93 protein-coding genes (2 of these 93 only partly in view) are annotated in these 115,343 nt (G+C 61.7%); 56 read left to right on the top strand and 37 right to left on the bottom strand.

Annotated elements, in window-relative coordinates; all coding sequences use genetic code 11:
* Positions 1–370, bottom strand: the 5' portion of a protein-coding gene (locus AC0IYN_RS05060) for an MFS transporter (RefSeq protein ID WP_471840714.1). It extends 1,145 nt beyond the left edge of the window; 370 of the gene's 1,515 nt are visible here — the first part of the coding sequence; it begins with the start codon at positions 368–370; its stop codon lies beyond the left edge, outside the window.
* A 107-nt stretch (positions 371–477) separates the two neighbouring features.
* On the opposite strand from AC0IYN_RS05060, the gene AC0IYN_RS05055 reads away from it, so the two are divergent.
* Positions 478–1,389 carry a LysR family transcriptional regulator gene (locus tag AC0IYN_RS05055; RefSeq protein ID WP_471840713.1) on the top strand — a complete coding sequence of 304 codons (912 nt, stop codon included), beginning with the start codon at positions 478–480 and terminating at the stop codon, positions 1,387–1,389.
* A gap of 62 nt (positions 1,390–1,451) precedes the next feature.
* On the opposite strand, the gene fecA is transcribed toward AC0IYN_RS05055, so the two are convergent.
* The 3 genes from fecA to AC0IYN_RS05040 all read right to left on the bottom strand — a co-directional run bounded on the left by fecA (position 1,452) and on the right by AC0IYN_RS05040 (position 5,306).
* Positions 1,452–3,788 carry a TonB-dependent Fe(3+) dicitrate receptor FecA gene (gene fecA, locus AC0IYN_RS05050; protein WP_457267136.1) on the bottom strand — a complete coding sequence of 779 codons (2,337 nt, stop codon included), beginning with the start codon at positions 3,786–3,788 and terminating at the stop codon, positions 1,452–1,454.
* Between the two features lie 91 nt (positions 3,789–3,879).
* Positions 3,880–4,821, bottom strand: a complete 942-nt coding sequence (locus AC0IYN_RS05045; RefSeq protein WP_406597847.1) for a FecR domain-containing protein — start codon at positions 4,819–4,821, stop codon at positions 3,880–3,882.
* Complete coding sequence (locus AC0IYN_RS05040) at positions 4,818–5,306, bottom strand: sigma-70 family RNA polymerase sigma factor (RefSeq protein WP_028618974.1); 489 nt, start codon at positions 5,304–5,306, stop codon at positions 4,818–4,820. Before AC0IYN_RS05040 ends, AC0IYN_RS05045 begins: the two co-directional genes overlap by 4 nt.
* Positions 5,307–5,476: 170 nt before the next feature.
* Between AC0IYN_RS05040 and AC0IYN_RS05035 the strand changes: the two genes are divergently transcribed.
* Genes AC0IYN_RS05035 through AC0IYN_RS05015 form a run of 5 tightly spaced genes read left to right on the top strand, consistent with a single transcriptional unit; the run spans position 5,477 to position 9,238 of the window.
* The gene (locus tag AC0IYN_RS05035) at positions 5,477–5,779 is read left to right on the top strand and encodes a DUF3649 domain-containing protein (protein ID WP_033902462.1); all 303 of its coding nucleotides are present in this window, start codon (positions 5,477–5,479) and stop codon (positions 5,777–5,779) included.
* Positions 5,776–7,350 carry a PepSY-associated TM helix domain-containing protein gene (locus AC0IYN_RS05030; protein ID WP_458376417.1) on the top strand — a complete coding sequence of 525 codons (1,575 nt, stop codon included), beginning with the start codon at positions 5,776–5,778 and terminating at the stop codon, positions 7,348–7,350. The genes AC0IYN_RS05035 and AC0IYN_RS05030 overlap by 4 nt, the downstream gene beginning before the upstream one ends.
* Entirely contained in the window at positions 7,351–7,677 is a 327-nt protein-coding gene (locus AC0IYN_RS05025; RefSeq protein ID WP_457239173.1) for a DUF3325 domain-containing protein, read from the top strand.
* Between the two features lie 8 nt (positions 7,678–7,685).
* Positions 7,686–8,264, top strand: coding sequence for an RNA polymerase sigma factor (locus tag AC0IYN_RS05020; RefSeq protein ID WP_043204830.1), 579 nt, complete (start codon positions 7,686–7,688; stop codon positions 8,262–8,264).
* Complete coding sequence (locus tag AC0IYN_RS05015) at positions 8,261–9,238, top strand: FecR family protein (RefSeq protein WP_457248372.1); 978 nt, start codon at positions 8,261–8,263, stop codon at positions 9,236–9,238. Before AC0IYN_RS05020 ends, AC0IYN_RS05015 begins: the two co-directional genes overlap by 4 nt.
* On the opposite strand, the gene AC0IYN_RS05010 is transcribed toward AC0IYN_RS05015, so the two are convergent.
* Positions 9,239–9,589, bottom strand: coding sequence for a glutaredoxin family protein (locus tag AC0IYN_RS05010; RefSeq protein WP_471840710.1), 351 nt, complete (start codon positions 9,587–9,589; stop codon positions 9,239–9,241).
* Positions 9,589–10,593 carry a nucleoid-associated protein YejK gene (yejK, locus tag AC0IYN_RS05005; RefSeq protein ID WP_010212893.1) on the bottom strand — a complete coding sequence of 335 codons (1,005 nt, stop codon included), beginning with the start codon at positions 10,591–10,593 and terminating at the stop codon, positions 9,589–9,591. Before yejK ends, AC0IYN_RS05010 begins: the two co-directional genes overlap by 1 nt.
* Positions 10,594–10,990: 397 nt before the next feature.
* On the opposite strand from yejK, the gene AC0IYN_RS05000 reads away from it, so the two are divergent.
* Positions 10,991–11,272, top strand: a complete 282-nt coding sequence (locus tag AC0IYN_RS05000; protein WP_003188840.1) for an HU family DNA-binding protein — start codon at positions 10,991–10,993, stop codon at positions 11,270–11,272.
* 64 nt (positions 11,273–11,336) lie between these two features.
* Here the strand turns inward: AC0IYN_RS05000 and rlmF are convergent, their stop codons facing one another.
* The 6 genes from rlmF to AC0IYN_RS04970 all read right to left on the bottom strand — a co-directional run bounded on the left by rlmF (position 11,337) and on the right by AC0IYN_RS04970 (position 19,515).
* Entirely contained in the window at positions 11,337–12,356 is a 1,020-nt protein-coding gene (gene rlmF / locus AC0IYN_RS04995; RefSeq protein WP_471840708.1) for a 23S rRNA (adenine(1618)-N(6))-methyltransferase RlmF, read from the bottom strand.
* A gap of 213 nt (positions 12,357–12,569) precedes the next feature.
* A complete protein-coding gene (locus AC0IYN_RS04990; protein ID WP_457240583.1) occupies positions 12,570–13,901 on the bottom strand; it encodes an IS4 family transposase in 1,332 nt (443 codons plus the stop codon).
* Positions 13,902–14,020: 119 nt separating this feature from the next.
* Positions 14,021–16,867 (bottom strand): valine--tRNA ligase, encoded by a 2,847-nt coding sequence (locus tag AC0IYN_RS04985; RefSeq protein WP_471840706.1) that lies wholly within the window; start codon positions 16,865–16,867, stop codon positions 14,021–14,023.
* Positions 16,868–17,080: 213 nt separating this feature from the next.
* Entirely contained in the window at positions 17,081–17,464 is a 384-nt protein-coding gene (locus tag AC0IYN_RS04980; protein ID WP_457240125.1) for a DNA polymerase III subunit chi, read from the bottom strand.
* Between the two features lie 7 nt (positions 17,465–17,471).
* Complete coding sequence (locus AC0IYN_RS04975) at positions 17,472–17,900, bottom strand: DNA polymerase III subunit chi (protein ID WP_012722396.1); 429 nt, start codon at positions 17,898–17,900, stop codon at positions 17,472–17,474.
* Between the two features lie 124 nt (positions 17,901–18,024).
* A complete protein-coding gene (locus AC0IYN_RS04970) occupies positions 18,025–19,515 on the bottom strand; it encodes a leucyl aminopeptidase (protein ID WP_406597854.1) in 1,491 nt (496 codons plus the stop codon).
* A gap of 284 nt (positions 19,516–19,799) precedes the next feature.
* Between AC0IYN_RS04970 and lptF the strand changes: the two genes are divergently transcribed.
* From lptF to tadA, 10 genes are all read left to right on the top strand, one after another.
* On the top strand, positions 19,800–20,918 hold the full coding sequence (lptF, locus tag AC0IYN_RS04965) for an LPS export ABC transporter permease LptF (RefSeq protein WP_406597855.1): 1,119 nt from the start codon (positions 19,800–19,802) through the stop codon (positions 20,916–20,918).
* On the top strand, positions 20,911–21,990 hold the full coding sequence (gene lptG / locus AC0IYN_RS04960) for an LPS export ABC transporter permease LptG (RefSeq protein WP_100491429.1): 1,080 nt from the start codon (positions 20,911–20,913) through the stop codon (positions 21,988–21,990). Before lptF ends, lptG begins: the two co-directional genes overlap by 8 nt.
* Positions 21,991–22,141: 151 nt before the next feature.
* Positions 22,142–23,941 carry a translation elongation factor 4 gene (gene lepA, locus AC0IYN_RS04955; RefSeq protein WP_406597856.1) on the top strand — a complete coding sequence of 600 codons (1,800 nt, stop codon included), beginning with the start codon at positions 22,142–22,144 and terminating at the stop codon, positions 23,939–23,941.
* 5 nt (positions 23,942–23,946) lie between these two features.
* Positions 23,947–24,801 (top strand): signal peptidase I, encoded by an 855-nt coding sequence (gene lepB / locus AC0IYN_RS04950; RefSeq protein ID WP_078047052.1) that lies wholly within the window; start codon positions 23,947–23,949, stop codon positions 24,799–24,801.
* A 150-nt stretch (positions 24,802–24,951) separates the two neighbouring features.
* Positions 24,952–25,641 carry a ribonuclease III gene (gene rnc, locus AC0IYN_RS04945; protein ID WP_016978270.1) on the top strand — a complete coding sequence of 230 codons (690 nt, stop codon included), beginning with the start codon at positions 24,952–24,954 and terminating at the stop codon, positions 25,639–25,641.
* The gene (gene era, locus AC0IYN_RS04940) at positions 25,634–26,536 is read left to right on the top strand and encodes a GTPase Era (RefSeq protein ID WP_034102340.1); all 903 of its coding nucleotides are present in this window, start codon (positions 25,634–25,636) and stop codon (positions 26,534–26,536) included. Before rnc ends, era begins: the two co-directional genes overlap by 8 nt.
* 183 nt (positions 26,537–26,719) lie before the next feature.
* Positions 26,720–27,409 carry a DNA repair protein RecO gene (gene recO / locus AC0IYN_RS04935; RefSeq protein ID WP_099494129.1) on the top strand — a complete coding sequence of 230 codons (690 nt, stop codon included), beginning with the start codon at positions 26,720–26,722 and terminating at the stop codon, positions 27,407–27,409.
* Between the two features lie 51 nt (positions 27,410–27,460).
* Positions 27,461–28,207: a pyridoxine 5'-phosphate synthase gene (gene pdxJ / locus AC0IYN_RS04930; RefSeq protein WP_457240123.1), complete on the top strand. Its 747-nt coding sequence runs from the start codon at positions 27,461–27,463 to the stop codon at positions 28,205–28,207.
* A gap of 268 nt (positions 28,208–28,475) precedes the next feature.
* On the top strand, positions 28,476–29,858 hold the full coding sequence (locus AC0IYN_RS04925; protein WP_099494203.1) for a multicopper oxidase family protein: 1,383 nt from the start codon (positions 28,476–28,478) through the stop codon (positions 29,856–29,858).
* Entirely contained in the window at positions 29,858–30,355 is a 498-nt protein-coding gene (tadA, locus tag AC0IYN_RS04920) for a tRNA adenosine(34) deaminase TadA (protein ID WP_406597858.1), read from the top strand. Before AC0IYN_RS04925 ends, tadA begins: the two co-directional genes overlap by 1 nt.
* 52 nt (positions 30,356–30,407) lie before the next feature.
* Here the strand turns inward: tadA and cmoB are convergent, their stop codons facing one another.
* From cmoB to AC0IYN_RS04890, 6 genes are all read right to left on the bottom strand, one after another.
* Positions 30,408–31,364 (bottom strand): tRNA 5-methoxyuridine(34)/uridine 5-oxyacetic acid(34) synthase CmoB, encoded by a 957-nt coding sequence (gene cmoB / locus AC0IYN_RS04915; RefSeq protein ID WP_471840700.1) that lies wholly within the window; start codon positions 31,362–31,364, stop codon positions 30,408–30,410.
* A complete protein-coding gene (gene cmoA, locus AC0IYN_RS04910; RefSeq protein ID WP_406597860.1) occupies positions 31,361–32,104 on the bottom strand; it encodes a carboxy-S-adenosyl-L-methionine synthase CmoA in 744 nt (247 codons plus the stop codon). The genes cmoB and cmoA overlap by 4 nt, the downstream gene beginning before the upstream one ends.
* A gap of 36 nt (positions 32,105–32,140) precedes the next feature.
* The gene (locus tag AC0IYN_RS04905) at positions 32,141–32,797 is read right to left on the bottom strand and encodes a lysoplasmalogenase (RefSeq protein ID WP_471840698.1); all 657 of its coding nucleotides are present in this window, start codon (positions 32,795–32,797) and stop codon (positions 32,141–32,143) included.
* Position 32,798: 1 nt separating this feature from the next.
* Positions 32,799–33,188: a protease inhibitor I42 family protein gene (locus AC0IYN_RS04900; protein WP_078047060.1), complete on the bottom strand. Its 390-nt coding sequence runs from the start codon at positions 33,186–33,188 to the stop codon at positions 32,799–32,801.
* Between the two features lie 200 nt (positions 33,189–33,388).
* Positions 33,389–35,809 (bottom strand): endopeptidase La, encoded by a 2,421-nt coding sequence (gene lon / locus AC0IYN_RS04895; protein WP_457240120.1) that lies wholly within the window; start codon positions 35,807–35,809, stop codon positions 33,389–33,391.
* Between the two features lie 123 nt (positions 35,810–35,932).
* Complete coding sequence (locus AC0IYN_RS04890) at positions 35,933–36,922, bottom strand: GntR family transcriptional regulator (protein ID WP_471840696.1); 990 nt, start codon at positions 36,920–36,922, stop codon at positions 35,933–35,935.
* A 337-nt stretch (positions 36,923–37,259) separates the two neighbouring features.
* Here AC0IYN_RS04890 and AC0IYN_RS04885 point away from each other — a divergent pair, with 337 nt between their 5' ends.
* The 9 genes from AC0IYN_RS04885 to AC0IYN_RS04845 all read left to right on the top strand — a co-directional run bounded on the left by AC0IYN_RS04885 (position 37,260) and on the right by AC0IYN_RS04845 (position 47,806).
* Complete coding sequence (locus AC0IYN_RS04885) at positions 37,260–38,582, top strand: amidase (protein WP_471840694.1); 1,323 nt, start codon at positions 37,260–37,262, stop codon at positions 38,580–38,582.
* 11 nt (positions 38,583–38,593) lie between these two features.
* A complete protein-coding gene (locus AC0IYN_RS04880) occupies positions 38,594–39,472 on the top strand; it encodes a polysaccharide deacetylase family protein (RefSeq protein ID WP_003234086.1) in 879 nt (292 codons plus the stop codon).
* A gap of 33 nt (positions 39,473–39,505) precedes the next feature.
* On the top strand, positions 39,506–40,846 hold the full coding sequence (locus tag AC0IYN_RS04875; protein WP_099494135.1) for an MFS transporter: 1,341 nt from the start codon (positions 39,506–39,508) through the stop codon (positions 40,844–40,846).
* Positions 40,847–40,856: 10 nt separating this feature from the next.
* A complete protein-coding gene (locus tag AC0IYN_RS04870; RefSeq protein ID WP_471840692.1) occupies positions 40,857–41,618 on the top strand; it encodes an SDR family NAD(P)-dependent oxidoreductase in 762 nt (253 codons plus the stop codon).
* 137 nt (positions 41,619–41,755) lie between these two features.
* Entirely contained in the window at positions 41,756–42,505 is a 750-nt protein-coding gene (locus AC0IYN_RS04865) for an SDR family NAD(P)-dependent oxidoreductase (RefSeq protein ID WP_457240398.1), read from the top strand.
* A 13-nt stretch (positions 42,506–42,518) separates the two neighbouring features.
* Positions 42,519–42,812, top strand: coding sequence for a hypothetical protein (locus tag AC0IYN_RS04860; protein WP_457240397.1), 294 nt, complete (start codon positions 42,519–42,521; stop codon positions 42,810–42,812).
* Between the two features lie 87 nt (positions 42,813–42,899).
* Positions 42,900–43,874 carry a CobW family GTP-binding protein gene (locus AC0IYN_RS04855; protein ID WP_471840689.1) on the top strand — a complete coding sequence of 325 codons (975 nt, stop codon included), beginning with the start codon at positions 42,900–42,902 and terminating at the stop codon, positions 43,872–43,874.
* A complete protein-coding gene (locus AC0IYN_RS04850) occupies positions 43,871–45,046 on the top strand; it encodes an ABC transporter substrate-binding protein (RefSeq protein WP_214496575.1) in 1,176 nt (391 codons plus the stop codon). Before AC0IYN_RS04855 ends, AC0IYN_RS04850 begins: the two co-directional genes overlap by 4 nt.
* A gap of 423 nt (positions 45,047–45,469) precedes the next feature.
* Positions 45,470–47,806 (top strand): putative bifunctional diguanylate cyclase/phosphodiesterase, encoded by a 2,337-nt coding sequence (locus tag AC0IYN_RS04845; protein ID WP_471840687.1) that lies wholly within the window; start codon positions 45,470–45,472, stop codon positions 47,804–47,806.
* A 153-nt stretch (positions 47,807–47,959) separates the two neighbouring features.
* Here AC0IYN_RS04845 and AC0IYN_RS04840 read toward each other — a convergent pair whose 3' ends face one another.
* Entirely contained in the window at positions 47,960–50,371 is a 2,412-nt protein-coding gene (locus tag AC0IYN_RS04840) for a glucose/quinate/shikimate family membrane-bound PQQ-dependent dehydrogenase (protein ID WP_406598599.1), read from the bottom strand.
* Positions 50,372–50,796: 425 nt separating this feature from the next.
* Entirely contained in the window at positions 50,797–52,815 is a 2,019-nt protein-coding gene (locus AC0IYN_RS04835) for a TonB-dependent receptor (RefSeq protein ID WP_471840685.1), read from the bottom strand.
* 149 nt (positions 52,816–52,964) lie between these two features.
* Between AC0IYN_RS04835 and AC0IYN_RS04830 the strand changes: the two genes are divergently transcribed.
* Complete coding sequence (locus AC0IYN_RS04830) at positions 52,965–53,198, top strand: VF530 family protein (RefSeq protein WP_078047073.1); 234 nt, start codon at positions 52,965–52,967, stop codon at positions 53,196–53,198.
* A 4-nt stretch (positions 53,199–53,202) separates the two neighbouring features.
* Positions 53,203–53,826 (top strand): Pr6Pr family membrane protein, encoded by a 624-nt coding sequence (locus tag AC0IYN_RS04825; protein ID WP_457240559.1) that lies wholly within the window; start codon positions 53,203–53,205, stop codon positions 53,824–53,826.
* A gap of 101 nt (positions 53,827–53,927) precedes the next feature.
* Here the strand turns inward: AC0IYN_RS04825 and AC0IYN_RS04820 are convergent, their stop codons facing one another.
* Positions 53,928–54,677, bottom strand: coding sequence for a siderophore-interacting protein (locus AC0IYN_RS04820; RefSeq protein ID WP_457239585.1), 750 nt, complete (start codon positions 54,675–54,677; stop codon positions 53,928–53,930).
* Positions 54,674–55,216 (bottom strand): PadR family transcriptional regulator, encoded by a 543-nt coding sequence (locus tag AC0IYN_RS04815; protein WP_406598602.1) that lies wholly within the window; start codon positions 55,214–55,216, stop codon positions 54,674–54,676. Before AC0IYN_RS04815 ends, AC0IYN_RS04820 begins: the two co-directional genes overlap by 4 nt.
* Positions 55,217–55,730: 514 nt before the next feature.
* Between AC0IYN_RS04815 and AC0IYN_RS04810 the strand changes: the two genes are divergently transcribed.
* Positions 55,731–56,231, top strand: a complete 501-nt coding sequence (locus tag AC0IYN_RS04810) for a CS1 type fimbrial major subunit (protein ID WP_406598603.1) — start codon at positions 55,731–55,733, stop codon at positions 56,229–56,231.
* On the opposite strand, the gene AC0IYN_RS04805 is transcribed toward AC0IYN_RS04810, so the two are convergent.
* On the bottom strand, positions 56,228–56,401 hold the full coding sequence (locus tag AC0IYN_RS04805; RefSeq protein WP_178076858.1) for a hypothetical protein: 174 nt from the start codon (positions 56,399–56,401) through the stop codon (positions 56,228–56,230). The genes AC0IYN_RS04810 and AC0IYN_RS04805 overlap by 4 nt on opposite strands.
* On the opposite strand from AC0IYN_RS04805, the gene AC0IYN_RS04800 reads away from it, so the two are divergent.
* The 5 genes from AC0IYN_RS04800 to AC0IYN_RS04780 all read left to right on the top strand — a co-directional run bounded on the left by AC0IYN_RS04800 (position 56,361) and on the right by AC0IYN_RS04780 (position 63,053).
* On the top strand, positions 56,361–58,880 hold the full coding sequence (locus AC0IYN_RS04800; protein WP_471840683.1) for a TcfC E-set like domain-containing protein: 2,520 nt from the start codon (positions 56,361–56,363) through the stop codon (positions 58,878–58,880). The two genes, AC0IYN_RS04805 and AC0IYN_RS04800, sit on opposite strands and share 41 nt — an antisense overlap.
* A gap of 388 nt (positions 58,881–59,268) precedes the next feature.
* A complete protein-coding gene (locus tag AC0IYN_RS04795; RefSeq protein ID WP_471840681.1) occupies positions 59,269–60,498 on the top strand; it encodes a hypothetical protein in 1,230 nt (409 codons plus the stop codon).
* A 48-nt stretch (positions 60,499–60,546) separates the two neighbouring features.
* Complete coding sequence (locus AC0IYN_RS04790) at positions 60,547–61,284, top strand: molecular chaperone (protein WP_406598606.1); 738 nt, start codon at positions 60,547–60,549, stop codon at positions 61,282–61,284.
* 29 nt (positions 61,285–61,313) lie between these two features.
* Positions 61,314–61,799 carry a CS1 type fimbrial major subunit gene (locus tag AC0IYN_RS04785; protein ID WP_406598607.1) on the top strand — a complete coding sequence of 162 codons (486 nt, stop codon included), beginning with the start codon at positions 61,314–61,316 and terminating at the stop codon, positions 61,797–61,799.
* 12 nt (positions 61,800–61,811) lie between these two features.
* The gene (locus AC0IYN_RS04780) at positions 61,812–63,053 is read left to right on the top strand and encodes a hypothetical protein (RefSeq protein WP_457239596.1); all 1,242 of its coding nucleotides are present in this window, start codon (positions 61,812–61,814) and stop codon (positions 63,051–63,053) included.
* On the opposite strand, the gene AC0IYN_RS04775 is transcribed toward AC0IYN_RS04780, so the two are convergent.
* The gene (locus tag AC0IYN_RS04775; RefSeq protein WP_471840678.1) at positions 63,050–68,101 is read right to left on the bottom strand and encodes a dermonecrotic toxin domain-containing protein; all 5,052 of its coding nucleotides are present in this window, start codon (positions 68,099–68,101) and stop codon (positions 63,050–63,052) included. The genes AC0IYN_RS04780 and AC0IYN_RS04775 overlap by 4 nt on opposite strands.
* Before the next feature lie 163 nt (positions 68,102–68,264).
* On the opposite strand from AC0IYN_RS04775, the gene AC0IYN_RS04770 reads away from it, so the two are divergent.
* The gene (locus AC0IYN_RS04770) at positions 68,265–72,830 is read left to right on the top strand and encodes a hypothetical protein (RefSeq protein ID WP_471840677.1); all 4,566 of its coding nucleotides are present in this window, start codon (positions 68,265–68,267) and stop codon (positions 72,828–72,830) included.
* On the opposite strand, the gene AC0IYN_RS04765 is transcribed toward AC0IYN_RS04770, so the two are convergent.
* A complete protein-coding gene (locus AC0IYN_RS04765; RefSeq protein WP_471840676.1) occupies positions 72,827–75,925 on the bottom strand; it encodes a transglycosylase domain-containing protein in 3,099 nt (1,032 codons plus the stop codon). The genes AC0IYN_RS04770 and AC0IYN_RS04765 overlap by 4 nt on opposite strands.
* A 380-nt stretch (positions 75,926–76,305) precedes the next feature.
* Between AC0IYN_RS04765 and AC0IYN_RS04760 the strand changes: the two genes are divergently transcribed.
* Entirely contained in the window at positions 76,306–77,724 is a 1,419-nt protein-coding gene (locus AC0IYN_RS04760) for an amino acid permease (RefSeq protein ID WP_099494152.1), read from the top strand.
* Positions 77,725–77,727: 3 nt separating this feature from the next.
* Here AC0IYN_RS04760 and AC0IYN_RS04755 read toward each other — a convergent pair whose 3' ends face one another.
* Positions 77,728–84,243, bottom strand: coding sequence for an NEL-type E3 ubiquitin ligase domain-containing protein (locus tag AC0IYN_RS04755; RefSeq protein WP_471840675.1), 6,516 nt, complete (start codon positions 84,241–84,243; stop codon positions 77,728–77,730).
* Between the two features lie 65 nt (positions 84,244–84,308).
* A complete protein-coding gene (locus tag AC0IYN_RS04750; RefSeq protein ID WP_471840673.1) occupies positions 84,309–85,436 on the bottom strand; it encodes an OpgC family protein in 1,128 nt (375 codons plus the stop codon).
* A gap of 223 nt (positions 85,437–85,659) precedes the next feature.
* Here AC0IYN_RS04750 and AC0IYN_RS04745 point away from each other — a divergent pair, with 223 nt between their 5' ends.
* The 3 genes from AC0IYN_RS04745 to AC0IYN_RS04735 are packed head-to-tail and all read left to right on the top strand — an operon-like array spanning position 85,660 to position 88,491.
* Positions 85,660–86,034: a GtrA family protein gene (locus tag AC0IYN_RS04745; RefSeq protein ID WP_457239591.1), complete on the top strand. Its 375-nt coding sequence runs from the start codon at positions 85,660–85,662 to the stop codon at positions 86,032–86,034.
* Positions 86,031–86,996, top strand: a complete 966-nt coding sequence (locus tag AC0IYN_RS04740) for a glycosyltransferase family 2 protein (protein WP_406598634.1) — start codon at positions 86,031–86,033, stop codon at positions 86,994–86,996. The genes AC0IYN_RS04745 and AC0IYN_RS04740 overlap by 4 nt, the downstream gene beginning before the upstream one ends.
* The gene (locus AC0IYN_RS04735) at positions 86,983–88,491 is read left to right on the top strand and encodes a glucosyltransferase domain-containing protein (protein ID WP_457239592.1); all 1,509 of its coding nucleotides are present in this window, start codon (positions 86,983–86,985) and stop codon (positions 88,489–88,491) included. The genes AC0IYN_RS04740 and AC0IYN_RS04735 overlap by 14 nt, the downstream gene beginning before the upstream one ends.
* Before the next feature lie 106 nt (positions 88,492–88,597).
* On the opposite strand, the gene AC0IYN_RS04730 is transcribed toward AC0IYN_RS04735, so the two are convergent.
* The 3 genes from AC0IYN_RS04730 to AC0IYN_RS04720 are packed head-to-tail and all read right to left on the bottom strand — an operon-like array spanning position 88,598 to position 91,306.
* On the bottom strand, positions 88,598–88,882 hold the full coding sequence (locus AC0IYN_RS04730; RefSeq protein WP_406598617.1) for a putative quinol monooxygenase: 285 nt from the start codon (positions 88,880–88,882) through the stop codon (positions 88,598–88,600).
* 11 nt (positions 88,883–88,893) lie between these two features.
* Positions 88,894–90,513, bottom strand: a complete 1,620-nt coding sequence (locus AC0IYN_RS04725; RefSeq protein ID WP_471840671.1) for an FMN-binding glutamate synthase family protein — start codon at positions 90,511–90,513, stop codon at positions 88,894–88,896.
* Positions 90,514–90,541: 28 nt separating this feature from the next.
* Positions 90,542–91,306, bottom strand: a complete 765-nt coding sequence (locus tag AC0IYN_RS04720) for a helix-turn-helix transcriptional regulator (protein ID WP_406598619.1) — start codon at positions 91,304–91,306, stop codon at positions 90,542–90,544.
* Positions 91,307–91,399: 93 nt separating this feature from the next.
* Here AC0IYN_RS04720 and AC0IYN_RS04715 point away from each other — a divergent pair, with 93 nt between their 5' ends.
* The 6 genes from AC0IYN_RS04715 (at position 91,400) to AC0IYN_RS04690 (ending at position 96,557) form a co-directional block, all read left to right on the top strand.
* Positions 91,400–92,221, top strand: a complete 822-nt coding sequence (locus AC0IYN_RS04715; RefSeq protein WP_471840669.1) for a carbon-nitrogen hydrolase family protein — start codon at positions 91,400–91,402, stop codon at positions 92,219–92,221.
* Positions 92,222–92,386: 165 nt separating this feature from the next.
* Positions 92,387–93,712, top strand: a complete 1,326-nt coding sequence (locus tag AC0IYN_RS04710) for an APC family permease (protein ID WP_457248325.1) — start codon at positions 92,387–92,389, stop codon at positions 93,710–93,712.
* 100 nt (positions 93,713–93,812) lie between these two features.
* Complete coding sequence (locus AC0IYN_RS04705) at positions 93,813–94,085, top strand: type B 50S ribosomal protein L31 (protein ID WP_078047093.1); 273 nt, start codon at positions 93,813–93,815, stop codon at positions 94,083–94,085.
* A 167-nt stretch (positions 94,086–94,252) separates the two neighbouring features.
* The gene (nosR, locus tag AC0IYN_RS04700) at positions 94,253–95,599 is read left to right on the top strand and encodes a response regulator c-di-GMP phosphodiesterase, NosR family (protein ID WP_406598622.1); all 1,347 of its coding nucleotides are present in this window, start codon (positions 94,253–94,255) and stop codon (positions 95,597–95,599) included.
* Between the two features lie 47 nt (positions 95,600–95,646).
* Positions 95,647–96,054: an NUDIX hydrolase gene (locus AC0IYN_RS04695; protein ID WP_471840668.1), complete on the top strand. Its 408-nt coding sequence runs from the start codon at positions 95,647–95,649 to the stop codon at positions 96,052–96,054.
* Positions 96,051–96,557 carry a GNAT family N-acetyltransferase gene (locus AC0IYN_RS04690; protein WP_471840666.1) on the top strand — a complete coding sequence of 169 codons (507 nt, stop codon included), beginning with the start codon at positions 96,051–96,053 and terminating at the stop codon, positions 96,555–96,557. The genes AC0IYN_RS04695 and AC0IYN_RS04690 overlap by 4 nt, the downstream gene beginning before the upstream one ends.
* 614 nt (positions 96,558–97,171) lie before the next feature.
* On the opposite strand, the gene metR is transcribed toward AC0IYN_RS04690, so the two are convergent.
* A complete protein-coding gene (metR, locus tag AC0IYN_RS04685; protein ID WP_078047097.1) occupies positions 97,172–98,089 on the bottom strand; it encodes a transcriptional regulator MetR in 918 nt (305 codons plus the stop codon).
* 193 nt (positions 98,090–98,282) lie between these two features.
* Between metR and AC0IYN_RS04680 the strand changes: the two genes are divergently transcribed.
* From AC0IYN_RS04680 to AC0IYN_RS04660, 5 genes are all read left to right on the top strand, one after another.
* Positions 98,283–99,302, top strand: a complete 1,020-nt coding sequence (locus AC0IYN_RS04680; protein WP_078047098.1) for an alpha/beta fold hydrolase — start codon at positions 98,283–98,285, stop codon at positions 99,300–99,302.
* Positions 99,303–99,357: 55 nt separating this feature from the next.
* Positions 99,358–100,011: a DsbA family oxidoreductase gene (locus AC0IYN_RS04675; RefSeq protein WP_406598626.1), complete on the top strand. Its 654-nt coding sequence runs from the start codon at positions 99,358–99,360 to the stop codon at positions 100,009–100,011.
* Positions 100,012–100,131: 120 nt separating this feature from the next.
* Positions 100,132–101,052 (top strand): arginase family protein, encoded by a 921-nt coding sequence (locus tag AC0IYN_RS04670; RefSeq protein WP_078047100.1) that lies wholly within the window; start codon positions 100,132–100,134, stop codon positions 101,050–101,052.
* Positions 101,049–101,429 (top strand): DMT family transporter, encoded by a 381-nt coding sequence (locus tag AC0IYN_RS04665; protein WP_010212789.1) that lies wholly within the window; start codon positions 101,049–101,051, stop codon positions 101,427–101,429. Before AC0IYN_RS04670 ends, AC0IYN_RS04665 begins: the two co-directional genes overlap by 4 nt.
* Positions 101,426–101,830, top strand: a complete 405-nt coding sequence (locus tag AC0IYN_RS04660) for an EamA family transporter (RefSeq protein ID WP_078047101.1) — start codon at positions 101,426–101,428, stop codon at positions 101,828–101,830. The genes AC0IYN_RS04665 and AC0IYN_RS04660 overlap by 4 nt, the downstream gene beginning before the upstream one ends.
* Before the next feature lie 84 nt (positions 101,831–101,914).
* Here the strand turns inward: AC0IYN_RS04660 and AC0IYN_RS04655 are convergent, their stop codons facing one another.
* On the bottom strand, positions 101,915–102,781 hold the full coding sequence (locus AC0IYN_RS04655) for a fatty acid desaturase family protein (RefSeq protein ID WP_457248327.1): 867 nt from the start codon (positions 102,779–102,781) through the stop codon (positions 101,915–101,917).
* Positions 102,782–102,837: 56 nt separating this feature from the next.
* Positions 102,838–103,608: a MipA/OmpV family protein gene (locus tag AC0IYN_RS04650; protein ID WP_471840663.1), complete on the bottom strand. Its 771-nt coding sequence runs from the start codon at positions 103,606–103,608 to the stop codon at positions 102,838–102,840.
* 228 nt (positions 103,609–103,836) lie between these two features.
* Between AC0IYN_RS04650 and AC0IYN_RS04645 the strand changes: the two genes are divergently transcribed.
* The 6 genes from AC0IYN_RS04645 (at position 103,837) to AC0IYN_RS04620 (ending at position 111,211) form a co-directional block, all read left to right on the top strand.
* The gene (locus AC0IYN_RS04645; protein WP_178954707.1) at positions 103,837–104,538 is read left to right on the top strand and encodes an MtnX-like HAD-IB family phosphatase; all 702 of its coding nucleotides are present in this window, start codon (positions 103,837–103,839) and stop codon (positions 104,536–104,538) included.
* Positions 104,531–105,925 carry an aspartate aminotransferase family protein gene (locus AC0IYN_RS04640; RefSeq protein WP_046034430.1) on the top strand — a complete coding sequence of 465 codons (1,395 nt, stop codon included), beginning with the start codon at positions 104,531–104,533 and terminating at the stop codon, positions 105,923–105,925. The genes AC0IYN_RS04645 and AC0IYN_RS04640 overlap by 8 nt, the downstream gene beginning before the upstream one ends.
* Positions 105,922–106,830 (top strand): alpha/beta hydrolase, encoded by a 909-nt coding sequence (locus tag AC0IYN_RS04635; RefSeq protein WP_406598629.1) that lies wholly within the window; start codon positions 105,922–105,924, stop codon positions 106,828–106,830. Before AC0IYN_RS04640 ends, AC0IYN_RS04635 begins: the two co-directional genes overlap by 4 nt.
* Positions 106,831–106,930: 100 nt before the next feature.
* Entirely contained in the window at positions 106,931–108,055 is a 1,125-nt protein-coding gene (locus AC0IYN_RS04630; protein ID WP_457240316.1) for a GNAT family N-acetyltransferase, read from the top strand.
* The gene (locus AC0IYN_RS04625) at positions 108,055–109,824 is read left to right on the top strand and encodes a sensor histidine kinase (protein WP_471840662.1); all 1,770 of its coding nucleotides are present in this window, start codon (positions 108,055–108,057) and stop codon (positions 109,822–109,824) included. The genes AC0IYN_RS04630 and AC0IYN_RS04625 overlap by 1 nt, the downstream gene beginning before the upstream one ends.
* Positions 109,814–111,211 carry a sigma-54-dependent transcriptional regulator gene (locus tag AC0IYN_RS04620; RefSeq protein ID WP_406598632.1) on the top strand — a complete coding sequence of 466 codons (1,398 nt, stop codon included), beginning with the start codon at positions 109,814–109,816 and terminating at the stop codon, positions 111,209–111,211. Before AC0IYN_RS04625 ends, AC0IYN_RS04620 begins: the two co-directional genes overlap by 11 nt.
* A 122-nt stretch (positions 111,212–111,333) precedes the next feature.
* Here the strand turns inward: AC0IYN_RS04620 and AC0IYN_RS04615 are convergent, their stop codons facing one another.
* From AC0IYN_RS04615 to AC0IYN_RS04600, 4 genes are all read right to left on the bottom strand, one after another.
* Positions 111,334–111,672, bottom strand: coding sequence for a GlpM family protein (locus AC0IYN_RS04615; RefSeq protein ID WP_028619050.1), 339 nt, complete (start codon positions 111,670–111,672; stop codon positions 111,334–111,336).
* The gene (gene aauR, locus AC0IYN_RS04610; RefSeq protein ID WP_078047110.1) at positions 111,672–113,021 is read right to left on the bottom strand and encodes a two-component response regulator AauR; all 1,350 of its coding nucleotides are present in this window, start codon (positions 113,019–113,021) and stop codon (positions 111,672–111,674) included. Before aauR ends, AC0IYN_RS04615 begins: the two co-directional genes overlap by 1 nt.
* A complete protein-coding gene (gene aauS, locus AC0IYN_RS04605; RefSeq protein ID WP_471840660.1) occupies positions 113,018–114,919 on the bottom strand; it encodes a two-component sensor histidine kinase AauS in 1,902 nt (633 codons plus the stop codon). The genes aauR and aauS overlap by 4 nt, the downstream gene beginning before the upstream one ends.
* Before the next feature lie 174 nt (positions 114,920–115,093).
* On the bottom strand, positions 115,094–115,343 hold the end of the coding sequence (locus AC0IYN_RS04600; RefSeq protein ID WP_034102398.1) for an amino acid ABC transporter ATP-binding protein. The gene runs 485 nt beyond the window's last position; only the last 250 of its 735 coding nucleotides appear in the window; its start codon lies off the right edge, out of view; its stop codon occupies positions 115,094–115,096.

Below are 115,343 nucleotides of genomic sequence, written 5' to 3'. Positions count from 1 at the left end.
CCCCGGCGCCGATGCCCTGGACGAAACGCGCGGCGATCAGCGTCGACGCACTGTCCGCCAACCCACAGGCCAGGGACGCCAGCCCGAACAGCCACAGGCACAGCACCAGCATGCGTCGGCGGCCAAAGCGATCGGCCAAGGTGCCGGCCGCCATCAACACGCTGGTGCAGGCCAGGGTGTAGGCATTCATGATCCATTGGGCGTCCTGGAAACCTGTGCCGAGCTGCCTTTCGAGGGTGGGCAGGATGACCGGCACGCTGGAGATTTCCAGGCCGAACGTCAGCGCGACCAGGCACACGGCGGTGAGCGCGAGGCCGTTCCTGGCGGTGCGCGGTGGGTTGGCGACCGATAACGTGGCGGCGGGTGGCATGGGGACTCTCCTGTCGATGGGGTATGGGATTATTTTCAGGGGAATCCAATTCTTTATTCGTGATAAGTTTTCCATTCATAAGGGAATCAAGAGCGACAATTGGTGCCATGACCACTCCACGTTTTGACGGTGTCGAACTCTTCCTGCAGATCGTCGAGAGCGGCAACCTGACCGAAGCCGCCGAGCGACTGAGCCTGACGCGCTCCGCTGTGGGCAAGGGCCTGGCGCGACTCGAGGCGCGCCTGGGCACGTGCCTGTTGCAGCGCTCTACCCGCCGCCAGCGGTTGACCGAGGACGGCCAGGCCTACTACGAACATTGCTTGCGGGCGCTGGCGGAGCTGGAAGCCGCCGAGTCCGTGCTGGAAAGCGGGCGGCAGCAACCGCGCGGGCGGTTAAGGGCCAGCCTGCCATTGGCCTTCGGGCATCACTACGCCGCGCCGGCATTGTGGGGGTTGATGGATCGATTTGCCGAACTGGAGATCGAGATTTCTTTTTCTGACCGGCTGATCGACGTCGCCCAGGAAGGCTTCGATTTGGCGGTGCGCATTGGCGCGTTGCCCGACACCGACCGCTTGAGCGCTCGTCGCCTGGGCGAGCAGGCGATTGGCCTGGCGGCATCACCGGCGTACTTGCAGCGTGTGGGTCAAATTGAGTGTATCGAGGACCTGGCCGGGCATCGGGGCATTGCCTATCGCTGCAGTGCCCCGCGCCTGGAATGGGAACTCAAGGACGACCAGGGTCGCCCGCACCGTGCGCGGGTGGCCTCGCCGCTGATGATGGACGACCTCCAGGCCGTGGCCGATGCCGCCATCGCTGGCGTGGGCCTGGCCTGGTTGCCCAGTTGGCTGATCGCCCACTATGCCCTGCGCGGACAGCTGCACGCGGTACTTCCCGATTACCGCGAGCAGCCCTCGCCGATCCACGTGATCTGGCCCACGGCGGCGCACATGCCGGCCAAGACGCGCTGTGCCATCGACGCGTTGGTGGCCGGTACGCCGTCGTGCCTGGCAGGCAGTTAGATGAACGCCGGTATTGTGGTGAGCGGGCCCTGCTTACCACAGGTTTTCTGTTGCTTGAGCCGTTAGAACGCGATGGAGGTCTGCACATACACCGTGCGTGGCTCACCGACGTATTTGCCTTTGTTGTTATCGTCGAACGAGCGCGTGTAGTACTGCTTGTTGAAGATGTTTTTCACCCCCACCGCCACGTTCAAATCCGACAGCTGCGGGCCGAAATCGTAGGCGGCGCGGCTGCTGAACAGCATGTAGCCGGGGATGCGCCCGTTCGCACCGTCGGCGCTTTCGGCCTGGGTGTTGGCGTTGTCGGCGAATTGGCTGCTCTGGTAGCTGCTGTCCAGGTTGAGTTTCCAGCGACCTTCGGTGTAACCCACGCCGAGGGTGCCCTTGTGCTTGGACGAGAAGGGTACGCGGTTGCCTTTGTTCGGGCCGTCTTCGCGGATGGTGGCGTCGACGTAGGCGTAGGTGGCGTACACATCGAACCCCGCCAGCGCCGGGCTCAAGCCGTCGAGGGCGTAGTTGATGCTGGACTCGATGCCCTGGTGACGGGTTTCACCACGGGCGATCACCGAATCATTGGTCTGGTTGCTTTCGTACTGATTGTCAAAGTTGATCAGGAACGCGCCGATTTCCGCGCGCAGGGTGCCGTTGTCGTAGCGAGTGCCGAGTTCCCAGGTGCGCGCTTTTTCCGGTTTGACTTCGCCGCTGGTCACACGGTTGGGCATCTGGCTGTACTGCACGCTGCCGAACGAACCTTCGGTGTTGGCGTAGAGGTTCCAGTCGTCGGTGAGGTGATAGAGCACGTTCAGGGCCGGCAGGGCGGTGTTGTAGTCACCCTTGTATTTGACGTTGCTCAGATTGTTGGTTTGCTGGGACTCGATCATCTCGTAGCGAATGCCCGGTGTGATGGTCCACTTGCCGATATCAATCCGGTCATCGATGAAGAAGGCATTGGCCTCGGTGCCGCCCCGGGTGTCGCGGTCATTGCGGCTGTCGGTGGTGGGGATCTGCTGGTTGGCGGCAATCGGCGTGCGGTAACGCAGTTCGTGGCCGGCTTCGTTGATGTAGCGATAGCCGACGCCCACTTCGTGGCTGGTCGGGCCCAGGTCGAAGCCTTGGGCGAAGCGGGTTTCCAGGCCGCGCACCCAGTACTCGCGCGGGGACAGCGACAGGAATGTGCCTTGGTCGAGGTAACCGCTGCGCAGGGTCTTGGTGAAGAAGCTGTTCACGGTGAATTCGCGACGGTCCTGCTCATAGCGATAGCCGACGTTGAACATCGTGCGGCGGCCCCAGAATTTGTCGTAGGGACGGGTGGATTGGTAGGGATCGGCCTTGTAGTTCGCAACGTTCAAGCCGCCGGGCATGTCGGCCTGGCCTTCGTAGTACTGCGCCATGGCGTTGAAGCTGTTGGCGTCATCGAGTTGGTATTTACCCTTGAGGATCAGGTCGTCGATGCGCGTGTTGCTGTTCTCGCGCCAGTCGCCGCCACGGGTGCCGGAGTACAGCAGCGCGCCGCCCAAACCGTTGTCGGCGGTGCCACCGGCGAGCAGGTTGCCGGTGGTCTTGAAGCCGTCATGGCTGGAGGAGGGGCTGGTTTCGGTCTGCAGGCCGCCTTTGACCGTAGGCGCATCCGGGATTGCGCGGGTGACGAAGTTGACCACGCCACCGACGTTCTGCGGGCCGTAGCGCACGGCACCGCCACCACGTACGACGTCGACGGCATCCATGTTGCCCATGCTGATCGGTGCGAATGAAAGCTGCGGCTGGCCGTATGGCGCGAAGGGCACCGGAATGCCGTCCATCAACACCGTGGAGCGCGAGGCCAAGCGCGGGTTGAGGCCGCGAATGCCGAAGTTCAGCGCCATGTCGTGGCTGCCGGTGCCATTGTTGTCCGGGGCGTTGACGCCGGGAATGCGGTTGAGCACGTCCTTGGCCTGGGTGGCGCCCTGGCGTTCGAATGCTTCGCGGCGGATCACGTCACGGGCGCCGGGGTGTTCGAATACATTGGTTTGCGCCGCGTCGCCCAGCCAGTCGCCGACGACGCTGGACGTGCCCAATTCGATACTGGCCGGTGCCGTGGCCGGTTGCAGGCTGTAGGCATTGTCGCCTTCGGCGCGGGCTTGCAGGCCGGTGCCTTCCAGCAGTTTTTGCAGGCCGTCCGCGGCGCCGTAATTGCCGGACAAACCGCCGCTCTGCATGCCCGCCGTCACTTCGGAACCGAAGGAGATCAACACGCCGGCTTCGCGGCCAAACTGGTTCAGTGCAGCTTCCAGCGACGTCGGTGCGATGTGATAGGGCTTGGCGTCGGCCGCCATCACCGAGGGCAGCACGGTCAGACTGAGGCTGGCGCCGAGTAGGAGTTGGCGCACGGTGCGGGCAAGAAACGTCGGTTGCTGGGGCATGAAGAGCGGTCCTGAGAAGGAAGGATCAAGGTGGCTTTCCTTCTCTGTCACGCGAGGGGTGGAAAACGGCTCAGTGTTTTTGAAATAAATGTCAGGCGCGTGCCTGCACCGTCACCCAATACCGCGTAAAGCGCCGCACCTTCACCGGCAGGCTCACTTCCAGCAGGTCGAGAATGCGTTCGCTGTCGTCCAGCGGGTAGCTGCCGGAGATCAGCAAGTTGGCGACCTGAGGGTCGCAGTTGACCTGGCCACGACGATAACGGCCCAGTTCGCCGAGGAAATCTTCCAGGCGCATGTGGGCTGCGACCAGCATGCCGTCGGCCCAGGCGCCGCTGTTGGCGTCGGTGGGGCGCGGGGTGTCCCAGCCTTTGCGCGTAAAATTGACCTGGCGCGCCGCCTCGACCGTCAACGGCAGGCCGCTGTAGGTGTTGGGCATCACCTCGACGCGGCCGTCGAAGACCGCCAGTTGCGTGTGGTCGTTGAACTGGCGCACGTTCATGCGTGCAGCCTGGCTGGTCAGTAGGCCCTGGCCGGTCAAGACGTTCAGCGGTGTGTTGCCGGCGCTAGCGGTCAGCAGGATCTCGCCTTCAAGCAGGCGGATCAGCCGTTGCTTGCCATCGAAGTGCACGTCCACCGCGCTGCCGGTATTGAGCTGCAGCTGACTGCCGTCCGCCAGTTGCACCTTGCGACGCTGGCCAACGGGGCTGCGGTAGTCGGCGGTCAGCGGCGGCAAGATATGTTGCTGGCGCAGGCTCCAGGCGGCGGCCGAGCCGGCACCGAGGATCAGCAGCAACTTGAGGGCCTGACGGCGGCTGGTGGAGGTAGGCGCGTTCAAGGCGGCATGGGCCAGGGGCGAGGGCATGCCGCGCAGGCGCTGGTTGACGCGCTGCATATGGTCCCAGGCGCGCTGGTGTTCGCTGTGGGCGTTCAGCCATTGTTGCCAGGCCGCCTGCTGGCGTGGGTTGAGCGCGCCTTGCTGCATTTCCATCAGCCAATGCACGGCCTGCTCGGCGACTTGGGTGGAGAAGTTCATAGGGCGAAATAGCAGCGCATGGCCGCTTTGCTCAGGTGGCGTTTGACGGTGGCGATGGAAATGCCCAGTTCAGCGCCGATTTGTGCGTAGGTCAGGCCATCCAATTGAGCCAGCAGGAAAGCGCGCTTGACCTGGACGGGCAGGCCGTCGAGCAGTTGATCGAGCTCTACCAGGGTTTGCAGGATGATCGCGCGTTCTTCTTCCGACGGCGCCACGTGCTCGGGCATTTGTGCCAAGGCGTCGAGGTAGGCGCGCTCCAGGTCCTGGCGGCGGTAGAAGTTGAACAGCACGCGCTTGGCGACGGTGGTGAGGAACGCGCGGGGCTCGATCAGCGTGGGCGTTTCCCGCGCGGTGAGCACGCGGATGAAGGTGTCCTGGGCCAGGTCGGCGGCGCTTTCCGGGCAGCCGAGCTTGCGACGCAACCAGCCGGTGAGCCAGTGGTGATGGTCGTTGTACAACACTTCGACGGTATTGGACGGGCTCAACGCGAACACTCCACATGCATCGGGATGCTTTAGAGAACAAGAATTGTTCGCATTGTAGGGCTCGCGACGGGCTTCGGCAATCCGTCAGCGCAGGTGTTTCATCCGTTCTGTTTTGCTTATGAGAATATTTATCATTAATATTGCGGCCTGATGAACCTGGCGCCTCCCGCATGAAAAGCAAAACCTCGCTGCCTGTCTCCTATCGTCTTGCCGTGACTTCGCGCGTGCTGGCTGCCGTGGTGGGGGGCTACCTGATGGCGTCCCTGGCCAGCATCTGCCTGGCGCTGTGGATACCCACTTCCCGCGCGGATGCAGTGATCACGGGGATGATGAGTTCATTTGTGTTCTACCTGCTGGCCGTGCTCTGGTGTTTCGCCTGCCGCAGTGCCGCGCGCGCCTGGTTCGGCGTGATGTTGCCGAGCGCGGTATTTGCCACCCTGGCGGGTGTGGGCTTCTGGATGGCACGTACATGAAAGAGGGCTTTCGCCAGGCCATGGCCTGGTTGCACACCTGGGCCGGGCTGATCTTTGGCTGGCTGCTGTTTGCGATTTTCCTGACGGGCACCTTGTCGTATTTCAAGGACGAAATCAGCCACTGGATGCAGCCTGAAGTGCAGGCCCATCCCCTGGACGATGCACGCAGCCTGACCGTTGCCCAAAGCTATTTGCAGCAGGTGGCGCCGACGGCTGCGCGCTGGTTCATCACCCTGCCAGACAGCCGCGACCCCGGGCTGTCGGTGATGTGGCAAGACAAGGTCGACCCCGGCAAGCGCGGCAATTTCATCCAGAAAACCCTCGACCCGGTCAGTGGCCAGGCCGTGCAGGCCCGTGAAAGCATGGGCGGCGAGTTCTTCTATCGTTTCCATTTCCAGCTGCAAATGCCTCACCCGTGGGGCCGCTGGCTGTCGACCATTGCCGCGATGGTGATGTTCATCGCGCTGATCACCGGCATCATCACCCACAAGAAAATCTTCAAGGACTTCTTCACCTTTCGCCCCCGCAAAGGCCAGCGTTCCTGGCTCGACGGGCACAACGCAGTGGGCGTGCTGGTGCTGCCCTTCCATCTGATGATCACCTACAGCAGCCTGGTGATCTTCATGAGCATGGTGATGCCGGCGCCGATCCTGGCTTCTTATGGCAACGACACCCGTGCCTTTTTCAGCGAGGTGTTCCCGAACACCAATAATGCTCCGGCATCGGGCCAGCCAGGCACATTGCTGCCGCTGGTGCCGATGTACGAGCAGGCCCGGGCGCAGTGGGACGGTGGGCATGTGGGACGCGTGGCGGTGAATAACCCCAGCGACGTGAACGCCTCAGTCAATGTGTTCCGCGCGGGTGCCGACAGCGTGGTGCATGATTTCGGCAGCACCGTTTCCTTCAATGGCAGCACGGGCGAGCTGTTGCGGGTCAGTGGCGAGCAGTCGCTGCCGGCGGCCATCGGCGGCAGTTTCTACGGCCTGCACATGGGCCATTTCGCCGGTCCGGTCCTGCGCTGGTTGTACTTCATCTGTGGCTTGGCGGGCACGGCGATGATCGGCACCGGGCTGGTGATCTGGCTCGGCAAACGCCAGCTCAAGCACGCGAAAGCCGCGGTCATGCCGTTTGAGCTGCGCTTGGTGGAAGTGCTCAACATCGCCAGCATGTCCGGGCTGATGATCGCCATCGCAGCGTTTTTCTGGGCTAACCGTCTGCTGCCGGTGAGCTTCGCCGAGCGTTCCGACTGGGAAGTGCAAACCTTCTTTATCGCCTGGGGCCTGAGCCTGTTGCACGCGATCCTGCGTCGTGGCCGGCAGGGTTGGGTCGAGCAACTGAGCTTCGGCGCGCTGCTGTTTATCGCCATCCCACTGCTCAACGCGTTGACCACATCGCACCACCTCGGCGTCTCGCTGGCCACCGGCGATTGGGCCATGGCCGGCTTTGACCTGACCTGCCTGGCCAGCGGCGTGTTTCTCGCGTGGGCTGCCTGGAAGATGCAGCATCGCACCGTGCCTGCACCCAAAGCGGAACGCGCACGCCCCTTGGCGCTCAAGCAGGAGGCGAACTGAATGCTGCTCCCTCTGCTGATGTGCTACGCGGGGTTCACCGCGCTGTGCTTGTCCACCGACCGCCATCACGGCGAACTGTTGCACAGTAAACCCTCGCCTCGCCGGCGCCTGGGTTTGCGTGTGGCCGGTTGGTTGCTGCTGACCGTGTCGATCTGGCCAGCGGTGAGTGTCGCCGGTTGGGGGCAGGGCCTGGTGCAGTGGTGCGCCGTGTTGATGCTCAGCGCACTGCTGTTGGTGCTGTTATTGCCGTATCGGCCAAGGCTGGCCCTGATCCTGGCGGGCGTCGGCTTGCTCGCCAGCCCTGTTGCAGCCTTCGCAACCCTCTGAGCCTTCACATGATGATCAGCACGCCACCCGAATCCCAGGACAGCCAGCACGCTGACGCGGCAGGTGGACGTGCGCATTTCCTGCAGGTGTTTTTGTCCCAGCGTTCACAGATGGAGGCCTTGGTGAGTCGCCGCGTGGGGTGCCGCGCCACGGCGGCCGACCTGGTGCAGGATCTGTTCCTGCGTTTCTGGCGCCGGCCGCTGGTGCAAGTCGAAGAGCTCAGCACCTACCTGTTGCGCTGCGCCGGCAACATCGCCATCGATCACCTGCGCAGCGAAGGCGCCCGGGTGCGCAGCAGTGAAGGCTGGCTGCCCGAACAGCAAGATAACCAGGGTTCCGAACCCCAGGCAGCACTGGAAGCCGGCAACGATCTACGCCACGTCGAAGCCGCCCTGCGCAGCTTGCCCGAGCGCACGCGGCAGATTTTCCTGCTCAACCGTATCCACGGCCGCAAGTACGCGGAAATCGCCAAGGCCATGGGCCTGTCCCAAAGTGCCGTGGAAAAACATATGATGCGTGCCCTCGAAGCCTGCAAAGCCAGCCTTCGCGAACCCTCATCTCCACGCACGCCAGGGAAAGCACCGTGAACGTCACCCCCACGCCCGCCCAGGAACAAGCGGCCCTGGCCTGGTTGAGCCTGCTGCACGACCAGCCCAGCAGTGGCGACCAGGCCACATTCAGCCAGTGGCTGCGGGCCGACCCTGCGCACGTCGAGGCCTATTCCCAGGCCCAGGTGCTGTGGGAGTTGAGCGAAGTACCGGCGCGCAAGCTGGCGGACGAAGAAGCGCTGGCGTTGCAGGGTTACCTCAATGCCATGCACACCTCGAAGCGTTCGCGGCGGGTGCGTTGGTCCGGGGCGCTGGCCATGGCTGCATGCCTGGTGGTGATGGTGTCCATGGGCGCCGGCTGGCAGCCGTCGCGCTGGGTCGATGACTTGGGCGCCGACTACGTGACGGCGCCCGGCGAAATCAAAACCGTCACCCTGGCCGACAAATCCCAAGTCACCCTCGATGCCGACAGCGCCATTGCCGTGGATTTCAAGCAGGGCGAGCGGCATATCCAACTGCGCCGAGGGGCCGGCTTTTTCAGCGTGACCCACACCGGTGAGTCTTTCGTCGTGGAGGCCGGCAGTGGCGAGGCACGGGTGCTGGGCACACAGTTCGAGGTGCGCCTGCAACCGGCAGGCGCCCAGGTAACGGTATTGTCCGGGCGGGTTGGCGTGACGCCTTCAAAGCAGGGCCAGCAGCAAATTCTTACGGCGGGGCAGCAGTTGGCCTACGCCGATGGCATGGCCGATCCGATGCACGGGGTCGACAGCGAATCACGCCTGGCCTGGCGCGACGGTTGGCTCAACTACTACAAGGCGCCGCTGGCCGACGTGGTCAAGGACCTGGAACGTTACTACCCCGGTCGCATCCTGTTGCTCAACGATGAGATGGGGGCCAAGCGCGTCAGCGGCAGCTTCCCAAGCAAGGACCCGCAGGCGGTGTTGAAGGCGTTGCAGGCCGTGCTCGGCTTTGAACAGCACACAGTACTGGGGCGGATGATCGTGGTGCGCTGATTACTTCAGCGCCGCCATGATTTTCTCTGGGCTGTATTCACGAATCAGCGTGCCATTCACGTCCACAAATGGAATCCCACCACCCCCCAACGCCTCATACGCCTTGCGTGCCTGGGCGTCCTTCTCGATATCGAAGGCCTGGTAGGGAATGCCTTTCTGGTCCAGGAACCGGCGGATCTGCTTGCAGTACCCACACCACTCGGTGGCGTAGAGCACCACGTGCGCCGAGGCGCGCACGTGCTCAGGGGCAACTTGCGTTGGGTTGAACACCCGCTCGATCTTGCCCCAGTTCTGGATCACCACCACCACCAGCAACACCAGCAGGACTTTCTTGAAAACCCCGCCGAGCATCAGTTGCGGCGCTTGAGCTGGTCAGTCAGTTGGGTCGGCAGGCCCTTGATGATCAAGGTGCCGGCGGCTTCGTCGTACTCGATCTTGTCGCCCAGCAGGTGGGCTTCAAAACTGATGGACAAGCCTTCGGCACGTCCGGTGAAGCGGCGGAACTGGTTGAGGGTGCGCTTATCCGCCGGGATTTCCGGCGACAAGCCGTAATCCTTGTTGCGGATGTGGTCGTAGAAGGCTTTTGGTCGATCTTCATCGATCAAACCCGAGAGTTCTTCCAGGCCCATTGGCTCGCCGAGCTTGGCCTGGCTGCTGGCGTAGTCCACCAAGGTCTTGGTTTTCTCGCGGGCGGATTCATCCGGCAAGTCTTCGCTTTCGACAAAGTCGCTGAACGCCTTGAGCAGGGTGCGTGTTTCGCCCGGGCCGTCGACGCCTTCCTGGCAGCCGATAAAGTCGCGGAAGTATTCCGAAACCTTCTTGCCGTTCTTGCCTTTGATAAACGAGATGTACTGCTTGGACTGCTTGTTGTTCTGCCACTCGGAGACGTTGATGCGCGCAGCCAGGTGCAGTTGGCCGAGGTCCAGATGGCGCGAGGGGGTCACGTCCAGTTCGTCGGTCACCGCCACGCCTTCGCTGTGGTGCAGCAGGGCGATAGCCAGGTAGTCGGTCATGCCTTGTTGATAGTGGGCAAACAGCACGTGGCCGCCGGTGGAGAGGTTGGACTCTTCCATCAGCTTCTGCAGGTGCTCGACAGCGGTGCGGCTGAAGGTGGTGAAATCCTGCCCGCCGTCGAAATACTCCTTCAACCAGCCGCTGAACGGGTGCGCGCCGGACTCGGCATGGAAGAAACCCCAGGCCTTGCCTTGTTTGGCGTTGTAGCTCTCGTTGAGGTCGGCGAGCATGTTCTCGATGGCGGCCGACTCGGCAAGCTCGGAGTCGCGGGCGTGGAGAACTGCGGGTGTGCCGTCGGGTTTTTTGTCGATCAGGTGGACGATGCAATGACGGATCGGCATAGGCTTCTCGGCTGGTTGAGAGGGGAGCGGTCGGCCTCCCCGAAAAGTCGCCAAGTGTACCGCACCATTGGCCGAGACGGGCTTCGAAGGGGTGCTTTGGGCATCCTCCGACGGGCTATATGCCTTTTTTTCACGGTTTAGAGCGATAAAGCTGACCAAATGGGTAGGTAGAAGCGGATATTTCCCCGTCTCTGTGCTAGTTTTGCCCCGTCTTACGCCAAGTCTCGGCGATAAGCGTGCATTCAGCATCTGTCAGGTCGAACCAATCCCCGTTTCAAGCATCTATAACCCCGATCTCCGTGGTTATAGCCGGGGGTGCCAGGCCATGACGGTCGGGCTCGACGGCTGACACTGCACTCTGCAATCCATATGAATTTGATAGGGAAGGAACACCACAATGGCTATTACTAAAGACCAACTGATCGCTGACCTGGCTGAAGCAGTAGACGCACCGAAAACTACCGTGCGCGCCCTGCTGGACCAACTGAGCCAAGTTGTTGCTGACCAGCTGGAAAACGGCGGCGAAATCACTCTGCCAGGCGTTGGCAAACTGAAAGTGACCGAGCGTCCTGCCCGTACTGGCCGTAACCCTTCGACTGGCGCTGCCATCGAAATCGCTGCCAAGAAAGTTATCAAGCTGGTTGTGGCCAAAGGCCTGACCGACGCTGTTAACAAGTAAGACGCAGCAAAAAAAACCGTGCTCCGGAGCGATCCGGGCACGGTTTTTTGTTGCCTGCGATTTGTCAGTCGCGAACCCAGCGCTGGCGCCAGATCTGCTGCTCGTTCTTGGTCTGGAAGGTCCAGGCCACGAAGCGGCTTTGCTTCTGGCCCTGGGACATTTCCACCACCTGGCTCTCCAGCACGCCGGCTTTTTTCAGGGCTGTCTCGATCGCGGGCAAGTTCGACGCTTTTGACACCAGGGTGCTGAACCACAACACCTTGTGGGCAAAGTGCGCGCTCTCGGCGATCAACTGGGTCACAAAGCGCGCTTCACCGCCTTCACACCACAGCTCAGCCGACTGGCCACCGAAGTTCAGTACCGGCAACTTGCGCTTGGGATCGGCCTTGCCCAAGGCGCGCCACTTGCGCTCGCTGCCCTTGGTGGCTTCGTCCATGGACGCATGGAACGGTGGGTTGCACATGGTCAGGTCGAAGCGTTCACCCGGCTCCAGCAAGCCCAGCAGGATCTGCTTGGGATTGTTCTGCTGGCGCAGCTGGATGACCTTGCTCAGGTCGTTGGACTGCACGATGGCCTTGGCCGCCGCCACGGCGATAGGGTCTACCTCCGAGCCGAGGAAGTTCCAGCGGTACTCCATGTAGCCAATCAGCGGGTAGACGCAGTTGGCGCCCATGCCGATGTCCAGCACCTTGACGATCGAACCGCGCGGGATCTTGCCGTCATTGACGCTGGCCAGCAGGTCGGCGAGGAAATGCACGTAGTCGGCACGCCCTGGCACCGGTGGGCACAGGTAATCGGCCGGAATGTCCCAGTGCTGGATGCCATAGAAGGCTTTGAGCAGCGCACGGTTGAACACGCGCACCGCATCCGGGCTGGCGAAGTCGATACTTTCCTTGCCGTACGGATTGATGATCACGAATTGCGCCAGTTCCGGCGTGGTCTTGATCAGCGCCGGGAAGTCGTAGCGGCCTGTGTGGCGGTTGCGCGGATGCAGGGTGGCCTCTTTGCGCGGCACAACGGGCTTGGCCGTGGCTGCGGTTTTAGGCTTCTTGCGCGGAGGTTTTGGCGAGCTGGGGGCGGTCATGGGCTACGTCGATTCTGGGGTTGCTTCAAAAGTGGTGGGTATTGTCACACATTCCGAAGTTGCCCTCGGTTAAATGTGGGAGCGGGCTTGCTCGCGAATACGGTGGGTCAGTCATTGGGTGTGTGTCTGATAGACCGCATTCGCGAGCAAGCCCGCTCCCACATTGATTGGGTTTTCACACCCAAAAAAAAGAGGCCCGAAGGCTAATGCCAGTCAGTTAAGCTGACTGGCATTTTTATTTCTGATTGGATACTTCGGTGATTTGAGCCGGATGGCTCGGGGATAAATACGCTCCTCTCGCCGATGAGGCAGGACATAGTGCGGCGCTGAAGCATGAAGCTCGGCCAGGTATTTGGGGATGTTCCCGGAGCGGTCGGCCGAGACGCTGTTGATAAACCCTAAAATTGCCCAGGTACAGGCGGTAAAGCTCATTTCACATGGGTAAATACCCGGGCAGTGACGGCTCATTTCTACCATCTGATAGCGCAACAGGTTGTAGCCCAGCAACACGCCCCATAGTTCCTGCTCGATCATCTCGGGCGTCCTGCTACGCAAGGTATAGCTGCTGTTGAGCAGCGTCTGTTTCATCTCCCGAAAGCCCAATTCGATCTCCCATCGCTGGCTGTACAGGTCGACGATTTCATCAGACGGGAAGCGCAGCGGGTCGATCATTGACGTCAGGATCTGACACACCTTGCCCTTGACGGTTTTGCTCAGCAGTCGCGCAATCAGGCGCTCGGGCAGTCCCGGCCATTGCTTGCGGGCCTGCGGCGAAGTGCTTAACGAGACCACTGCATCCTGACGGCCCAAACGCTGAACAACTTCGTACTGCGCACCTTTGCGCAGTGGCATCAGCCAATGGCGCTCGGTGCCTGCTTGCTGCCATTGGTGCAGCAATCCCAAGGAGTAGAAGCCGCGATCGAAGAGAGTCAACGAGTGATCGGGCGTGGTGTCGATCAGTTGTTCGGCCAGTTTCATTTCGTTGCTGCGATAGCCATCAAATGCACTGCCGATCAACATGTGACTCGTCAATTCCATCTGACAGACCATGCGTACCTGGGGGAAACCGGTGTCGCCGTGCTGGTTGCTGGCCGAATCGTAGCGCGCTCGATTTTCGGGGGTGTCAGGCGTTCGCCAGACGACACCGTCGACGCCCAACAAGCGCAAACCGGCCCAAGTCGGATGGTTAGCTGCTTCATGCCAACTTTTCTGAGTCAGGTCGAAGACCTGTCGTACGGCTTCGCTACCGAGTCTCTGACGTGCCTGGACTACAGCGCTGGGGGCCACTAACGGGCGTTGACCCGGCAGCATGATGTTCATGCGACTGACCACATCCCACGCTGACATGCGCCGGAAGAACGCCATGGAAATCACGCACCAGAGCATCATTTCCAGCGGCAAGCGTCGCTTGCGCAGCGTCGCCACACCGGCCTGTTCAAGCGCCTGCTCGACCAGAGAAGGATCGAGCAAGGAATCCAATCCCTCGATTGAGTTTGGAGTGGAAGCGAAGTTGTGGGTCAGTTCCAGTGCCCGAGCGAGACGCATAAAAAAATCCGATGCCAGTACAGGCATCGGATTTTGATTTCTTGCGGCCAAAGGTCAAGCGAGATGGCTTAACTGATCGGCATTAGGCCCGAAGGCCTCTTTCTGACACGCGGTCCACCTTATAGGCTGGAGATCCGCGCATGTTGCTCCGCCAGCTTGCCCAGGGCCTGTTCAGCCTCGGCCAGCTTGGCGCGTTCTTTCTCGATCACTTCAGCCGGTGCCTTGTCGACGAAGGCCGCGTTGGACAGCTTGCCGCCCACGCGTTGCACTTCGCCTTGCAGGCGGCCGATTTCCTTGTCGAGACGAGCCAGTTCGGCTGCCTTGTCGATCAGGCCTGCCATCGGCACCAGCACCTCCATGTCGCCGACCAGTGCGGTCGCGGACAGTGGTGCTTCTTCGCCGGCCGCCAATACGGTGATCGACTCCAGCTTCGCCAGCTTCTTGAGCAGCGCATCGTTCTCGGTGAGGCGACGCAGGTCTTCGGCACTGGCGTTCTTTACAAACACCGCCAATGGCTTGCCCGGACCGATGTTCATCTCGGCACGGATGTTACGCGTGCCCATCATCAGGGTCTTGAGCCATTCGATATCGCTTTCGGCCGCCTCATCGATGCGCGCTTCGTTGGCCACTGGCCAAGGTTGCAGCATGATGGTCTTGCCTTCGATACCGGCCAGCGGCGCCAGGCGCTGCCAGATTTCTTCGGTGATGAACGGCATGAACGGGTGCGCCAGACGCAGCGCCACTTCCAGCACGCGTACCAGGGTGCGACGGGTGCCGCGCTGGCGTTCAACCGGCGCGTTCTCGTCCCACAGTACCGGCTTGGACAGTTCCAGGTACCAGTCGCAATACTGGTTCCAGATGAACTCGTACAAGGCCTGTGCGGCCAGGTCGAAGCGGAACTGGTCGAGTTGGCGGGTCACTTCGGCTTCGGTGCGTTGCAGCTGCGAGATGATCCAGCGGTCGGCCAGGCTCAGCTCAAAGGCTTCGCCGTTCTGGCCGCAGTCTTCGCCTTTATCCAGCACGTAGCGCGCGGCGTTCCAGATCTTGTTGCAGAAGTTGCGATAGCCTTCGACGCGGCCCATGTCGAACTTGATGTCGCGACCGGTGGAGGCCAGCGAGCAGAAGGTGAAGCGCAGGGCGTCGGTGCCATAGCTGGCAATACCATCGGCGAACTCGTCGCGGGTCTGCTTCTCGATCTTCTTCGCCAGTTTCGGCTGCATCAGGCCCGAGGTGCGTTTCTGCACCAGGGTTTCCAGGTCGATGCCGTCGATGATGTCCAGCGGGTCCAGGACGTTGCCTTTGGACTTGGACATCTTCTGGCCTTGGCCATCACGCACCAGGCCGTGCACGTACACGGTCTTGAACGGTACCTGCGGGGTGCCGTCCTCGTTTTTCACCAAATGCATGGTCAGCATGATCATCCGGGCAACCCAGAAGAAAATGATGTCGAAACCGGTGACCAGCACGTCGGTGGAGTGGAATTTCTTCAGGAACTCGGTCTGTTGCGGCCAGCCCAGGGTGGAGAAGGTCCACAGGCCGGAGCTGAACCAGGTGTCCAGCACGTCGTTGTCCTGTTGCAGCGCAATGTCGGCACCGAGGTTGTTCTTCGCACGCACTTCGGCTTCGTCGCGGCCTACGTAGACCTTGCCCGACTCGTCGTACCAGGCTGGAATGCGGTGACCCCACCACAGTTGACGGCTGATGCACCAATCCTGGATGTCGCGCATCCACGAGAAGTACATGTTTTCGTACTGCTTGGGCACGAACTGGATACGGCCGTCTTCCACGGCGGCAATGGCAGGTTCTGCCAATGGCTTGGTGGACACGTACCACTGGTCGGTCAGCCACGGCTCGATCACGGTGCCGGAGCGGTCGCCCTTCGGCACTTTCAGGCCGTGGTCGTCAACGCTCACCAACAGGCCGGCGGCGTCGAAGGCAGCGACGATCTGCTTGCGCGCTTCAAAACGGTCGAGGCCTGCGTATTCAGCCGGGATCTTGCCGTCGATGCTCTCGTTCAGCGTGCCGTCCAGGTTGAACACCTGGCAGGCCGGCAGTACGGCGGCATTTTTGTCGAAGATGTTCAGCAGCGGCAGGTTGTGGCGCTTGCCGACTTCATAGTCGTTGAAATCGTGGGCCGGGGTGATTTTCACGCAGCCGGTGCCGAATTCAGGGTCGCAGTAGTCGTCTGCGATGATCGGGATACGACGGCCCACCAGTGGCAGCTCGACAAACTTGCCGATCAGCGCCTGGTAGCGTTCGTCGTTCGGGTTAACGGCCACGGCGGCATCGCCGAGCATGGTTTCCGGACGGGTGGTGGCGACGATCAGGTAGTCGTTGCCTTCAGCGGTCTTGGCGCCGTCGGCCAGCGGGTACTTGAGGTTCCACAGGAAGCCTTTCTCGTCGTGGTTTTCCACTTCGAGGTCGGAAATCGCCGTGTGCAGCTTGGTGTCCCAGTTGACCAGGCGCTTGCCGCGATAGATCAGGCCGTCTTCATGCAGGCGCACGAATGCCTCTTTCACGGCTTCCGACAGGCCGTCGTCCATGGTGAAGCGCTCGCGGCTCCAGTCTACGGACGAGCCCAGGCGACGGATCTGACGGCTGATATTGCCGCCGGACTGGTCTTTCCATTCCCAGATCTTTTCCAGGAATTTCTTGCGACCCAGGTCATGACGGTTCTGGCCAGTGGCTTCCAGTTGGCGTTCCACCAGCATCTGGGTGGCGATACCGGCGTGGTCGGTGCCCGGTTGCCACAGGGTGTTGCGGCCCTGCATGCGGCGGAAACGGATCAACGCATCCATGATTGCATTGTTGAAGCCATGGCCCATGTGCAGGCTGCCAGTGACGTTCGGTGGCGGGATCATGATGGTGTAGGAATCGCCCGCGCCTTGCGGGGCGAAATAATTCTCGGACTCCCAGGTCTCGTACCAGGAAGTTTCAATAGCGTGCGGCTGGTAGGTCTTATCCATGCGCGGCGGGACCCTAGTTGGCATTTATTCAGGAAAGCCGGCAAGTATAACGGGGGATAGGGCGCAGGGCGAGGCGAAGACGGGCTTGAAATGTATGGGCGGCAAATGTGGGAACGGGCTTGCTCGCGAAAGCGGTGGCTCAGCCAATGCATGTGCTGACGGTCACACCGCTTTCGCGAGCAAGCCCGCTCCCACAGGGGATCTGCGTTGGCTTCAATTCTGGTACTGGCTCAGCAACCGCTCCATCCGCGCATCGAGCCGGCGCTTGATCTCGGTTTCGATGTGCGGGGCAAAGTCGTCGATCACGTCTTGCATGATCAGTTGCGCGGCGGCGCGCAGTTCGTTGTCCAGGTGCAGCAGCAGGGCGTCGGGGCCTTTTTCGACAGCCGCCGGGGCTGCGACAGCGGCCTCGACCACAGGCTCCGGCGCGGCAGGCTTGCCGCCGACCATGTCGAACAACAGCGGAATCTGTACCTCGCCCTCGACCGAATCGGTCAACAGCGGCGGTTGCAAGTCATCATCACCCAGCAACTGGCGGATCGACTCAAGGTCGTCCAGCAGGTGGTCGTCTTTTTTTAGAGGGTTTGGCGTGTCCATCATTTACTCAAAGTCGTTGTAGCCGGTGATCTTGCAGAGGATAGCCCTGTTCGCGGTAGAAACGGAAACTCTCCCGCGCGGCCTGACGAATAGCCGGATCCTCCACCACCACTTCCGCCACACGGGCGAATGCCTTGGCGAACGGCGGCACTTTCAGGTCCAGGTTGACCAGCAGGTCATGGTGGTCGCCGCAACTGTCGCCCAAACCCAGTACCACCAGGCCTTCGGGTTCAGACTCGGCAGGGCCGTGGGGCACGAAGCTTTCGCCCTTGAAGCGCCACAGGCGGGCATCCAGTTCGTCGCGCTGGGCGGCATCGCTGCAATGCAGGTAGATGCGGTGGCCCATGCGCCAGGCTTTTTCGGTGAGTTTGCAGGCAAAGTCCAGGCGCGCGAGCGGGTCGGCGCTGGGCAATATATAGAAGTCGACTTGGGTCATTGCAGTTCCTGGGCATGCGCATACCCCCTGTAGGAGCCGGCTTGCCGGCGATAAATCCCTTGAATCTTGTGGCGATTTCAAGGCAGCCATCGCCGGCAAGCCGGCTCCTACACAGGGGTTACGTTTAGGCCTTGGCGCGATCCAGCAGGTACTGGGTCAGCAGGGGAACCGGACGGCCGGTTGCGCCCTTGTCCTTGCCGCCGCTGGTCCAGGCCGTGCCGGCGATGTCCAGGTGGGCCCAGTTGAAGTTCTTGGCAAAGCGCGACAGGAAGCAGGCAGCGGTGATGGTGCCGGCTTTCGGGCCGCCGATGTTGGCGATGTCGGCGAACGGGCTGTCCAGCTGTTCCTGGTACTCATCGAACAGCGGCAGTTGCCAGGCGCGATCGTCGGCCGCCTTGCCGGCGCTGAGCAATTGCTCGATCAGCTCGTCGCTGTTGCCCAGCAGGCCCGAGGTATGGGAGCCCAGGGCGACGATGCAGGCGCCGGTCAGGGTGGCGATGTCGATCACGGCCTGTGGCTTGAAGCGTTCGGCGTAGGTCAGCGCATCGCACAGCACCAGGCGGCCTTCGGCGTCGGTGTTGAGGATTTCGACAGTCTGGCCGCTCAGGGTGGTAACGATGTCGCCCGGACGGGTCGCGCCGCCACTCGGCATGTTCTCGGCGCAGGCCAGGATGCACACCAGGTTGATCGGCAGCTTGAGTTCCAGCACGGCACGCAGGGTGCCGAACACGCTGGCGGCGCCGCCCATGTCGTACTTCATCTCGTCCATGCCCAGGCCCGGCTTGAGGCTGATGCCGCCGGTGTCGAAGGTGATGCCTTTACCTACCAGGGCGTAAGGCTTCTCGGACTTCTTGCCGCCGTTGTATTGCATCACGATCAGGCGTGGCGGCTGGTCGCTGCCCTGGCCCACGGCATAGAACGAGCCCATGCCCAGTTCCTTGATCTTCTTCTCGTCCAGCACTTCGACCTTCAGGCCCTTGAACTCTTTGCCCAGTGCCTTGGCCTGTTCGCCCAGGAAGGTCGGGTGGCAGATATTCGGTGGCAGGTTGCCCAGGTCGCGGGTGAAGGACATGCCGTTGGCGATCGCTGTCGCGTGGGTCACGGCGCGCTCGACTTCAGCCTGGGCTGCCTTGATGGTCAGCAGGGTGATTTTCTTCAGGGCGCGGGGTTCGGCCTTGGTGCTCTTGAACTGGTCGAAAATGTAACCGCCGTCTACCAGGCTCTCGGCCAGCAGGCGGGTCTTGCCGTAGCTGTCACGGCCTTTTACAACAATTTCGTCGAGTGCCAGCGCTGCGTCGCTGCCGCCCAGGCCCTTGAGGGTGGTGAGGATGCCGCTGATGATTTTGCGGAAAGGACGGTCGCCCAGTTCAGCATCCTTGCCCACGCCCACCAGCAATACGCGGTCGGCTTTCAGGTTGGGCAGGCTCTGCAGCAGCAGGCTCTGGCCGACTTTGCCGGCCAGGTCGCCGCGCTTGAGCACTGCGCTGATGGCGCCGCCGCTGAGTTCGTCGAGTTGCTTGGCGGCAACGCCGAGCTTGCGGCCTTCGCCGATGGCGACCACGAGGGTGGCGGTTTTCAACGTTTCGGGGCTAACGCTTTTTACAACCAATTCCATTTTCGGGTCCCTTATAAAGGTCGGTTAGCCAGGAGTCTGTACTCCGGCTTTAATACCAGGCAGCTGTGTAAACCGCCGGCGACAAAGGCCGCAGTTTGAACCTCGCCGGCGGAGGCTGACAACCCTTGGCGTATGCTTTGTGCGCGTGCATGAGGTTGCGCAGTGACAGGCGCGGCCAATCACAGGATAATGCGCCATCTTTTTAGCCGGCCCTGTGTAAAGGGGCTGACTCGGTATGCTTGCTTGTTTGGCCGCCTTAGCCTGACAACCCTGGAGTGTCTGGTTTGATCGTCTTCCGTTATCTGTCCCGCGAAGTCCTGTTGACCCTGAGTGCCGTGAGTGCGGTATTGCTGGTCATCATCATGAGTGGTCGTTTCGTCAAATACCTGGCCCAGGCTGCCTCCGGCGCCCTCGACCCAGGCTCGTTGTTCCTGATCATGGGGTTCCGACTGCCGGGCTTCCTGCAGCTGATCCTGCCGTTGGGCCTGTTCCTCGGGATCCTGCTGGCGTATGGCCGGCTGTACCTCGAAAGCGAAATGACCGTGCTCTCTGCTACCGGCATGAGCCAGCAACGCCTGCTGGGCATGACCATGATCCCGGCCGCCGGCGTCGCGTTGATCGTCGCCTGGCTGAGCCTGAGCCTGGCGCCCCAGGGCGCCATGCAGTTTCAACTGGTGCTGAACAAGCAGGACGCGATGACCGAGTTCGACACCCTTGAGCCCGGCCGTTTCCAGGCGCTCAATGATGGATCGCGGGTAACCTACACCGAGACCCTGACCGACGACCGCGCCAACCTGGGCGGTGTGTTCATCTCCGAGAAGCGTCTGGGCCAGGACAAGAAAGACCGTGGCATTTCCGTATTGGTGGCGGATTCCGGTCGCCAGGAAGTGCGTCCTGACGGCAGCCGCTACCTGATCCTGGAAAATGGCTACCGGTATGACGGCAGCCCGGGCATGGCCGATTATCGTGCGATCAAGTACGACACCTACGGCGTGATGCTCGCCCGCCCGGATATCAGTGACGAAGTCACCGACCGCGACGCCATCCCGACCACCGAGCTGTTCGGCAGCAAGGAATTGCGCTCCATCGCCGAGCTGCAATGGCGGATTTCGCTGCCGCTGCTGGTGTTCATCGTGACCTTGATGGCAGTGCCGCTGTCGCGCGTCAACCCGCGCCAGGGCCGTTTCCTCAAGCTGTTGCCGGCGATCCTGCTGTACATGGCTTACCTCACCATCCTGATTTCCGCCCGTGGCTCCCTGGAGAAAGGCAAGCTGTCGCCGACCCTGGGCCTGTGGTGGGTGCACGCCATCTTCCTGGTGATCGGCCTGGGGCTGCTGTATTGGGAACCGATACGTTTGAAAATGATGAGCCGTCGTGGCCAGAAGGAGTTGGCTCGTGGCTAAGCTCGATCGCTACATTGGTAGCAGCGTACTGATCGCCATCCTGGCGGTATTGGGCATCATCCTGGGCTTAGCGTCGTTGTTCGCCTTCATCGATGAAGTCGGTAACGTCAGCGACACCTACACCGTGTGGGACGTGCTGAGCTACGTGGCCCTCACCGCGCCGCGTCGTCTCTACGACATGATGCCGATGGCTGCACTGATCGGCTGCCTGATCGGCCTGGGCAGCCTGGCCAGCAACAGCGAACTGACCATCATGCGCGCCGCCGGCGTGTCCATCGGTCGAATCGTCTGGGCCGTGATGAAGCCGATGCTGCTGCTGATGGCGTGCAGTGTGTTGATCGGCGAATACGTGGCGCCACCGGCCGAAACCACTGCCCAGGCCAATCGCGCCCTGGCCCAGGGTTCGGGTGATGCGCAGAGCTCCAAGCATGGCCTGTGGCACCGCCAGGGCGATGAGTTCATCCACATCAACGCCGTGCAGCCAGGCGGCCTGTTGATTGGTGTGACTCGCTACACCTTTGACAAAGAGCGCCACCTGCTGGAGTCCAGTTTCGCCAAACGTGCGCAGTACAGTGGCGAAAAATGGCAACTGAGCGACGTTACCACCACCTACTTCCGCAATATCGGGCAAGGCACCAAGGCCAGCACCGAAGTGATCAATGTGCCGAGCCAGGAGTGGGACATCGCCCTCAAGCCGCAACTGCTTAATACCGTGGTGATGATCCCGGAAAGTCTGCCGATCTCCGGGCTGTGGGGTTACATCCACTACCTCAAGGACCAAGGCCTGAACAATGGCCGTTACTGGCTGGCATTTTGGGTCAAGGTATTGCAGCCGGTGGTGACTGCAGCGTTGGTGTTGATGGCGATTTCGTTCATCTTCGGCCCGCTGCGCTCGGTTACCCTCGGTCAGCGCGTGTTTACCGGCGTACTGGTGGGCTTCACCTTCCGTATCGCCCAGGACCTGCTTGGCCCGTCGAGCCTGGTGTTCGGCTTCTCGCCGCTGTTTGCGGTGCTGGTGCCCACGGCCATCTGTGCCCTGGCAGGCTTCTGGTTACTGCGCCGGGCCGGTTGATACCGCGCTTATGATCAAAAAATGCCCCGGTCGAGAGATCGGGGCATTTTTGTTCTGGTCAGCAAAGATGACGTCTGGCCTGAGCATCAGGTACAATTCCCGGCTATTTTTCAGCGGGCAATCTGCCTGCAGCCTTTTTGAGTGTTGATCCGTGAGTGATTTGAGTCATATCCGCAATTTCTCCATCATCGCCCACATTGACCATGGTAAGTCGACGCTGGCCGATCGATTCATCCAGATGTGCGGCGGCCTTGCCGAGCGTGAAATGGAAGCCCAGGTACTGGATTCCATGGACCTCGAACGCGAGCGCGGGATCACCATCAAGGCCCACAGCGTCACTCTGTACTACACCGCCAAAGACGGTATCAAGTACCAGTTGAACTTCATCGACACCCCGGGCCACGTCGACTTCACCTATGAAGTCAGCCGTTCCCTGGCGGCCTGCGAAGGCGCGTTGCTGGTGGTGGATGCGGGGCAGGGCGTTGAAGCCCAGTCCGTGGCCAACTGCTACACCGCCATCGAGCAGGGCCTGGAAGTCATGCCGGTGCTGAACAAGATCGACCTGCCACAGGCCGATCCGGACCGGGTAAAGGAAGAAATCGAAAAAATCATCGGCATTGACGCCACCGATGCCGTCGAGTGCAGCGCCAAGACCGGCCTGGGCGTCGACGAAGTGCTCGAGCGCCTGGTCAAGACCATCCCTGCGCCGACCGGCAACTACGAAGATCCGCTGCAAGCGTTGATCATCGACTCCTGGTTCGACAACTACCTGGGCGTTGTCTCCCTGGTGCGCGTACGCCATGGCCGTGTGAAGAAGGGTGACAAGATCCTGGTCAAATCCACCGGCAAGATCCACCTGGTGGATAGCGTCGGTGTATTCAACCCCAAGCACACCGCGACCACTGATCTGAAAGCCGGCGAAGTAGGCTTCATCATCGCCGGTATCAAGGACATCCACGGTGCGCCAGTCGGTGACACCCTGACCTTGAGCTCCACCCCTGATGTCGACGTGCTGCCGGGCTTCAAACGTATCCAGCCGCAGGTCTACGCCGGTTTGTTCCCGGTCAGCTCCGACGACTTCGAAGACTTCCGTGAAGCCCTGCAGAAGCTGACCCTCAACGATTCGTCGTTGCAGTACACCCCGGAAAGCTCCGACGCGCTGGGCTTCGGCTTCCGTTGCGGCTTCCTCGGTATGCTGCACATGGAAATCATCCAGGAGCGCCTTGAGCGCGAATACGACCTGGACCTGATCACCACCGCGCCGACCGTTATTTTTGAGCTGGCGCTGAAAACCGGTGAAACGATTTACGTCGATAACCCGTCGAAGCTTCCAGACTTGTCCTCCATCGAAGACATGCGCGAGCCGATCGTGCGGGCCAATATCCTGGTACCGCAGGAACACCTGGGCAACGTCATTACCCTGTGTATCGAAAAGCGTGGCGTACAGCACGACATGCTGTTCCTCGGTAGCCAGGTGCAAGTGACCTACGATTTGCCGATGAACGAAGTGGTCCTGGACTTCTTCGACCGTCTCAAATCCACCAGTCGCGGCTATGCTTCGCTGGATTACCATTTCGACCGTTATCAATCGGCTAATCTGGTGAAACTGGATGTACTGATCAACGGCGACAAGGTGGATGCCCTGGCACTGATCGTGCACAAGGACAACGCGCACTACAAAGGTCGCCAGTTGACCGAGAAGATGAAAGAACTGATTCCGCGCCAGATGTTCGACGTCGCGATCCAGGCCGCCATTGGCGGGCAGATCATTGCGCGGACCTCCGTCAAGGCACTCAGAAAGAACGTATTGGCCAAATGCTACGGCGGTGACGTAAGCCGTAAGCGCAAGCTGCTTGAGAAGCAAAAGGCCGGTAAAAAACGCATGAAGCAAGTGGGCAACGTGGAAATTCCACAAGAAGCCTTCCTTGCGGTGCTCAGGTTGGATAGTTAGGTCCTATGTCGCTAAATTTCCCGCTGTTGCTGGTCATCGCCGTTGCCGTTTGCGGTCTCTTGGCGTTGCTCGATCTGGTGTTCTTCGCCCCGCGTCGGCGGGCGGCTATCGCGTCCTATCAGGGCAGCGTCAGCCAGCCCGATGGCGTGGTGATCGAGAAGCTCAACAAAGAGCCCTTGCTGGTTGAATACGGCAAGTCGTTCTTCCCGGTGTTGTTCATCGTGCTGGTGCTGCGTTCGTTCCTGGTGGAACCGTTTCAGATCCCCTCGGGGTCGATGAAACCTACCCTGGACGTGGGCGACTTCATCCTGGTGAACAAGTTTTCCTACGGGATCCGCCTGCCGGTGATCGACAAGAAGGTCATCGAGATCGGTGACCCGCAGCGCGGCGACGTGATGGTTTTTCGCTACCCGAGCGACCCTAACGTCAACTACATCAAGCGTGTTGTAGGCTTGCCGGGCGACGTGATCCGCTACACCAGCGACAAGCGCCTTTTCATCAATGGCGAGTCGGTGGCCGAGAAACTGATCGGCTCCGAGCCGAACAGCCTGGGCAGCGCCGAGTTGTACCAGGAAAAACTCGGTGCGGTGGAGCACGAAATCCGCAAGGAAATGAGCCGCTACCGTGCCCAGCCTGACGGCCAGTGGACAGTGCCGGCCGGGCACTACTTCATGATGGGCGACAACCGCGACAACTCCAATGACAGCCGGTACTGGGATGACCCCAACATTCCCAAGGACCTGCTGGGCATGGTTCCCGACCAGAATATCGTCGGAAAGGCCTTCGCGGTCTGGATGAGCTGGCCGGAACCCAAACTCAGCCACCTGCCGAACTTCTCGCGGGTCGGGCTGATCAAGTAATACAGGCGGCGCTGTGAACACAGCGCCGAATGCTTTTCTGGGGTGGGGACAAATCGGTTCCGCCTCATGCAGCACCAATCAGGATTTGAATTTGAACACTGCGTCAATCGTCGATGGCCGCCGGTGCCACCAAACAGATATGGGTAAACCGTGAGCGTTTCTTTAAGCCGTCTCGAGCGCCAGCTCGGCTACACCTTCAAGGACCAGGAATTGATGGTCCTTGCCCTCACACACCGCAGCTTTGCAGGGCGTAATAACGAGCGCCTGGAATTCCTCGGTGATGCCATCCTCAATTTCGTCGCCGGTGAAGCCCTGTTCGAGCGCTTTCCCCAAGCCCGTGAAGGCCAGCTGTCGCGCCTGCGCGCGCGCCTGGTGAAGGGCGAGACCCTGGCCGTGCTGGCCCGTGGTTTCGGCCTGGGCGAGTACCTGCGCCTGGGCTCTGGCGAATTGAAGAGCGGCGGTTTCCGGCGTGAATCGATCCTGGCCGACGCCCTTGAGGCGCTGATCGGTGCGATCTACCTCGATGCCGGCATGGAAGCGGCCAAGGAACGTGTTACCGCGTGGCTGACGTCCGAGATCGAAAGCCTCACGCTGGTCGACACTAACAAAGATCCCAAGACCCGCCTGCAGGAATTCCTGCAGTCCCGCGGTTGCGAACTGCCACGCTACGAAGTGGTGGATATCCAGGGTGAGCCTCATTGCCGCGTGTTCTTCGTGGAATGTGAAATCACCTTACTGAATGAAAAAAGCCGAGGTCAGGGTGTGAGCCGTCGTATTGCCGAACAGGTAGCGGCCGCTGCAGCACTGATTGCCCTGGGCGTGGAGAATGGCCATGACTGATTCAACCGCAACACGCTGTGGCTATGTTGCCATCGTCGGCCGCCCGAACGTGGGCAAGTCCACGTTGCTCAACCACATCCTCGGCCAGAAGCTCGCGATCACCTCGCGCAAGCCGCAGACCACCCGCCACAACATGCTGGGCATCAAGACCGAAGGCACCGTGCAAGCGGTGTACGTCGACACCCCGGGCATGCACAAAGGCGGCGAGAAAGCCCTCAACCGCTACATGAACAAGACCGCGTCGGCGGCGTTGAAAGACGTTGACGTGGTGATCTTCGTGGTCGACCGCACCAAGTGGACCGACGAAGACCAGATGGTCCTGGAGCGCGTGCAGTACGTCACCGGCCCGTTGATCGTCGCGCTGAACAAGACCGACCGTATCGAGGACAAAGCCGAGCTGATGCCGCACCTCAGCTGGCTGCAAGAACAACTGCCGAACGCGCAGATCATGCCGATCTCCGCCCAGCACGGCCACAACCTCGATGCCCTTGAGCGCGTGATCGCCGAGCACTTGCCGGAGAACGAGCACTTCTTCCCGGAAGACCAGATCACCGACCGCAGCAGCCGTTTCCTTGCCGCCGAACTGGTGCGCGAGAAAATCATGCGCCAGATGGGCGCCGAGCTGCCCTACCAGATCACCGTCGAGATCGAAGAGTTCAAGCAGCAGGGCAAGACCCTGCACATCCATGCGCTGATCCTCGTCGAACGTGACGGCCAGAAGAAAATCATCATTGGCGACAAGGGCGAGCGCATCAAGCGCATCGGCACCGAGGCGCGCAAGGACATGGAATTGCTGTTCGATTCCAAGATCATGCTCAACCTGTGGGTGAAGGTGAAGGGTGGCTGGTCCGATGATGAGCGTGCACTGCGCTCCCTGGGCTACGGCGACCTGTAAGAGCGCCGCTGGTGATGCGGGCCGGGCGTGTTGTGGTGAGCGGGCTTGCCCCGCGCTGGGCTGCGAAGCAGCCCTGAAACCAGGCCCCGAGATCTGACTGAATGAACCCCGGTTATTTGACTGGGGCTGCTTCGCATCCCAGCGCGGGGCAAGCCCGCTCACCACAGAAGCAATGAGACTTCCATGTCCCAATCCCCACCCCCGAGCCAACTCGCCTACGTCCTGCACAGCCGCGCCTACCGCGAGACCAGCGCCCTGGTGGACTTCCTCACGCCCCAAGGCCGCCTGCGTGCGGTGTTGCGCAGTGCGCGGGGCAAGGCGGGCACGTTGGCGCGGCCTTTCGTGGCCCTGGACGTGGAGTTTCGCGGCAAGGGTGAACTGAAAAACGTCGGTCGCATGGAAAGCGTCGGCACCTCCGCCTGGCTCAATGGCGAAGCGCTGTTCAGCGGCCTGTACCTCAATGAACTGCTGATCCGTCTGCTCCCCGCTGAAGACCCGCACCCTGCGGTCTTCGATCACTACGCTGCCACGCTGTTGGCCCTCGCCGAAGGCCGCCCGCTGGAACCGCTGCTGCGCGCCTTTGAATGGCGCCTGCTCGACGACCTGGGCTACGGCTTCGAACTCGCCAACGACCTGCACGGCGACCCCATCGCCGCCGACGGCCTCTACCGCCTGCAAGTCGACGCCGGCCTTGAGCGCGTGTACCTGCTGCAACCCGGCCTGTTCCAGGGCACGGAACTGCTGGCCATGAGCGAAGCCGACTGGACCGCCCCCGGCGCCTTGTCCGCCGCCAAGCGCCTGATGCGCCAGGCGCTGGCCGTGCACCTGGGCGGACGGCCGCTGGTCAGTCGCGAGTTGTTTCGAAAGCCCTGACATCCCCGTGTATGCTGTGCACCGATTCTTTCCCTTTTCAGGAGCGCTTCCGTGACCACCAGCAATCGCATTCTCCTTGGCGTCAACATCGACCACGTCGCTACCCTGCGCCAGGCCCGGGGCACCCGTTACCCTGACCCGGTCAAGGCCGCGCTGGACGCCGAAGAAGCGGGCGCCGACGGCATCACCGTGCACCTGCGCGAAGACCGCCGCCACATCCAGGAGCGCGACGTGCTGCTGCTCAAAGACGTGCTGCAAACCCGCATGAACTTCGAGATGGGCGTCACTGAAGAAATGATGGCCTTCGCCGAGCGCATCCGCCCGGCACACATCTGCCTGGTCCCGGAAACCCGCCAGGAACTGACCACCGAAGGCGGCCTCGACGTGGCTGGCCAGGAAGCGCGGATCAAGGCTGCCGTGGAGCGCTTGTCGAAAATCGGCAGTGAAGTCTCGCTGTTCATCGACGCCGACGAGCGCCAGATCGAAGCGTCGCGTCGTGTGGGTGCGCCGGCCATCGAACTGCACACCGGCCGTTATGCCGATGCCACCACGCCCACCGAAGTGGCCGACGAGCTGCAACGCATTATTGACGGCGTGAGCTGCGGCCTCAAGGAAGGCCTGATCGTCAACGCCGGGCATGGCCTGCACTACCACAACGTCGAAGCCGTGGCCGCAATCAAGGGCATCAACGAGCTGAACATCGGCCATGCGCTGGTGGCTCATGCGCTGTTCGTCGGCTTCAAAGGCGCCGTCGCCGAGATGAAAGCGCTGATCCTGGCCGCTGCTGCCAAGCACTAAATAACACCGCAATCCCCCTGTGGAAATGGGCTTGTGTGGGAGCGGGCTTGCTCGCGAATACGGTGTGTCAGTCGATTCATGTATGGCTGACCCACTGCATTCGCGAGCAAGCCTGCTCCCACATAGGCGTATTCCATCTTTTGATCTCTGGTGTTTTCCCCCGCGTTTCAGCTATGCGGCAATGCGAAGCCTTACTGTTTAGCCGGTGCAGGTGTATCGTATCTGCCCTTTGCAGGCCCTGGGCCTGCGGCAGATACGTGAGGTTGTTGTGTCCCGATCCTTTTCCCGTCGACAAATCCTGGGTGGTCTTGCAGGCCTGGCCGTAGTGGGTGTGGGGGCCGGTGGCGCCTACCGCTACTGGCTGGGGAAAGTCGCCGAGGCCGAGGCCGGGCACGATTACGAACTGATCGCTGCGCCGCTTGACGTGGAACTGGTACCGGGGCACAAGACCGAAGCCTGGGCATTCGGCCCATCCGCGCCGGGCACCGAATTGCGCGTGCGCCAGGGTGAATGGCTGCGGGTGCGCTTTATCAACCACCTGCCGGTCGCCACCACCATTCACTGGCATGGCATCCGCCTGCCACTGGAAATGGACGGCGTGCCCTACGTCTCGCAATTGCCGGTGCTCCCCGGCGAATATTTCGATTACAAATTCCGCGTGCCCGACGCCGGCAGCTACTGGTATCACCCCCATGTGAACAGCAGCGAAGAACTCGGCCGTGGCTTGGTCGGCCCACTGATCATCGAGGAACGCGAACCCACCGGTTTCAAGCACGAGCGCACCCTCAGCCTGAAAAGCTGGCACGTGGACGAAGAGGGCGCTTTCGTGGCCTTCAGCATTCCCCGTGAAGCGGCGCGTGGCGGCACGGCGGGGCGGCTGTCGACGATCAACGGCGTGTCCCAGGCAGTGATCGATCTGCCGGCCGGGCAGATTACCCGCGTGCGGCTGCTCAACCTCGACAACACCTTGACCTATCGCATCAATATTCCCGACGTTGAAGCGCAGATCTACGCGCTGGACGGCAACCCTATCGAGCCGCGCCCGTTGGGCAAGGAATACTGGCTGGGCCCGGGCATGCGTATCTGCCTGGCGATCAAGGCGCCGCCGGCTGGTGAAGAGCTGTCGATCCGCAACGGCCCGGTGCGCCTCGGCACGTTTCGTTCGGTGGCCAACACCGATGCGCCGACCGAGTGGCCGCCGGCGTTGCCCGCCAACCCGATCAGCGAGCCGGACCTGGCGAATGCCGAGAAACTCAACTTCAATTTCGAGTGGGTGGGCTCCGTTTCGGTCAATGTCGACAACGGCAAGCCGCCGAGCCTGTGGCAAATCAACGGCCAGGCCTGGGACATCACCGACAAGACCTGCGCCGACCGCCCGATTGCCAAGCTGGAGAAGGGCAAGAGCTACATTTTCGAATTGAAGAACATGACCCAGTACCAGCACCCGATCCACCTGCACGGCATGAGTTTCAAGGTGATCGCCTCGAACCGCCACAAGGTGATCCCGTATTTCACCGACACCTATCTGCTGGGCAAGAACGAGCGCGCCCGCGTGGCGCTGGTGGCAGATAACCCTGGGGTGTGGATGTTCCATTGCCATGTGATCGACCATATGGAAACCGGCCTGATGGCCGCCATCGAGGTGGCGTGATGCGTCAGTTTCGCCCCACCGCGATCATCGACCGCAGCCGCGACCAGGACTTCATGCGCGAAGCCCTGGCCCTTGCCGCCCAAGGCGCCGCGTTGGGCGAAGTGCCCGTGGGTGCGGTACTGGTGCAGGACGGTGAAATCATCGGCCGAGGCTTCAACTGCCCGATCAGCGGCAACGACCCCAGCGCCCATGCCGAAATGGTCGCCATCCGCGCGGCTGCGCAAGCCATCAGCAACTACCGCCTGGTGGGCAGCACCCTGTATGTGACGCTGGAGCCATGCAGCATGTGCGCCGGTTTGATCGTGCATTCGCGTGTTGCGCGGGTGGTCTATGGCGCGCTGGAGCCCAAGGCCGGGATCGTACAAAGCCAGGGGCAGTTTTTTACCCAGGGCTTTTTGAATCATCGGGTGTTGTTTGAAGGCGGGGTATTGGCAGACGAGTGCGGGACGGTCTTGAGCGAATTCTTCAAGGCGCGCCGGGCAAAAGCCACCCTTTAAAGAACACTCAAAAACCACATTTTTGATCTCCATATATCCAGGGCGGTGGGGGTTACTTGCGAGCGATGATCACCGCTCGCATCGGTGCCGGCAGCCCTTCGATGGTTTTGCTGTGGTCTTCCGGATCAAGGAAATCACTCAGCGACTGGTACTTCATCCACTCTGTCCCACGCTGTTCCTCGACGGTGGTGACGCTCACATCCACACAGCGCACATCACTGAACCCGGCACGCCGCAGCCACAGCATCAGCGCCGGCACTGACGGCAAAAACCACACGTTGCGCATCTGCGCGTAGCGATCTTCCGGTACCAGCACTTGCTGCTGATCGCCTTCGACCACCAGGGTTTCCAAGACCAGTTCGCCGCCCTTGACCAGGGTGTCTTTCAGCGCAAGCAAATGCTCGATGGGCGAACGGCGGTGATAAAACACTCCCATGGAAAACACCGTGTCGAAGCCTTCCAGATTCGACGGCAGGTCTTCGAACGGGAACGGCAGGTGCCAGGCCTTGGGCTCGGACAGATAACGCTGAACCGCCTGGAACTGACAGAAGAACAACCAGTTCGGATCAACGCCAATCACGCTGTCGGCACCGGCGCCGAGCATGCGCCACATGTAGTAGCCGTTGCCGCAGCCGACATCGAGGATGCGCTTGCCCTTCAGGTCCAAGTGTGGGGCCACGCGCGACCACTTCCAGTCCGAACGCCATTCGGTGTCCACATGCACGCCGAACAGGTGGAACGGGCCTTTGCGCCAGGGGCTCAGGCCCATCAACGCGGTGCGCATTTGCGCGCGGGTATCGTCGTCGCAGTCGGTGTCGAGTGTCAGGCCGTTGAGCAAATCCACTTCGCTGGGCTGGATCGCAGGCAGCGCATCCAGCGCACTCTGCCAGCGCTCCAGGTCGCCATGACCCTTTTCCATCTTGCTATCGAGTTGCGCTTGCAGGCCCTGGGCCCACACGGCCAAAGGAGTGCCGACCAAGTGGCGGGCGAGGGGGGACAGATCAATCATGGCAAGGCAATCAACGAGGCAAAGTTAAGACACTGGAACCACGGCACGACTTTAGAGAACCCGGCCGCCAGCAGGCGTTCGCGGTGTTCTTCGAGGCTGTCGGGCTTCATGACGTTTTCGATGGCGCTGCGCTTCTGGGCGATTTCCAGTTCGCTGTAGCCGTTGGCGCGTTTGAACGCGATGTGCAGGTCGGTGAGCAGCGCGTGTTCTTCAAGGTCATTGAAACGCAGCTTCTCCGAGAGGATCAGCGCACCGCCTGGCAGCAGCGATTGGCGGATGCGCGAGAGCAAAGCCAAGCGCTCATCAGGGGCAATGAACTGCAGGGTGAAATTCAGCGCCACCACCGAGGCCGGCGCAAAGTGCAACGCGAGGATATCGCCCTCGATCACTTCCACCGGCAGCAACTCCTGGAACATCGAGTCCTGGCCATTGAGGTATTCACGGCAACGCTCGACCATCGCCGCCGAGTTATCTACCGCGATCACCCGGCAGCCGTCGGTACGCACATGGCGGCGCAGGGCCTGGGTGACAGCGCCGAGGGAGGAACCCAGGTCATACAGCACGCTATTGGGCTGGGCAAATTGGGCTGCGAGTACGCCGAGGTTTTCGACGATGGTCGGGTAACCCGGCACCGAGCGCTTGATCATGTCCGGGAACACCCGCACCACGTCTTCATTAAAGGCGAAGTCCGGCACCTGCGGCAGGGGCTGGGCGAATAGGCGATCGGGTTCTTTGCTCACGGCTGTTCCGGCGACGATTGGGGAAAGGCCGGCATTTTAGCCAACTTGGCCCTCGGATGCGCGGGTTGTCTGATGGAACGCCGATGCTGTAATGCCCCACTGGCCGAGCCAATACGTGGTGATCAGCAAGTACGGCGCTGCCTCGAACGCCAGCACAAACCGGTTGATACCGATCAGCGTGTCAGAAAACACAAACGATCCCGCGCCCAACGCCGCCAGGAGTGCCGAGCGTTTCGGCACGTCGCTGCCCAGCCGTGCCAGTGCGCGCCAGAGCATGGCGCTGATCACCAGCGCGTACACCACGACGGGGATCAGCAGGTCGCCGAGGCCGTGGGAAATCAGAATACCCAGCAGCACCGCGCCCACGGCCAGCGCGAGCACCAGGGGCAGCAAGGCCAGGCGCCGGCAGTCACTGAAATAAGCCTTGAGATACGCCAGGTGCGCAAACAGGAACGCACCCAGGCCAAAGATAAACAGGTCACTCGGCCAGGCCAGCAGCACATCGCCCACCAGGGAAAAAATCAGCCCCAGGCTGATCCAGCGTCGATAGTCGGTGGGCGGTGCATCATGCAGCCAGCCCAACAGCGCCAGGACCGGCAACGGCTTGACCAGCAGGCACAACAAGGTGGCGTGGGTGGCAAGGCCGTAGATAAAAGTGCCGGCGCCCATCAACGCAAGAATCATCCATGGCATATCAGTTCACCGTAATGGCGCAGTCGAAGGTTTCGGCGGGTTCGGCTTCCGGTTCCCAGGGCTGCTGGGAGGTCAAGCGTAAACGGCCCTGGCCGGCCGCGAAGGCCTGGAAGCGCCAGGTCGACTGGCCACCGCCACCGATCACGCCGGATTCCGTGCTGCTGTACACCTCTGGGCTGAGTGCGCGCAGCACGCCGCCCGCGGAGTCCTGGATGGCCCAGCGGTAACCGGTGGTGGGGTTGCTGGGCAGGGTGAGGATCAGGTTTTGCCCGGTTTTAAGTTGAAGCGGGCAGGCGCTCTGGTTGTCCACGCTGATGTTTTGCTTCGGTGCGCTGGCACACGCGGCCAGCAGGGCAAGGCTCAAGGGGAGAAGCAGGCGGGCAGCGGTCATGGGGGCTCCGTTCATTCACGACGAAGGGCGAGCATAACCGAAGATGAGACAAGGTGTGACAAGAGGGATTTGTGTTGTTGCGACAGACGCCATCGCGGGCAAGCCCGCTCCCACATTTGACCGATTTGTCATCAACAACACCGATCCCTGTGGGAGCCGGGCTTGCCCGCGATCAGGCCAGACCAGGCACTACATAACTATCAGAAGAGCACTTTCGCCACATCCGCAAAGCGCTTGGCAAAGTGCACCGTCATGCCTTCCTTCAGGTACTCCGGCAATTCTTCAAAGCTGCCACGGTTGGGCTCCGGCAGGATCAGTTCATGAATCTTCTGGCGCCGTGCCGCGATCACTTTCTCGCGTACCCCGCCAATCGGCAGTACATGCCCGGTCAAGGTCAGCTCGCCAGTCATGGCCACGCCTTTTTTCGGCGGCTGGTTACGCGCCAGGGACAGCAGCGCACTGGCCATGGTCACGCCGGCGCTCGGGCCATCTTTTGGCGTGGCACCTTCCGGCACGTGCAAGTGCACGAAAGCTTCGTCGAAGAATTTCGGATCACCGCCAAACGACTTCAGATTGGAGCTGATGTAGCTGTAGGCGATTTCGGCGGATTCCTTCATCACTTCGCCCAACTGACCGGTGAGCTTGAAGCCGCGATTGAGCGTATGGATGCGCGTCGCTTCGATCGGCAAGGTCGCGCCGCCCATGCTGGTCCAGGCCAGGCCGGTGATCACACCGGTGCCGGACAGCACTTGTTCATTGCGGAATACCGGCATGCCCAGCGAGCTTTCCAGGTCCTTGTTGCCGATCTTGATCACCGAATCCGGCTCATCCAGCAGCTTGACCACCGCTTTGCGCACCAGCTTGCCCAGTTGTTTCTCCAACTGTCGCACCCCGGCTTCGCGGGCATAACCGTCGATCAAGGCACGCAGGGCGCCGTCACTGATGGTCAGGCTGTTCTTCGACACGCCGGCTTTTTCCAGCTGTTTGGGCCACAGGTGGCGCTTGGCGATGGCGACTTTTTCTTCGGTGATGTAGCCCGACAGGCGAATCACTTCCATACGGTCCAGCAGCGGGCCGGGGATGGAGTCCAGGGTGTTGGCGGTGCACACGAACAGCACCTTGGACAGGTCCAGGCGCAGGTCCAGGTAGTGATCGAGGAATTCGACGTTCTGTTCCGGGTCGAGGGTTTCCAGCAGCGCCGAGGCCGGGTCGCCCTGGAAGCTTTGGCCCATCTTGTCGATCTCGTCGAGCATGATCACCGGGTTCATCACCTCCACATCCTTGAGCGCTTGCACCAGCTTGCCCGGCAGCGCGCCGATGTAGGTGCGGCGATGGCCCTTGATCTCGGCCTCGTCGCGCATGCCGCCCACGCTGAAACGGTAGAACGGCCGGCCCAGCGACTCGGCGATGGACTTGCCCACACTGGTCTTGCCCACGCCCGGCGGGCCTACCAGCAGCACGATGGAGCCGGCGACTTCGCCTTTATAGGCCCCCACCGCGAGGAATTCGAGGATGCGACTCTTGATGTCATCCAGGCCTGCGTGATGCTTGTCCAACACCTTGCGCGCGTGTTTGAGGTCGAGTTTGTCCTCGCCGTACACGCCCCACGGCACAGAGGTGGCCCAGTCCAGGTAGTTGCGTGTCACCGCGTATTCCGGCGAACCGGTCTCGAGGATCGACAGTTTGTTCAGTTCTTCATCAATGCGTTTCTTCGCCTGGGCCGGCAGCACTTTGCCTTCCAGGCGTTGCTCGAACTGCTCGACATCCGCGCTGCGGTCGTCCTTGGTCAGGCCCAGCTCCTGCTGGATGACCTTGAGCTGTTCCTTGAGAAAGAACTCGCGCTGGTGCTCGCCGATCTTGCGGTTCACCTCGGCGGAGAGTTCTTTTTGCAGGCGCGCGACTTCGACTTCTTTGCGCAGCATCGGCAGGACTTTTTCCATGCGCTTGAGCATGGGCACGCAATCGAGCACTTCCTGCAACTCGTTACCGGTGGCCGAGGTCAGCGCGGCGGCGAAGTCGGTGAGTGGCGACGGGTCGTTGGGGCTGAAGCGGTTGAGGTAGTTTTTCAGCTCTTCGCTGTACAGCGGGTTGAGCGGCAGCAGTTCCTTGATCGCATTGATCAGCGCCATGCCGTAGGCCTTCACCTCGTCGGTCGGTTCGCTCGGCTGGTGCGGGTACTCGACTTCCACCAGATACGGTGGGCGGTGGTGCTTGAGCCAGGTCTTGATGCGCACGCGGGTCAGGCCCTGGGCGACGAACTGCAGCTTGCCGTTCTCGCGGCTGGCGTGGTGTACCTTCACCAGGGTGCCGTACAGCGGCAGGCTGGAGGTGTCGAAGTGGCGCGGGTCTTCCGGCGGGGTGTCCATGAAGAACAGGGCCAGGGAGTGGTGGTCGGATTTGCTCACCAACTCAAGGGTCTCGGCCCACGGTTCTTCATTGACGATCACCGGTAGCACTTGCGCCGGGAAGAAGGGCCGGTTGTGGATCGGGATGATATAGACCTTGTCCGGCAGGTTTTGCCCAGGCAGGGCCAGGCCGGTATTGGAAGACGGGGTTGCAGCGTTTTCGGGATCGGCGTAGTCGTTCAGGTCGTAATCAGGGAAATCTTGCTGGTCGCTCATGGGGCACCTGCATAAGGAAGTATGGTGCTTAGATGGGGCGAGGCGGCGGTGGTTTCAATGGTCGCGGCGAGATAGCAACATATTGCATGAAATTCTCGACTACGCCGCAGGACCAATGTGCGGTCAGCTGATTTTGTGCAGGTAGGCGGGCAGGGGCTGTTCGGGCAGCACTGAGAGCACCTTCAAGCGCTGCAACATCCGCTGCCGAGCCCGCTGCAGGTGCTCGCGCAGGTTCAGCGCCGCCGCGTCCACCGCGCCATGCAGCAACAGCTCCAGAATCAAGCGATGTTCAGCCAGCATGGCCGGATCAGCACCGATCCCCAGCAAACGGTAGAAAATCCGGCTGATGATCATCGGGCTCTGGCCCTGGCGAATCAACGCAGCGATCTTGCGGTTCTGCAGGCCGGCCAGGCAGCGCTGGTGCAAGTCTTCCTCGATCTGTTCGATGGCCTCCAGGCTGCAATGGGTGCTCTCCTGGGCATCCAGCACGCGCTGCAGCATGGCTTCCAGCAGTTCGCGGTCGAGGTGGGGGGCACTTTGGCGCAGGGCTTCGGGCTCCAGGCAGGCGCGCAGTTCGTAGTCTTCGGTGACTTCTCGTGCAGTCAACGGCCCCGCCAGCCATTGGGAGTAGGGCTCCTTTTCCACCAGGCCACGGTCGCGCAGGCGCATCAGCGCTTCGCGCACCACGGCGCGGCTGACGCCATAGTGGTCGGCAGCAGCTTGCTCATCCAGGCGGTAATGGCCGAAAGCAATACAGGTGGACAACGCCGCGCCGATCTCTTCAACAATGCGTTCGCCCAGCGGTCGCGTGTCCACCAGCTCATCTTCACCGTTAAGGCCCAGGTGCGCGTGGCTCAAGGGCAGGCGCAGTGGCTCCATCGCCAGGCCTTCGGGGTTGATCAAGTAACCCCGGCCGTTGAAGCGGCAGATCAGGCCCTCTGCGTGCAGCAGGTCCAAGGCCTTGCGCACCGGTACGCGGCTGGTGCCGAACAATTCGGCCAGCGGTGCTTCCAGCAAGACCAGGCCGTGGCGCGCAGTCCCGTTGACGATCGCGTCACGCAACACCTGATGAATCATCGCGTAACGGGAGGCCGAGGCGGACACTGCTTTCATCACTTTCTCTGGAGGCTGTAGGACGGTGGCCGGGGATTCTCTCATAAGTTGCGCCTGTCACTCTGCGCCACGTCGCTGGCACTTTTTTGGGGCCTTGTAGGTAGGAATGTTACTTTTCTGCACCAAAATGTACTTATTAATAAAAGATACATTATTTCATTGAAGGTGCTTTTCCGCTTACCTGCAACCATTTTTACGACTCGTTAATGCTATCTATCCCGATGCTCTAGGCGAGATTCCCTCTTCGCGAAACAACCTCCCGGCTGAGACTGGCACGAAAGCTGCCTTTGTAAAATGTACATTTTATTAATATGTACATTTTGTGAGGGTCATTCTGATGTCAGACGCCACTTCAATGGCCGAGGATTTCGCCAGCGGTCGCAGCGACCCGGTGCAAGCCCTCGAACAGGCACTCGAGAAGGCCAGTCAGGTGCCTGCCGTCTTTATCAGCCTGACAGGCGAACGCGCCCGCCGTGAAGCCGAAGCCGCCGCCGCCCGTTGGCGCGCCGGCCAGCCATTGAGCATGTTCGATGGCGTGCCGTTGGCCTGGAAGGACTTGTTTGATGTGGCCGGCAGCGTCACCACGGCGGGCGCCGCCTACCGCCGCAACGCGCCCGCCGCCTTGCTCGATGCCCCCACTGTCGGCCTGTTGTGCCGCGCCGGGATGGTCAGCGTCGGCAAGACCAACCTCAGCGAACTGGCCTATTCCGGCTTGGGGTTGAACCCGCATTTCGGCACGCCGCACAATCCCCATGGCACTGACCAACCGCGTATTCCGGGCGGTTCGTCGTCCGGCTCGGCGGTCGCCGTCGCTGCCGGCATCGTGCCTATCGCCATGGGCACCGACACGGCCGGTTCCATCCGTATCCCGTCGGCGTTCAATGGCCTGGTGGGTTACCGCAGCAGCAGCCGACGCTACAGCCGCGACGGGGTTTTCCCCCTGGCCCACACCCTCGACAGCCTTGGCCCGTTGACCCGCAGCGTGCGCGATGCACTGGCCATCGACGACCTGTTGCATGGCCGCACTCAAACCCACACGGCCCGCAGCCTCAAGGGCCAGCGCTTTGTGTTGGCGCAACAGGACGTTGAACCCGCTGTGCGCAACAACTTGCTGCGCGCGGTGGAGCAACTCAAGGCACAGGGCGCGCTGGTCGAAGAACGCGAATGCCCGACGTTCCAGGCGACCCTGGACCTGATCAAACACCACGGTTGGCTCGGCGCCTTTGAAGCCTTCGCCCTGCACGAAGCGCTGCTCGACAGCCCCGACGCCGAGCTGCTCGACCCGCGCGTGCGCCGCCGCCTCGAGACTGCGCGTTCACTGCCAGCCAGCCAACTCATCCACCTGACCGATGCGCGTCGCCGCCTGCAACAGCAACTGGTCGACGACCTCGACGGCGCCATCCTCATTACCCCCACCGTCGCCCACGTCGCGCCCCCATTGGCGCCTCTGGCAGGCGACGACGACCTGTTCGTCAACACCAACCTCGCCACCCTGCGCCTGACCATGCCCGGCAGTCTGCTCGACATGCCCGGCGTAAACCTGCCCAGCGGCCGCGATGCCCAGGGCCTGCCCACCGGGTTGCTGCTCAGCGCCCCGACGGGGGAAGACGCACGCCTGCTGCGCGCAGCGTTGTCCGTCGAAACCGTACTTAACGTTTAAGGAGACACACCATGGCTAAAGATATCCTCTGTGCATTTGGCGTCGACGTTGACGCCGTCGCCGGCTGGCTCGGTTCCTACGGCGGCGAAGATTCGCCGGACGACATCTCCCGTGGCCTGTTCGCCGGTGAAATCGGCGCGCCACGCCTGCTCAAGTTGTTCGAACGCTACGGCCTGCGCACCACCTGGTTTATCCCCGGCCACTCGATGGAAACCTTCCCCGAGCAGATGAAGGCCGTGGCCGACGCCGGTCACGAAATTGGTGTGCACGGCTACAGCCACGAAAACCCCATCGCCATGACCGCCGAGCAGGAAGAAATCGTCCTGGATAAATCCATCGAGCTGATCACCCAGGTCACCGGCAAACGCCCGACGGGTTACGTGGCGCCGTGGTGGGAGTTCAGCAAGGTCACCAACGAACTGCTGCTGAAAAAGGGCATCAAGTACGACCACAGCCTGATGCACAACGACTTCCACCCCTACTACGTGCGCAAGGGCGATAGCTGGACCAAGATCGACTACAGCCAGCACCCCGACACCTGGATGAAACCCCTGGTGCGTGGCGAAGAAACTGACCTGGTGGAGATCCCGGCCAACTGGTACCTCGACGACCTGCCGCCGATGATGTTCATCAAGAAAGCCCCCAATAGCCATGGCTTCGTCAACCCGCGTCACCTCGAAGAAATGTGGCGAGACCAGTTCGACTGGGTCTACCGCGAACACGAACACGCGGTGTTCACCATGACCATCCACCCCGACGTCTCCGGCCGCCCGCAAGTGCTGCTGATGCTGGAGCGCCTGATCGAACACATCCAGAGCCATGCCGGCGTGCGCTTCGTCACCTTCGACGAAATCGCCGACGACTTCATCCGCCGCCAACCCCGTACCTGACCCTTAAAACACAGCCCCCCTGAGGCGCGACCCATGTCCATCTACAACAAGCTTGACCTGACTGGTTGGAAACCCCGGCAACTGACGTCCAAGGAGGTGCGTTTCGCCACTTGGATCGCGTTTTTCGCCTGGGTGTTTGCGGTGTATGACTTCATCCTCTTCGGCACCTTGCTGCCGGAGATTGGCCGGCACTTTGGCTGGGGTGAAGTGGAGCAAGCTGAAATCGCGACCTGGGTGGCGGTGGGTACGGCGGTGGTCGCCTTTGCCATTGGCCCCGTCGTCGATAAATTGGGGCGGCGCAAAGGCATTATTTTCACCGTGGCCGGTTCCGCGCTGTGCTCGGCGCTGACGGCGATAGGTGGCGCGTGGGGCAAGTCGCCGCTGATCTTGATCCGTTCGCTGGGCGGCCTGGGCTACGCCGAGGAAACCGTCAACGCCACTTACTTGAGCGAGCTGTACGGCGCCTCGGAAGACCCGCGCCTGACCAAGCGCCGTGGGTTTATCTACAGCCTGGTGCAGGGTGGCTGGCCGGTCGGTGCGTTGATCGCTGCCGGGTTGACCGCGCTGTTGCTGCCGATCATCGGCTGGCAGGGGTGCTTCATCTTTGCCGCCATCCCGGCAGTGGTGATTGCGATCATGGCGCGCAAGCTCAAGGAGAGCCCGCAGTTCCAGATCCACCAGCGCATCAGCGAGCTGCGTAAAAGCGGCGCGGTGAAGGAAGCGCAGAACGTCGCCGTGACCTACGGCGTGGACTACGACGAACACAGCAAGGCCGGCCTGAAAGCGGCATTCCGTGGCCCGGCGCGGCGCGCCACCCTGGTGATCGGCGCGGCACTGTTGCTCAACTGGGCCGCGATCCAAGTATTCAGCGTGCTGGGGACTTCGGTGATCGTCAGCGTGCACCACATCTCGTTCGAAAACTCGCTGATCATCCTCGTGCTGTCGAACCTGGTGGGTTACTGCGGTTACCTCAGCCACGGTTGGATGGGCGACAAGATCGGCCGCCGCAACGTGATCGGCCTGGGCTGGATGCTCGGCGGCCTGTCGTTCGCCGGGATGCTGTTTGGCCCCAGCAATATGCCGATGGTGGTCGGGCTGTACAGCCTGGGCCTGTTCTTCCTGATCGGGCCGTACTCGGCGGCGCTGTTCTTTATCAGCGAAAGCTTCCCCACCAGCATCCGCGCCACCGGCGGCGCGATCATCCATGCCATGGGCCCCATTGGTGCGGTGGTCGCAGGCTTTGGTGCGACCCAAGTGTTGTCCGCCGGCAGCGACTGGCAGACCGCCGCGCTGTGGTTCGGCGCGCTGCCGTGCTTCCTGTCTGGCGCGTTGATGTTTGCAGCACGCCATGTGCGTCCGGAAACCGTTCAGTAAGGAGTGATCGATGAGCCGTAAAGTTGCGTTGATTACCGGTGCCGCCAGTGGCATCGGCCAAGCCCTCGCCGTGGCCTATGCCCGTGTTGGCGTGGCGGTGGTGGGCGGGTATTTCCCGGCCGATCCCCATGACCCGCACGCCACCGTCAGCCGGGTGGAAGAAGCCGGCGGCGAATGCCTGATGCTGCCGTTGGACGTGGGCAACACCGCCTCGGTGGACGCCCTGGCCGAACAAGCTATTCAGCATTTTGGCCGGCTGGATTACGCAGTGGCCAACGCCGGTTTGCTGCGCCGCGCACCCTTGCTGGAGATGACCGACGCGCTGTGGGATGAGATGCTCAATGTCGACCTCACGGGGGTGATGCGCACCTTCCGCGCGGCGACCCGACACATGAGCGAAGGCGGTGCGCTGGTGGCAATTTCATCGATTGCCGGTGGTGTGTATGGCTGGCAGGAACACAGCCATTACGCGGCGGCCAAGGCGGGTGTACCGGGGTTGTGCCGGTCGCTGGCGGTGGAGTTGGCGCCACTGGGGATTCGTTGCAATGCGGTGATCCCGGGGTTGATCGAGACGCCACAGTCGCTGGATGCAAAGAACTCCCTGGGCCCGGAAGGCTTGGCGAGAGCGGCGCGGGCTATCCCCTTGGGCCGGGTAGGGCGGGCGGATGAAGTGGCGTCGCTGGTGCAGTTCCTGACCAGTGAGGCATCGAGCTATTTGACTGGACAGAGCATCGTCATCGACGGCGGCCTGACCGTACGCTGGCCGGACTAACGGGTGTACTTGATCCAAATGTGGGAGCGGGCTTGCTCGCGAAAGCGTTGGGTCAGATAAATCTATTGTGACTGACCCACCTCATTCGCGAGCAAGCCCGCTCCCACATTGGACCTGTTTGATTCAGGAGAATTTACATGTCTCAACTCGTTAATCGCCGCGCCGTGATCACCGGCGCCGGCAGCGGCATCGGTGCCGCCATCGCCTGCGCCTACGCCGCAGCAGGCGCGCGCCTGCTGCTGGCCGACCGCAACGCGGCCAGCCTCGCCGAAACCGCGATCACCTGCCGCAACCTTGGCGCCGAGGTCGTCGAATGCCTGGCCGATGTGGGCACCGTCGAGGGCGCCCAGGCCAGTGTCGACCGCTGCGTCGAGCAGTTCGGCGGCATCGATATCCTCGTCAACAATGCCGGCATGCTCACCCAGGCGCGCTGCGTCGACCTGTCCATTGAAATGTGGAATGACATGCTGCGAGTCGACCTCACCAGCGTCTTTGTCGCCAGCCAGCGTGCCTTGCCGCATATGCTCGCGCAGCGCTGGGGGCGGATCATCAACGTCGCTTCGCAGTTGGGTATCAAGGGCGGTGCCGAACTCACCCATTACGCCGCCGCCAAGGCCGGGGTGATCGGTTTCACCAAGTCCCTGGCCCTCGAAGTGGCCAAGGACAACGTGCTGGTCAATGCTATTGCCCCAGGCCCTATCGAGACGCCGTTGGTAGGCGGTATCAGCGACGACTGGAAACGCGCCAAGGCCAAGGAGCTGCCCCTGGGCCGTTTCGGCCTGGCGGACGAAGTCGCGCCCACCGCCGTGCTGCTGGCCAGCGAGCCGGGGGGCAACCTGTTTGTCGGCCAGACCCTGGGCCCGAACTCCGGCGACGTCATGCCATGAGTGAGGTGTAGCCATGTGCGGACTCTGCGGATTGCTTGGCGAGGACTTGCACTGGAGCGACCCCCTGGGCGACGAACTGCCCCGACGCCGCGAACGCCTGCGCCGGATCGCGGCGATCAACCAGGTGCTGGCGGTGTTCCGGCTCAAGGTCGAAGACTTCCAGGGTGCGTCCTACCTGCTGTTGGGCGCCACCGGTAAACAGGCATTGGCCAACGGCCTGGATCAACTCTGGCAGGCCGCCGAGATCATGCTCGGTCGTCCGCTGGACCCCCTCGACCCCCACTTGCTGGATCACCTGGACTTGTAGGAGCCCGGCTTGCCGGCGATGGCATTCTGAAGGACGCCATCGCCGGCAAGCCGGGCTCCTACAGGGGCATCATTGAGGTAGTAGACAATGAGCATGGCTCTGAATGTGATCACCGGCTTCCTCGGCAGCGGCAAAACCACTTTGCTCAAGCGCCTGCTGCAAGGCGAAAGCCTGGGCGACACTGCGTTGCTGATCAATGAATTCGGTGATGTCGGCATCGACCACCTGCTGGTGGAAGAAGTGGCGCCGGACACCGTGCTGCTGCCCAGCGGTTGCGTGTGCTGTTCGATCCGTGGCGAGTTGAAAGACGCGCTTCTGGGGCTGTTGCAACGCCGTGAGCGCGGTGAAATCCCGGCCTTCAAACGGGTGATCCTGGAAACCACCGGTCTGGCCGATCCGGCGCCGATCCTCGCTACCCTGAACAACGACGTGCAACTGCGCGGGCGTTTCCATATCGGCCTGGTGATCACCCTGGTCGACGCCAGCCACGCCACCCTTCAAGAACGCCTGCACCCCGAATGGCTGGCCCAGGTGGCTGCGGCGGACCGCTTGCTGCTGAGCAAGACTGATCTGGCGGGTGACTGCGCTGCACTGCGCGCACATCTGCAAGCGCTCAATGCCGGCACGCCGATCCTCGATACCCATGACATCCACAGCGGCGACCAACTGCTGCTGGGCGAAGGCCTGCGCAGTGCCGAACCCGCCATGGAAGTCAGCCGCTGGCAGCTGCATCAAACCACCACGGCCACCCACGGTGCTGCGCAAGTGTGCAGCCTGACGTTTGACCAGCCGCTGGATTGGGTGGGGTTCGGGGTGTGGTTGTCGATGCTGTTAAGATGCCACGGCGAACGAATCCTTCGTGTCAAAGGGCTGCTCAACGTGAACGCCAGTAACGCCCCTATCGTCATTCATGGTGTGCAGCATTGCCTGCATGCGCCGGTCCATTTGCCGGCGTGGCCGGGCAGTGACCGCCAATCGCGCCTGGTGTTTATCCTGCGCGGCCTCGACCCCGCACTGTTGCGGCGGTCCTTCGAGGTGTTCTCACGGCGGTTCGCAGCATGATCACTCTTCGCGTCCTCGGCACCTCCGTCACCCTGCTCGAATGCCTGCGTGTACGCGCCGAACAGGAGCTGGGCATTCGCCTCGTGTACCAGGTGCACGACGTCGAGCAGGCCCAGCGTATCGCGGTGATGCAGCCCGAGAGCTATGACCTGTACGACCAGTGGTTTCATAACGTTGACTTCGTGTGGCCGGCTCGGGCGATCCAGCCCATCGACACGCGGCGCATCGCGCTGTGGCACGAAATCAATGACCTGCCCAAGCGCGGGCGCCTGTCGGCCGACGACCGCCTGGGCAGCGGCAGCGTGCCCAGCGAGCGACTGTTCGTGCAGCACGATGGCAGCCTCGGCAGCACGGTCACCGAGCGCATCAGCATGCTGCCCCTGACCCACAACGCCGACAGCTTCGCCTATCGCCCCGAGCGCCTGCCCGAAGGTTTTTGCCACGGCAACGAAAGCTGGGGCTGGCTGCTCGACCCCGCGTGGCGTGCGCGCACCGCCTTGCAGAGCGACGCCGCCATCGGCGCCCTGGATGCCGCGCTGGCGGTGCAGGGTGCTGGGCTGGCCAGCTTCAGGGACATCGGCAACATGAGCATCGAAGAGATCGATGTACTCGCTGACATCCTGGTGCGTAAACAGAAAGAAGGGCACTTCGCAGCGTTCTGGTCCGATGATGAAGAGGCGGCGCAGTTGATGCTGAGCCCGAGTATCGATATCCAGAGCCTGTGGTCACCGACCTTGATGCGCCTGCATCGCGCCGGGGTGAAATACCGCCTGGCGGTGCCGCGCGAGGGCTATCGGGCGTGGTTTGGTGGGTTGTCGTTGTCGCGGCATGCTAAGGGGCCGGTGCTGGATGCGGCCTATGCGTATCTGAATTGGTGGCTGTCCGGTTGGCCGGGGGCGGTGATGGCGCGGCAGGGGTATTACATTGGCAACCCGGCGCGTAGCCGAGACCACCTGAGCAGTGCGGAGTGGGATTACTGGTACGCGGGCAAGCCGGCGCGGGAGGAGTTGTTGGGCAGTGATGGGTTGCCGTTGATTGATGTGGGAGAAGTGCGGGATGGGGGGTCTTATGAGCAGCGTATGGGGCATATTGCGGTGTGGAATTCGGTGATGGATGAGCATAATTATTTGGTGCGGCGGTGGGGGGATTTCATGCGGGCTCGCTGTGTTTGATTGAGTACATTCCGTTGCTGCGTTCGGCCGCCTAAGATCAAAATCAAAAGCAAACGCGGCGGCCTTGTAGCCGACCGATATTGAACGCCGATCTCGGCCAACGTGTAGGAGCCGGCTGCCGGCGATGGCATCACCTGGGTGGGCCTGATGTACCGAATCGCCGGCATCGCTGGCGAGCCAGCTCTAACACCTACCTGCTTTTGATCCAACCATCCACCAAGCCAACCCTCTGTCGCCAAAAAACCACCACCAAATTCCCCGGTTTTATTGGGTGCACTTAACCCCACTCCCAGCTAATCTCCTCAAACCCAATACTCCATTAAAATTGATGTTTTTTTGACGCCAGGTCAGCTGTCGCAAGGAATGCACATGACAAAAGGACGCAGTGGCAGAGAGAGGCGAACGCCGCCAGAGGGCACTGCAATGAGGTGGCGCCACACGTTCCAAACCCGTATCGCGGGGGTGCTCGCGCTGTTGCTGCTGGTCGTCGTCGCCGCCACCTATTTCGCCGTCAAGACCGCCACCTCCCGCGCCGTTGAAAACCAGGCGCAATTCCAACTCAAAACCGGCAGCCAAGTGTTCGAACGCCTGCTCGACCTGCGCGGACGTCGCCTGCAATACGGCCTGGACTGGCTGACCGCCGACCTCCCCTTCAAACAGGCCGTGGTCGAAGGCAAGACCGTGCCGATCCTCGCCGCCCTGCGTCGCCATGGCACGGGTATCCGCTCCAGCGAAGTGTTTGTACTGGGCCTGGATGGCAAGGTCATGGTCAGCACCTTGCCCATCCTCACGCGCGGTCAGTTCTTCCCCTACGACGATGCCCTGCGCCACGCGCGGCGCACGGGGTTGCAAATGCTGATCGTGGCCATGGACGGGCGCCCCTATCTGCTGGTGCAAGACGAAGTGCTCAACCCGCTGCCCATCGCCCGTGTCGTCATGGGCTTTCCCATGGACAAACTGTTCGCCAATGAACTGCGCTCCATGAGCAACCTGGAGGTGTCGTTCCTCAGCGTGCAAAACGGCAAGCCCGGCCCGCTGTTCAGTACACAGCCGGATGCCTACCAGGCCGCCACGCTCGGCCTGTTGCGCGAAGGGCACGTCGACCCCGAACCAAAGATCCACCTGTTCTATGGCCAACGTGTGCTCAGCCGGGTGTTGCCGCTGGCCAATACCGGCGATGGCGATGATGTGCGGGTGCTGCTGCAAAGTCCGCTTGATCACGCCCTGGAATCCTTCGCGCCGCTGGACCGGCAGTTCCTCGGGATCGCCCTGGCGGTGCTGCTGGTGTCGCTGGCCGGTGCGTTGTTCCTGGCGCGGCGGGTGTCGCGCCCGCTCAATGCCCTGGTGCAGGCGGCCGAGCGTATTGGTGCCGGCGACTACCGCACGCCGGTGCGGGTGCGCAGCCATGATGAGTTCGGGCTGCTGGCCCGCGCGTTCAACGCCATGCAAAGCGGCATCGCCGTGCGCGAGCGGCAATTGGCCCACAACGCGCTGCACGACCCGCTCACCGGCCTGCCCAATCGTGCCCTGGCCATGGAGCGCCTGGGCAGTGCGATCAGTGCGCGGCGGCCGGTGGTGTTGCTGTACCTGGGGATCGAGAATTACCGGGTGATCAACGAAGGTTTTGGCCCCCAGGGCGTGGAAGAAATGTTGCGCGAAGCCAGTCGCTGCTTGTCGATGAGCCTGTTGGCCAGCGACACGGCGGCGCGCATCACCGGCAGCGAGTTCCTGTTGTTGCTGGAGAACACCGAGATCGACCGCGCCGTGGCCCGCGCCGACCGCCTCTACGCACTGCTCACCGAGCCCCAGCGCATCGGCAATGATGAACTGCGCCACGAAGTCAGCATCGGCATCGCTGCTTACCCCGCCGACGGTCAACAGGTGGAAGAGTTGATCAGCCGCGCAGCCATCGCCCGGCATGACGCCGCGAGCCTGCCGGGGCATTTGCAGATCTACCAGCAGGACCGCGACCTCGCCCATCAACGCCAGATCACGCTTATCCGTGACTTGCGGCGTGCCGCCATCGAGGGCGAGTTGTTCCTGTGCTACCAGCCCAAACTCGACCTCAAGCACGGCCATGTCCGCCAGGCCGAAGCCCTGTTGCGCTGGCAGCACCCGACCCTGGGCCAGGTGTCGCCGGCCGAATTCATCCCGCTGGCCGAACGCACCGGCAGCATGAGCAGCCTGACCCTGTGGGTGATCGAGGAAGCCATCCGCCAGATCGCCGAGTGGGCGCAGCGCGGCATGCTGATCCAGCTGTCGGTGAATATCTCGGTGGACGACCTGGCCGATGATGACCTGGCGATCCGCGTCACCGCGCTGTTGATGCAGTATCAGGTGGAGGCCGAGCAACTGATCTTCGAGATCACCGAAAGCGCCATCATGCACAACCCGCAACAGGCGCTCAGCGTGCTGGAGCAACTGCGCGACTGTGGCATCAGCCTGTCGGTGGATGACTTCGGCACCGGCTATTCCTCGCTCGCGCAATTGCAGCGTTTGCCGGTGCAGGAGTTGAAGATCGATCAGTCTTTCGTGCGTAACCTCAACAGCACCAGCAGTGACGGGGTGATCGTGCGTTCCACGATTGAGATGAGCCACAACCTGGGGCTCAAGGTGGTGGCCGAAGGCGTCGAATTTGCCCCCAGCCTCAAGCTGCTCAAACAGTGGAATTGCGACACCGCCCAGGGCTACCTCATCAGCCGGCCGTTGAATGCGATGGCGTTCGAAATGTGGATGCGCCGCGAACACTCCCCCGTCTAACCCCCTCACTGGTAGGAGCCGGCTTGCCGGCGATAGCGGCCTTGAGTGTTGCGGTGAGTGTTTGGACGCCATCGCCGGCAAGCCGGCTCCTACGGGTATGAAAAAGGCGGCTACCTGTGAGGGTAGCCGCCTTTGTTTTGCTGCCAGTCGATCTTAATCCGGCAGTTTGAACGCCATCACGTAGTCACCCTGTTTGGTACCCAGGGAACCGTGACCGCCGGCCATGACCAGCACGTACTGCTTGCCGTCCTTGCCGGTGTAGGTCATCGGGGTGGTTTGCGCGCCTGCAGGCAGGCGGCCTTCCCACAGTTGCTTGCCGTTTTTCACGTCGTAGGCACGCAGGTACTGGTCGAGAGTACCGCTGAGGAACGACACGCCACCGGCGGTGGTGAAGGTGCCGCCCAGGCTAGGCACGCCCATGGTCAGTGGGATTGGAACCGGCGAGCTGTCACGCACGGTGCCGTTCTTGTGCATCCAGAGGGTCTTGTGGGTGGTCAGGTCGACCGCCGCCACGTAACCCCACGCCGGTGCCTGGCACGGCAGGCCCATTGGCGACAGCATGGCTTCGAGGATCACACCGTACGGCGCGCCTTTGTTCGGCTGCACGCCTTCGGTTTCGCTGACGCGTGGACCTTGCTTGGCGATGTCGGCGGCCGGGATCAGTTTCGATTTGAACGCCATGTAGCTTGGGTTCACGAAGGCAATCTGGCGAACCGGGTCGACGGAAATGCCGCCCCAGTCGAACACGCCGAAGTTGCCTGGGTAAACGATCGAGCCTTGCAGCGAAGGCGGGGTGAAAGCACCGTCGTAGCGCATGGATTTGAAATCAATCCGGCACAGCATCTGGTCGAACGGCGTCACGCCCCACATGTCGCGCTCTTTGAGCGGCGGCGGCATGAAGTTCAGGTCGGACTTCGGTTGGGTCGGCGACGTGTGGTCGCCAGCGACTGCACCTTGCGGCACCGCCACTTCGTGGATCGGCACCACGGGTTGGCCGGTGGCACGGTCCAGCACGTAGATGCTGCCTTGCTTGGTCGACGCCATGACCGCTTGCTTCACGCCCTCAGCGGTCTTGATGTCGATCAGCGAAGGCTGGCCGCCCACGTCCATGTCCCACAGGTCATGGTGGGTGAACTGGAAGGTCCACTTCACATGGCCGCTGTCGATGTCCAGGGCGGTCAGGCCGGCGCTGTATTTTTCCGAGTCTTCGGTACGGTCGCCGCCGTATTGGTCGGGCATCTGGTTGCCCATCGGCAGGTACAGCATGCCGAGTTTTTCATCCACGGCGAACATGGACCACATGTTTGGCGAGTTGCGGGTGTAGGTCTTGCCCTCGGCCAACGGGGTGGTGTCGTCCGGGTTGCCGCTGTCCCAGTTCCACACCAGCTTGCCGGTGTGCACGTCGAACGCGCGGATTACGCCGCTTGGCTCGTCGGTGGACACGTTGTCGGTGACGTGGCCGCCGATGACCACCAGGTTTTTGGTTACGGCCGGTGGCGACGTGGAGTAGTAACCGCCTGGGGCGAAGCTACCGATATTGGCACGCAGGTCGACTTGGCCTTTGTCACCGAAGTCTTCACACATCTTGCCGGTGTCGGCGTTGAGGGCGATCAGACGGGTGTCGGCAGTCGGTACGAAAATACGTTTCGGGCAGGCATTCGGTGCAGCGGCGGGGCTGGCGCTGCCGGTCGGGCTCTGCTCGGAAGCGTAGGCCGCGTCATCGTGATACGACACGCCACGGCAGGTCATGTGTGCCCAACCCTTGAAGTTCTCGGCACCCTGGCTGCTGATCTTCGGATCGAAGCGCCAGATTTCCTTGCCGGTGTCCGGGTCCAGCGCAATCACTTGGCTGTGCGGCGTGCACACGTAGAGCATGCCGTTGACTTTCAGCGGGGTGTTTTCTGCGGTGGTCTCACCTGGGTCGTTCGGGCCAGGGATGTCACCGGTACGGAAGGTCCACGCCGGAACCAGCTTGTGGGCATTTTCCGGGGTGATCTGTGCCAGCGGCGAGTAGCGATCACCAAAGGCCGAACGGCCGTAGGAGTTCCAGTCGCCATCGGCCTGGGACGGTGCAGCACTGGCCATGCCGGGTACCGCGTCGCGGTCCAGTTGGCCTTTGATCTCACCCGGGTTGGTGAATTGGCTGGCAACGGCGGCAGCACCGGCGAGCACCACGGCCACGCTCAGCGCGCCAGTGCCCAGCGGGGCCGGCTGGCCACGCAGCAACGGACGGCGGAACCACGGGAGCAACATGACGATGCCCAGGGCGAACAGCAGTGCCAGGCGCGGCACCAACTGCCACCAGTCCAGGCCGACTTCCCACAAAGCCCACACCGTACTGGCGAACAGTACCAGTGCGTACAGGCCGAGTGCGGCGCGGCGGGTGGCCAGCAGCAGGATGCCGGTCAGGGTGATGCCGATACCGGCCAGCAGGTAGTACAGCGACCCGCCGAGCATCGTCAGCTTGATACCCCCGGCCAGCAAGGCCAGGCCCATGATCAGCAGCAAGACTCCGAGCAGCCTGGGCAGCAGGCGGCTTGGCGTTGAGGCACCGTCAGTGCTCATAGTTGTGTTTCTCCGTTACGTTGGAATTATGTAACCCCGTGCTTCACTGTAGATGACGATTCGGCGCGGGCTTGGTTCAGCGTTAATTCGGTTTTTCTGGGGATAGCAGGGTTATCCACAGGCGGGCGAGTTATCCCCACGCGCAGGTTGATGTCAGACAGCGCTGTCTTTGAAAAGGGGAGAATTCGGCAAGATGGGGTCGACCGCAGACGTGAAACGTTTCAGTTTGTTGCGGCAAGGATAAAGTGCAGGCGCGCCAAGAGAAAGCGCAAATCGCAAGATGCATCATTTCCGATTTGGTAACAGTGACAGAACGTCGCTGCAAAGGGCACTGCAAAACCTGTAGAGCCGGCTTGCCAGCGATGGCGATTTCAAGGACGCCATCGCCGGCAAGCCGGCTCCTACAGGTTAGAGTTGCGGTGGTCTTAAAAGGTGGTTCGAACGCCGAACTGCACACTTCTACCCGGTGCCGGCGCAATGTCACGCAGGATCGAGCTGGCATAGCGCACCGTCTGGTTGGTGAGGTTTTCGCCGTTCACAAATGCCAGCCATTGGCTGCCACCGACATTGAACCGATACCCCGCGCTTGCCCCCAGGGTGGTGTAGCCGTCGGTGCCGCTTTCGTTATCCGGCACACGTCCTTGCCCAGCGGCATGTTCCACATCAATGCGCGCCTGCCAGCGATCCAGCTCCCACAGCAAGCCGCTGTTCAAACGCAGCGGTGCAATGCGCGGCAGGGCTTCGCCGGTGTCGAGGTTGGTGGCGCGGGTGTAGTCACCCGACAGCTCCAGGGCGAACTTGCCATAGTCGCCTTCACCCAGCTTCCAGTGGTCCTGGGCTTCGAAGCCGGCGAAACGGGCACGCACGCCGGAGTATTCGTACTCAGGGATGCCAGCGGCGTCCTCTTCACCTTCGTCGTTCAAGGTACGACCGGTGCCCAGCAAGCCGATGTAATTGGAGAAGCGGCTGTAGAACACACCGAAGCTGCCCTTGTGGGTGCCATTGTCAAAGCGCAGGGCCAGGTCGCTGGACACGGCTTTTTCTTTCTTCAAGTTGGCGTTGCCCAGTTCATAGGTGCCGGTGGCGACGTGGGCACCGTTGGCATACAGCTCGTAGAAGGTCGGCGCGCGCTCGGTGTAGCCCAGGGTCGCGGCCAGGGACCAGATGGGCGTGAGGGTGTAGACCGCCCCCGACGATAGGCTGCCGGCGGTGAAATCGTTGGATTTGTCCGCACCGGCAAAACGCGCGCTGCCCTTGGCGTCCGGGTCCACGCTGGTGTGCTCCACCCGCCCGCCGAGGCTGAGTTTCAGGCGCTCGGTGGCCTGCATCTCTTCGAGGATAAACAGCGCGCCGGCGTTAGTGTCGGTCTGTGGCACGAAAGCTTCTTCACCAAGGGCCGAGAACTCGTTGCGGGTCACCTGGGCACCGACCACGCCATCGAATGGGCCGATCGGCTGGTGACGGGCTTCAACGCGGGCTTCGTAGCCTTTGTTCTTGAAGATCGTGCCGGTTTCGCCACCTTCGATTTCGCGGTGTTCGTAGTCGGTGTAGCCGGCATCGAGTTTCACCGAGGTGAACGGGCCTTGCAGGTTGCGGATCTCGGACGCAAACGCGTAGTGATCCTGCTTCATGCGGATGCGTACGTCCTGCTCGGCGGGCGAGCCGTAATTGGCGTCGTAATTGCTGTAGGACAGCCCAGCGTAACCGTCGTCCCAGGTGTAGGAGCCACCCACGGCGCCGCCGTCCTGGCGCCCGTCGCTATTGCCCAGGCGGCCGTTTTTGCCGGGTGCGTCTTCGGTTTCCGGGGCGTGGCGGCTGCGGGCCTGGCCGGGGATTTTCAGGTCATTGAATGCCCGCGCGTTGGCGTCCAGGTGCAAGGCAAAGGTGCCGTTGCCGGCTTCCAGCTTGCCGGCGCTGCTGCGTGTGGTGTCGGCGCCGCCGTAGCGCAGTTCACCGGCACCGTGGATGCCTTCGATGGCTTCGGTGGGGATGCGATTGTCAAAGGTGTTGACCACGCCGCCAATGGCGCTGCCGCCATACAGCAGGGCGGCGGGGCCGCGCACGATTTCGATGCGGTCAACGTTGACCGGGTCCAGCGGCACCGCATGGTCGTAGGACAGTGACGACGCATCCAGCGCACCCACGCCGTTGCGCAGGATGCGAATACGGTCGCCATCCTGGCCCCGGATGATCGGCCGGCTGGCGCCAGGGCCGAAGTACGACGACGACACGCCAGGTTGCTTGTTCAGGGTTTCGCCGAGGCTGCCTTTTTGTTGCAGGGTCAGGTCATCGCCTTCGAGCACGGTGGTGGGCGAGGCGAGTTGTTCGCTGCCCAGCGGGTTGCCGGTGATGACTTGGGGTTGCAGTTCAAGGGCGTGGGCTTCGGAGCAGATCAGCAGGGCGGCAGCGAGCGGGGACAGGCGCCACAGAGAAGAGAGGGACATCGGACATTCCTTGGCAGATCGGGCAAAGAGAGTGGTTAACTATAGTTACAATATAACATCTCTTTTTCACTGGGAACGGGAACTTTTTATAACTCGGCAGGCGGGTGATAAGGTGTGCACCTTCGTGACCCATTTTTGATAGGCCCGGCATGACCGCGACAAGCAACGACCCCCTCCACGGCGTGACCCTGCAACACGTCCTCACCACGCTGGTGGCGCACTACGAATGGGAAGGCCTGGCCGAGCGCATTGATATCCGCTGCTTCAAGAGCGACCCGAGCATCAAGTCGAGCCTGACCTTTTTGCGCAAAACCCCGTGGGCGCGGGAGAAAGTCGAAGGCTTGTACGTGAAGCTGATGCGCACCAAACGCCCGCTGGATTGATCCCATGAAGCGGTTTGTTACGGCGGCAGCGTTGGCCGGTTGGGTGGGCTTGGCGATCCAGCAATACCTGATTTTCTATTCGCGCTGGTCGACCGGCGCCAGCCTGCTCGGCGGGCTGATCAACTTTTTCAGTTTCTTCACTGTGCTCACCAACACCCTGGCGGTGGTGGTGCTGAGTTATGCGCTGGTCGAGCGCGAATCAGCGGCAAAGCGGTTTTTCCTGGCGCCCTCGATCAGCAGTGGGATTGCCGCGAGCATCGTCGTGGTGAGCCTGGCCTACAACCTGCTGCTACGGCATTTATGGACGCCCACGGGTTTTCAGTTCATCGCGGATGAGTTGCTGCACGACGTGATGCCGGTGCTGTTCTTGATCTACTGGTGGCGGTGTGTGCCCAAGGGCAGTTTGCGGCTCAAGCACATTGGTGCGTGGGTGATCTACCCACTGGTGTACTTCGCCTATGCCCTGCTGCGCGGCGACTTGCTCGGGCAGTATCAGTACCCGTTCATAGACGTGAGCACCCTGGGTTATCCACAAGTGTTCGTGAATGCCGGGGGGATTCTGGCGGGGTTTGTCTTGATCGCGCTGGCGGTGGTGGGGCTGGACCGGTACCTCGAGCGGACACGGTAAAACCGTAGGAGCCGGCTTGCCGGCGATAGCGCGGTGTCAGGCATATCTTTGCTGATCAATACACCGCTATCGCCGGCAAGCCGGCTCCTACAAGGTCTGGATTAGGCTTGCCAGTAACCGACGGCCTTGAGGAATTCCTCGTTGACCTTATGGGTGTCCAGCAACACACGGCGCACCTGGCGCGACAGTTTGCTTTCCGTCGCCACAAAGCTGTACAGCGAACCGCCCGGCAGGGTCAGGTTTTGCACGGTTTCGAGCAAGTCATCCTTGCCGCGCACCACCCATTTCACTTGCACATCGGCGGCACTTTTGAGGGCTTGCTGTTCTGCTGCGTCGGCGATTTCTATCACCGCCAGCACGGTGCGCCCGGCGGGTAATTCTTCCAGGCGGCGGGCGATGGCCGGGATCGCCGTTTCATCACCGATCAGCAAGTAGCTGTCGAAGATATCCGGCACGATCATCGAGCCCCGTGGCCCGCCGATATACAGGTGCTGGCCGACCTGCACCTGCTCGGCCCAGGTCGACGCAGGGCCATCGCCGTGCAGCACGAAGTCGATATCCAGCTCGCCGATGCTCAGGTCGAAACGTCGAGGCGTGTAGTCGCGCATGGCCGGTTGTGGGCCGTCGCCCTTGATGGTGAAGGTCGGGCTTTCCAGCGCGGCCTGTTCAGCCGCGTTCTGCGGGAACAGCAGCTTGATATGGTCATCGCTGCCCAGGCTGACAAACCCTGCCAGTTCCGGCCCGCCCAGGGTGATGCGGCGCATGCGCGGGGTGATGTCCACCACCCGCAGCACTTGCAGGCGGCGGCGTTTGATTTCGTGGGTAACGCGATGGATGGCTTGAGTATTCATTGGGCTTTCCCGTCGGCAATGGCTTGGGCGGTGCTATTGAGCAGCGCCGCGACACGAACGATTTCTTCCGGGCTCCAGCGCCCGTGGTGCGAATGCAGGGCGTGGCGCAGGTTGTGCACCGCCTCGTGGATTTCCGGTGGGCGGTCCTGGCCGCGCAATGAGCGCTTGCTCACGTCGATGCGCACGCGGATGCCTTCGAGGGCAACCGCCTGTTCGCTTAAGAAGAGACGACCGGCGTCGGTGATTGTGTAGCGTTTTTTTCCACCTTCGGCGTCGCCGCTGATCAACTCACTCTCTTCGAGGAAGGTCAGGGTCGGGTAGATCACGCCGGGGCTGGGGGTGTAGGCGCCGTCGAACAGGCCTTCGATCTGGCGGATCAAGTCATAGCCGTGGCAGGGCTGCTCGGCGATCAACGCTGGCAGCAACAGTTTCAGGTCGCCTGGGGCAAATACCCGCGGGCCACGGCCGCCGCGCTCGCGGCCGGGCCGCTTGTCGAAGCCGTCGTGGCTGTGGGGAGGGTGGGGGTGGTGCTCTCTCATTGCTTCGCTCTCCGTCATGGTTAGATACAACGTAAGATATATCTTATGGCGTGAGCAAGCTTTTCTGACCAACGGCACGCTATGCGCGGTGACTACGGGCGTGGTCTGCGACGGAGGCTCTATAACGATTAGAGCAACTACTCAAGTTTATCTTTGGCGGTGTCCTACACAACTTTCAGCGGCATGTTATTACCGGAATTAAAGGGCGTGTAATACCATTCCCTCAGAGAACTTCGTCAATAAAACATTCTCATTTAATGAAAGTAGCCTGTTTCTTACGGATGTATTTTAAGTTTTGGCCACAGGCCATATTATTCCTATTAAGTTGATCGGCGACTGGCTACGCAATACAACGAATTCGCCTGCTTACTTGCCATTACAATCGCCGGATACTTGTCGGGCATTTGAGCGCGGACAACGGTTCGCCTCAATGCAAATAATTGGAAAGTGCTAACTCCCTACTTTCTGGTTATGACGCACTCTCGTGAATTATCAACAAGACAGGTATTAATCTATGTTCAAGAAAATTGCCGTAGCGGCACCGTTGGTTGCGGTCGCTCTGGGTTCTTCCATGGCCTTCGCTGCGGATGACGCGCGTACCGCCATCAACATCACCGCCAACATCCCGACCAAGCAGTTCCACGCACAGCCGCGTAACCCGGACTTCGGTAAGGACGAGGTCATGAGCTACAACCCAGTAAGCGGTGAACTGACCGGCCTGCGTGCAACCTTCGATGTGAAAAACACTGAAGGCTCGGTGCATGCCTATATCGAAGGTGGTCCAACGGCTGCCTCGCTCTACAACGGTAGCGACAGCATCGCGCTGACCAACACCTTCAATGGCATCGTGCTGACGGCCACCCCACAGGAAGTGGTCGACGATCCGCAATCCACCCCCGGCACCCAGGCCGACCTGGTCGTCACTCCCGCCAAGCCGCTGGACACCCAGAACGGCCTGTATACCGCCAGCTACACCGTGATTTTCGACGCCGTGCCACGTGCTCCGGCGCCTTAAGCACCTTCGTGTACACCACCGCCTTTGATCGCGACGATCAGGGGCGCCAGGTGTAAGGCCGGCCAGCCGTTCTGGCTGCCGGCCTCGTTTATTTCGTGCCAATTTTCAGCATTGACGAGTATTGCGCTCATGTTTTCGAAGACGTCGATTGCAGGCGTGCTGGCGCTCATGGTGAGCGCCAGCACGTTGGCCGCCACTGCGCCCGGTACAACGCCGGGAAGTTTGTTATCGCAGTCCAAGGGGTTGCCAAAAGATTTCGAAGAACACTTTTTCGATGTGCCGCTGGCCGTTCGGGTGGAACTTGATCAACAGTCACTGGGCGAAGCGATGATTGTGCTTGGCCGGGATGACCGTATTACCTTGCTGGAGTTTACCGATACCGGTGACAGTACCGTATCCGCTGCCGAGCGCGGCCGTTGGGAGCAACTATTACAACAGGGCATGCCCCTGGGTAATTGCGAGCGTAGTTGCCCCGCGCAGTTACTGGCGGTGCATTATAACTTGCAGGAATCCCTGGTCTCGATCCTCACGGAAAACGTGGAGCGCAGCGCCCAGCTCAAGCGTTATTACGACCAACCCGAGAGCGGCAGCCTGGGCTTGATCATCAACAACCAGCTTAATCTCAACGGTGGCCAGGACGAAAATGTCGGCGGCCGTTACGGCCTGGAAGCCAGTGCCAGCCTCGGCAACTGGACCCAGGCACTGAACCTGCAGGTCTCACGTTTTGGCGGGGATGACACGTCACTGCGCCATGCCGTGCATGAACTGTATACACAACGCGAAATGGAGGGGCGCTTCCTGCGGCTGGGCTATTTCATACCCGGCTCCAATGGCCTCACGCGGCAGGTCCGCTCCTTCGGCGCCAACCCCGACACAGCCGTAGGGATGATGTTCGGCAGCTCCGACAGCTTGCTGATCAACAACCCCAAGCCCAGCGTGTACCCGATCTACGTCACGGCCAGTCGCCAGGCCTCGGTGGAGATCTACCGCAATGGCCTGCTGATCAACAGCCAGCCGGTCGCTGCCGGCTTGCAGTCCATCGACACGCGGCCGCTGCCAGGCGGCATCTATGAAGTGGAAGTGCGCCTGGTCGAAGATGGGGTGGTGACCGCCACCACCCAGGAGTTGGTCTACAAGCCCAACAACTGGCGCAATGCCGACGAGCGCTGGCGCTACAGCACCTTTGTCGGGCGGGAAACCAAGTTGTTGAGCAATTGGGAAGAACAGTCCACCGGGTTCACCACCTACGGTGCCGGCATCAACTACCTGGCCCATCCCCGGGTCATCCTCGGGTTGTCCACGCGCCAGGTACGCGAAAAATTCCAGGCCGGCACCTCCATCGATTGGAGCCTGGCCAACAGCACCAGCCTGTACGCCAACGTTTACCAGACCCAGGACCACGGCACCGGCATGGATGTGCAAGGCATGCACAGCTACGGGCATGGCAGTGTGGTGGTCAGCCACAACCGCAGCTGGCTCGACACCCGTCGCACCTACGAGACATTGCCCGACGGCACCCGGCTGCGCCCCACGCGCGTGTTCAATGGGCGCACCAGCAATTCCTCGGTGTCGGTCAACCATCGCCTGAGCAACAAGAGTTCGATCAGTTCGCGCCTGGCCTACAGCGAAGGCAATGTCGAAGGGCTGGGCCTGGACCTGGGTTGGAACCAGCGCGGCAAGTTTCTTAACAGCGACGCCAACTGGCGTTTATCGGTGTTCGATCGTCCAGCAACCGCCAGCACCGGCGACAAACGCAATCGCGGGGTCGACTTGAGTGTCAGCGTGGCCCTCGGTGCGCCTGGCGAACAATGGTCAGCCAGCCTCGGCAGCCGCACCGCCCGCGATGGCAGCCGTGACAACAACGGCTCGCTGACCTACCAGCGCACCCTGGACAACCATGTGCTGCAAAGCGTATCGGCCACCGCGATTACCGATACCTATGGCATCGGCTTGTCCGGGCGCGGCAGTTTCGCCACTGATGCGTTGGACGGCGATGGGTTTGTGCAGCGCTCCTCGTTCAATGGCAACCTCACTGGCGGCCTGAACCTGAGCAGCACGGTGGCGGTGGGCGGTTCGAAGATGGTCATGAGTAGCCAGCCCCAGGGCCAGGGCGCCGGGATGATCGTCGACGTGGAGACTGACCTGGATGACATCCACCTGCGCGCCGACGACTTGACCGGCGGCAGCTCGACCTTGCGTCCGGGCCGCAACTTCGTGCCGATCACCGCGTACAAGAGCAGCACCCTCACGTTTGACTTCGACGGCAACCACCCGCCTGCCGCCAGCATCCAGCCGGCGCGCAGCAGTTACCACCTGAACAAAGGTGGTGTGGACTACCGCCAGATCCGCGTGATGAAAACCGTAACCGTGCTCGGCCGCCTGCTTGACGCCCAAGGCAAACCGCTCAAGGGCCATCACGTAATCAACCACGCCAGCCGTGGGGTCACCGAGGTGGACGGGTTCTTCTCCATGGAAATGACCGCCAATTCACCGACCCTGGAAGTGCGCTACGCCAACCAGTTGCTCTGCCAGTTCCGCCTGGACCCGAGCCAGGCCCGGCGCGAAAGCGATGTGCTGATGATCGGTGACTTGCGCTGTACACCGGACACCTTGGCAGAACTGGCCTTGAGTCCGGCCACGGCAGGTTAACAATCAAGGAAACGCGCTGAATGCTTGCTTTAAAAAAGATGCGATGGCTTCCGCTGGTGATGCTGCCTGCGCCCTCGGTATTGGCCGGAGTCGAAGAAATTCGCGCGGTCTTTCGTCCCGACCCGGCCAACCCCATGGCCAACCAATTCAGGAATGTGACGCCGAGCACCGGTTATTGCGCTCACTTCGCCTATTACTGCGACCCCAGGGGCTGGTTCACGCTGAACATGCCCTTGGGCGGTCCGCCGCAGACAGTTGGAGGACCGGTCGAGGCCAACCATGCCGACCCTCGCTCAAGCCCGAGGACGATTACCGTCCGGGGCGTTACTTCGGCACGGTGCATATGGTCTTCGATGCCATCGCCCCGCGCTTTTAAGGATATGCCGTGATGAAAGTCGTATCGATTTTAGACGTACTGCGCGGGTCTGGCTTGGCCGCTGCGGCCTCATTACTGGTGGTGATGCCGGCCTATGGGGTGGTGCAGGACATTACCGCCACCTTCCGCCCTGACCCTAGCAATCCGATGATCAACAAGTTCGTCAATACCACGCCGCAAAGCGGATTCTGCCCTGGCTTCGCGCCCGGGACGTGCAAAGACCTCGGGATTTTCAGTATTCGTACCACCGAAATCAATTTCTCATCACTGGCGCCTATGCTCGTCACACCAGATGACGCTCGGAAAAACGCGATGTTCAAAGTGCCCTCCGACTGGCGTGAGTTGATGGTTACTCATACCGATAGCGGAGAGCGTGTATCGGTCCAGATGCGTATAGCAGGCATTGGCGGTCGATACACGGTGCCGAACGGTGTGGGTCACAACATTTGGAACAGCGGGCGCTGGAATACTCCAGCTGCTCCTTGCTTGGGTACAGGCATGGGCGTTATCAGTGCTAACTACTATCTGTGGTTCTGGCGTGTTCCCGAAGGCATCGGTGCCTGCACCAAGTTCACACGGGTTGATCTTTCCAGACTGACTTACGACGTCCTTGACTATGCCTATGAACTCAAAACCCCCGATCCACTGCGCATGCTTGCAGGCACCTACACCGGTAGCCTGACCTACAGCATTGGCCCCGGCGGGGATTTTGACATGGGCGATATCATGATCCCCAATGACAACGCCATGACCTTCAACTTCACCCTGACCGTGGATCACCACCTCAAGGTCGAAGTCCCCCCGGGCGGCAACCGCATTCAACTGGAACCCCAGGGCGGCTGGCAGGGCTGGTTGCAGAGCGGGCGCAAACCCGCGCGCCTGTTCCGCGACCAGACCGTCAACCTGTGGGCCAGCTCGCCCTTCAAGATGACCCTGGAGTGCGCTGCGCCCCTGAACAATACCTGCAGCGTGACCAATACGGCTGGCCACCAAGTGCCCTTGGCGCTCGCTGTCAGCCTGCCTTACGGCCTCACCGACGGCGCCGGGCGCGCGGTCAATCGTCTGCCCTTGCGCCTGGATGGCAGCGGCACCGAGCGGTTCCAGCCTGCCCACTACATAGACTACAAACCCAGCCAGTTGCACTTCGAAGTTGGCGCCGACGACGTTGCGCGGATGCTTGAACAGAGCGACGGCGGCCCCTATACGGGGACCGCCACAGTGGTCTGGGATTCCGAAGTTTGAACCGTGTTACGGGCCCTCGGCCCACTTGAAAACATGAGGTAGTCAGTAATGAAACGTTTAGCAGTGTTGTGTGCAATAAGCCTTTTTTGCCTGGGGGCCCAGGCAGCGCCAAAGATCCATGTCGGCGTGGTCTATGACTACATGGACGCCGGCAAAAGTACCTACATGAAGCGGGTGTTCAATGGCGGCACGTCCACGGCGTTCGTCAAGGTCAACATCCTGGAGATGATCTACAACGACGACGGCACCTACCGCGAAGTGCCGTTGCAGAACCAGGCCGACGCCACCGCCCGCGACGGCCTGATGGCCAGCCCGGCGCGCTTGATCGTACCGGCCAATGGCACGCAGGGCACGCGCCTGTTGTTCATGGGCAACCGCGACAAAGAGCGCTATTTCCGAGTGCGCTTCGTGCCGGTGGTGCCGCAGACCGAAGATGAATTTGCCGTCAGCGAACAGGAGCGCGAGGAGTTCAAGGACAGCCTGGCGGCGGGGGTGCAGATCCTGGCCGGCTACGGCACGGTGTTTTTCGTGCGGCCCGCCCAAACCCGCTTCAGCAGCGAGATCCATCACGATGCGCGCCGCTACGCCTTGCGCAACAACGGCAACAGCGTCGTGGTGATCGACGAGTTCAGGGATTGCGCCGCCAATGCCCAGGACTGCCGTCCGACCACCAAGCACCATGTGATGGCAGGCCGCTCGTTCGGCTTCGACAAGGAGCCGGGGCGTGAATACCACTTCAGCGTAATTGAAGGTACCGAGACCAAAAAAGTCGAGATCAAAGGCTGATGCTGCCTCGATCACCACAGGTGAAAACCATGATCAACGCACGGGCGCTTGTCGCTTTCATCACCGTCGGCCTGCTGTCCGCCCCAGGGTGGGCGGCGGTCGAGCGGGAAACCTTCGAGGTGTACGTCAACATCCCCACGCCGCAGTTCTACGTGCTGCCCGTGGACCCGCAATTGGTGCAACGCGAGCAACCGCTGCACTACAACCCGGTTGCCTCCGAGTTGAGCTCACTGCGCGCGCCGTTCGATGTGAAGAACGTCGGTGGTGCCATTGGTGCACGCCTCGACGCCGAGCCATACCTCTACAACGGCACTGATCGGATCGACCTGCGGGTCACCTTCAATGGCCAGGAACTGAGCCTGGACCACACCGAAGTGGTCTCCACCCTCGAGGCCAACCCAGGTCAGCGGGTGCAACTGGAAATTGCCGCCATCAAGCCCGAGGACGATTACCGTCCGGGGCGTTACTTCGGCACGGTGCACATGGTCTTCGATGCCATTGCCCCGCGCTTTTAAGGATATGCCGTGATGAAACTCGTATCGTTTTTAGACGCACTGCGCGGGTCTGGCTTGGCCGCTGCGGCCTCATTACTGGTGGTGATGCCGGCCCATGGGGTGGTGCAGGACATTACCGCCACCTTCCGCCCCGACCCCAGCAACCCGATGATCAACAAGTTCGTCAATACCACGCCGCAAAGTGGGGTGTGCCCGGGGCATATTAAGGACTATTGCGAAAAAAACGGGCTATTCACCATTCGAACGGGCGAGTTACAGGCGGCATCCAGCGGGCCGATTGCCGCGAACCATGAAGACCCACGTCATGGCGCTATGTGGAAGGTGCCCTCCGAGTGGCGGGATCTACAGGTTGTCCACTCCGAAACCGGGCAGTCTGAAACGGTGCAGGTGCGCATTGCCGGGATTGGCCATCGCTTTGATATCCGCCCCAGCGTAGGAGTCTGGGGGCAGCCGGGTTTAGCTTGGAATCAGGCCTGGAGGAATGCACCCGCGCCGTGCCAAGGGGTCGATTATTTCGCCGCCTCCTCTTTCTTTGTGCTGTTCTTCTGGTTGGTGCCGGAAAACGCCGGTGTCTGTAACCGAGTGCCGGGCCTCCCCATTACTCAGATGTGGTACGGCCACACCGAATACGCCTATGGGCTGAGAACCCCCAACCCGCTGACTATGGCCTCTGGCGAATACACCGGCAGCCTGAACTACAGCATAGGGCCAGGCGGCGATTTCGATTTCGGCGATATCATGATCCCCAATGACAACGTGCTGACCTTCAACTTCACCCTGACCGTGGACCACCACCTCAAGGTCGAAGTCCCCCCGGGCGGCAACCGCATTCAACTGGAACCCCAGGGCGGCTGGCAGGGCTGGTTGCAGAGCGGGCGCAAACCCGCGCGCCTGTTCCACGACCAGACCGTCAACCTGTGGGCCAGCTCGCAGTTCAAGATGAGCCTGGAGTGCGGCGACCCCTTGGGCAACACCTGCAGCGTGCGCAATGTCGCCGGTCACCAGGTGCCGCTGGATATCGCCGTGACCTTGCCTGCCGGCATCAGCGATGGAAGCGGGCGGCCCGTCAGCCGCCTGCCCCTGCGTCTGGATGGCAGTGGCACACAGCTGTTCCAGCCCAGCCGGTATATCGACCGCAAACCCAGCACCCTGCATTTTGAAATCCAGGCTGATGGGGTATCGCAGATGCTCGACCAGGACAGTGGCAACGTTTATTCAGGCACGGCCACGGTGGTTTGGGACTCGGAAGTCTAGGGTTCCACGAACTCCGGCATGTAGTTCAGCGCATCACGAGTGAGCTGTTGGCCCAAGGCCCGTTGCCGGTTGTTCAACTGGTCGAACAGGTCCTGGTAGGTGCTGTCGGTCATGGGGGCACCCGTCAGCACGTGGTCGTGGGGCACGTCCAGCTCATCGGCCAGGTCAGTGAGGGTCTGCTTGCGTTCGGCCAGGTCCGGTGCCCCGCTTGCCTGAGCCTTGGCCCATTCGTCTTGAGCGTCTTTCAGTTCGAGGATGCGCGCTGAGTCTTCCTGGAATTTCAGGTTGCTGCGCGCCAGGGCGTCACCGTGGGTGGCTTTCAGGTATTGATCCCAGAAGGGCACCTTGAGGGTATTGTCGACCAGGCCGTCACGGCGTTCGGCATTAACGATGGCCTGTCGCACTTGACCGATCAGCGTCTGGTCCACGCTAGCTATTCGGCGGTAGGTCATGTGCGTGGATATCCAGGGCAGGCGCATGTTGTGCTTGAGCGCCGTCTGCAGTGCCAGGTAGACCTCTACCTCGTCCACGGTGCCCGGTACACCGCCGACCACATCGGTAATCAGGCGTAACCCCAACCCGCCCTGCTCGGGCGGTGCAAGGCGGCGGGCGACTTCCCGTCGGGCCGCCTGGTTGATCAGGTCCAGGCGCGCCGTTTGCCGCGCCAGGTGGGCGAGGCGGGAGGCAAACACGGGGGCGGCCAAACGTGGACGCTTGCGGTAAAGCTCATGCAGCAGGGTCTCGATCCCCATGTTATTGAAGATCTGAGTACCGGCGTCCGCGCAGTTGCCGGGGACGCCGGCCATCTCGAACAGAAGCCTGCGCAGCGGTTCGTCACCGTGCATGGCGTTGAGCATGCGCCAGACTTTTTGGGTCAAGAGCGGGCGGTTGTTGATGTAGTCCAACTGGTCATCGAAGGTGTCGAATCTGTCGGGCATTTGCAGGCTGCGGATGACCTCGAAAAACCCCTGCGAGCCATGTTCCTGTTCCAACTCGTCCCATCGCTGCTGGAGGCTGGCACGCTGGGTGTCACTCAAGCCTGCGTCGATCCAGAATAGGCTGTCCTCTGCGCCCCTGGGTGGGTAGGTGCGATAAGGATCCAGCCCCGCTGCGATTCGATAGCTGACCAGGCGTTCTTGATCGTCCAGGTTAAGGCGATTACGGTCCAGTCGCGTACGGGCTACGATCTCGGCCTGGGGCTGCCAGGGCAGGAACTGGGGCACGGTGGTTACCTGGGTATTTTGCAGATCAAGATGGAAGTGCTCGGATCTTGGCTGGTCGAACAGACCTTCCGGCCATTGGTCAATGCCGGTCCCGTCCAAGTACAGTTCGCGAAGGTGCGACATGCGGCTGACGTTGGGGGCAGTGGTCATCAGGCGATTGTTGGAAAGGTCCAGCGCGTTGAGGTGGGTCAGGTTTTCCAGCTTTTCCAGGCTCTCGCTGTCCCATCGCAGCGGGTTGCTGCCCAGTCCCAGCTGAGTCAGGCGTGGCATGCCGGTCAACGCTTCGGGCAGGCGGGTCAACTGGTTGTCGCTCAAGTCCAGCGTCCGCAGGTTGGGGAACAGGCTGAGGAAGGCACCGATGCCGTCGTGAAACTCGGTTTTGTTGATGTTCAGGGCCGTGACGAACTCGAAGGCGTGGGTCGGGAGGGTTTCCGGATACAACCCCGCGGCCAAAGGCAACTTCTCAAGGTTCAAGAGTCCGCCGGCATTGGCTTCCCCGAAGGCGTCAAGAAAGCCGATGGAGACGTCCTCCCAACAGTGGCGAATCTTTTTAGACAGGACCAAGCGCACCATCCGTTCGGCATCCTGTGACACGCGGTCACCGCCGTGGTACCGCGTGGGCGATTGCACCCAGTGATCCAGCTGCTCCAGCAAAACCTTTTTTTCTCGCTCAAGGTCTTTGAGGGCCTGCTCGCCGTCTGGCGAATCGTAGAGTTGTACACGCTCGCGGATGACCTCTTCGCGCAGCTTTGGGTAGAGCGCCTTGATGCGACTTTCTAAAGAGGGCGGCCCGACGCACAGCATTTTGCTTGCCCACTGAAACATGGGTTTTTGCAGCAGTTGCTCGGTGGTGCGTGCCACGGCGGGTGGGGCGGGTGGACTGTCCAGGGCAGTGCGACGCTCCTCCAGGGTTGCCAGGTGCTCCATCAACCAGGCCTGCAAGGCTGACGCGTCCTTCCAGGGCGCACGGCGCTCAGCCGGAAGGGCCTGCAGAAGGGCATCGTAGAAGTCGCTGGCAGCGTGCAGTGTTTGGCGGTCGTTGTCATACAGTGTGTAATGGCCTTGGGGATCGCGTACCACCACGCGCACTTGCCGCGCATCGTGCGGCCCGGCCTCGCAATGAAGTTCGCCGATGGGACTGTGCTCCCGTATTTCTACGCGCAGGTCGGCGAAGACGTCGCTGTAGCGCTTGAGGGTGTTGAGGGTCATCCGCTCTGTATCGGGTGTCAGGTGCACGGGGTCGTAGAACCCTTCGTGGGCGTGCGTGGCGCGGGCATAGACAGCCAGGTCGCGGGCCAGGTTTTTCAGGCGCAGCGGCAGGTAGCGCTGCTCGTCCATGGCTTTGAGTTCCTCGGGCCGGGCATGTTCGTGCAAGGTTTGCATCAAGGTTTTGGGTAACGTCGGCTCTGTTTGGCGAACCAGTACTTGGTACGTGCTGCCAGGCATTTCGCTGTGCCCGTAGAGGTAGTTGAAGACCTCGCGATGACTGCTCGCCAGCAGGTCGGCCAGACGCTCACGCAGTGCTGTCACGCGGGCCGCGCGGTCGGTGGGCAATGGACTGAGCATGGCTTGCAATTGATCCTCGTCGAGAAAGTCCACCAGTTGTTCAGGCAGCTTGCCTTCGTTGAGTGCCTGGCGGCTGATGTCCAGGGTGTCTGGCGCTTCAGCGTCTGCGAAGTGCAGGTGATCGCCGGTCAGGCTTGCGTCTTCATATACCCGGATCGACTTGGATGCTGGCCAGCCAGGCAATTCAACCGCCAGGTGCGGGCTCCAGTAAGTGGTAGTGTCGGCCGCTTCACCTGCGCGGATGTGCTGGGATAGTTGATGGGTTTGCTGGTTGATTCGAAAGCGTTTCAAGGTGTCGAGCAGTAGCGGTGGCGGCGGGGTGTTGTCAGCATGTACGGCGCGCAGTACCCCAGTTTCGGTGCCGCTGTTGTCGCGGATCTGTTCCAATGTCGGGCCATCCAGCGCCTGGGCCCAATGACTGAGGCGTCGCATCAGCTTATCGTCGTCCCAGGTCCTGGGGTTTTCCGCCTCGTGTGTCCAGGCACCCTGGCCATTGTGTTGCAACCGCGGCGCATAGGCGTCCTCGCGGCTCGGGTGGCGGATGCGGTGTTCGCCATTCGCCGGGTTGATCGACACCGCGTAGTGTTCGTCATCCAGCGGTAGCAGGCGTTGGCCAGCGTGGCTGTGCAGGCCCAGGGTGTCAGGTTGCGAGTCGGCTGGCAGGGCCAGGTCTTTTTGGGTATAGGGGGCCAGGTCCGGATTCCACAGGCGGGTTTTCCCTTGTACCTGCACGGGTTTGAGCTGGTTGACGAAGGGCGAGGGAAGCAGTTCCGCCAGTTTGCCGCCGACGCCGAATGCGGCCAGTTCTACTGTTTCGCTGAGTATCCCGAGAAAATGCTCGGCGGCTTCCAGCGCCTGGCCCTCTGCCAAGTCGACCACACCTTCGACCACTTCATCGAGCAGTTGGTAGGCGGTATAGGCCATCATCAGTTCTCCAAGGAACGGCACGAACGGGGTGACCACCATCAGCGCGTCGTTGAGGATCTGCTTCAGCAACGTGCTGACACTGTCCCACCAGGCCCAACGTGCGCGGCTGTCGACATTGGCGGTGCTGACGGCGAGCTCACGCGCATCGTTGAGGATCTTGTTGAGCTTCTGCTGGTAGAGCTGCTCCCACAGATCACAGGTGATTGGCAGCGCTGCATACTGCAGGCGCGGTTGCGTCACCGGCGTGTCGCGCCAGCTTGGGCGCGAGTCGAGTGGGTCCTGGCGACGGTGCCACTGCACGATGCTCAGGCGGTGTTCGAGGTTGGTAAAAAACGCCTCGCGTTGCCCGTGGTCGACAAACTGGCTGAAAAACTTGCGATAGCCGGGCGTGCGCAGTTTGTCGGTCAGCTCTGTCATGAATGCATGGGCGCTGGGGTAATCCTTGACGGGGCTGTGTGGGTCGTGGGGGATATACGCAATCACCCGTGCCACCTCGCTGGCTCTTTCGAGGTCGACAGCGATCAGAAGGATGCCAGTGAGCAGGCTGTCCATCATCTGCAACTGATAGTGCTGCATCACCCCTTGTTCGCCACGCAGGGTGCGCATCAGCAGGTGAAAGGTCGCCTGTGTGATGTCCTTCTTGGCAAGGGCCATATGGATCGCGGCGGAGAGCTGCGCCTGTTGGCTGGCAATGACCTGGGCCTTGAGGCTGTCTTTATCCTCTTGCCGGGGTGGCAGCAAGTGCTGTTGCAGGTGCTGTTGATACTGGGCACCCAAGTCCAGTTCGCGGCACAGGGTGACGAACTGTTTTATGCTCATCCGCTGTCTCAGCGGCTTGACATCGAAATGGCCACGTTGGTCCGGGCGGCTGATATAGCTGGAGCTGTCGCTGAAGGTCTCGCTCTCGCTGAAGTTCTGCAGCGCGGCGTCGAGCAGGGAGACGGTGCGGCTGGTGGTGCCTTTGATGACGGTGCCTTTTTCGATATGCAGGAACAGGTAAGTGTCGTGCACATTGTCTTCAATGCCATGGCGGGTCTTGAGCGCTTCGACGAGCAAGGGCTCGGCGAATGTATGCACGGCCTTAACCGCGTCGAGGCGTTTATCCAGAACGTTCTGGCTGATCCAGGCCCGGGCGTTGGCGGCCTTGAGCCGTTTGGCCTGCTCCTGCGAGATGGCTTTATACCAGGGGGCAATGCCCAGCGTTGTAGCACGCAAGGCCTCGGCCCTAGGCAAAGTAGTGTCGCGCAGCCAGGCGGGGAGGCTGCGTTGGATCAGCGAGTAATGCGGGCCTTTGTCCGCCGTGGCGGGCGTCGGTGGCAGCGTGGATGACATGGTGATAAACCTGGAATCGTGGACAAGCGCATCAGCCTAGGGAAGCGGCAGGCAGTGCAGGGCATACATAGCTAGGGCGCCGTCTGATCGTAGTAATCATCTAGCGCGAGTGGCCGCGGGATGCAGGCTAGTGTCGGGGTTCGATCCATAAGGGAAACCCGCCATGAACCCCGCTCCTATGAACACGGCCTCACTGCGTCAAAGCCATATCGAACAAATCCGGACAACCTTTCATGAGCCTCCCTCGTTGCAGGCTGTGGCCGAGCAGAGCGCTCAGGTGTACCTGGATGAACGCGCGAGTGAACGCCGTTTCAGCGCTGGCCTGATTCATATCGGCACGCCCTCCCAGCCGGGCGCCTATGACTACCAAAGCCTGCCGGCGCTGCTGCTCGAACGCCTGGCCCGTGCCAGGCCGGTGTACCTGGTCGAGGACTACCACGTGGTGGCGCGCCGGGTGCGGGAAACCTACGAGCCGGGCGGGCCGACCCTCGCCGAGGTGGAACAACTGGTCAATGCCTGCGGCCCCAAGTTGCTGGAGGCCTATGCGCAGCGGTTGCAGGCGTGGTGGCGCGAACCGTTGGCGATGAACATGACCCGCTGGGGCTACCTCTCCGATGATTTGTTGGCGATGCTCTACGACGCAATGCCACCGCCGGGGTTGAGCCGGGAGGCATTTGCTCGACGGTTTCCCACCCATTTGCTGCGCCCGGTGCGGCCGGATCGCCAGTGGAGCCTTGCAGGGGACGCGTTGCGTATTTACTCGGTGAGCCTGCGCGGGGACGACGGCACCACCCAACAACTGCCATTGCTGCTGCTCGAACCGGTCGCGCCGATCGGCGAGTCAAGCGTGCTGCTGTTCAACCCGGCGAGCGGGGTGCGACTGCTGGCCGACCTTGACGAGGTCGGGGCGTTGTTGCCCGCCGCAATTCACCCGACGATGGACGCGGCAGCCGGCCAATGGTTTGTGCAGCGTGTGCAGGGCGATCCGTTTGATGCATTGGCCGCCAGCTACCTGCAACGCCAACTGCGTGCCCTAGAGAGTCTCAACCCCTGTGTGCCGCGCTCGGTGGAGCAGTACCAGGCGCTACTGGTCGCCATCACCCAACCCCGGCATTGGTTCGTAGCGCCCTTGAGTGACGTGCAGCAACGCCTGCGCAGTGAGTTGCCGCGCTGGTTGCTGCATGCCGGTGTGACCGACAGCCTGGCCTATGCGCGTCTGTTGCAAAAGGCGGCGCTGTTGCAGCAGGCCGAACCCGGGCACTATCTGGATGGCATTGATCCTATCGGTGCGTTCGCCGAGACGCACCTGCAACAGTGCCTGGCCAGGCATCCCCAGGCGGCGAGCCTCAAGCCCGGCGATATCCACTTGACCTTTGAGCGAGTGATTGCCGCTGCAGTGCCGGTGCCGGGTGGTTTTATCGCCGGGCAAGTGGAGCCGATCGACGTGAGCCTGACCGAGTTGGCCCTGGCCAACCTTGCCGGCTTCCCCCACCGCGTCAAAGCCATCCGCGTCAGCGGCAAACCCGCGCCCGCGTGGCTGACCTATGACCTGCTCAAGGCCTGTGTGACGCAAGCGGATGTGGGCCAGGCCTACCCGGCCCTGCTGAAAAACAAATTGATCGACGACGGCGCGCAAGCGTCACGCCGCCGACGCCTGTTCAGCCAACAATGGCAGGTGCAACTGCCGATGCTCGCGCTGGAGTACAAGGTGCGCAACCTGCACGGCCTTACCCAGGCCGGGTTCGAGCGGGTCAGCGCGGTGGTAAAGGCTCAGGACCCGGCTGTTGCGCTGTGGCCCCTGGCGTTTGTTGCCCGGCCGGAGGCCGCTGCGGATACGGTCGCGGCCATGTTTGTCATCGGCCCACGGCAAGGCGAGGACGGCCCGCATCTGTTGTACCGGCCACTGTTCGATCCGGTGTTGCAGGAGTATCCCTCGGCGGCGGCATTGCTTGCCGCGATCGCCGCCTCTGGCGACTTGCAGGACAACGTGCTGGCCTGGCTACCCGCGCAGCGCCAGGCGGTGTATGCCAACCGCGGGTTTGCTGAACCGCATATCCATCAGTTTCGTATCACCGATGAGTTCACCGTGTATGCGAAGCCGGCACCGGCCCGGTTGGGCAAACAGGTGGACAATGATGACCCGGCCCATCAGGTATTCGCCGCCACCGCACGTGCCTTGGTGGCCCTGGCCGACCGCCAGTCGGTGTCAAATGCCGAGCAGCGCTGGGCAACCTTGAAGACCGGCGGCTGGTTACTGTTGAACAGCGTGCTGCCGTTTTTTCGCGGGCCGTTGATGCTCGGTGGCTGGTTGTTGACGTTGATGGACAGCGTGCACCAGGACCTGCAAGCGGATGCCGCCCACCAGAGCGCCGCGATCATGGACATGCTGGCCAACCTGGTGGTGATCCTCGCGCATCAGGCCGTACCCGAAGACGTGCAGAGCCATGTCGATCTGGAACACCCGGCATTCGCCGAGCTGAACCGTGCCGAGTGGCCGTTGCGACGTATCGAATCGCCCGCCTCTTTCACGGCGCCAGCCGGTTGGGCCAACGCACGCGACGAGCTCACCCCGGCCCTGCAGGCCAGGGTTCAGGCGTTGAGCCTGAAGCGCTTGCCTGCGCCCTGGCCGACAACGCTTGACGGTGCCGAGGCCAATGGCTTATTGCGTGATGCGTCCCACACGCCTGAGCAATGGCAGGCCCTGGTGCTTGGGCACGTGTATCGTGTGCGCCTGGAGGCGGGCCGGGTTCGCATTATCAGCGCTGACGGTGCCACCCTGGGCCCGTGGCTCAAATCCCCACGACCCGGGCGCTGGGAGTTTGACCTTGGCCTGTCCTTGCGTGGCGGTGCCGATGCCCCCGATGTCCGGGCCGACGCAGACACCCTGCAGCAGCACTATCGCCAGGCCGGGATGGGCCGCGCCAGGGCCAGCATGGCAATGGAGGTCGCTCGTACCCTGGCGACCAAGCCCGTGGGCGCCATCGAGGAGCACCAGCGCAACGAAGCATTGGCTCGCTACGTGGCAGAAACCGAACGCAAGGTGCATTTCTCGCTGCTCGAATTGCAGTTGCTCAAGCGTTTGCGCGAGCTGGGCCCCAGGCCACGCTACGAGGAAGAACTGTGCACGGTGCTGGAATCGATCATCCTCACCACTCGGCTGCTCGACGGTCAGGTGCGTGCGCGGATGTTTGCCATCAATACTCGATTGCGACCGGTGTTCGATGTGCTGGAAAACGAGACGCCGGAAGAGGCTGGCGCGGACATCAACATCCAGGCGCATGCTGCTCTCAGTACAGGCATGCGCGAGTTGGTGGCGGAGCATGAACGCGCGATTCACTGGCGAACCCTGGAGCAGCGTCACCTGGATGAGTTGAAGTCGGTGCCCAAGTACGGTCGCGACAAAGCCGGCGCGCTGATGCAGGACTTGCCACCGCGCCCGTCGGTTCTCGATCTGCAATCCTTGCAACTGACCACCTTGTGGGGCAGCAGCATTGATGTGGCAGGTCCGCCCCTGGCCGAGGAGCTGTTTGCCAATGTCAGTGACACCATCGATCGAGCACGTTGGGCCACGCGCTCGTTGGCAGACTTGCCCCTGCTGCAAACCGGTGCCCAGGAACGTATAGAATTACTGGAAAGCATCGACAGCGTCTTTGCACAAACCGATGATCAGATCGAGTTCTGGCGGACGATGGCCCCAGAAAAATTTGACCTGCTTTATCTGCAAAAGCTGCAGGAGTTGCTTACCCAACTGCATCAGCACGCCGAGAGATTGCTGGTGGAATGGCTGCAACCTGACCCCAACCCCCCTCAGGGCCCATCAACCGCCGTTGCGCGGCGCAAGAAGATCATCCGCACCCGCAACAGGGACCTGTATGTGGCTCAGGTCAAGGCGCCGACGGGTCGGCAGGCGGTGGAAACAGCCGAGTTGCACGACGCCCAGGGTCAAGTCATCGGCACCTTCACCGAGGCCCAAGACGGTATCTGGGAGTCGAGCACCCCGCAGCGTGCGGTATCACCGCCGCCGTTGGCCGATGCGCAACTGGGGGAGCTGATCAACAAAGGTAGAAAGTCGCTGCGCGAAGTGGAGGGCGCCATTCACAACGTCGAGACAATGGTAACGACGGTGAACGATCCCGCTTCGCTGCAGGAGCTTTTACAGGCCCAGGCACGGAGCCGGTTATGGGCCGCCGATGGCATAAGGAACAAGCTGCGCAGCCTGGAAACGACGCGTCTGGCTGCGGTGCAGCGGGCCAATGCCCAGACTGTCGAGGGCGATTTGCGTGCAGCGGTCAGCCGCCTGGAAGCTGCCGGGCTAGCGGCCCGCTTAGAAGCAACGCGCCGCAAAGTCACCACGGCGCTCGATGTGGCGTTCCTGGATAGCCAGAATGCAGTGCACATTTACCCGCAAGGGCAACGCGTGCCCATGCCGGGCCGGCAAAACGACTTTCTGCAGGTGTACCGTGTCGACGATGCGCAGACCTCAACGGCGTTGTGTTTCGCGCATTTCCATTACGAGCGCAGTCAGGGGCCGGACGATCATTACACCGCCGGGCATATCAAGAGTCCCGAGCAGGAGCGTCAGGGGCGACAGGCCCAGGCCGAAGCCGAAGCCCAGGCGTTTGCACGGATGCGCACCGGGCAGGCAGGTCGCGCGCAACAGACCCTGGAGATTCACCGTGCGCAGATTCCCCTGGCCTTGGCCAGGCGGCTGTTTTTCAGCACGCTTTAACGGGTGGCCGCCAGGGGCGTGGGCACGCACTGGCTGTAGCTGCCCGGCTGCAGGTAAGGCATCAGGATCGGCGCCATGCCCTTGAGCACTTGCACCGGCAGTGCCGAGGTGAAGGTGAAGTGCTCGGCCGAGCGCCCCGGTACAAACGCGGTGAGCGTGCCGAAGTGCTGCTCGCCCAGGTAGAACACGAAGGTGGCCGTGCGGTTGATCGACTTGGAGCTGATCACCCGGCCACCCGCGCCCATGGCCTCGATGCGGTTGTCGCCGGTGCCGGTCTTGCCGCCCATGGCCAGTGGCGTGCCGTCGGCCAGTTTGAAACTGCCCGACACCCGCTTGGCAGTGCCGGCATCCACCACTTGCGACAGGGCCCCGCGCAAGGCCCTGGCCACTTCGACCGGCATCACCCGTTTACCCGGCGCAGGGTCATTCACCACTTGGGTTTCGTACGGCGTATCGGCGGCAAAATGCAGGCTGTCGATGCGCAATACCTTGGCCCTGATGCCGTCGTTGAGGATGATCCCCATCAATTCCGCCAGCGCCGCCGGGCGGTCACCGGAGCTGCCGATGGCCGTGGCCAGGGAGGGCACCAAGTGATCAAACGGGTAGCCCACCGCTTGCCAGCGCTGGTGGATATCCAGGAACGCCTCGATCTCCAGCATGGTGCGGATACGGCTGTCCCGCGCGCTCTGATGGCGGCTCTTGAATAGCCAGCCGTAGACTTCCTGGCGCTCGAACTGGCTGGCTTTGACGACCTCGCTGAAGGTCGCTTCCGGGTGGTTGAGCAGGTAACCGAGCAGCCACAGGTCCAGCGGGTGGACCTTGGCGATAAAGCCCTGGTCGGGTAAGTCGTAGCTACCGGGGCGGTAGTCCTGGTACAGCCGCGCCAGGCGTTCATCGCTGAGTTTTTCCACCGATTTGGCGCTCACCAGGTGCGAGCGCACAAAGCGATTGAAGCTGTCCTGGCTGGCCTCGGGCAACAGGTAGCGATGCACCGCCGCCAAGCGAATCGGCGTCGGGCGGATGCTGTCCAGGAAGGTGTCGAGGCGCGCCTGGGTGTCCTTCTTCTGGTACTTCTTCCAGAACCTCAGCAGGAACGCGGTGCCCTCGCGGTCGGCGAACTGGGCCAGGTATTCCTGGCGCCGCGGGTCGCTGTCGTCCTTGAGCAGCTGCGCGCTGTTGTTGGGGCCGGCGTAGGTGGTGTAGCGCACCACGTCGCGCATCAGGCGAATGAACGGCAGGTTGATCGATTCGCGCAGGGCGTCGCGCAGGGTCGGGCTGCGGCCATTGTCCTGGCTGCGGAAGTTGTGGAAATGATGCAGGCCGCCCCCGGTGAAAAAGCTTTCGCCTGGGCTGGCCGAGTAGGTGCGGTCAAGGGCGGCGTCGAGCATCTTGGCCAGGCTCTTGTCCGGGGCCTGGATCAGGTAGTCGATGGCCCAGCGGCTCAAGCGATCCTGTTCATTGACCTCGACCTTTTTCAGCGCAGTCGGGGTTTGCGCGCCGTATTGGTCGTGCAGCTCGCTGATGATCTGCAGGTAGGTGGTGAGTACCCGCAGCTTGGCGGTGGAGCCCAGTTCCAGCTTGCTGCCTTCGTTGATATCGAAGGGCTGGTCGGTGTTGTCGGTCTGCACCCGTACCCGCGAACCGTCCGGGGTCAGTTCGAACAGAGTGAAGCTGTAGCGCACCTGCGGGGTGCTGGCGGGGGTCAGCAGGCGTTCGCCGAGCAGGCCGATCTGCTGGGCGAAATCCGGGTCGGCCAGGTGCCTGAGGTAGTCGCTGACCTGGGTCTGCAACTGGCCTTGCAGGGTGCTGGTGGCGGACAGGTCGAGGCGGTCCAGGTCGTACAGCGGGCGATTAAGCAACGCGGCGATCCGGCTGCGCGCCACGCTGATGCCTTTGTTGGTTTCAATCGGCTGCACCGTAGGTTGCAGTTGCCAGTCGCGGTAGGTGACCTGGGCGGCGAGGGCCGCCTTGAGCAGCGTCGCGTCGATCAGGCCGTTCTGGGCGAGCAGGCGCAGGTGGCTGTCGGTCAGTTGCGCCAGTTCTTCACGGCCCTTGGCCAGGTAATGGGAAGGGCGGCGCTGGGCGATAATCAGCGACATGACCTGGCGCAAAGCCAGGCCCTTGGCCTTGGGCTCGCTGCCCTCCAGCGCCTGGTTGACCTGAGTGAAATCGGCACCGAACCACACCCGCAAACCTTCGGCCAGGCCATGCACCTCGCCATGCCCGGGCACGGCGGACAGCGGCACGCTGTTGAGGTAGTCGCGCACGATATTCTGCCGCGCCACTTCGGTGTCGGGTCCGTTCTGGTAGGCGCGTACGCCGGCGGAAAACATCTGCCGCAGTTTCTCCGCGCCGGAGACGGTCAGCCCGTCGGGGGAGTGGCGATACTTTTCCAATTGGGTCGCCAGGGTGCTGCCACCGGCGCTCTGGCCGGGCAGGTGCAGGGTCTTGGCCACCTGCGACCAGGCCGCTTTGGCAAAGCGCGGCCAGTCCACGGCCGGGTTGGCCTGGGGTTGGGTGGGGTCGAGCAGGTCGCGGTTTTCAATGAACAACAGGCTGTTGCTCACCAGCGGTGGGATGGCGGCGAAGCTGGCATAGAGCTGTTGCGGGTAGGTGTATTGATACAGCGGTTCGGCGCGGCAGTCAGTGATCGACAGCCCCGCCTGGATCTTCTCCGCATAGGGTACGAACAGGCCTTGGTGGCTGTAGTCCATCAGCGCCGGAGAAAACCGCGACTGCGCCTGTACCACGTAACCACGCTTGAGCAGGCGGGCCAGGAAGTCATCCAGGTCGCTGTAGCCCAGGCGCCGGTCGAACGGACCCGGCCCCGGGTACACCATGGCGTCGCTGGGGCCGGGGGCGACGTGATAGGTCAAATCGCCGGCCAGGCGGCTGAGTGCCTGGGCCTGCAGGCGTGAGGTGCGCATCTCCTTGGCGGCGGCAAACCCGAGGGCAATCAGCGCCATCAGCACGATCAGCCAGAACAGCCGACGCCAATGACGGGGCCTGGATTTATTTTTGGGTAAAGGCGCTGGTTCCGAACTGCCTTGAAGTTTCGCAGCCTTGCTCGATTCGGTTTGCCACAGTGCGCCCATAGTCGATTGATCCATTCACGCAGATTGATCGGACTTGCTTGAAGCGTAGTCGCCGGGTGGCTGGCCGTGAGGAAAATCTGCTCTACAGGTCGGAATCTTCCAGTGGCTGCGTTATGCGCTGCGCAGTGCGGCGTTTTGCCGCTCGGTGCAGGTCATATGCACCTGTTAAATTGCGTTTTGACGGGTACTTCCACTAAATTGGCCCGCTTTTATAGTGAATGAGCCTGGTCTGGGCTTTTTATACTGCACGCCCCGCTGATCTTGCCCGGCAAGAAGGGCCCGTCCATGAGGCGGCCCCTGTCTCGGCAAGGGCGCAGGCTTACCGGCTTGCCCCTGGAGACTCGACGGACAATCCAATAACAAGATGAGGTTGTATCCCTATGCCAGTCGGCAACCCACTGCCCCATGGCGAGACCGCTCAAGGCGGCCCGCTCAAACGCGAACTCGGTGAACGGCATATCCGCCTGATGGCCCTCGGTGCCTGTATCGGTGTGGGCCTGTTCCTCGGCTCGGCCAAGGCCATCGAGATGGCCGGCCCCGCGATCATGCTGTCGTACATCATTGGCGGCCTGGCGATCCTGGTGATCATGCGCGCCCTGGGCGAGATGGCGGTGCACAACCCCGTCGCCGGTTCCTTCAGCCGTTATGCCCAAGACTACCTTGGCCCGTTGGCGGGCTTTCTCACCGGTTGGAATTACTGGTTCCTGTGGCTGGTGACCTGCGTCGCCGAGATCACCGCCGTGGCGGTGTACATGGGCGTGTGGTTCCCCGACACCCCGCGCTGGATCTGGGCCCTGGCGGCATTGATCAGCATGGGCACCATCAACCTGATCGCGGTCAAGGCGTTCGGTGAGTTCGAGTTCTGGTTTGCGCTGATCAAGATCGTCACCATCATTGCGATGGTCATCGGCGGCGTCGGCATCATCGCGTTCGGCTTCGGCAATGACGGCGTGGCGCTGGGGATTTCCAACCTGTGGGCCCATGGCGGCTTCATGCCCAACGGCGTGCAGGGCGTGCTGATGTCCTTGCAAATGGTGATGTTCGCCTACCTGGGCGTGGAAATGATCGGCCTCACCGCCGGTGAAGCGAAGAACCCGCAGAAGACCATCCCCAGCGCGATCGGCTCGGTGTTCTGGCGCATCCTGCTGTTCTACGTGGGCGCGTTGTTCGTGATCCTGTCGATCTACCCATGGAACGAAATCGGCACCCAGGGCAGCCCGTTCGTGATGACCTTTGAACGTCTCGGCATCAAGACCGCCGCCGGCATCATCAACTTCGTGGTGATCACCGCTGCGCTGTCCTCCTGTAATGGCGGCATCTTCAGCACCGGGCGCATGCTCTACAGCCTGGCGCAAAACGGCCAGGCGCCGGCGACCTTCGGCACCACGTCCAGCAATGGCGTGCCACGCAAGGCCTTGCTGCTGTCGATCTTCGCGTTGCTGCTGGGCGTGTTGCTCAACTACCTGGTGCCAGAAAAAGTCTTCGTGTGGGTGACCTCCATCGCCACCTTTGGCGCGATCTGGACCTGGCTGATGATTCTGCTGGCCCAGCTCAAGTTCCGCAAAAGCCTGAGCCCCGCCGAACAGGCCGGGCTCAAGTACCGCATGTGGCTGTACCCGGTCAGCTCGTACCTGGCCTTGGCGTTCCTGCTGCTGGTAGTGGGGCTGATGGCTTACTTCCCGGATACGCGCATAGCCCTGTATGTCGGCCCGGTCTTTCTGGTGCTGCTGACCGTGCTGTTCTACGTGTTCAAGTTACAGCCGTTGAACGCAGGCCAAGGCGCCCCGCGTTCGGCCTGACGCTTAATTCACCTGCTGGGCCAGTTGTGCTGCTTCGGTCAACTGGCGCACCAGGCGATTGCGCTCGGCAATCTCAAGCTCTACCAGAGATTGCCGACGATCGAGGTAGATATCCGAACGTCTGTCCACCACCTCCTCGTTCAGCCTGTTCAGTTTGTAGCGCGCTACGTTTTCGATGGTCGAGAAAGGCTCAGGGTAACTGCGGGCCAGATACTCGATCCAGAACTCTTCCGTCAGCAATGAGTTCTGCGCCGCCTGGGTGCCGCTCAGCGCCTGCAAGGTAATGCGTGCCTGATTGATGTCTTGCTCATCGACCCAATCCTCCACGGAATAGAGCATTTCCTCGCGCCCAATGGGCAAGTTGAATTCTTCGCGAAAGCGCATGCGGTAGTACAACTTGATCTCTGCATCGTCCACCTCCCGACCCGCCATGCGCCGGGTCTGGATATGCGCGTCGGCCAGTTGATCGACCTGGCGCAGGTAGAACAGGCTTTTCGCCAACGCCAGCAACTCGCGGTCTGCCTGGTTGCTGCCGGCCTGGGTGCGTGCTTGATGCACCTTGTGTACGATCTCCATATCGATAAATACCAGGATGGCGCCATCGCCGCAGGTGCCGTCGGTATAGGTGCTACGGAAGACCCGGTCGCGTAGCTCGGTCGATTCGCCCATGGCATCGAGCACCTGCCATACCCTTTGGGTGAGGGCTTGCCGAGTGTCTTGGCTGGACCGGTACGAGAACGATTGGGTCAGGTCGCGCAACACTCGGAACGCGTCTTCTGGTCGCGCACCCTCATGCCGTAGCAATTGATCCCATAGCGCCTGCCGTTGCGCATGTTGAGCGTTGGGGATACCGGCCAGCCAAAAGCTGACGTCGTTGCTTGTCGCCGGCTGGTGCAGTTCACCCGGTAGCAGGCCACCCAGGGCAATGCCGGTGCGATCGCGATAGTCGCGAATCCGGCCCAGTGTCTGTTCGCTCAAAGGGTTGTCGTGCAGCACGGTGTGAAGGTTGGTAGGGCCCATGCGCACGTCGGAAAACACCGCCTCGGGCACTGTGGTCAGACGGTTTTCCTGCAGCATCAAATGGCGCAACGTGCTGCGGCGTTCGGCCCCGACAGGCCACTGGTCGATATGGGTCTGGCGTAGCGACAGCACCTGCAGGCGCGTCATCTGCGAAACGTCCGGCGTCAGGCCCAGAGGGTTGCCGTCCAGGTAGAGGCCCTCCAATCGTGTGAGGCCGGCCAGGCGCTGACGAGACTCCGGTGTCAGCACGATCGAGTTGTCGCTCAAGTCCAGTTGTTGCAGTTGCGTCACCTGGGTGAGGCTGGTGGGCAGGTCATTGAGCATGCAGTCGAGCTTTAAATGAGTCAGTCCGATAAATTTGCTCAGGAAGGCGTTGCCCGTCGGCGGAAAGTTATCACTAACGATCCGCAGGTATTCAATGTGCTCGAAGCCACGGGTGCCCAGCATGAAGTCGGGGTCGGGCAGGCTGTTGCCGTCCAGGCGCAGCACCAGTTGATGGGTGTCGAAAAGCCCAGTCTCGTTGTCGTAGGCTGCACGGGTTTCGTGGCGCCAGGCACGCAGGATGCGCTCGGCCATTAGGCGGCGTCGCCCGTAGTTCCAACCCGCCAGGTCGATCGCCGGGTCGTCCACCGGTTGGGGCGTGTCGATCCAGCGCTGCAGTTCGAACTCCAGGGCCTGGTACTCGGCCTTGCGTCGCTCCAGTTCGATCAACGCGGCGGGTTCGGTCATGCCCAGCGAGTCAATCAGATGCCGGGCGTCGGCGACGCTGAAGCTGGGGTAGATCTCGCGCACCTTGCTCACCAGGTCCACCGGCTGGTTGCCACCGAACGGCCACAGGCTGCGCAGGGTAAACGGGTAGGCGATGAATGAAGTGTCCACGCGCATCGGCGGCTGCAACCACGCCGGGATATGCGTCAGCCCCAGCAGGGCCTTGATGGCCACGCGTTGGCCCAGGGCCAGGTCGGCAATGGCGTGCCGTAGCGCTTTCGGCTCGGCACCCTCCTCCACACCCAGTGCACGGCACTCGGCATCGTCGAGGGTCAGGACCACGGCACCGAGCAGGTCGCGGGTGCCGTCGGGCTGCTCATTGAGCCGATGACCGTCGCGATCATGCGACTGGTAGCCGCCGTCGATCTTCACCAGTGTGCGGCGGTCGGTGGCACCCGTTTGGCCGGCGCGGGCCAACAGCGGGCCGGCGAGGCTGGCGTCACGCACTTCCAGGCGCAGGCTCAGTGGCCAGCCGGGTACGTCCTTGAGCAGGTGCAGCATGATTTTTTCGCTGTCGGGGTTGGCCAGGGTACTCAGGTAAAGGCCTTCGTAGGCGCGGTTCAAACGCATATCGTCAGCAGTGAGTCGGACCTGTTCGGCCAGGCGCAAACCCACTTCGTCGCGCTTATGCAATTGCTTGAGTTCGTTGGGGCTCGATTGCCCGATAATCGCCTTTACCGCGCTGACGGGCAGTTGCGGGAAGTGCGCGTGCAGGCGCCGTTCCAGGCTCGTCGCGCCTTGCTCGCTCTGGGCGTAGAGGATGTCGAACAGTTGCGCCCGTTCGCGCCAGGCGTACTCAGCGATTTTCTTCGACAGTTTGAACAGGCGTTCCTCCTGTGAGGTGGGCAGTTCACCCAGCAGCGCGCGGCAGACCTGATCGTTCAAAACAATACGGGTGAGGGGCTCCAAGCCTCGGCTCTGCGCTTCGGTCAATTGAATGCGTTCGCTGCTGGCCCCGCTGCTGGCCGGGTAGCGCTGGATCACTTGGCCTTGCGCGTTAATGATCTCCAAGGCATGGCTGTCGGGCCAGGCCGGCAAGCTGGTGACCAGCAGCAATTGCAGGGAAGGCCGCGCATTGCGCGTGGCCGAGTAGACACTCATGGCCTGGATGAACTGCAGGATCTCGCGCTCGATGTGAAAGCGTTTGCTGGTGTCCTGCAACAACGGCGGTGGTGGCAGCCCGCTGCTGTGCACCTCTCGCAACGCCTGCGCCGGCGTGTCGGTGAGGCGCATGATCTGTGCGGCGGTGGTTTGGTCGACGTGATAGTGGGCGGGGCCCAGGCGATAAAACAGGCGGTGATCGTCCCAGGTCAGCGGGTTTTCACTGGACAGGCGCCAGGCACCCTGGCGGTTATGTTCCAGGCGCGGGGTATCGACGCCGACTTTTTGCGGGTGCTTGAGCCGCCACTTGCGCAGCCGGTTGTCGTAGACGATCGGGTACAGCGAGCCATACAGCGGCAGCAACTGTTGGCCTTCCCACTGATAGAGGCCCAGGGCGTCGGGCTTGAGGTCATGGGGCAGCACCACGCTTTGCTCATACTGGCCAAGCGACTGGTCCAGCGGGCTGACCTGTCCTTCAGGGCTGCGTCGGGTGCTCATCAAGTCGCCCAGGGTGTCGCGCAAGCCTTGGGCATCGCTGGCGCTGTTCATTCCCAGTTTCAGGCGCTCGCCGGGTTGCAGGACCGAGCCCACGGCCAAGTAGAGACTGTCAATGGCCGGTGACACCGGGATCGGCCCGGCGTTGCGCATGTCGTAGGCCTCATAGTGGCCCTGGCCGTAGTGCAGCAGTTCCACGGTGGTGTCATCGGGACCGCTGGAGACATAGCGATCGGCGGGGGGGCCATTGCTCACCTCGGTGACCACAAAGTCGCGGTTGCAGGTGCTGCGCAACAGGCTGGCGATGAAATCGCGTGCCCATAGGTCGGTGTCCGGGTTGTAGGCCCGAGGGTGGTAGAAGCCGTCGATCACGATGTCGATGCGCAGGGCGGTGCGATGGTGTTCGAGGTTCTCCCGCACCGCCTGGGGCAGGCTGGCATCGCGCAGGAAGGCGGCTTGTTGGTTGGCATCGAGGGGCGTTTGCAGCAACAGTTGTTGCAGGTTGGCCGAGGTCAGGGGCGGGTAGAGCCCGCGCAGTTTTTTCAGCAGTGGTGTGACGGTCACCAACGGTGGGGGCACCTGGATCGGCAGCCACTGGCGTGCGCTGTCCTCAACAGGGACTTCGTCGCGGGCATAACCGTCGTAGCGCGTCATGGCGGTAAACAACGGGTGGCGGTGGGTTTTTGCCAGTTCACTGATTTGCACGCGCAGGCGCGCAATGCGTTGAGCCACGGTCAGGTGTGGGCTGCCTTCCTTGCCGAGCAGTGAGGTGGCGGGTTGCTGGTTCAGGATCAATTCGAACAGCTGTTCCTGAGTGGGCGCGGAGGTGAGGGGATCGGTCAGTCCGCCGTAGGTGCCATCGTCACGACGCATCAATTCGATGGTGTGGGAGAGACCATTCTCGCGGGCGGCATAACGTTCGATCAGCACGCCGCGCTGGTCGTGCACGTTAATACACGCATCGACCGGCCAGGCGGGCACTTGGGTCAACAGGCACAACACGGTGCCATCGGCGTGGGGCGGCATATGCCCGCGTCTTGAGAAGTCCTTGATCAACTGCTCGATGACTCGGTCGGCCTGCAGGCGCCGGACCCCTTCGGTGAGGTTGACGGGTGCGGGGTCGCCGGCCCACACGCGATCCAGGGTGGTGCGGTCGGCGGCGATGCTGCGCAGCATCCTTTCCATCTCGATACGGGGCACGGCCGTGGAGCCGTCGGGCAACATGCGCTCGGCCAGTTGGATGTCCGAAAGGGTGTGGGCGTTGTGCAGGTCCAGGGTCCAGGCTTGCAGCGCCGGGTCGAACAGGATCGGTGGGGCAAAGCGGCCGGCGTTTTCGAGCTTGAGCACAAAGCGCATGCTCTGCGCGTCATAGCTGACCTCCACGACGTGGCGCTCCTGATCTTTTTGCAGCCACGCGTATTGTTTACTGTCGACCTGGTACACCCCTTGGGCATTGGCGACTTGGCCGTCGAGCAGGTGCTGATCAAGGATCGCATAGGGGCCGATATCCGGCTTCCAAAGGGCGTAACTGCCGTCGGCATGGGTCACTTTGCGCGGGTTGCCCAGTTGGTGCAAAAGGCGTGTGATGCGCTGGTTGTGCACACGGCCGGCGGTGGTGATCAACAGGCCATTGATGGCCAAGTCGGCAATGTCCGCCAGGGCAGACGCAAACTCACTGGCTTCGCCACGCGCCGCTTCGTTGATGCCGATGATCACGCTGTAGGCCAGGCTGCCGAACACCGCCACTTGCATCACGCGATTCAGCCCGGTGACGCCGCCGGGCATGGGCGTGAGCAGCAGCTCCAGGACTTCCCGGGCCATGGCCGCGACGCCATCGATCAGGGCCTGCAAGTCACGCTCCGAACGACGCGTGGCCAGGGTCGAGAGGTTGGCCTGGTAGCGCTGCACCTCACGGTAGGTGCAGGCTTGCACCAGGGACTCCTTGCGACCGTGCTTGGGGTCGGGGGTAAAGCGCAAGCCATCAAGGGCCCGTTGCGGGAACAGGCGGTGGAAGGTGTCGTAGAGGAAACCGGCTACGGGGCTCAGGCCTACCGGGCGTGGCGCATCCTTGAGCAGTTGCTTGAAACCGTGCATTTCAGCCATCGGCAACTGGCGGGCGAACCAGCCCAAGTCACCTTCGCTGTGGCTGGTCTTGAGTTGCTGTATGAACGCCGCGTGCGCGGCGTTGGCGTCGCGGTGGTAACGCAGGGCGCCCCCAGGTCGGAAGGGAAAGTACGACAGCACCCCATGGGCGGCGACGCGAATCAGCAGCAGCGGTACCGGCACGGTTTGCCCTGACGGTACGAACGGCACGGCAGGCAACACGGTGATCCCGGTGCTCATGCCCAGGGTGTCGAAGGGAAGGGCCGGGCCGCTGCCGTCGAGGGCGGCGTTGAGGCTGGCAAGAAGGTCGCGGGTTACGCCAGTGTGGGCGCGGTTGCGGTACGCCTCCAGCGCTTCAAAGCGCAGGCAGGCCTCGCTGCTCGCTTGCAGCAGGCCCTGCAATTTGCCGCCCTGGCCCAAGGCGGTTTGCAGGCGCTTGTCGAGTTGACCGCCCAGGTCCAGGTCACGGGCAATGGCGATGAACTGGCTGACGGTCAGTTGAAGGTTGTCTGCGCCACTCAGGTAAGACGATTCGACAAATGTCTGCCCTGACGCCTGAGGCTGGGACGTGGCGAAATCGAAGTTCAGGCAGGCGGCGTCCCACAGCGATAACGTGGAGACATGGGGGCGATATTTCCATTCGTCGTAGGCACGGCGAAAGCGGCTGCGGTGAGTACCATTGAGGTGGGCGCTGGCGCGGGGTTCCCAGGGCAGTGGCGGTTGCAGCTCTTCGAGGTAGCGGGTGTGCAGGAATAGGCTGTGCGGGTCCAGGCCGCCGATGCGGCTGCGCAGTTGAGTCGTGCCGTCGGATTGGAAGGCTTGGAGCAGGGCCGCATTTTCGCGGTCCACCGCCTTGATCGCCTGGTGGGCTTCGCGTTGCAGCCTGACGTAGTCCCGTTGCTCCTGTGGGGTCAGGCTGCTCATCGTCCGCGCCAAGGAATCGCGGATCATTTCCAGGGCTTGCTGGCGGGCCCAGGATTCACTGGATTGCAGGTTGCCCGACAAGCCATTGAGCAGTAGATGGGTAGGCATGGGGCCATGTCCTTTCACGGGTTAAGTGGAAGGCAATGGAAGCATCTGGCCCCTACCGTTGGGCGCTAGGTATGTAGCGCGGCGCGGGGTTGCCGGTCCAGGCGCTTGAACAGCTCCAGCCAGGCGGCGAGGCCAGCCATCAGCAACGCGCCGATCACGGCGGTGGTCAACTGCATGGCGACGGTGTCGTTGGCCATGGCGTTGATCATGTCCGCCAGGGGCGCCAGTACCACCCCCAGGCAAAACACTTCCAGGGAATAACGGCCCATGCGGCAGATTTCGCCGGCCACGCGGTTCTGCGTCCAGCCGGCACCCGGCCACAGCTTGGCGGTGACGTATGCCAGCGCGAGGAAATGCACCAGGCGCACCGGTGACAGGTCGGTCTTGCTGATGGGGTAAAGCCAGTTGCTGAGCGCCGCCGGCATCCACGCATCGTGGGTCTCGGGCCAGCGCCACGACAGGGTGATCACCCCGGCCACCAGCACGTAGACCGCCGAAGCAACAAACAGTGGCTGACGCAGCAAGGGCCGGGTTTCGGCGGTTTTAGGCCGCTGGCTGTAGATCGCCGCCGCGCCGCCCAGCACAAACAACAGCTGCCAGGTGACCGGGTTGAAGTACCACACACCGTCGCTGATCGCCCGCAGGTTCCAGCCCATCCACGGGGCCAGCAGGTAGATCGCCAGTGACACCGCCACCACGGCCTCGACTTTGCGTACCAGCATCGGCAGCACCAGCGGCAACCCCGCCAGTAACACGATGTACAGCGGCAGTGGGTCCATCAGGTTGGGCTTGAAGCGCAGCAGCAACTCATCGGTGAGGGCTTGTTGCGGGTGGGTGACGAAGTGCGTCAGGCCCATTTCCTCGACCAGGTCACGGGTTTCCACATGGCTGTTGGCGAAGAACACGATGCCCATCAGCAAGGCCAGCAGGAAGATATGCACCACGTACAGCACCCAGGCGCGGCGCAGGATTTTCAGGCAGGCCATCCAGTAGCCGTCGCGCTGCATGATCTTGCCGTACGCCAACACGGCGGCAAAACCGGCGAGGAACACAAACACCTCGGCGGCATCGCTGAAACCGACGTTGCGCAAGGTGATCTGGCCCAGGGGATTGTGGGGGACGTGATCCCAGAATATGAAGATCAACGCCAGGCCCCGAAAAAAATCGATGCGCGGGTCGCGTCCGTTCGGCATGGCTGCAAGCTCTTGAACAAGGTGTTTAGTAATGACAGGCGAGCGCGGGTGTAGTCGCACGCCGCACGTCGGGCGGGCGCAGGTTGGCGGTATTTGTAAGCAATTGCAAAGGTTGGGTATTACTGAATGTCTCAATTACACGTGCTTTGTACCTGTTAACTCTGACAGTAGACGAACCACCGGCGCCGTGGCTTGCTGAAGGAAGGCACAACGGGACAATGGAATGACCAGATTGTGGAAAGGATTTTCCAGCTACACGGTGATTGGAGTTGCCAATACGGTGATCCATTGGCAGCTGTTTTTTGTGTTCAGGGCGGCGTTTGATTTGAGCCAGGCCATCAGCAACTTTTTCGCGTTCTGCGTGGCCGCGTCCTTTTCGTTTTATGTGAACGCGATCTACACCTTTGCAGTGCCGGCGTCACTGCCGCGTTATGGGCTGTTCATGCTGTGCATGGGCGGTTTGAGCCTGGGCGTGGGGTGGTTGGCGGACCGGTGGCGCGTGGCGGGGATCGTCACGGTGCTGGTGTTTTCGCTGGTGAGTCTGGTGTGTGGCTTTTTACTTTCGCGTTGGGTGGTGTTTCGCGAGCGTGGGCAATGAGGGTTTCGTTGATTGTTCCGGTATTCAACGAAGAACAGGCGATTCGTTCGTTTTACCGTGCCGTGCGTGAAGAGCCAGCGTTGCAGGCGCATAGCATCGAAATCGTGTTTATCAACGATGGCAGCACCGACCGTACAGGCGAGCTTGCCCGCATGATTGCCTTGGCTGATAGCGACGTGATGCTGATCAACTTTTCGCGCAATTTCGGCAAGGAGCCGGCGCTGTTCGCCGGGTTGGAATACGCCATGGGTGACGCTGTGGTCCCCTTGGATGTTGACCTGCAGGACCCGGTGAGTGTGATCCCATCGCTGATCCATGAATGGCGCAAAGGCGCCGACGTGGTATTGGCCAAGCGCCGGGACCGTTCCAGCGACGGTTTTCTCAAACGTCAAAGCGCCTCGCTGTTCTATCGCCTGCTCAACCGTATCGCCTACACCCACATTGAAGAAAACGTCGGTGACTTTCGCCTGATGGACCGCAAGGTGGTGGACGTGATCAAGGCTTTGCCCGAGCAGCAATTATTCATGAAGGGTGTGTTGTCCTGGGCCGGCTTCAAAGTGGCCATTGTCGAGTACGACCGCGCGCCACGTACAGCGGGCCAGAGCAAGTTTAACGCCTGGAAATTGTGGAACCTGGCGTTGGATGGAATTACGTCATTCAGCACCTTGCCGCTGCGCTTGTGGAGTTATATCGGCGGATGTATTTCGCTGGCGGCATTAGGGTATGCGGGGGTTCTGATGGTGGACAAGGTGCTGTTTGGCAATGCAGTGCCGGGGTACCCGTCGTTGATGACGGCGATTTTGTTTTTGGGAGGAGTGCAACTGATTGGGATTGGGATATTGGGGGAGTATGTGGGGCGAATTTATATGGAGGCGAAGCATCGGCCGAGGTATGTGGTGAAAGAAGTTGTGAACGGAAACAATACTGTCAGTGACATAGGAGGTCAGCATGATGTGGGTTGATAAGGTACTGAGCCGAAAAGAAGTATTTTTGTTTTTTCTAATCCTGTCTTTTGTTTATATTTATCCCATTGTTCATGCGGATTACGCCTATATAGATGATAATTGGAGGTCGTTATTGGGGGCTCAGGATGCATGGCGAAATCAGGGGCGAGTTCTGATTGAATGGCTGTATGAGGCGCTCACGTTTGGCAGTAGTACAACTAATATATTTCCGCTTCCCCTGTTGCTGTCTATAGTGGTGCTCGTGATAGCGATGAGTCGGCTGACGGTGTGGTATTTCCCTGAGCCCTCCGTATCAAGTTGTTTAGTGGTTGTTCCGATTTTGTGCAATCCATTTTTTCTCGGAAATTTGACTTACCAATATGATGGGCCTGCGATGATTTTAGCGGTGGTCGCCGTTATTTACGCAATGACTTGTCGTGTTGAGCGTGCAAGCGTTCGAGGCTTGGTCGTGGCGTTGCTGATCGCTGTCACGTTCAGTCTCTACCAACTGACCATCGCGTTATTCGTTGGGCTGTGTGTTGTGGAGTTCTACCTTGGTGTAAAGGCCAAGGCCGCAGTGGGTGAAGTCCTATCTGTTCTGGCTCAAAGGGCGGGGCAACTGATGGGGGGAGGGATTTTTTATTTCCTGACGGCTTATCAATTATCGGTCGATACCCGAGGTAACCTGTATCCCTTCAATGAACATTGGTTTGAGGAGGTGTGTCGGAAATTTATTTTTGCAATGAACAAAATTAGTTTACTGGTGACCCCGGGAAATCGGTGGCTGTGTGCGGCAGTGTTAGGTATTGCGCTTGTCGGTTTTGTTATTTCTATGCGAAGCATTCCCCAGATGAAGGGAGGGAAAATCGGTAGGGTTGTGGTCGCATTGCTTTATCTACTTTGTGTGCCTGTACTGATTTTAATAGTGCCGGGTTTTATGCTGTTTTTGATGGAGGCAAATCTGGATGCTCGAAACTATATTGCTTTTTCAGCAGTGCTGATTTTCTTGTTTATGCTGAATAGTGAGGTGCTCGGTCGTGTTGAGTCGCGGCTGCGGTTGCTGCTGGTCATTCCTGTTCTATTTATGTTTTCCTTCAGTTACGCCTATGGGCAGGTCATCATCGCTAAAAAAGAACTGGAATCGGCATTGGCGCAGTATGTGGCTTATGATTTGATTTCGCATGATGAATTACGAAATGTGCACAAGCTTTATTATGTCGGGCCGGCGATAGGTGCAAACTGGCTGCCGAGAGGCCATGCGGCGATGACGTATATGCCACTATTGAGATACATATTGAGTGAGTCCAATGCGCCATTACATCCTCAGTTTATGACTCGGCTGGGTATAAACAATGTCGTGTACGGAAGTCGTGAACTGTTCAACGCCAGCGCCGCATCACAAACCGACAAGCTTGTGGTAGACAGCAAGTTATATTCAATTCACTTGCGTGCTGGCGACGCATACATTGTCATGAAAGATTTTGTGGGTTCGGAGAATTACAACGACAACTGAGTAGTCGAACAGTTACTCGGCGATGGCGGCAAAGTCCAATGACGGCATGTGAATCTCCTTGTTTCAACGATGCCGTCGGTGGTCCGGTTCAGCGAGAAGTAGTGGTTTAGAACGCATCCATCAACAGCACCCGACAGGGTTTGGCTTCATACGCATTGATCTGCGGAACCAGCCGAGTGAAGTGTTCGGTCTGGCAATGCACATCGAGAGCGGCCTGGTCAGGCCATTGCTCGACAAAGATAAAATGCCCTGGGTCTTTTTGGTCGACAAACAGATCGTAGGCGATGCACAGCGGTTCCTGGCGGGTTTTTTCCACCAGTTCTTCGTACCAGGGGCGCACCGTTTCCAGGTGTTCGGGCTTGATGAAATCTTCGGCGATGACTTTCAACACGGTAACGGTCCTTATGCAACAGCCACTTCATGGGGCTCAAAACTGTCGGCCCGCGCCATCTGCCACATGCGCGAGTAAAACTCGCCGTTCACTTCACCGGTCAGCAACTCGCCGGGCTTGAGGAACACATGCAACTGCGAGAACAACTTGATCTCGGTCGCCGACATGCGCCGCACCAGGTGCTTGGCCGACAGCTGCGAGGGATGGTCCAGGCCCGCCGCGGCGAGCATTTCTGCCAAGGCCTTGAGGGTGTTGCGGTGGAAGTTGAACACCCGTTGGGCCTTGTCCGGGACCACCAGCGCGCGCTGGCGCAGCGGGTCTTGAGTTGCCACGCCGGTCGGGCATTTGTTGGTGTGGCAGCTTTGGGACTGGATGCAGCCGATGGCAAACATGAAGCCACGGGCCGAGTTGGCCCAGTCGGCGCCGATGGCCAGCACGCTGGCGATGTCGAAGGCGCTGACGATCTTGCCACTGGCACCCAGCTTGATCTTGTCGCGCAGGTTCAGGCCCACCAGGGTGTTGTGCACGAACAGCAGGCCCTCACGCAGCGGCACGCCGATGTGGTCGGTGAACTCCACGGGCGCGGCGCCGGTGCCGCCCTCCTTGCCGTCCACCACAATGAAGTCCGGGAGGATGCCGGTTTCGAGCATGGCCTTGGCAATGCCCATGAATTCCCATGGGTGGCCCAGGCAGAACTTGAACCCCACCGGTTTGCCGCCGGACAGTTCGCGCAGTTGGGCGATGAACTGCATCAGTTCGATGGGCGTGGAGAACGCACTATGGCGTGACGGCGAGATGCAGTCTTCGCCCATCATGATGCCGCGGGTCTCGGCGATTTCCTTTGTCACCTTGTGCTTGGGCAGGATCCCGCCATGGCCGGGTTTGGCGCCCTGGCTCATCTTGATTTCGATCATGCGCACTTGCGGGTTCTGTGCTTGTACGGCGAAGCGTTCCGGGTCGAAACGGCCGTCGCTCGTGCGGCAGCCGAAGTAGCCGCTGCCCAGTTCCCAGGTCAGGTCGCCGCCGTTTTCGCGGTGGTAGGGGCTGATGCTGCCTTCGCCGGTGTCATGGGCGAAGTTGCCGAGCTTGGCGCCCTGGTTCAGCGCACGAATCGCGTTGGCACTCAGCGAGCCGAAGCTCATCGCCGAGATATTGAACACCGATGCCGAGTACGGCTGCGTGCACTGCGGGCCGCCGACCATCACGCGGAATGCGCTGGGGTCGCTGAGCGGTGCCGGGCGCATGGAGTGGCCGATGAATTCGAAGCCCGACTGGTACACGTCGATCAGGGTGCCGAAGGGTTTGTCCGCCGTCTCGTTCTTGGCGCGTGAGTAGACCAGCGAGCGCTGGGCGCGGGAGAAGGGCAGGGCGTCGCTGTCGGACTCCAGCAGGTACTGGCGGATTTCCGGGCGGATGGCTTCCACCAGGTAACGGATATTGCCCAGGATCGGGTAGTTGCGGCGCACGGCGTGGGGGCTTTGCAGCAGGTCGAAGATACCGATCAGGCTCAGCACACCCGTGACCACGGTGATCGGCCACAGCCATTCATGTTCGATAAAGGGAAGGCTTGCGAGGGTGAAAATGACGCACACGGCAAAGAAGGCGTAACGGCTTAGTAACGACAGGCTCATACGGTTTTCCTTGGTTCGGACTCATCGGCTAGGCGTTTTGCGCCTGTAGAAAGATCGAGAACAGCTCCGACTGGGATTTGATCCCTAGCTTGCTGTAGATGTGTTTCTTATGGACTTTCACGGTTTCAACAGAGATTTCCAGCTTACGAGCGATTTCCTTGCTGGAGCAACCGCTGAGCATCAAGCGGCCTACATCCAGCTCGCGGGCGGTGAGTTGCGCGCCCCAATCATCATTCTGGATCGGCGGCTGCGGAGTGCTGACCTGGTTGAGTTCATAGGGCAAGCGTTGGCGCAGCAGGCTCAGCACCCAGGGTTGAATCAGCGACAGCAGGGCAATCTGCGCCTGGTCGAAACGCTGCTTCAAACCCAACGACAGGCATAGCGTACGCCCATCCGGCAGATGGCAATTAAATTGGATTTCATCTGCGACCACGTTAAGGCGGAAGTAGCGCTGGTAGTACTCGGTGAGTTCGAAGTGCTCCGGCGCGACTTCCGCCAGTCGAAACAAGCCGGTGCGCGAGTGTTCGCGGCTGGCAATGTAGAAGGGGTCGAGCAGGTACAGGCCATTGAGGTAGTCCTGGAACAACTGGTCTGGCGTACCGTCGGCACCGGGGCATTCGGCGAACACCAGGGGGCGGTGTTCGCTGCTGAATAGCAACACCACCCAACTGTCGAACGGCACGTATTGGTCCAGCAAGCGGACAAGCTGAGTCCAGAAGTTGGGCTGGTCGAGGGCGTCTATCATTTGCCCCACCGAGCGGTGCCAGGCGATGTCCTGCAGCGACATGGTCATTGATCTACCCCTAACGTGTTACCCCGGCCGCGTAATTCCCTGGCGGGTATTGGCTGCGCATACTGCGACACAGATAAAGAACAAGGAATACCCATGAAGGTCGAATTCGCCCAACTGGCCGGTCGTGATAACGATACAGCTTACAACCTTGAGCGCGCCCTGGCGGCAATCGTTGCCTGCGCCGACGATACGCAACTGATCGTATTCCCGGAAACCCACCTGACGGGCTTTCCCTCGGCTGAAACCGTCGCCGACATCGCCGAGCCCCTGGATGGCCCCACCGTGAGAGCCGTTATCGAGGCGGCCCGCGCGCGCAACATTGCGGTGGTGATCGGTATGGCCGAGAACGACGGCGGCCAATTCTACAACACCACCTTGCTGATCACCCCCGAAGGCATTGCCTTGCGCTATCGCAAGACTCACCTGTGGCCATTGGAGCGTGGCGTGTTCAACCCAGGCGACCGTTACCCCACCTGTGTGTGGAACGGTGTGCGCGTCGGCCTGCTGATCTGCTACGACATTGAGTTCCCGGAAACCGCCCGCGCCCTGGCGCAAACGGGCGCTGAAGTGCTGATCGTCACCAACGGCAACATGGACCCCTACGGCCCCACGCACCGTACCGCGATCATGGCGCGTGCCCAGGAAAACCAAGTGTTCGCGCTGATGGTCAACCGCGTGGAGGAGGGCGACGGCGGCCTGGTGTTCGCCGGTGGCAGCGCCTTGGTCGACCCGTTCGGTACGTTGCTGTTCGAAGCCGGGCGTGACGAAGGGCAATTCACGGTCGAGCTGGATCTTGACCAACTGGAGGCGGCGCACAAGGACTACCGCTACCTCGACGACCAGCGCATGAAATTGCCCGGCGAGGTGATCGAGCACACAGACGGAACGCGCGAGCTGCTGATCCCGAAAAACTGACACAACCCCTGTAGGCGCCCGGCTTGCCGGTGATGGCGGCTTTGAAATCGCGATCGCCGGCAAGCCGGGCTCCTACAGAGGGCGCTGTACACCATAACAATTAGTGCATCCGCTTCATCGACTTCAGTTCTGCCATAAATCTAATAAATCAGCGGAGAATCGCTCATGGCTCGTTTGCAACGCACCCTGTCGTTAGGGTCGGTGGTGCTGTTTGGCATCGCCTATATGACGCCGATCATTGTGCTCGGCACCTTCGGCATCCTGGCGCAATCCACCGCCGGCATGGTCCCCGCCGCTTACCTCGCCGCCCTGGTGGCGATGTTCTTCACCGCCATGAGCTACGGGCGCATGGCCTCGGCCTTCCCGGTGGCCGGTTCGGCCTACAGCTATGTGCGCAAGGCGATCAGCCCCAAGTTGGGATTCATCGCCGGTTGGGCGGTGTTGCTCGACTACCTGTTCCTCCCGATGGCGATCTGGTTGATCGGCGCGGCGTACCTGCATTCGGCATTCCCCGCCGTGCCGCAGTGGGTCTGGGTGCTGGCATTCATCGGCATCACCACGGCGATCAATATCATCGGCCTGAAACTCGCCAACGGCATCAACGCGCTGCTGATGCTGGTGCAGTTTCTGGTGTTGATTGCGTTTGTCGCGTTGTGCATCCACTACATCGGTGGTGATTCGAGCAAGCCGCTGTGGACGATCACGCCGTTCTTCAATGGTCAGATGCAGATGCCACTGATCATGAGCGGGGCTGCGATTGCCTGTTATTCGTTCCTGGGCTTTGACGCGGTCAGTACCCTCACCGAAGAGACCCGCGACCCACGCCGCACCATTCCCCGGGCAATCATGCTGATCACCTTGATCGGCGGGCTGATCTTCGTCGGTGTGTCGTATTTTGTGCAGGTCGCGCATCCGTCGTTCGAATTTGCCGATGTGGATTCGGCGGCCTACGAGATTGCGCGCAACATCGGTGGCGACCTGTTTGTGTCGATCTTCCTGATCGGCCTGATCGTCGGCCAGTTCGCCTCGGGGCTTTCGGCCCAGGCCAGTGGTTCGCGCTTGTTGTTTGCCATGGGCCGCGACGGCGTGTTGCCCAAGTCGTTCTTCGGCACCCTGCATGCGCGTTTCGGGACGCCGGTCAACAGCATCCTGCTGTGTGCCGTGGTGGCGTTGCTGGCGCTGAAGCTGGACGTGACCACCTCCACCTCGTTCATTAACTTCGGTGCGTTCCTGGCGTTCAGCCTGGTGAACCTCTCGGTGATCTTTCACTACTGGATCGGGGCCAAGCAGCGCGGCGTGCGGGAATTGATCCTGTTCCTGGTGTTCCCGGCCATCGGCCTGTTGGCGGATCTGTGGTTGATGGTCAGCCTCGATCACCTGGCGATCTACCTGGGCCTGGTGTGGTTGGCGATCGGCCTGGTTTACCTGGGTGTGCTGACGCGCGGTTTCTCGCAACAGCCACCGGAGATGGACTTTCAGGAAGCTGCATAGAAGCTGCGGGCCTATTCTTATTGCAATCGGTTCTCGTTTGGGTGCGTGATTTGTGTTGCTGTATAACACATCAAATGCACCCAGACGCCCCGGAGGCCTTATGAAAGCTGGTATCCATCCCGACTACCGCACCGTGCTGTTCCATGACACCGCCGCCGACGTGTTCTTCCTGATCGGCTCCACCGCCGACAGCGATCGCACCCACACACACAGCGACGGCAACACGTACCCGTATATCCCGTTGGACGTTTCCAGCGCCTCGCACCCGATCTACACCGGCCAACAGCGCAAGACCCAGGCCGAAGGCCGGATCGCCGGGTTCAACAAGCGTTTCGCTTCGTTTGGCTCGAGCCCGAAAAAAGCCGAAGCGTGACGATCACGTGCTTCACCTCGAAGGCCGCTCCGGTTTCAGGAGCGGCTTTTTTTTGCGTTGATATCGTAAAGCCATCACTTTACGCAAAACCGACTAAACTCCTCAGTAATAGCCAGGAAGGCAGGCCCGGACCCTAAGGAATGCACACCGACGATCCGAGGTGTCCCATGGGAGAGTCAGTTACATTTACCGATGCCAGACGTGCCGTGGTGCTGTTGATCGACGCCCACCCCGACGTGCTCCAACGCCTTACGCAACTGCTGCAGCTGGAACCCTTCGACCTGCACAGCGCCACGTGCGCTGCCGATGCCCTGGCCATCCTGGCCAGCCAACCCGTCGACCTGGTGATGAGCGCCGCGCGCCTGCCGGACATGGACGGCGCCTCATTGCTCGCGCATGTCCACCAGCATTACCCCCACACCGTGCGCATCCTGTTGACAGGCGAGACCGACCTGACGCTGATCGTAAAGGCCATCAACGAAGGTGAAATCTACCGTTACCTGAGCAAGCCCTGGAAGGATGAAGAATTGTTGCTGGCGCTGCGCCAATCCCTGGCCCATCAGCATTCCGAGCTGGAGCGCCTGCGCCTTGAACAACTGATCCAGCAGCAGAACGACGAACTCAAGCAGCTCAACGCCACCCTGGAAAGACGCGTGGCCGCGCGCACCAGCGAGCTGCAGCAGACCGCCGACATGCTCGATCTGGCCTACGAAGAGCTCAAGCACAGCTACGCCACCGGCACCGAAGTGTTTTCGCTGCTGGCCAACCTGCGCCTGCCGCGCGCCAAACAGACCAACCGGCAGATCATCGAACTGGTGCGCACTTGGTGTGTGGCCCATGGCGTGGACTCCGCCAGCAACCGCGACCTGACCATGGCCGCCGCGCTCTACAACATCGGCAAGCTGAGCTGGAGCGACAGCATGATGGCGTCGCCCTCGGACCTGCTGCACAGCAGCGACCGTGAACGCTATCGCGCCTACGCCACCCAAAGCGAGTCGCTGCTGATGACCCTGGAACCGATGAAAGACGCCGCGCGGCTGATCCGCCATCACCAGGAACGCTGGGACGGCAGCGGTTTCCCTGACCACCTCAAGGGTGAAGCGATTCCTGCCGGCTCGCGTTTGCTGAAACTGGCGGTGGATTTTATCGAACTGCAAAAAGGCCTGATCCTGGAGCGGCAGATGAACAGCGACGAAGCGCTGCTGTACATCCGCAAATACGCCGGGCGGCTGTACGACCCGGTAATGGTCGAAGACTTTGTGCTGGTCTGCGCCACTTACCTCAATGACGTGACCCTGGGCGACCCCAACGTCAAAGTGCTCGGCACCCGGGAGCTGGCGGAGGGCATGGTGCTGGCGCGCAACCTCAATGCGGACAACGGCATGCTGCTGCTCAACGCCGGCAAGGTGTTGAACCTGCCGTTGGTGGATAAGTTGATTGCCTTTGAGACCATGGAAGGGGCGCGGTACAGCGTGTTTATCAAGGACACCGGCGAGGCATTGCTTTCCGGTTAAGGCACTTCATGTGATCCTTACATCTTTGCCTTCAAGGAAGACCGTACATGCCCTCCACCATCCGCATCGCCGCCGCCCTCCTGATCGGCGGCGACGGCCAGACCCTGCTGGTGCGCAAGCGCGGCACGCAAGCCTTCATGCAACCTGGCGGCAAGATCGACGCGGGTGAGCAACCTGCCGACGCGCTGGCCCGTGAGCTGCACGAAGAACTGAACCTGTGCATTGAGCCCGGCGCGGCGGTCTATCTGGGCAAGTTTTCCGCACCGGCGGTCAATGAGCCAGGTTTTACCGTGGAAGCCGAGTTGTTCCAGGTGCAGATTGACGAGCCAGTGAGCCCGGCGGCGGAGATCGAAGAAGTGCGCTGGATCGACCCGGCCGGCGACGGTGGCCTGGTCCTGGCACCGTTGACGCGGGATTTGATCCTGCCGTTTTATCGTGCATCGCTGACGGCATGAGCGTCCGCACGTTGGAGGCCAGCGACGCCGAGGCTTATCGGGCGTTGATGCTGGAGGCGTATAGCGCCTATCCGCAGGCGTTCACTTCCAGCGTGGCGGAGCGTGCCGCGATGCCGCTGAGTTGGTGGGAGAAGCGCTTGAGCAGCCCACTGGACCGGTTGCTGGGGGCTTTTGAGGGGGATGAACTGGCCGGCATTGTCGGCTTGGCGTTCGAGCCGCGGGAGAAGGCACGGCACAAGGTGACTTTGTTCGGCATGTACGTGACCCAGGCTTACCAGCAGCAGGGGCTGGGCCGTCAATTGGTCGAAGCGGCGTTGGCTGAGGCGCGCCAGTATCCGCGCCTGAAGGTGATTCAACTGACGGTCACGGCCGGCAATGATGCTGCCCTTGCGTTGTACCAGCGCTGCGGGTTCATCCAGTACGGCCTGGAGCCGCTGGCGGTGCGGGTGGGGGTCGATTACTTTGACAAGATCCACATGTGGCGCGAATTGCAGGACCAGTGATTTCCAGTTGTGGCAGGCTTGCCTGCGATAGCCGTAGGTATCTGCACGACGCTGCACCTGTGGTGAGGGCGCTTGATTCCGCTGGCGGCCAGACAGACGACCGCTATCTAACTGTTGCCCCAGATCAAAATGTAGGAGCTGGCTTGCCGGCGATGGCGGTGGTGCGGTGTACATATCAGTTATTTAGGTAACGGCTGCTATGGGTTCCGCTCTTACAGCGGGTCACTTTTGGAAAAGAGCCCCAAAAGTAACCAAAAGGGCTCTTGCCCCAACACTCGGCACCTCGCTCACGCTCGGTGTGCCCGTAATCCGACAGGTATTTGGGGGGCCGCCGCCACGCGCCATCCATGGCGCGGGGCGGCTAAACCGGCATCCCTGCCGGTTTACCCCCCAAATCCCTGTCGAATTCCGGCCAGCGTGTTTGACGGGGCGCCTAGGATCAAGATCAAGATCAAGATCAAGATCAAAAGCAACAGCACGGCGGCCTGGTAGCCGGCCTGAGTGGTTGGATCAAGGGCAGGTACGTGTGTAGGCGCTGGCTTGCCGGCGATGCAGGCACCTCGGTACCTCAGGCACACCCAGGCGAGCTCTTCGTTTACAAGGCGACGCAGGGTTCAGCGTACCGCGCTGACCCCATCGAGGGTGGAGAATGAGGTGTCCTTGGCAGTCAGCAGGAAGTCGCGCATATACGGCGCATCCAGCATGTCTGCGCGAATCCCCGCGTACAGCGTTGCAAACAAGCCTTTCTCACCCAGGCGCTTGCCTTTCACGTAACCGCGCGAGCTGTATTCGTGCAGCGCCCAATGGGGCATGCCGCACACACCACGGCCGCTGGCCACCAATTGCATCATCATCACGGTCAGTTCCGAGGTGCGCACCTGGGCCGGTTCTACGTCGGCGGGTTCGAGGAAGCGGGTGAAGATGTCCAGGCGGTCGCGCTCGACCGGGTAGGTGATCAGGGTTTCGGTCAGCAGGTCTTCCGGCACGACGTACGGTTTGTGCGCCAGTGGGTGCTGGTTGGCGACCGCGAGCATGGCTTCGTAGGTGAACAGCGGCACGTAGGTAATGCCGGGCAACTCCAGCGGGTCGGAGGTCACCACCAGGTCCAGGTCGCCACGCGCCAGGGCTGGGAGCGGCGCGAAGGCAAAGCCGGAGGCCAGGTCCAGTTCGACTTCCGGCCAGGCATCGCGGAACTGGTCGATGGTCGGCATCAGCCACTGGAAGCAGCTGTGGCACTCGATCGCCATGTGCAGGCGCCCGGCAGTGCCGCCGGCCAACCGGGCGATGTCGCGTTCCGCACCGCGCAGCAGCGGCAGGGTGGCGTCGGCCAGTTGCAGCAAGCGCAGGCCCGCGCTGGTGAAGCGCAGCGGCTTGGTCTTGCGCACGAACAGCGGCATGCCCAGGCGTTCTTCCAGCTCCTTGAACTGGTGGGACAGCGCCGACTGCGTCAGGTGCAGGCGCTCGGCGGCTTCCACCAGGCTGTCGGCTTCGCGCAGCGCGTGCAGGGTCTTGAGATGACGGATTTCGAGCACGGGCTCTCCATGAATATAATTTGTGACGAAATGGAATGCCGTGAGTTTGTCTCATGTTGGCAGGCCTGTCGATAAGTAGATCGACATGACCGCTGAGCACTCTTCATCAAACTGTCACGCAACTGTGGCAGCGCGCTTGAACAAACTTCATCAGACTCGCGCTCTACTGGGGTTCTGCGTTTCGGTGTTTTTCATGCGCGTGTTGCTTTTACTGGCCGCTCTACTGTTCGGCCTGCCGTCTTTTGCGGCTTCTCGATGTGACGTCAATGTCCCGACCCAAACGGTCGACCTGGCTCAGGTGAGCATCGCCTACCAGAGCATCGGCCGTGCGTCCGATCCAGCCTTGCTGCTGGTGATGGGCCTGGGCGGGCAGTTGATCCACTGGCCCGACGAAGTTGTCGTCGCCCTGTGCCAGCAAGGTTTCCGGGTGATCCGCTATGACAACCGTGACGTCGGCCTGTCCACGTGGCGCCAGGCGCCCGCGAGTGCGAACCTGACCTTCGAGGTGCTGCGCTACAAGCTCGGCCTGCCGGTGGCGGCGCCGTATACCTTGACTGACATGGCCGATGACGCCATCGGTTTGATGGACGCCTTGCAGATCGAGCAATTCCACGTGCTGGGCGCGAGCATGGGCGGGATGATCGCCCAGCACCTGGCCGCCATGGCGCCGCAGCGGGTCGAGAGCCTCACGCTGATCATGACCAGTTCCGGCGCCGAAGGCCTGCCGGCGCCGAATGCGGCGCTGGTGCAATTGCTGTCGCGGCGCAGCGCGCCGAACCGTGAAGTGGCGCTGGAGCAACAGGCGGATCTGCTCGCCGCACTGGGCAGCCCGAACGTGAAGGATGATCGCCAGGCCTTGCTGCACCAGGCGGCGCTGTCCTACGACCGGGCCTTCAACCCGGACGGCGTGAAGCGCCAGATCATGGCGATCCTCGCCGAGCCGAGCCGCGTGCCGTTGCTCAACCAATTGCGCGTGCCGACGCTGGTGGTGCACGGTACCGCCGACCCGCTGCTGCCGGTGATGCATGGCGTGCACCTGGCGGCGCATATACAAGGCAGCCAGTTGAAACTGATCCCCGGCCTGGCCCATCGTTTCCAGGAAGCGTTCAAGGCGCCGTTGCTGGCGGCGGTGTTGCCGTACCTGCAAGCGCATCGCGAAGATGCCGCGCACTGGGCGCAGATCGATCCGGTCGGCCCTTCGAAGCTGCTGTGACATTGGTGTATCGTGCAGCCTTTGCGGCCCATTTACGCCTGCGAGGTTGCCTGCCATGAGTACTCCCCTGAAAATCGATTTCGTCAGCGACGTGTCCTGCCCCTGGTGCATCATTGGCCTGCGCGGGCTGACCGAAGCCCTCGACCAGCTTGGCACCGAGGTGCAGGCCGAGATCCATTTCCAACCGTTCGAACTGAACCCGAACATGCCTGCCATCGGTCAGAACATCGTCGAGCACATCACTGAGAAATACGGCTCCACCGCTGAGGAATCCCAGGCCAACCGTGCGCGCATCCGCGACATGGGCGCCGAGCTGGGCTTTGCCTTTCGCACCGATGGCCAGAGCCGCATCTACAACACCTTCGACGCACACCGCCTGCTGCATTGGGCCGGGCTCGAAGGTTTGCAGTACAACCTCAAGGAAGCACTGTTCAAGGCGTACTTCACCGATGGGCAGGACCCGTCCGACCACGCCACCCTGGCGATCATCGCCGAAAGTGTCGGCCTGGATATCAAACGCGCAGCCGAGATTCTCGCCTCCGACGAATACGCCGCCGAAGTGCGTGAGCAAGAGCAACTGTGGATCTCCCGTGGTGTGAGCTCGGTGCCGACCATCGTGTTCAACGACCAGTACGCCGTCAGCGGTGGCCAGCCGGCGGAGGCCTTTGTCGGTGCCATTCGCCAGATCATCAACGACGCGAAAAACTAAAGCCGATCACGGTTCAAAATGTGGGAGCGGGCTCGCTCCCACATTGGTCAGTCACCGTCTTCAAGAGTTGTGCTGGCCCGTCCCTTGCATTGACCCCCTAAAGCCTTAGGGGACACTGCCTTGAACATTCTCGACCTCGACCACAGCCTCACCGGCCAGGCACCGATTGCCCGGCGTTTGGCCAATGGCCGCGCCCACCGTATCGACCTGCTCGACCTGGGCCCCAAGCTGCGCCTGTGGTCCACCGAAAAAACCTGGAAGCGCTTCGCCGAACGCATGGCCCAACGGCCCCGGCCCACGGATGCGCGCCCGGAAATCCTGTTTGTCGGTTCGGGTGATTACCATCACCTCACGCCGGCGTTTCTCGCCGATCTCAAAGAACCGATCAGCCTGATCCACTTCGACAACCACCCCGACTGGGTGCGCTTTGCGCCCAAGCGCCACTGTGGTTCGTGGGTCAACCGCGCGCTGAAAATGCCGGCGATCAAACGCATCGTCACCCTCGGCCCCTGCAGCGATGACTTGCATAACCCGCAACTGCGCGGCGGCAACCTTGGCGCCCTCAAGCGCGGGCACTTGCAGCTGTTTCCCTGGCAGCACGCGCCCTCGAAAGTCTGGGGGCGGGTCGGGGACGGCGCCGGCCATCGTCAGCAGGAAGACCACCTGCACTGGCGCAACCTGGCCGAGCTGGATTGGGCGGCTTTCCTGGAGCAGATGATCAGCAGCCTGCCCACCGAAGCGATCTGGATCACCCTCGACAAAGACGTGCTCGCCAGTGAAGACGCGGCCACCAACTGGGACCAGGGCGGCATGCGCCTGACCCACCTGCTGCAAGCCCTGCGGGCCTTGGCCGCGCGCAAGCGCATCATCGGCATCGATGTGTGCGGCGAGTTCGCCCAGCCGGCCTTCAGCAACGCGTTCAAGCGCTGGGAAGCCAAGTCCGACCAGCCGCCACCCGAGCGCTGGAGCGCGCAAGACCTGCAGCGCAACGCTGCCACCAATGAAGCCTTGATTGATCTGTTTGAGGAGCTGTTCCCGTGACCTTGACCGTGGTGTTGCTGGTGGCGTTTTCCATCGTGCTCGATGTGATCGGCCAGCTGTGTTTCAAGATCGGCCTGGACCGTTTGCCCGAGCTGGACGGCGGTTTTCGCCTGAATGCGTTCTGGGGCCAAGTGTTCAATGCGCCGTTGCTGTGGGCCGGGATCGGTGCCTATGCGATCGAATTTTTCGTGTGGCTCGAAGCCTTGTCCCGCGCGCCCTTGAGCCTATTGTTTCCGGCCGCCGCGCTGGCCTATTGCGGGGTGGTGCTGGCGGGCAAAGTGGTGTTGGGCGAGACCGTCAGCCGCCGCCGTTGGTTGGGCACGCTGGTGATTACGTTGGGAGTGATGTTGGTGGCGATTGCAGGGAGCCAGGCATGAGTACGCAAACGATGAATACCGGATGGCTGCACGGGCGCTTCGGCACGGTGGTGCTGTGGGCCTTGTTGATCTGCACCGAAAGCGCCGGTCAGCTGTTTACCAAAGTGGCCGGGGACCAACTGGGGCAGATGGATTTCAACTGGCAGTGGCTGGGTGAGGTGGCGCGCAACCCTGGGATCCTGGCGGCGATCGCCAGCTACATCGGCGCGTTTTTCGTGTGGATGCTGATCCTGCGGCGCAGCAGCCTGTCCCTGGCGTTTCCGCTCAGTTCACTGGTGTTTGTGGTGGTGTTGCTGGGGTCGTGGCTGGGGCTGGGGGAACATATCAGCCCACTGCACTGGGTGGGGGTGGCGGTGATTATCGCCGGCATCGCCCTGCTGGCCGAAGGCGAAGAAAACTGATCACGTTGGCCTGGTTTGATTTTTGTGGTGAGCGAGCTTGCCTCGCGCAGGGCAAGCCTGCTCACCACAGGGGTTAGTGGCGAGTCAGGGTTTTCTGTGCGCCACCAGAAAGCCCAACCCGTGTGACACTGGAAGCTGCTTCACCCCCGCCTCACGCTGTTGCTCGGCAATCTCCCGATGAAACGCCTTCACCTTGGTCCAGTGCATCTTCGGCCGGTAGTGGTGCTCGGCGTGGTAGCCGTTGTTCATCCAGATCAGGTTGTACAGCACGCTGTAGGAACTCACGCCCCAGGCAATCGGCAAGTCCGGGTTGCCGCCGAAGTGTTCGTAGTAGCCATTGAGCGACGACAGGCACTGGCCCAGGTACCAGAACGGCAACAGCCACAGCACCGCCTGCCAGTTGTAGTACGCCAGGGCGATATAGAACGCCACCGTCACGATGATCTCGACTTTGACCCAGCGTGCATCGGCCGGGCGCTTGCGCTTCATCTCGTCATAGAACGGCTTGGGATCGTCGCGGAAAAAACTCAGGAAGGTATAGGCCCACGGGTTTTCCGGTTGGCCATTGTGGCCGCGCTGGTAGATCGACAGCGGGTCGATGGTTGTGCCATCCGGGCCCGGCAGGTCGGCGTTACCACGGTGATGGCGGTTGTGGATATCGCGGTAGAGCGTCTGGGAAAAACCGATGGTCACCGACAGCAGCAGGTCGAAGGCCCGGTTCATCGCGCGATGGGTGAAGTAGGCGTTGTGGATCTGGTTGTGGGAGATGCTGTTGATGCTCCACGACAAGCTGATCGCGTAGATCAGTGCCAAGGGCACCAGCGCCCACCAGCTCAGGCTATGGAAGGCGACAACCAGCCAGATGACAAAGGCGAAATGCGCCAGGCCCAGGGCGATTGGCACCAGGTCCCAGAGCGAGTGATGCAGCAGGCGGTAAGCGGGGCGAGCCATGAAGAGTGTCCTGGAAAAATGGATTCCAGCACCTCATTGCAAACCCCAGACCAACCTCAATCGAATGTGTAGCTGATGGCCGTCTGCACCTGGCCCTGGTTCACATCGCCGGTCTGCCGGACGATGCTGCTGTCTGCCGCCGAGCCCACCAGATGCACCCAGCTCGCGCTGGTCAGCAACGACCATTTGGCCGCCAGGGGAAACTCGAAACTCTGGGTCAGCGTCACGTTCTGGAAGCCGCCGCTGGCGTTGTACGGCCGAAAGCCCGAAGCGGCTGCCTCGTTGTCATCCACGCCGAAAAACGTCTGGGTTTGGCGGGCATCGGCGAAGTGCGCCACCAGGCCACTGCTGCCGATCACGCCGCTGCCCAACGGGTAGCCCAGTTCGCCGCCGACCTTGCCCAGCGCGCCGCTCTGCGAATGGCCGCCGCCGACGGCCTGGCCCAGCTGTGCATAGACCCGCCAGAAATCAGCCGGTGCGTACTGAACGAAACCGCCTACCTCGGCCATGTCCGACACATTGCGCAAACCCTGCAGCGAGCCGTTCGAGGTGCGCCCCTGCAGGTAATTGATATACGGGCCGGCGGTAAAGCCGTAGCTGTCCAGGGCGCTCCAGGTCAGGCCGTCGTCGGTACTCAGGCTGACAGTGCCCCAGTCCAGATCGACGTAGGGAACGGGCCGCGTTTCGTAGCGGCTGCCGGTAGGGTCATGGGGCTGGTAACTGACGCCTGCGCCGACGTCGCCGGTGATACCGTCGGCCTGAGCCGCGTTCGAAACGCTCCAGAGGCCCAGTAAACCGGCCAGTGCAGCGCAAGTGATCCTCAACATGGTCACTGTTCCTTGATTGATTACGTGCGCATGAACGCGCAAAGCGTCGGGCTCGTGCAAGCACTCATCTTGTTTGTAGCAAGCTACAAAAATTGTAGCTCCTGCGACACAAATCACCCTCTAAGCCGAGCTAAGCCCCAGCCCCGCTGGGCTTGCGCCAGTTGGCACAGTCCCTGCTCTACACCTTTTTGCAAGCGCACACAGCGCGCTCCTCCAAGGTAAACAACGATGATCCAATGGCATATCGTGTGTGACTTCGACGGGACCATCACCCCCACCGATGTCATCGACAACGTCCTCCAACGCTTCGCCGGCCCCGAGTGGGAAACCATCGAACAGGAATGGCTGGATGGGCATATCGGTTCACGCGAATGCCTGAGCCGCCAACTGGCGCTGATCAAGGCCACTCCCTCCGAGCTGCTGGCGTATTTCGACAGCGTCGAGATCGACCCGGACTTCCCGGACTTCGTCGACCACGTGATCGGCCTGGGTGCGTCCATCGAAGTGGTCAGCGACGGCATCGAGCAGGGCATTGCGCGGATTCTGTCACGCAACTACGTGACCCTGCTGCCGATCCTCGCCAACCGCCTGCGCCAGGTCGACCAGAACAGCTGGCGCATCGACTTCCCGTACTCCAGTGACGCCTGCCGTGCCGCCTCCGGCAACTGCAAATGCAAGTCCACGCCGCGCAACAAGCGCGTGCTGGTGATCGGCGACGGCAAGTCCGACATGTGCGTGGCCTCCACCGCTGACTTCGTGTTCGCCAAAGGCAGCCTCGCCAAGTACTGCGAAGCCAACAACATTCCTCACGCACGCTTCGACACCTTTGCCGAACTGCCTGCGCTGCTGGCCCGACTGCCGCAAGGCATCGCCGCCAACGCCACCTCCTTTACTGCTGCTGACAACCAGGAACTCTTCCACCATGTCTGATATCCGTATCGCTACCGCCGAAGACCAGATCCTTCTGGATAAAGAAGCTAAATACTGCTCCTACGGCGACACCGTCCACTACATCGAGCCGCCGCGTATTTTCAGCCGTTGCGAAGGCTCCTACGTGTGGGACACCGAAGACCAGGCCTACCTCGACCTGCAGATGTGGTACTCGGCGGTCAATTTCGGCTACGCCAACCCGCGCTTGAACAATGCGCTGAAACAGCAGATCGACACCCTGCCGCAAATCGCCAGCCAGTACCTGCACAAGGGCAAGATCGAGCTGTCGGAAATGATCGCGGTAGACGCCAAGAAGAAATTCGGCCTCGACGGTCGCGTGCACTTCAACGTCGGCGGTTCGCAGTCCATCGAAGACTCCCTGAAGGTGGTGCGTAACGCCACCAACGGCAAGAGCCTGATGTTCGCCTTCGAAGGCGGCTATCACGGGCGTACCCTCGGCGCCTCGTCGATCACCTCCAGCTACCGCTACCGTCGCCGCTACGGCCACTTCGGCGAGCGTGCGCAGTTCATTCCGTTCCCGTACCACTTCCGTGGCCCTAAAGGCATGACCAAGGAAGAATACGGCAGCCACTGCGTGCAGCAATTCGCCCGCCTGTTCGAGACCGAATACAACGGTGTGTGGGACCCGAAAGTCGGCCAGAGCGAATACGCCGCGTTTTACGTCGAGCCGATCCAGGGCACCGGCGGCTACGTGATCCCACCGATGAACTTCTACCGCGAACTCAAGCAGGTGCTGGATCAGCACGGCATCCTGATGGTGTCCGACGAAATCCAGATGGGCTTCTACCGCACCGGCAAGTTGTGGTCGATCGAGCACTTCGACGTGCAGCCGGACGTGATCGTGTTCGGCAAGGCCCTGACCAACGGCCTCAACCCGCTGGGCGGCATCTGGGCCCGTGAAGAGTTGATCAACCCGAAGATCTTCCCGCCAGGTTCCACCCACTCCACCTTCGCCTCCAACCCGTTGGGCACGGCGGTCGGCCTGGAAATGTTCAAGATGACCAATGAAGTCGACTACGGCGCGATGGTCATGGCCAAGGGCAAATTCTTCCTCGAAGGCCTGCAAGACCTGCAGAAACGTTTCCCGATCATCGGCGACGTCGACGGCCTGGGCCTGGCCCTGCGCTGTGAAATCTGCGGCCCGGATGGTTTCACGCCCGACAAGGCGACCCTGGACTACATGGTCGAAGAAGGCATGAAGGGCGACATGGTGGTAGACGGCCAGAAACTCGGGCTGATCCTCGACGTGGGCGGTTACTACAAGAACGTGATCACCCTGGCACCGTCCTTGGAAATCAGCTACCCGGAAATCGAACTGGGCCTGAAGCTGCTTGAGCAACTGCTGGTGCGGGCGACCAACCGGTGAACACAGCAGAGATCGACCTCGGTGAAGGTGATGCCGGCTTCGTTCTCGGTGAAGGTCCGGTCGGGATCCTGTTGATCCACGGCCTGACCGGCACCCCGACGGAATTGCGCCAGGTCGCCAAGGGCCTGGCCAAGGCGGGCAACTGCACGGTGTACGTGCCTACCCTGGCCGGGCACTGCGGCGACAACAGCGACCTGCAAGCCACGGGCTGGCGCGACTGGTACGAAGGCGTGCGCAAGACCTTCGTGCAAGTGCGACAGCGGCATGAGCAGGTGTTTGTCGGTGGCTTGTCCATGGGCGCGGTGATGTCGATGTACGTGGCCTCGGAGCATCCGGGCCAGGTCGCCGGGCTATTGATGTACTCCACCACGCTCAAGTACGACGGTTGGAGCATCAACAAAATGGCGTTCATCACGCCGTTGCTCATCCGTATCCCGTTCGGCGTACGCCTGTTCCGCTTTACCGAAAAACCACCTTACGGCATCAAGAACGAACGCCTGCGCGCCATCGTTGAACGACAGATGAAAGAAGGTGAGAGCAGCGAAGCGGGCTTGTTGACGATGGAAGGCGTGACCGTACGCGAATTGCACTGGATGAACGCCGAGGTCAAAAAACGCATGCCCTCGATCAAGGTGCCGGCGCTGGTATTGCACTCCATCGAGGATGACATCACCAGCCGCTGGAACGCCGACTACGTGGAGCGCCACCTCGGCGGGCCAGTCACCAAGATCCTGCTGGACAACTGCTACCACATGATCACCGTCGACCTGCAGTACCGCCGGGTGATCGAGTTGAGTGCAGCGTTCATCAACGAGCGAGCTCTATGTAGTGAGCGGGCTTGTCGGGTCGCCGCATCGCCCGCGCTGGGTGGCGAAGCCGCCCTAAAAACTGCAATTGCGGTTTAACTGGAAAAACTCAGCTTCGGAAATGGGGCGGCTTCGCCCCCCCAGCGCGGGCGGTGCGACGATTCGACAAGCCCACTCACTACAGAAATAAGGGACCGATGTGATTACCGCCCAAGCCTTCCCGACCATCCGGGCCATCCAGCGCAGTGCCTGGAACGACTGTTTCCCGGGTGCCTTGGAGGACTGGGACTACTACGTCGCCGTAGAAAACGCTGCCATTGCTGATTTCCAATGGCGCTACCTGGCGGTTTACCAGGATGGAACGCTGGTGGCGGTGGCTGCCGCGTTCATCACTCATTATCGCCTCGACACGACGGTGTCGGGCGCCGGCAAGCGCTTGACCGAGCGCGTGGAGCGATTGTGGCCGGGGCTGTTGCAACTGGGGCTGTATGCCCTCGGTTCGCCGGTGGCCGAACGCTGCGACGCTGGGTTCGCCAGTGGCGTGCCGCAGGCGAGCCGCCCGCTGTTGCTCCAGCACCTGCTGCAGGCCGCGCGCCGGGATGCCGATGACTTTGGCATCGGCCTGGTGGCGGTCAAGGATGCGCCGAGCAAAGACCCGCACTGGCTCGAGAGTTGCCGGGCGGCGAGCTTCCAAAGCATGCCGAGCCTGCCCACGGGCGTGTTGCCGCTGCCCTATGGTTCGGTGGATGCCTACCTGGGCTCGCTGGGCAAATCCACCCGCAAGGACCTGCGCCGCAAGCTGCGCGCGCCGGGCCCGCGGGTAGAATGGCGGCGTAACATCGACGACGTGCTGCCCGAGGTCATGCGCCTGTACGAGGCCACGCTCACGCGTGCCGAGTTGCAGTTCGAGCGGCTGCCCGCCGGCTACTTCACCTCGGTGCTCGAACGGCTTGATGAGCGCGCGGTCTGTGTTCTTTACTGGGTGGACGCGCAACTGGTGGCGTTCAACTTGATCCTGGTGGATGAACACCGGCTGGTGGACAAGTTTTTCGGGCATGACGTCGCGTTCACCCGCGACTACAACCTGTACTTCCGCAGTTGGCTGACCAATGTCGACTACTGTATTCAACACAATATTGCGCTGTATGAGTGCGGGCAGGCCGGGTATGCCAGTAAGCTGCGCCTGGGCTGCGAGTTCCAGGGCAACAGTGTGTTTTTTCGCCACCGCAACCGGCTGGTCAACGGCCTGCTCAAGCTTGTAAAACTGTTTATTCGACCGGACCGTTCCGACCCTGCCATGGCTGCTGCGATAAGCGAAACCTGATGATCACCAAGACCCGCCAGAAAGCCCGCCCCTTTGCCATTTCGCGTTGGAGCGTCCAGCGCAAGCTGGTGCTGGCGTTCTGGTTGGTCAGCGTGATTCCCACCATGATCGCGGCAGAGCTGGCCGCCACCACGCTGTCGCAGATCTTCGACAGCAACGTGCGCATCTGGCTGCAGGAGTCGACCAAGATCGTCAAGGACGAAATCGGCGACATCCTTCATGACAACGCGCGCATGGCCAAGCTGTTCCTGCGCTACACCAGCCCGCCCTCTAACCGGCAGGCGGCCAAGCACGACCGGCTGACTGCCGACATTGCCGATGCCACGGACATCGACGTGGTCGCGCTGATCCGCGTCAGCGACCACAAGCTGGTGTTCAGCACCGCCTCCGACGACATCGTCAAACAGATCAGCCTGACCAGCAACGCGGTGTTGCAGACCGTGCAGGTGGCCGGGGTGAGCACCGGGATCGTGGTGTCTACCTTCGAGACCACCCAGGACGGCGTCGATTACCTGCTGCTGGTGGCCACGTACCTGGACAGCAGTTTCCTCACCAGCGTGGCCGATGTGCATTCCCTCGACCTGCGCCTGTACCTGGCCAACCCCGACGGGTTCTCCGAAATCTTCTCGACCCAGCGCTTCGAGGATCACCCCTCGCGCATCCCCAAGAGCGTCGAAACCGCGATGCGCAGCACCAAGCAGCCCAGCGAGCAGTTCACCAATAACTACAGTGGGTTGTACTGGCCGATCTTCAATGACGCCGGCGACTTGCAGGGCGTGATTTTCAGCGGCCTGCTGCGCCACACCAGCCTGGTGGGGCTGGTGAACCAGAGCAATCTGTTCGTGCTGATCTTCCTGCTCAGCTCGGCACTGTCGCTGGCGGCAGGGGTATTGGTGTCGCGGCGCCTGACCAAGCCGCTGCGAGACCTGTCCCAAGGCGTGAGCGCGGTGATCTCCGGCGATTACGCGCACCGCGTGGTGGTCAGCGGCGGCGACGAGCTGGCGCAGTTGAGCAGCACCTTCAACCATATGACCGAGCGCCTGGGCGAGCTGCATTACCTCGAAGCCCAGCTGCGCCGGCGTGATCGCCTGCATGCCCTGGGTGAAGTCGCCATGGGCCTGGCCCACGAAATCCGCAACCCGCTGGGCATCATCAAGACGGCCACACAGTTGCTGCACCGCCGCGCCGACCTGGCGGATACCGACAAGCGCCACCTGGAATACGTGATCAGTGAAGTCAGCCGCATCAACGACCTGATCACCGAGTTCCTCGACTTCGCCAAGCCCAACCCGCCGCTGCGCGTGTTGCAGCCTGCGCGCCCGTTGGTGGAGGAAATCCTCGGTTTCTGCGCCCCGGAACTGGCCACCCATAACATCGACGCGCACATCGATGACCAGGCGCCGGGGGCGACGATCTACGCGGACACCAAGCAGCTCAAGCAGGCGTGCCTCAACCTGATCCTCAACGCCATCGACGCGATGCCCGAAGGCGGGCGCCTGACCCTGGGCATTCGCACGCTGGACGACAACACCGTGATCAGCATCGCCGACACTGGTCAAGGTATCCCGGCGGAAATGATCGAGCGTATCTTCACGCCATTCGTCACCACCAAGGCCTCTGGCACCGGCCTGGGCCTGGCCAAAGTCTATTCGATCATGGAAAGTCACGACGGCAGCATCGAATGTGCCAGTGAGAAAGATGCCGGCGCCACCTTCAGCCTGTACATTCCGGCGATTGGCGAAGACGACGAGGACAGTCATGACGCATAACATTCTGGTAGTCGACGACGAACCCAAGCTCTGCGACCTGCTGGCGTCGGCCCTGGGCCAGAACGATGTGCAGGTGTTTATCGCCGGCAACGGCCTGCACGCGCTCAAGGTGCTGGAGCAGGAAGACATCGACCTGGTAATCAGCGACTGGCGCATGCCCGGCATGGACGGGCCGGCGCTGCTCGCCGAGATCAAGGTGCGTTACCCCCATGTGCCGGTGATCGTGATGACCGCCTACAGCACGGTGAAAAACGCGGTGCAGTCGATGCGCAACGGCGCCTACGACTACATCGCCAAGCCGTTCGACATCGACGAGCTGGACATCACCGTGGCCAAGGCCCTGCAGTTTCGCGACATCATGCGCGACAACGCGCGCATGCGTGCCGAGCTGGATGAACACGCGCAGTTCGACAGCCTGGTGGGCGACAGCCCGGCGTTTCGCAAAGTGCTGCAAGCCGTGGACTCGGTGCGCGACAGCAGCGCTACCATCCTGCTGACCGGCGAAAGCGGCACCGGCAAGGAAATGGTTGCCCGCGCCATCCACAAGCACGGCAGCCGCGCCGACAAACCCTTCGTGGCGGTCAACTGCGCGGCCATCCCGGAAGGGCTGCTGGAAAGCGAAATGTTCGGCCATCGCAAAGGCGCGTTCACGGGGGCCGTGGCTGACCGGGTAGGGCGCTTCCAGCAGGCGGACAAGGGCACGCTGTTTCTCGACGAAGTGGGCGACATGCCCCTGGCGCTGCAGGCCAAGATTTTGCGCGCATTGCAGGAGCGTGTGATCGAACCGGTGGGCGATCCCCGCGAACGCAAGGTGGACGTGCGGGTGATCGCCGCCACCAACAAGAACCTGCTGGAAGCGGTGGCCAACAAGGAGTTTCGCGAAGACTTGTATTACCGCCTCAACGTGTTCCCGATCCCGTTGCCGGCCCTGCGTGAGCGGGTGGAAGACATTGCGCCGCTGGCCCGCCACTTCGCCCAGACCCTGAGTGCCACCGCCGGCAAACGCATCACCGGCTTCAGCGCGGAGGCACTGCAGGCCATGGCGGCGTATCACTGGCCGGGCAATATCCGTGAACTGCAGAACTGCGTGGAGCGCGCGACCATCGTGGCGGCGTCGCCGGTGATCGAGGACATCGACTTGCCGGGTTACCTGTTTGCATCGAAGCCGAGCGAGAGCGGTGTGACGGCGATCCTCAGTGACGGGCCGGGGATTCCCCAGGACCTGGACGCGGCGCTGGCGGAGGTGGAGAAGGCCTACATACTTGCGGCGTTGCAGGAGAGCAATGGCGTGCAGGCTGCGGCGGCAGCGAAGATCGGGATTTCCGAGCGCAGTTTCTGGTATCGCCTAAAGAAGCTGGGCATCCAGGTCGACAAGATCGTCCGCTGATACCCTGAGGTTCAAATGTGGGAGCGGGCTTGCTCGCGAAAGCGGTGTGTCAGTCAAATATGTTCCAACTGAACCACCGCATTCGCGAGCAAGCCCGCTCCCACAGTTTTGACCGTGTTGGGTCAGGCGTGAACGCGGACCCAGATGCTGACCAGTATCGTCGCGGCCATCAACCACGCCACCGCCGCTACGGCAAGTGAGGCTTCCAATCGCATCCGATCCACCATCACATACAACGTCGCCAGGTACACGAAGTACGGAATGATCGACCACATCCCGAACAGGATCGTGGTCTTCAAGTCGTCCACCGAACGGCCCTTGCCGACGATGTAGTGGGCGATCAACGCAAAGGTCGGAAACAGCGGCACCAGGCCTGCGATGTAGTAGTTCTTGGTCTTGGCCAGCGCGGCCAGGATCAACACCACTGCCGCGCCAAGGGCGGCCTTCAATACCAGATCCATCAGTGGCTCAACCCGTATTTTTTGACTTTGTCGAACAGCGTGGTCTTGGCCATCCCCAGTTCCTGGCTGGCCTGGGTCAGGTTGCCGCCGCTGCGTTGCAGGGCGTCGTTGAGCAGGTTGCGCTCGAAGGCTTCCACCGCCTCGGTAAAGGCCAGGCCCTGGCTGCCGCTGCTGGCGCCGCTTTTCTTGAAGGCGGGCAGGCCGAGGGCGAAGCGTTCGGCCACGTTGCGCAGTTCACGCACGTTGCCGGGCCAGTCGTGGCTCATGAGGCTGGACAGGGTCTGGTTGTCCAGCTCCGGCACACTGCGGTCAAAACGCAGTGACGACTGCTGCAGGAAGTGTTCGAACAGTTGCAGGATGTCTTCGCGGCGTTCGCGCAGGGGCGGCAGTTCCAGGGTCACCACGTTGAGGCGGTAGTACAGGTCGCTGCGGAACTGGCTGGCGCGGCTCAGTTCGTCGAGGTCGGACTTGGTGGCGGCGATCACCCGGCAATCCACCGCGACGCTCTGGTTGGAGCCCAGGCGTTCGAGGGTGCGTTCCTGCAACACGCGCAACAGTTTGATCTGCAGGTTGATCGGCATGCTTTCCACTTCGTCGAGGAACAGCGTGCCTTCGTGGGCGTGTTCGATCTTGCCGATGCGACGCTTGCCCGCACCGGTAAAGGCGTTGGCTTCGTGGCCGAAAATCTCGCTTTCGAACAGGTTCTCCGGCAGCCCGCCGCAGTTCAGGGCGACGAACTGGTGGGAGTGACGTCGGCTGAAGTCATGCAGGCAGCGTGCGACCAGTTCCTTGCCGGTGCCGGTCTCGCCTTCGATCAGCACGTTGGCCGAGGTGTCGGCGACATTGGCGATCAGCTCGCGCAGGTTTTGCATGGCCGGCGAACGGCCAATGATGCGGCCTTCCAGCGAATCGCGCTCGGCCAGTTGGCGGCGCAGCGACCAGACTTCCCGCGCCAGCCCACGCTGTTCCAGGGCGCGGCGGGCGACGTCGACCAGGCGTTCGGGGGAGAAGGGCTTTTCCATGAAGTCGTAGGCGCCGTTGCGCATCGCGCCGACGGCCATGGAGATATCGCCATGCCCGGTGATCAGCACCACCGGCAGGCTTTTATCCAGGGCCTTGAGGCGCGTGAGCAACTCCAGGCCGTCGATGCCCGGCAGGCGGATATCGCTGATCACAATGCCCGCGAAGTTCTCGCCGATACGCTTCAACGCTTCTTCGGCACTGCCCACACCGACGCTGGGAATGTCTTCCAGGGCCAGGGCTTGCTGGCAGCCCAGCAGTACATGGGGGTCGTCTTCGACGATCAGTACGGTGAGGTCGTCTTTAAGGGCTGTAGCGTCTGTATTCATGTCGACTCAGCTTTTTGAGCGCCCGCCAACGGCAGGCACAAGACAAAGGCCGTTCCACCACTGGCCGGGTGCTCCACGGCGAGGTTGCCGCCGGTGGCTGCTGCGAGGCTGGCGGACAGGGTCAGGCCCAGGCCCAGGCCTTGCTCGCCGGGTTTGGTGGTGAAGAACGGTTCGAACAAATGCTTGCGCGCCTCGGGGTCGATGCCGTGGCCATTGTCGCGCACTTGCAGGCGGTATTTACCGTCGACGGTGCTGCCTTCCAGCCACAGTTCGGGAGCCGGTTGGGCTTGCATGGCGTCGAGGGCATTGCCGATCAGGTTGACCAGGATCTGCTCCAGGCGCGTCTGGTCGATTTGCAGTTGGGCGTTGGAAAAGTCGCGATGCAGGGTCAGTGGCAGGCTGTCCAGGCGTGCGCCGAGTACCTGGAACGTGGCGTCCACCGCCTTGGCGAGGCTGGCTTCACCCTGGTCGTCGCCGCGTCGGGCGAAGGAGCGCAGGCTGGCGGTGATGCGGCCCATGCGGTCGATCAGTTCGTTGATGGTCTTGAGGTTGGCGCTGGCAGTATCCAGGGCGCCACGTTCGAGGAAGCGCACGGTGTTGCCGGACAGGGTGCGCAGCGCGGCCAGGGGCTGGTTCAATTCGTGGGCAATGCTGGTCGACATCTGGCCGATGGCCGCCAACTTGCCGGCCTGCACCAGTTCATCCTGGGCGCGGCGCAGGGTTTCCTCGGCCTGGCGCCGTTCACGGATCTGGCCCTTGAGCCGTTCGTTGCTGGCGCGCAGGTCGGCGGTGCGTTCGGCAATCCGCCGCTCCAGCTGGCTGTTGGCTTCTTGCAGGGCTTCGCGCGCGGCGAGGCGGGTGGCGATGACCTTGCGACGCTCGTTCCAGGCAATCAGCAAAAACGCCACCAGGCCAAACGCGACCGCCACCAGGATGCCCTGGTTGATCGCGGCGCGGCGCAGGTCGTTGAGCGGGGTCAGCAGGGTGAAATTCCAGGGGGTATCGTTGAGCGGGCGGGTCTGGGCCAGGTAGCTGACTTCATGCTCGTCGTTGACCACTTCGCTGTTGGCGGGAAAGGTCAGTTTCTCGGTGCCTTCGTTGAGGCGCTCTCGGGCCAGGGGCTCCAGCTCGTTCAGCGTCGCCCAGTAATATTGCAGGCTGTGGGCCAGGCGGTCCTTGGTGTCATCGCTCAGCGGGCGCACGGCCTTGAGGCGGCGGGCCGGGTCGCTGGAAAGGATGATGATGCCGTTCTCGTCGCTCACAAAGGCTTCGAGGCGCGCGCGTTGCCAGCGTTCTTCCAGGGCTTCGAGGCGCACCTTGACCACGGCGACACCGATGATCTTGCCATGCTCCTCCAGGCCGTGGGCCAGGTAGTAGCCGGGTTCGCCGTTGGTGCTGCCGATGCCATAGAAACGCCCGGGCTGGCCACGTACGGCGTTCTGGAAATAGGCGCGGAAGGACAGGTCTTCACCCTGGTAACTGTCGGCATCGCGCCAGTTACTGGTGGCCAGCACACGGCCGGTGGTGTCCATCACGTAGATGGCCCGACTGCGACTGCGTCGGTTCAGGCCTTCGAGGTAATCGTTGACGGTCTTGCGGGTTTCCTGGTTCGGGTCGGCCAGCAGCGTGGAGACGCTGGACTCCAGTTCCAGCAGGCTGGGCAGGTAGGTGTATTTGCTCAGTTCGCTTTCGACGGTGCGGGCATGCAACTCCAGCTGGCGTTCGCCGGTGTCGCTGAGGGTGCGGATGCCATAGTACTCACTGATCCAGAAGCCGATATAACCCAGGCCGATCATCAGGGCGATGATCAACGGCGGCAGGAACAGTTGGCGGATCAGGCGTGGTTTCACGGCAAGTGATGGCGGTGCGGCGCGAAATTGGTTGGGGTCGCATTTCATCACAGATGCCTTGGGTCAGCTACCGCTGTCAACCACGCAGGACCGGGGCTTTGTAGGAGCTGGCTTGCCGGCGATGCCGGCGCCTCGGAGTGTCAGGTGTACCGAGGCGCCTTCATCGCCGGCAAGCCAGCTCCTACAGAAACCTCGTTCCCGCAGGGTAAACAGTGTTGCTTTTTAGTGCTGCAGGATTTTCTCAAGGAAGTGCTGCGCGCGTTCGGAGCGGGCGTTGATGTCGCCGAAGAACTCCTCTTTCGGGCAGTCTTCGATGATCTTGCCGGCGTCCATGAAAATCACGCGGTCGGCGACTTTGCGGGCGAAGCCCATTTCGTGGGTCACGCACATCATGGTCATGCCTTCGTGGGCCAGTTGCACCATCACGTCGAGCACTTCGTTGACCATTTCCGGGTCCAGTGCCGAGGTCGGT

It is taken from the genome of Pseudomonas sp. AC112, assembly GCF_979253545.1.
The sequence above is the reverse complement of the archived record's forward strand: the minus strand, read 5'-3'. Positions and strand labels throughout refer to the sequence as shown.

Coding starts and splice junctions, on each gene's coding strand:
- AC0IYN_RS04645 (WP_178954707.1), top strand. CDS start 103,837: ATGATCCAATGGCATATCGTGTGTGACTTCGACGGGACCATCACCCCC.
- tadA (WP_406597858.1), top strand. CDS start 29,858: ATGCGTCAGTTTCGCCCCACCGCGATCATCGACCGCAGCCGCGACCAG.
- nosR (WP_406598622.1), top strand. CDS start 94,253: ATGGGAGAGTCAGTTACATTTACCGATGCCAGACGTGCCGTGGTGCTG.
- AC0IYN_RS05035 (WP_033902462.1), top strand. CDS start 5,477: ATGAAAAGCAAAACCTCGCTGCCTGTCTCCTATCGTCTTGCCGTGACT.
- AC0IYN_RS04770 (WP_471840677.1), top strand. CDS start 68,265: ATGAACCCCGCTCCTATGAACACGGCCTCACTGCGTCAAAGCCATATC.
- AC0IYN_RS05020 (WP_043204830.1), top strand. CDS start 7,686: ATGATGATCAGCACGCCACCCGAATCCCAGGACAGCCAGCACGCTGAC.
- AC0IYN_RS04905 (WP_471840698.1), bottom strand. CDS start 32,797: ATGCCATGGATGATTCTTGCGTTGATGGGCGCCGGCACTTTTATCTAC.
- AC0IYN_RS04650 (WP_471840663.1), bottom strand. CDS start 103,608: ATGTTGAGGATCACTTGCGCTGCACTGGCCGGTTTACTGGGCCTCTGG.
- AC0IYN_RS04740 (WP_406598634.1), top strand. CDS start 86,031: ATGAGGGTTTCGTTGATTGTTCCGGTATTCAACGAAGAACAGGCGATT.
- AC0IYN_RS04845 (WP_471840687.1), top strand. CDS start 45,470: ATGAGGTGGCGCCACACGTTCCAAACCCGTATCGCGGGGGTGCTCGCG.
- AC0IYN_RS04760 (WP_099494152.1), top strand. CDS start 76,306: ATGCCAGTCGGCAACCCACTGCCCCATGGCGAGACCGCTCAAGGCGGC.
- AC0IYN_RS04795 (WP_471840681.1), top strand. CDS start 59,269: ATGAAAGTCGTATCGATTTTAGACGTACTGCGCGGGTCTGGCTTGGCC.
- lon (WP_457240120.1), bottom strand. CDS start 35,809: ATGAGCGACCAGCAAGATTTCCCTGATTACGACCTGAACGACTACGCC.
- AC0IYN_RS05025 (WP_457239173.1), top strand. CDS start 7,351: ATGCTGCTCCCTCTGCTGATGTGCTACGCGGGGTTCACCGCGCTGTGC.
- AC0IYN_RS05030 (WP_458376417.1), top strand. CDS start 5,776: ATGAAAGAGGGCTTTCGCCAGGCCATGGCCTGGTTGCACACCTGGGCC.
- AC0IYN_RS04755 (WP_471840675.1), bottom strand. CDS start 84,243: ATGCCTACCCATCTACTGCTCAATGGCTTGTCGGGCAACCTGCAATCC.
- AC0IYN_RS04765 (WP_471840676.1), bottom strand. CDS start 75,925: ATGGGCGCACTGTGGCAAACCGAATCGAGCAAGGCTGCGAAACTTCAA.
- AC0IYN_RS04830 (WP_078047073.1), top strand. CDS start 52,965: ATGACCGCGACAAGCAACGACCCCCTCCACGGCGTGACCCTGCAACAC.
- AC0IYN_RS04690 (WP_471840666.1), top strand. CDS start 96,051: ATGAGCGTCCGCACGTTGGAGGCCAGCGACGCCGAGGCTTATCGGGCG.
- AC0IYN_RS04625 (WP_471840662.1), top strand. CDS start 108,055: ATGATCACCAAGACCCGCCAGAAAGCCCGCCCCTTTGCCATTTCGCGT.
- AC0IYN_RS04615 (WP_028619050.1), bottom strand. CDS start 111,672: ATGGATCTGGTATTGAAGGCCGCCCTTGGCGCGGCAGTGGTGTTGATC.
- AC0IYN_RS04710 (WP_457248325.1), top strand. CDS start 92,387: ATGGCTCGTTTGCAACGCACCCTGTCGTTAGGGTCGGTGGTGCTGTTT.
- AC0IYN_RS04820 (WP_457239585.1), bottom strand. CDS start 54,677: ATGAATACTCAAGCCATCCATCGCGTTACCCACGAAATCAAACGCCGC.
- AC0IYN_RS04840 (WP_406598599.1), bottom strand. CDS start 50,371: ATGAGCACTGACGGTGCCTCAACGCCAAGCCGCCTGCTGCCCAGGCTG.
- AC0IYN_RS04885 (WP_471840694.1), top strand. CDS start 37,260: ATGTCAGACGCCACTTCAATGGCCGAGGATTTCGCCAGCGGTCGCAGC.
- AC0IYN_RS04880 (WP_003234086.1), top strand. CDS start 38,594: ATGGCTAAAGATATCCTCTGTGCATTTGGCGTCGACGTTGACGCCGTC.
- AC0IYN_RS04975 (WP_012722396.1), bottom strand. CDS start 17,900: ATGACCCAAGTCGACTTCTATATATTGCCCAGCGCCGACCCGCTCGCG.
- AC0IYN_RS04825 (WP_457240559.1), top strand. CDS start 53,203: ATGAAGCGGTTTGTTACGGCGGCAGCGTTGGCCGGTTGGGTGGGCTTG.
- AC0IYN_RS04655 (WP_457248327.1), bottom strand. CDS start 102,781: ATGGCTCGCCCCGCTTACCGCCTGCTGCATCACTCGCTCTGGGACCTG.
- AC0IYN_RS04835 (WP_471840685.1), bottom strand. CDS start 52,815: ATGTCCCTCTCTTCTCTGTGGCGCCTGTCCCCGCTCGCTGCCGCCCTG.
- AC0IYN_RS04735 (WP_457239592.1), top strand. CDS start 86,983: ATGATGTGGGTTGATAAGGTACTGAGCCGAAAAGAAGTATTTTTGTTT.
- AC0IYN_RS04785 (WP_406598607.1), top strand. CDS start 61,314: ATGATCAACGCACGGGCGCTTGTCGCTTTCATCACCGTCGGCCTGCTG.
- AC0IYN_RS04640 (WP_046034430.1), top strand. CDS start 104,531: ATGTCTGATATCCGTATCGCTACCGCCGAAGACCAGATCCTTCTGGAT.
- aauR (WP_078047110.1), bottom strand. CDS start 113,021: ATGAATACAGACGCTACAGCCCTTAAAGACGACCTCACCGTACTGATC.
- AC0IYN_RS04850 (WP_214496575.1), top strand. CDS start 43,871: ATGATCACTCTTCGCGTCCTCGGCACCTCCGTCACCCTGCTCGAATGC.
- yejK (WP_010212893.1), bottom strand. CDS start 10,593: ATGCCGATCCGTCATTGCATCGTCCACCTGATCGACAAAAAACCCGAC.
- AC0IYN_RS04875 (WP_099494135.1), top strand. CDS start 39,506: ATGTCCATCTACAACAAGCTTGACCTGACTGGTTGGAAACCCCGGCAA.
- AC0IYN_RS04750 (WP_471840673.1), bottom strand. CDS start 85,436: ATGCCGAACGGACGCGACCCGCGCATCGATTTTTTTCGGGGCCTGGCG.
- rlmF (WP_471840708.1), bottom strand. CDS start 12,356: ATGACCGCCCCCAGCTCGCCAAAACCTCCGCGCAAGAAGCCTAAAACC.
- AC0IYN_RS04900 (WP_078047060.1), bottom strand. CDS start 33,188: ATGACCGCTGCCCGCCTGCTTCTCCCCTTGAGCCTTGCCCTGCTGGCC.
- AC0IYN_RS04705 (WP_078047093.1), top strand. CDS start 93,813: ATGAAAGCTGGTATCCATCCCGACTACCGCACCGTGCTGTTCCATGAC.
- lepB (WP_078047052.1), top strand. CDS start 23,947: ATGTCGCTAAATTTCCCGCTGTTGCTGGTCATCGCCGTTGCCGTTTGC.
- AC0IYN_RS05045 (WP_406597847.1), bottom strand. CDS start 4,821: ATGAACTTCTCCACCCAAGTCGCCGAGCAGGCCGTGCATTGGCTGATG.
- AC0IYN_RS04715 (WP_471840669.1), top strand. CDS start 91,400: ATGAAGGTCGAATTCGCCCAACTGGCCGGTCGTGATAACGATACAGCT.
- AC0IYN_RS04855 (WP_471840689.1), top strand. CDS start 42,900: ATGAGCATGGCTCTGAATGTGATCACCGGCTTCCTCGGCAGCGGCAAA.
- AC0IYN_RS04725 (WP_471840671.1), bottom strand. CDS start 90,513: ATGAGCCTGTCGTTACTAAGCCGTTACGCCTTCTTTGCCGTGTGCGTC.
- AC0IYN_RS04745 (WP_457239591.1), top strand. CDS start 85,660: ATGACCAGATTGTGGAAAGGATTTTCCAGCTACACGGTGATTGGAGTT.
- AC0IYN_RS04970 (WP_406597854.1), bottom strand. CDS start 19,515: ATGGAATTGGTTGTAAAAAGCGTTAGCCCCGAAACGTTGAAAACCGCC.
- AC0IYN_RS04990 (WP_457240583.1), bottom strand. CDS start 13,901: ATGCGTCTCGCTCGGGCACTGGAACTGACCCACAACTTCGCTTCCACT.
- AC0IYN_RS04860 (WP_457240397.1), top strand. CDS start 42,519: ATGTGCGGACTCTGCGGATTGCTTGGCGAGGACTTGCACTGGAGCGAC.
- AC0IYN_RS04810 (WP_406598603.1), top strand. CDS start 55,731: ATGTTCAAGAAAATTGCCGTAGCGGCACCGTTGGTTGCGGTCGCTCTG.
- AC0IYN_RS05010 (WP_471840710.1), bottom strand. CDS start 9,589: ATGCTCGGCGGGGTTTTCAAGAAAGTCCTGCTGGTGTTGCTGGTGGTG.
- AC0IYN_RS04720 (WP_406598619.1), bottom strand. CDS start 91,306: ATGACCATGTCGCTGCAGGACATCGCCTGGCACCGCTCGGTGGGGCAA.
- AC0IYN_RS04805 (WP_178076858.1), bottom strand. CDS start 56,401: ATGAGCGCCAGCACGCCTGCAATCGACGTCTTCGAAAACATGAGCGCA.
- AC0IYN_RS04675 (WP_406598626.1), top strand. CDS start 99,358: ATGAGTACTCCCCTGAAAATCGATTTCGTCAGCGACGTGTCCTGCCCC.
- AC0IYN_RS05000 (WP_003188840.1), top strand. CDS start 10,991: ATGGCTATTACTAAAGACCAACTGATCGCTGACCTGGCTGAAGCAGTA.
- AC0IYN_RS04815 (WP_406598602.1), bottom strand. CDS start 55,216: ATGAGAGAGCACCACCCCCACCCTCCCCACAGCCACGACGGCTTCGAC.
- AC0IYN_RS04680 (WP_078047098.1), top strand. CDS start 98,283: ATGCGCGTGTTGCTTTTACTGGCCGCTCTACTGTTCGGCCTGCCGTCT.
- AC0IYN_RS04865 (WP_457240398.1), top strand. CDS start 41,756: ATGTCTCAACTCGTTAATCGCCGCGCCGTGATCACCGGCGCCGGCAGC.
- recO (WP_099494129.1), top strand. CDS start 26,720: ATGTCCCAATCCCCACCCCCGAGCCAACTCGCCTACGTCCTGCACAGC.
- AC0IYN_RS04790 (WP_406598606.1), top strand. CDS start 60,547: ATGAAACGTTTAGCAGTGTTGTGTGCAATAAGCCTTTTTTGCCTGGGG.
- AC0IYN_RS04660 (WP_078047101.1), top strand. CDS start 101,426: ATGAGTACGCAAACGATGAATACCGGATGGCTGCACGGGCGCTTCGGC.
- AC0IYN_RS04890 (WP_471840696.1), bottom strand. CDS start 36,922: ATGAAAGCAGTGTCCGCCTCGGCCTCCCGTTACGCGATGATTCATCAG.
- aauS (WP_471840660.1), bottom strand. CDS start 114,919: ATGAAATGCGACCCCAACCAATTTCGCGCCGCACCGCCATCACTTGCC.
- AC0IYN_RS04620 (WP_406598632.1), top strand. CDS start 109,814: ATGACGCATAACATTCTGGTAGTCGACGACGAACCCAAGCTCTGCGAC.
- AC0IYN_RS04780 (WP_457239596.1), top strand. CDS start 61,812: ATGAAACTCGTATCGTTTTTAGACGCACTGCGCGGGTCTGGCTTGGCC.
- AC0IYN_RS04800 (WP_471840683.1), top strand. CDS start 56,361: ATGTTTTCGAAGACGTCGATTGCAGGCGTGCTGGCGCTCATGGTGAGC.
- AC0IYN_RS04775 (WP_471840678.1), bottom strand. CDS start 68,101: ATGTCATCCACGCTGCCACCGACGCCCGCCACGGCGGACAAAGGCCCG.
- AC0IYN_RS04695 (WP_471840668.1), top strand. CDS start 95,647: ATGCCCTCCACCATCCGCATCGCCGCCGCCCTCCTGATCGGCGGCGAC.
- cmoB (WP_471840700.1), bottom strand. CDS start 31,364: ATGATTGATCTGTCCCCCCTCGCCCGCCACTTGGTCGGCACTCCTTTG.
- era (WP_034102340.1), top strand. CDS start 25,634: ATGACTGATTCAACCGCAACACGCTGTGGCTATGTTGCCATCGTCGGC.
- AC0IYN_RS04980 (WP_457240125.1), bottom strand. CDS start 17,464: ATGGACACGCCAAACCCTCTAAAAAAAGACGACCACCTGCTGGACGAC.
- fecA (WP_457267136.1), bottom strand. CDS start 3,788: ATGCCCCAGCAACCGACGTTTCTTGCCCGCACCGTGCGCCAACTCCTA.
- AC0IYN_RS04870 (WP_471840692.1), top strand. CDS start 40,857: ATGAGCCGTAAAGTTGCGTTGATTACCGGTGCCGCCAGTGGCATCGGC.
- AC0IYN_RS04985 (WP_471840706.1), bottom strand. CDS start 16,867: ATGGATAAGACCTACCAGCCGCACGCTATTGAAACTTCCTGGTACGAG.
- AC0IYN_RS05055 (WP_471840713.1), top strand. CDS start 478: ATGACCACTCCACGTTTTGACGGTGTCGAACTCTTCCTGCAGATCGTC.